This is a genomic window from Paenibacillus favisporus (assembly GCF_040545415.1).
In the GTDB taxonomy this organism is placed as follows: domain Bacteria; phylum Bacillota; class Bacilli; order Paenibacillales; family Paenibacillaceae; genus Paenibacillus_AQ; species Paenibacillus_AQ favisporus.
In genome coordinates this window covers 115,344-230,686 of record NZ_JBEPLV010000002.1, presented here as the reverse complement: position 1 = coordinate 230,686, position 115,343 = coordinate 115,344, and the positions used below count along the sequence as shown (strand labels likewise).

The window sequence follows — 115,343 nt, the reverse complement described above, 5'->3', positions numbered from 1 at the left end:
GAAGGATTGTAAAACCGGTGGTTTGACTTCAACTTTTATTCGATTCTTTCACCGAATCATGAAAGATGTCCTTGATCCTAACGAAGATGAGGTAACCCTCTTAATAAAAGCATTAAATGACGAACCAAATTAAGGGGAATTAAAGAGGTAATAATAAACATTTGTCCCCCATTCGTCCCCAAATCCAAATTTTATTAAGCCAAACTGAAAATAAAAAAACAAAAAAACCCTTGATTCCCAAGGGTTTTTCTTCTTATGGAGCCTAGGGGGATCGAACCCCTGACCTCATCGCTGCCAGCGATGCGCTCTCCCAGCTGAGCTAAGGCCCCTTAATATTTTCTACTGATTTATTATGTATCAGCGACTCTTATAATTTATCAAAGATTTATGCATGTGTCAATAAAAAAATCCAAAAAGATTTTGGAGCTCACGCAAGTGTTCAGCCTTATGCTCCCATGCCATGGCCACCACCAAAAGCAAAAGAGGCCCTGGAAGGCCCTTTTGCTCTTTAAGATGGTTGCATCCTCAGTAACGGACCGGCAAAGCAGCATGCTTCCTTACGGTCAGTCCTCCACCGTATTTTTGGACAGCAGCCCCTTCAGCTCTTTCATGAACATGTTGATATCTTTAAATTGGCGGTAAACCGACGCAAAGCGGACATAAGCCACCTCGTCCACGGGATACAGCTGCTCCATCACCAGCTCGCCGATCTGGCGGCTCTCCACCTCCGCCACGGCGGTGTTGCGCAGTGATTTCTCCACCTCGGAGACGATCATGTCGAGCTGCTCCACGGATACCGGGCGCTTCTCGCAGGCGCGAATCAGGCCGCGGAGGATTTTATCCCGGCTGAACTCTTCCCGGCTTCCATCCTTCTTGATGACCATCAGCGGCGTTTCCTCCACCATCTCAAACGTGGTAAAGCGCCGGCTGCACTTCTCGCACTCACGCCTGCGGCGGATCGATTTATTTTCGTTAGCGGGCCGTGAGTCCAGCACTTTCGTGCCGGCATAATCACAGTACGGACATTTCATGGTAAACTCCCTTCCTTTGCAAATCACGGTGTATATAGAACAAAATCACGAACATTCACAGGGTCCGAATACCGTGAACCCTTATCCCATCAGGGATTAACTTGCCGTCTCACCGAAATGTATTAAATTTCCAACAAAAACTTTTCAAAAAGAGTAATGAACTTCTGAGCTTCGAGACATAATACATTTACAAACAGCGAGGAGGTGAACAACAATGGCTTCCAACAACAACAGCTCCAACAACCTGGTAGTACCTAAAGCTACCGCAGCCCTGAACCAATTGAAATATGAAGTCGCTCAAGAACTGGGTATCAGCATCCCACAAGACGGATACCAAGGCAACATGACTGCATATGAGAACGGTTCGATCGGGGGACTTATCACTAAACGTTTGGTGACCCTGGCTGAACAACAACTGGCTGGTCAATTCTAATTCGGTTTGATACCCGAAGAAGTGTTGGAGACGCTAACCTAGCTTCTCCAATGCTTCTTTTGTTATGTTTAGCGACAGAACAGTACTCCCTTTAGAACTCGCTGTATATCCGCGTGTACTGATTGTAGTAATAAATGACCCGCTGAACGTAGTGCCGGGTTTCCCCAATGGGAATATTTTTGACCGAGTCGTAGGTCCCGTCCCATACGCCCCTTTTCAGCCAACCATCCACTTTACCAGGCCCCGCGTTGTATGCAGCGATGACGGCAATCCGGTTTCCTTTAAACTGCTCCGACAGCGTTTTGAGATACCAGGTGCCGATTTCGATGCTGGCCTCCGGCTCATGCTTAATATGGTCCAGCGTCACTTCGGGAAGCTTGGCCTTTTCCATCGCCCAATTGGCCGTATCCGGCATTAACTGCATCAGGCCGAGAGCCCCCTTCTTGGACTCCTTGCCCAGCTTGTAATTGGATTCCACCCGGATAATCGAAGCCACCAGGAACGGGTCGACGTCATAACGCTCAGCCTGCTCACGAATATTCTCTTTATAATGAATCGGGTAAAACCACGACATCCAGTTCGTATTAAAAAACAGGATGACGACAAATCCTAAAAACAACAGAAGAAGCACTCTTTTTTTGCGTAAAAACTTCATAGCAGGCCCTTCCGGTTCCAAAATTCATCCACTTGGCGCTCCGTCTCGGAAGGTTGTCCACTGTTGTCGATCACAACGTCGGCCCGCTTCTTCTTCTCTTCGATATCCATTTGGGAACGAATCCGCGCGACCGCTTCGTCCTTCGTCAGCCGGTTCCTCTCCATCAGGCGTTCCACCTGTACCTCAAACGGGGCATAGACCAGCAGAACCTGCTCAAACATCGCTTCCAGACCCGATTCAAACAGGAGCGGGATGTCCACCACCACCAGGCGGTCCGGGTGCTCCCGTTCAAAGGTCTGCATCTGCTCCCGGATCTCCTGACGGATCGCAGGATGCGTAATATCGTTCAGAGCTTTGCGTTCGCCGGGATCGTGAAACACGATATCCCCCAGGCGTCTACGGTCCAGCGTTCCGTCCGGAAGGAGGATGGCTTGTCCAAAATGCTCAACGGCCGCCGCCAAAACCGGATGACCCGGGAGCATGACTTCCCGGGCGATGACGTCGGCGTCAACAAGCAGCGCCCCCCTGCTGACTAAGAGGGCGGATACGGTACTTTTTCCTGTCGCTATTCCTCCGGTTAACCCGATGTTCATATCCTTAACTCACCTCATAACAGCTTCATTATTCCCATTACAATTAATAATATTGCCGGCAGCACCGTAAACCGGCGCATCCACGTTCGGGACGCAAAGCGCAGTCCCGTCTTCATTCCGACGACTAAAAAGGTGCCGCTGAAGAGAGCGATCACGACGGCGGTCAGCAGCGGCGAAAATCCGAGCAATGCCGCGCCTAGACCCGCGCCGAACGCATCCAGGGATAAGGCGATACCAAGCCACATGGCCTCCCATCCGGAGATGCTGCCCGACTTATCCATATCAGCGGAAGACGGCGTCCGCAAAATGCGGATCACGACGCCCAGCTTCCGGATTTCCAGTGAAAACACCGTCTGTTCAGGTGCTTCATGCTGGGCAGGGTCCAGTGTACCTTCTCCGCCGGAGCTTTGCAAGCCATGCCCCCCTATCCCGCTGGTTTGGGCGTCTTTAGCCTGCTTGGCGACATCCGCGTCTTTGGCTTCCAAGACTTCTTTACCTTCCCCGCTCTTCTCCTTTTGGATCCACATCTGTACCAGCGACCATGAGCCCATAATGATCAGGATGACCGCTCCAATGATGGAGGCGATCGAAGGGGATACGAATTGGGCCAGCAGCACGCCCACCTGCATGGACACATAGATGATGACCCCGGAGCATAAAGAAATAATCGCTATCGATAACGGCGAAATCCTCATTTGACGAAGGCCGTATGTAATGCCGACACCAAAACTGTCCAAACTTAATGCTAACGCAAGCAGCAGCAGTGCAAGAACATGACTGAGCACCCCGTTCCCTCCCTGTGACAGAAGCGGTGCCCCGAAAAAGCCTGCTGCATGGATCAGGCATTCGGAAGCCCCGCTTCATAAGATATCTCTACCTCAGTATATGGAGGGTACAAAAAAGGGGTGCACGCCCAGTTCGAATTGTTACGATTTCAAGGTTTGGCAGGACGGGCAGAAATGGGTTCCGCGCCCGCCAACGACCGTTTTCTCCACGGCGGTACCGCAATTTACGCACGGCTGATTCTGCCGGCCGTAAATCTTCAGCTGGTGTTGGAACATGCCCATCTCACCTTGTCCATTGACATAAGACTTGATGGAGGATCCTCCCACCTCAACCGACTCGGCGAGCGTGGCTACAATCGCCTGATGGAGCGCTTCGAGCTGCCCATCCGTCAGCGTATCGGCCGGCTGCTCGGGGTGAATGCCCGCCCGAAACAGCGACTCATCCACATAAATATTCCCGATGCCGACGATATATGCCTGGTTGAGCAGGACAGCCTTGATTTTGGTCTTCTTCCCCTTCAGCGTTTCTTTGAAACGCTCCAGCGTAAACGCCGGATCCAGCGGCTCCAATCCCAGCTTGGAGAGCGGGGGAAGCTGGAATTCCTCTCCGGGCTGGAACAAATGCATCGTTCCGAACTGCCGCACATCCTTGTACCGCAGCTCGGTGCCGTCGGTAAAGTGGAAAATGACATGCGTATGCTTTTCCACCGGATCACTGCTCTGGTATACCCCGTACCTTCCCTCCATCCGCAAATGGGAGACGAGCACGAGCCCGTCCAGCAGGATCCGCAAAAATTTGCCGCGCCGCTCCACACCTTCAATGGTGTGTCCGGCCAGCATCCACGCAAACTGATCTATATCATCGGGGCGCTGAATGATCCGCGCCAAATGGACACTAACGCGGTCAATCACCTTGCCCTTCACGAGCTGATTGAGTGTTCTTTTGACTGTTTCGACTTCCGGCAATTCCGGCATGATGACTTCACCTCAACCTCTATTATAGCGTAAGACAGCCCCACAAAGCGGCGCTTTTTCTTCGAAGTCTGCTCAAGTACTTCGCGGGGAACCCATAAGATTTACATACGGGCGCTTACGCAGCCCTCTATTTCGCCTCGTACCAATTGACTCCGTAGCTCACTTCCGCTTTGAGCGGTACGGACAGGGCCAGCGCATGCTCCATCGTCTCCGGTACCAATTTCTTCATGATTTCCAGCTCGTCCTCAGGGACTTCGAATACCAATTCGTCATGCACCTGAAGCAGCATGCGGCTCTTCAGCTTCTCTTTGGCCAGCGCCGCATCCATCTGAACCATAGCCAGCTTGATGATATCGGCGGCAGTGCCCTGGATCGGTGTGTTCATCGCCGTCCGCTCGGCGAAGGAACGCAGATTGAAGTTGCTTGCATTGATTTCCGGCAAATACCGTCTGCGCTCCAGCAGCGTGGTGACATAACCGTCGCGCTTGGCGTCTCTGACGATATCGTCCATATATTTGCGAACACCCTGGAAGGCGTCGAAGTATTGATCGATAAATTGGGCTGCTTCCTTCCGGGTAATATTCAGGTTCTGGGACAGGCCATAGTCGCTGATGCCGTACACGATGCCAAAGTTAACCGCTTTGGCGGACCGCCGCATATTGGCGTCAACGTCCTCGGCTTTGACACCGAACACGTCCATGGCCGTCTTCGTATGGATGTCCATATCGTGCAGGAAGGCTTCCTTCAGTCCTTCATCTCCCGAGATATGGGCCAGCACCCGCAGCTCGATCTGCGAGTAGTCGGCGGCCAGAATGTACCAGCCCGGTTCGGATGGCACGAACACCTTGCGGATTTTCCGTCCCTCTTCCAGGCGGATCGGAATGTTTTGCAGGTTCGGGAACTGGCTGCTTAGGCGCCCTGTAGCCGCAATCGTCTGACGGTAATATGTGTGCACCTTGCCCGTTTCCTCCGAAATTTCCTTCAGCAGGCCTTCCACATACGTCGACTGAAGCTTGGCGATGGTCCGGTACTGCAAAATCAGGCGTACGACATCGTGGTACGGCGCCAGTTTCTCCAGCACTTCGGCGTCGGTAGAATAGCCGGTCTTGGTCTTTTTCACAACAGGCAGGCCCAGCTTGACGAACAGGATTTCTCCCAGCTGCTTCGGCGAGTTGAGGTTGAACTCGGTGCCTGCAATTTCATAAATCTGCTCGACCAGCGACTTGATCTGGGACTCGAATTCCGTTCCGAGCGCCTTCAGATCGTCTTTGTTGACCGCGATGCCCTGCTTCTCCATGTCCGCCAAAATCCGCGACAGCGGCATCTCCAGGTCATGGAACAGCGAGCTCATCTCATTGTCCGCAAGCTCCTTCTCCTGAAGCGGAATGATCTCCAGCAGCGCGGCGCTCTTCCGGGCCAAGTGCCCGCTCAACACGTCCATCTCCGGCACCTTGTATTTTGCGCCCTTGCCGAATACGTCCTCATCCGCCGCCAGCACCGGCAGCCCGTATTTGGATGCAAGCGCGTTGACATTCTGGTTCGCTTCCGTCGGATCGAGCAAATACGCGGCCAGCTGCACGTCAAACGACGCCCCGGCAAACGCGATTCCCTTCCAGTGAAGCGCCAGATCCGTGCGGTGCAGGTCATATCCCCGTTTCGGAACATCCGGGTTCCCCAGCCACGTCCGCAGCGGCTCCGCCCAAGACTCGTTCATTCGCTCGAACGGAACGTAGTAATGCTTCGGCTCGGTGGAGAACATGACCCCGATCACCTCGGCGTGATGCGGGTTCTCTCCACTGGTCTCGACATGAATAAGCTGCACGGCGTCCAATGCAGCGATCAGCTCGTCCGCATTTTCGCCGTCAACGACGGTGACCTCGATCTCCCGTTCGGCAGCCTTGGCCTGCTCCTCATCCGAGTGCGTGTTACCGTCCGCATGGAAGGACAACCGCTCCAGCAACGATTTGAATTCCAGCTTGGCGAGCGCAGGCCCTGCCGTTTCTTCCTTCAAGCCCGGGAATACCATCTCGTTAAACGACTTGTCCAGCGGCACCTCGCGGTAAATGGTCGCCAGCTTCTTGCTGAGGACCGCGTCATCGGAATGGGTTTCGATCTTTTCCTTCATCTTCCCCTTCAGCTCGGCCGTATTGGCCAGCACTTCCTCGACCGATCCAAATTGGTGCAGCAGCTTGAGCGCTGTCTTCTCGCCGACACCCGGAATTCCCGGAATGTTATCCGACGGGTCCCCCATGAGGCCCTTCAGGTCAATGATTTGAAGCGGAGTCAGTCCGTACCGCTCCTTGATTTGCTCAGGAGCGTAGGTTTCGATTTCCGTTACCCCTTTGCGTGTCAGGCCCACCTGAACATGGTCCGAAGCCAGCTGCAGCATATCCTTGTCCCCGGTCACGACGAGAATTTGCTGCCCTTCCTCCTCGGCGATGCGGGAGACGGTCCCGATGATATCGTCTGCCTCGTAACCGCTCAGCTCATATTGGGCGATGCCAAAGCTCTGCAGCAGCTCCTTGAGCAGCGGGAACTGTTCCGACAGCTCCGGCGGCGTCTTTTCCCTTCCGCCCTTGTATTCCTGGTAGCCTTCGTGGCGGAACGTCGTTTTTCCGGCGTCAAACGCAACCATCATGTGCGTCGGCTTATGGTCTTCGATCAAACGCAGAAGCATATTCGTAAATCCGTACACAGCATTCGTATGCAGACCCTTGGTGTTCGTCAGCGGGGGCATTGCGAAAAATGCGCGGTAAATAATACTGTTTCCATCTATCAAAATCAGCTTGTTCATTGGGCACCTTCCCTTTATCAAACGTCCTTCATTTATGATACCATACACGCCCCTTTTCGAGAAAAATTTAGGCCGTTTTGCCGCAAATCTCCTAAGCGTAATTTCTGTCAATTCCTTTACGACAAAAAAGGAGCTTCCCGCCTGTGCGGGTCAGCTCCTTGATCTCATGTATGTTGATGTTATTGATTCAAATCAGGACGCCGGCCGGTAACGAGATACACCGTGCTCTCCCCGATATTCGTGGCGTGATCGGCGATCCGCTCGATGTACCGGGCAACCAGTGTGAGCAGCATCGCTTGCGACAGCGTCTCGGGGTTCGAGGCGATATAGCCGTACAATTCCGTGATGATCCGGCTGTAGAATTGGTCCACCTGATCGTCGTCCTTGGCCATTTTATAAGCAAGGTCGGTATTTTCGTCCAAATAAGACGTAATGGACTCCTCGATCATTACTTGCACCAGATCAGCCATTTGCGGAATGTCGATCAGCGGCTTGATCAGCTCCTGCCCCTGCAGCCGCAGCGTCACCTTGGCAACGTCAAGGGCAAGGTCTCCCATGCGCTCCAGGTCGCTCGAAATTTTAAAGGCTACGAGAATTCTTCGCAGATCCTTGGCTACCGGCTGCTGGGTAACGATCAGGCGGGAGCCGATGTCCATGATTTCCTCTTCCATCGCGTTCAGCTTGGCGTCATCCTTGACGATTTGCTGTGCCTTCACCGCATCGAGCGTTTTCAGGCTGATCACCGCCTCTTCCAAAGCATGAACCACATGCGCGCCCATCTGGCGAAGCAACGTGCGCAGTACCTCTAAATCCTGATCCAACTCTTTTCTCCGAATCATCGCTGCCCTGTTCCCCCTAGGATATATTTAATGCTCATCTTGCTGCCGGTTACCCGAAACGCCCGGAAATATAATCTTCGGTACGGGAGTCCCGCGGGTTGGTGAACAACTCCTTGGTATCGTCGGATTCGACGACTTCCCCGTTCAGGAAAAATACCGTGCGGCCGGAAATCCGGGCAGCTTGATGCATATTATGAGTAACCATAACGATGGTATAGGTCTCCTTGAGCTCCTGTACCAATTCCTCAATCTTTAGTGTCGAAATCGGATCGAGCGCAGAGGTCGCCTCATCCATCAGAAGAATGTCCGGCTGAACCGCCAAAGCTCTGGCAATGCACAAACGCTGCTGCTGTCCGCCCGAAAGGCTGAGGGCCGAACGCTTCAAGTAATCCTTAACCTCTTCCCACAGCGCGGCCTGGCGCAGGCTCTGCTCCACAATTTCGTCGAGCACCTTCTTATCGCGCGTGCCGTGCAGACGGGGGCCGTAGGCAATATTGTCGTAAATCGATTTGGGGAACGGATTCGGCTGCTGGAACACCATGCCCACCTGCTTGCGAAGAGCTTCCACGTGCACGTCATTGCCGTAAATATCTTTGCCGCCGATTTTGACGGAGCCTTCGATATGCGTGCCTGTGATCATGTCATTCATCCGGTTCAGCGTCCGCAGCAGGGTCGACTTGCCGCATCCGGAAGGGCCGATAAAGGCAGTGATCGTTTTCTCGGGAATGTCCAGGTCTATATTTTTAAGCGCATGAAACTGCTCGTAGTACAAATTCAACTGCTCAATATCGATAATATCTTCCATTTACAATCGCTTCTCCTTTTTTCAAAAAGGGTCTATGAAGTTCAGTTCATCTATATGGCACCTATCTATAGTAATGCCGTTATGTAAATGCTGTGTCCCACAATTGTAAACGCAGTGTAAAATGTGTAAACTAGCAGATCCAATATTAAGCAAAAGAACTTCCTTTCTCCAGCTCCTGCCTGATGACGGCGGCCCGCATGGCCGTATCTCCCGCCAACCGGTTGACGGTTTCACCGGTCCCCGCCACGTGTTCGACCGCCTTTTCCAGCTCACCGAACATCCGGCTTCCTTCGTCCAGCAGCTCCGCGCTGGCCGTGATCTCGCCCACTCCGGCCGTGGTTAAAGCTCCCGTTTCCTTCGCCAGCCGGCTGATGCTTCCGAGCAGTCCGGAAATATCCGCCGCCAGCTGCCGGGTCTGTCCTGCGAGCGACCTGACTTCAGCAGCGACGACCTGAAAGCCGCGTCCGTGCTCACCGGCATGCGCCGCCTCGATCGATGCGTTCATGGCAAGAAGATTGCTTTTATCCGCCAGCTCCGAAATGGTCCGGGTTAATGCCGAGATCGTGTCGACATCCTGGATCAGCCGGGCCACCTGCTGCTGATTCTCGTTCATCCGCTCCACCACATTGGAATAGGACTGGCTGACCTCATCCAGCTTGCTGCGCCCGTCCAGCGACCATTCCTTCATCTGGCGGCATTCTATCAGCGTGGCGTTCGCCGCCTCCGCTACCTGCTGCAGCGATTCCTCCATGCCGGTGACATGCCTGAAGCTCTCCGCTACCGTCTGCCTGCGCCGCTGCTCAGCCCCCGTCTGAAGCAAGCCCGACATGATCATCAAATCCAGGACCGTCAGCACGCCTGCCAGCTGCCCGTGATCCGTCAAAATAACACAGTCATAAAATTGGGATTCGGGGCGGTCCAGGGCCTGCTGGATCAGCAGTCCGGGATCGGCTCCAATGTCGGCGATCAGGGGCTGCATGTCCGCAAATTTCTCTACCGGACGGCCAAAATACAGATCGGCGCCGAACCGGCCGGTCAGCTTCCGGTAAAAGGTGTCCCGCATGACCAGCCCAAACGGCTCGCCCTCCTTCCCTCCGATGACCACGCAGGGAAGATCCGGCTGCTCCTTGATCAGCTCCAGAACTTCTCGGCAGCTCGTCTGGGCGTCCAGCAGCGGAACCATCCGGCAATATTCCGCCGGCGTGGGGCGATCCCCGGAATCTCCTCCCCCTTGCGTGCTTGCTTCAGTATGGCCTTGTGCGGAGGCGTTACCTTCTTGAGCTGGGTTTCCATTTGCACGAATGCTTTGTTGCAGATCGGCGTACAGTGTGGACAATATGGCCCTCCCCCTCTTCGGCTCTCTAGTCTTTAGCCGCATCATACCTCCCGAGCGTTAAGAGAATATGCGGACAATGTAAATTGTATGTAAACCTATGATCAAAGAACTAGTTCCTTAGGTCTGATGCATGCAAAAAAAAGAAGCTCTCTCCTTATTCCACAGGATGAGAGCTTCTTTTTTTATTGACGACCAGCTTATAGCCAACGCCGCGGATGGAATCAATATGAACGGATTCGGGATCAAGCTCCAGCTTCTTGCGCAGAGAGCTGACATGCACATCCACCGTCCGCTGACCCCCGATGTAATCAAAGCCCCACACCGCGTTCATCAAATCATCCCGGGTCAGGACAACACCTGGTTTGCGGGCGAGGTACAGCAGCACTTCAAATTCCTTCGGCCGCAGATTAATGCTGGTACTGCCCAGCATCACCTCGTATTTCTCCGGATAAATCTCCAGCTGTCCGAGCGTGATGGCCGAGGTAGGCGATTCCGGAACGGCCGCCGCTTCCTCTCCGGGACCGGACACTCTGCGAAGCACGGTGCTTACGCGCGCCAGCAGCTCCGAGACCCCGAACGGTTTCGTAATGTAGTCGTCGGCGCCCAGCTTAAGGCCCTGCACGACCTCTTCCTCTGCGTTTTTGGCCGTCAAAATAATCACCGGCGTCTCCATTCCCTTGCTGCGGAGTTTGCTCAAAATGTCAAATCCATTCATTCCCGGCAGCATCAAATCCAAAATAATGAGGTCGTAAGGCTCATGGGCGGCCCGCTCGTACCCGGACGTGCCGTGGTCTTCAATCGTGACATCGTAGCCTTCCTGCGTCAAGTTGTACGAAAGCAATCTGGCGAGCGTCGGCTCATCCTCGATTACCAACAATCGTTGAGTCATATTCACCGGTCCCCCTGTTTCTTGTATCAAATGAATGAATGCTGACAAGCAACATCTTATCATCTGATTGTTAACGCTGTGTAAAAGAATACATGATGTTTACCTTTTTCGAAAAGATAAGCCTATTGTCTCTAACGAAAAGGGGGGATATTCCATTTCCCCTGTTTACACACCGTCCTGCTCCTGAAGCATCGGAAGCTTAACGGTAAACGTGGTGCCGATGCCGAGCTCGCTTTCCACGGAAATCGCTCCGTGATGGAGTTCAACCAGATGCTTCACGATCGAAAGCCCCAGCCCGGTTCCTCCCGAGCTTCTCGATCTTGCCTTATCCACCCGGTAAAAGCGTTCGAAGATCCGCGGCAGGTCCTTCTTCGGAATGCCGATGCCGGTATCGGAAACGGCGAATACGACTTGTTCGTTCCCGTCGGCGTCCTGCTGATCGCGCACGGACAGCTCGACTCTGCCGCCATCCTGGGTATAGCTGATCGCGTTCGAGAGCAGATTGATAAAAATCTGCCGCAGCTTGTCCTCATCCGCTTCAATAAACAATTCATCCGGAATGTCCGTCTGCAGCGTGATCCGTTTTTTCCTGGCGACCGTACCGAGCGTCTCCATCATCGTCCCAAAAAACGTGGACACGTCGACAGGTGCATAATCCATCGGCGACTGCTTGGATTCGATTTTGGACAAATCCAATATATCGCTGATCAGACGGTTCAGCCGCTCGCTTTCATCGAAAATGATCTGTAAAAACGATTTGGCCGTTTTCTCGTCATGGACGCCGCCGTTCAGCAGGGTTTCGGCAAAGCCCTTGACCGCTGCCACCGGTGTCTTGAGCTCATGGGACACATTGGCCACAAACTCGCTGCGCATATTCTCCAGCCTGCGGATCGCGGTAACGTCCTGCAGCAGAAACAGCATGCCGCTGAACTCTTTGCCGCTCTGCTCCCGGAACATCGGGACCCCGTCCATGCGGAGGATCGTTTCCTGCGGAATGTAGACCTTCCGCTCCTCGTGGATTTCGATGCGCTCGGAGATTCCTTCCTTGATCAGCTTCGTCAGTTCGTAGTACTGCTTCAGCTCATCATAAGAGCGGCCGGTAATGTGTTGGGCACTCACGCTCAGCATATTCTCGGCGGCCGGATTCACCAGCGCGATCTTCCCTTCGGCATCCAACAGCAGAATGCCTCCGGTCATATTGTCGAGCACGCTCTGCAGCAGATCCTCGTTGTCCTGGATCGTTTTCAGCTGTGTCTGCAGGCTGTCGGCCATCCCGTTGATCGCGTTGCCCAGAAGGCCGATTTCGTCCTTTCTGCGCAGATCCACGCGGGCGTCGTAATCCTGCTGCGAAATACGTCTGGCCACCCGGGTGATCTTCTCCAGCGGCGACGTCATCCCGGATGCGATCCGGTAGCTGATCAAGGTCGCCGCGGCAAACAGGATCACAAGGCCGACGGCCATGACCATCCAGCCGTTCCGGACACCCTCATCGACGGATTTCAGGCTGACCGACAAACGGATAAAGCCGTCGAAATTCGCGCCGGAAGTCACCGGCACCGCCACATACAGCATATTCTGACGGAGCGTATCACTGTAACGGATAGCGTGTCCCACGCCTTCTTTCGAAGCCGTCACAACCTCCTCCCGTTTGCTGTGGTTGTCCATTTCCAGTGGATTGCTCTCCGAATCGCCGACCACGGTGCCATCCCTTTTAATAAAGGTCACCCGCGCTTCCGTCAGCTTGCCGAGCTTCCCGGCTTCGCCGGTATAATAGCTAACCGCATCCGCCCCCTGCATCGGTATGAAGTCAAACGTGGTGCTGAGCAGCTTTATTTCGCGGACCATATTCTCTTCAAGTCCCGTAATATGCGATTTCTTGAACACCTGGGCCATCGTGATGCCTGCCCCGAGCATAGATACGCCGATCATCACCATAAGAATCAGCGTCAATCTGATCCGAAAAGGTTTCATGGGTCCCTTCCTTTATCCTCAAGTTTCCTCTTTTTCTATTCCTAATCCTAACGTGAATCCCGCCCTTTGACCAGTGGAAAATGGACAGCCCTGTTCCGGGGCGCCTCTTCCCGGATATAGTAGGATTATCCAGATAGATTGAACTAAAGAAATGAAATTATAGGCCTCATTGGGCCGTTAACAGGAATTTCAATGCTTAACTTTAGGTTCAATCTATCCAGCTTCGAAAGGAGAACCGAACGTTGAACTATCATTTTTCCGCATACATGTACCGTCTGCAGTATATCCAGCGCTGGAGCCTGATGCGCAGCACCTCGCCGGAAAATGTGGCGGAGCACTCCTATCACGTCGCTCTGCTCGCACATATGCTCTGCCATATCGGCAACGTCTTCTTCGGGCGCCAGCTCAACGCGGACCGTGCCGCGTCCCTCGCCTTGTTTCACGACGCGGCGGAGGTGTTCACCGGCGACATCGCCACGCCGGTGAAGCATAACAACCCGCGGCTCCTCGGAAGCTTTCGCGAAATGGAGCAGATCGCCGCGGAGCGCCTCGCCGGCATGGTGCCTCCGGAGCTGCAAGCGGTTTACGGCCCCCTCCTTCATCCGGATACGGTGGATGAACAGGAGTCCGAACTGCTGCTCTATGTCAAAGCCGCCGACCGGCTGGACGCGTACCTGAAGTGCACGCGCGAGGTTGCCGCAGGCAACCGGGAATTCGCCGCCGCCAAGGAGCAGACACTGGCGAAGATCCGCCAGATGAAGCTGGCCGAGGCGGATTATTTCCTGGAAAATATGGCGCCGAGCTTCGAAATGTCGCTGGATGAGCTGTCCGCCGACGATGAAGGCGGCCGTAATCCAGCTGATACTGCCGACGATGGAAATCACCGCGGCAGTCTGGAATGAAACGGCCCCCTGACGCCACCACCAAAAAAGGTTGTACCCGGATTCCTTCTTCCGGGTACAACCTTTTGTTCAAGGGATGCTTGAAGTCCATCCCTATGGATAACAACCGATCCAAATATGGGCTGCGGCTGCCAGACGCTTCAAGGCATCGCCGCCCTTTCTAAACGTTCCGCTCGGCTTAGCCGTTTACGACTTCGCCGCCGTTCACGTGGATCACCTGTCCGCTGACATAGGACGAGTCATCCGACGCCAGATAGACATAGGCCGGCGCCAGCTCTTCCGGCTGACCCGGACGCTTCATCGGCTGCGACGCGCCAAACTGGCTCACCTGCTGGGCGTCGAACGTGGACGGAATGAGCGGGGTCCAGATCGGCCCCGGAGCAACCGCGTTCACGCGGATGCCCTTCTCCACCACGTTCATGGACAGCGCGCGCGTGAAGCTGACGATTGCGCCCTTCGTCGAGGAGTAATCGATCAGCGTCGGGTTGCCTTTATAGGCCGTAATAGAGGCCGTGTTGACGATCGCGCTGCCATTCTTCAGATACGGCATCGCCATCTTGGTCATAAAGAACATGCCGAAAATGTTCGTACGGAACGTCTTTTCGAGCTGCTCCTTCGTAATATCCTCAATTTTCTGCTGCGGATGCTGCTCCGCCGCGTTGTTGATTAGAATATCCAGTCCGCCCAGCTCCTGTACCGACTGGTTGACGGCGTTTTTGCAGAAGGACTCGTCTCCGATATCGCCAGGGATCAGCAGGCATTTGCGTCCTTCCTGCTCGATCTGGCGCTTTGTTTCTTCGGCGTCCCCGTGCTCATTCAGGTATACGATCGCGATATCGGCACCTTCTTTGGCGAAAGCTACGGCCACCGCACGGCCGATCCCGCTGTCACCGCCGGTGATGATCGCCTTTTTGCCCTGCAGCTTACCCGCGGCTTTGTAATCTTTGGGCTCGTATTTCGGTAGAGGGTTCATTTCCGATTCCGTCCCCGGCTGATGATTCTGATGCTGAGGAGGCAGAGTCTGTTTAGGTTGCGATTGCGAATTTCCTGACATCATTCATTCTCCTTTCACGGATGGGTTTCATCGGTGCACATGCCATCACATTCCGTATTAGGATGGCATATGACGGATGGATTATTCTCTACCGTTGATACTTACCACATCGCTCCCGGAGTTAAACAGTAGAACACCGCTCTCCATTCAAGAAAAAGCAGTCCATGGATCATTTTTGTCCAAAAAAAGATGACCCCGCAAAGCGGAGTCATCTGCAAACGATAGATACCTTATAGCTTAAATAATGTGGTTGTAGACCATGAAGAAAGTCATGATCAACAGGCAGATCGCCAGCAGGGCGCTGAGCGTACGGATTTTCCCCATTTCTACGGAAATATCCCTTTTTTCCTGAATGCCCTTGATCGCCAGACGGAGCGGCTTGCCCATGATTCCGCTGATTGCGCCGAGCGCCAGCAGCAGGATGACAATAATGATCATCCACGGCACGGAATAGTCGCCTTGGCTCATCAGATAACCGCCTGTCAGCAGCTGGATTACAAGGCCTACCTGAGCAAACGTATTGAGGCTGCGGATGGCTGCCGCGCTGCCTTCCTGAGCAGGGAGTGACAAACCGGCCACTTTACCTACAACGAATGGCAGAACCAGATAGAATCCGAGAGCCAACGCTCCCAAAATATGTACGAAAAACATCACAGTGGTCATTCCATTTCCTCCCCGCGTGCTTGTGTTTCCATAACATTCATTATACTTATAAACCTTTGAAAAGAAAAGAAAACCTCCATGGTTGTCACACATTAGAGGTTTTCTTGTTCAAAGTTTGGACACGAATGGTCCCGCTTATACATTCACTACAGCGATGACATTGCGGACCGAATCGGCCGATTGATCCAGCGCCGCTTTTTCTTCGGCCGTCAGCTCCAGCTCGAAAATCCTCTCGATGCCGCTGCCGCCTAGAATTGTCGGTACGCCTAGGAAAATGTCATGGTAGCCGTATTCGCCGTCAAGGCGTGCGATGACCGGTATAATCCGTTTCTTGTCCTTGAGGATGGCTTCCGCCATTTGCACCAATGAGGCCGCCGGGGCGTAATACGCACTGCCGTTGCCGAGCAGGTTGACGATTTCGCCGCCGCCGACGCGGGTGCGCTGCACAATCTCCTGAATGCGCTCCGGCGATATCAGCGTGTCGATCGGAATACCGCCGACGCTGGAATACCGCACGAGAGGCACCATGTCGTCGCCATGGCCGCCAAGCACAAAGCCGCGCACATCCTCGACGGAGACATTCAGCTCCTGCGCGATGAACGTGCAGTAGCGGGCCGTATCAAGGACGCCGGATTGGCCGATCACGCGGTTTTTAGGAAAACCGAGCGTCTTGTAAGCGACATGCGTCATGGCGTCCACCGGATTGCTCAGGATGATCACGATCGATTCCGGCGCTACGCGTTTTACGTTGTCGCAGACCGATTTCACGATGCCTGCATTGGTGTTCACGAGGTCGTCACGGCTCATGCCCGGTTTGCGGGCAACGCCGGCCGTAATGATCACGATGTCGGAGCCAGCCGCATCATCGTAATTCGAGGTACCGATGATCTGACTGTCAAAGCCTTGAACAGGACTCGCTTCCAGCATGTCCAGCGCCTTGCCCTTGGTTGGGTTCTCCAGTTGAGGAATATCCAGCAGCACCACGTTGCCAAGTTCCTTTTGCGCGAGCATCAGCGCCGTCGTGGCACCGGTAAAACCGGCACCCACAACGGTAATTTTTTTACGAGTCAAGGCCATGATCGGATCTCTCCCCTACATGTTTTTGATAACTTCGTCAGCGAACTCGGAGCATTTGACTTCCGTCGCGCCTTCCATCAGACGGGCGAAATCGTAAGTTACCGTCTTATTGTTAATCGACGTTTCCATGCCTTTGTAGATCAGATCAGCTGCTTCCTGCCATCCCAGGTGCTCAAGCAGCATTACGCCGGACAGGATAACCGAACCCGGGTTCACGACGTCTTTGTCCGCGTATTTCGGAGCTGTTCCGTGCGTTGCTTCAAAGATCGCGTGTCCTGTCACGTAGTTGATGTTCGCTCCTGGCGCGATACCGATCCCGCCGATTTGGGCAGCAAGGGCGTCGGACAGATAGTCACCGTTCAGGTTCAGGGTTGCAATCACGTCGAAGTCCGTCGGACGAGTCAGCACCTGCTGGAGAGCGATGTCGGCAATCGCATCCTTGATGATGATTTTGCCTTCGGCTTCAGCGGCTTTTTGAGCGGCATTCGCAGCGTCTACGCCGTCTTTTTCCTTGATGATGTCATATTGTGCCCAAGTGAACACTTTATCGCCAAACTCCTGTTCAGCCACTTCGTAACCCCAGTTTTTGAAGGCGCCTTCGGTGAATTTCATGATGTTGCCTTTGTGAACGAGCGTCACGCTCTTACGGCCGTGCTTGATGGCGTATTCTACTGCAGCGCGAACGAGGCGCTTGGAGCCTTCGGAAGATACCGGCTTGATTCCGATACCGGAAGTTTCAGGGAAACGGATTTTGTTAACGCCCATTTCTTCCTGAAGGAATTTGATGACCTTCTTCACTTCCTCCGAGCCTTCCTTGTACTCGATACCTGCATAGATGTCTTCCGTATTTTCGCGGAAGATGACCATGTCGACCAGTTCAGGATGCTTAACCGGAGAAGGCACGCCGTTGAAGTAGCGCACAGGACGCAAGCAGACGTACAGATCGAGCTCTTGGCGCAGAGCCACGTTCAGGGAACGGATACCGCCGCCGATCGGCGTAGTCAAAGGTCCTTTGATGGCTACAATGTACTCGCGGATAGCTTCGAGGGTATCGTTCGGCAGCCACTCCCCGTATGTATTGTAGGCTTTTTCACCGGCAAATACTTCATACCAGGCGATTTTTTTCTCGCCGTTGTAAGCTTTCTCAACAGCTGCATCCAGAACGCGCTTGGAAGCTCTCCAAATGTCGCGGCCGGTACCGTCGCCTTCGATGAACGGAATAACTGGATTGTTCGGAACCTGCAGCTTGCCGTTCGTTATTTCAATCTTTTCACCTTCGGTAGGGAGTGCAAATTTCTCGAGTTTCATGAATAATTCCTCCTTATAGTTTTCTTCGGGCATGATTTCCCTGCCGGGACAAGCACAAAGCCAGAGGGAACCGCCCGTGCCCGGGTTGATCGTTCACGGTGTTCCCCCTTTTTCTATTATACCTTAAGAACGCTGCTCAATCGGAACATATTTTTGATCCGTTTGGCCGACATATTCGGCACGCGGACGGATGATGCGGTTGTTTTCATATTGTTCCAGAATGTGCGCCGTCCATCCCGACACGCGGCTGATCGCAAAGATCGGCGTGAAGAGCTCCTGCTCGATGCCAAGCTGAGTATATACGGAAGCGGAGTAGAAGTCCACATTCGGCTTCAGTCCCTTCTGGCCGGTCACGATGTCCTCCACTTTGACGGACATTTCGTACAGGCTTGTATCCCCTTTCATTTCACCCAGCTCGCGGGACATCTTCTGCAGATGCTTGGCGCGGGGATCCCCGTTTTTGTAAACGCGATGGCCGAAGCCCATAATTTTGTCTTTATTGTCGAGCTTCTCTTGAATGTATGGCTCAACTTTGTCGATGCTTCCGATTTCGTTCAGCATCTTCATGACCGCTTCGTTGGCACCGCCGTGCAGTGGGCCTTTCAATGCGCCGATCGCTGATGTAACGCCGGAGTAGATGTCCGAAAGCGTCGCCACGGTTACGCGCGCAGCAAACGTCGAAGCGTTCAGCTCATGGTCGGCATGCAGCACGAGCGCCTGGTCGAGAGCCTTCACCGAAGTCTCCTCAGGCGTTTCGCCTCTGAGCATATACAGGAAGTTTTCGGCAACCGACAAGCCTGCTTTCGGTGCGACAGGCTCCTGGCCTTTGCGGAGGCGGGCCATGGCCGCAATAATCGTAGGGAGCTGCGCCTGAAGACGGATCGCCTTGCGCTCATTGGCTTCACGGCTCATATCGTCGGCTTCCGCATCGTACAGCGCCAGGGCCGATACGGCGGAACGGAGAGCTGCCATCGTGCTCATATCTTTAGGGTACAATTTCATTTGTTCGATCAAAGCATCCGGAATTGCGGCATAGTCGCTGAGGTCCTGCTGAAGACGACTCAATTCGTCCTGATTCGGCAGTTTTCCGAACCAGAGCAGGAAAGCCACTTCTTCGAAGCTCGCGTTCGCTGCCAGGTCATCAATGTTATAACCGCGGTATGTGAGCACACCGTCGACAATCGAGCTGATGGAAGAAGCTGCGGCAACAATTCCTTCCAGACCTTTGGTAGCTGTCATCGTACATCTCTCCTTCGTATAACGGAATTTTAACAACATGCATGAACCGTGAAAACAGTTACATTTTACTGAAAAGAAAAACGTCCATCGACGCAATCCACAGCAGACAGGCCGTGCCATAATGCCGTTAACGCGGAACCGGGCGGGCTGTACTCTCCTGTTCGGATCCCGCAAAACCGTCGTCCGCTACTCTACCTGACACCAATCGCCAAGTAATGGAACCATATATTATCATAAAGTATTTTGACGTCTATGTGAACAATTACAAGGTGACAGTAAACATCAAATTGTTTTATCAGCCAAATAAACAATTTTTTATCAGGTATGCTCTTCCTTCCGCTAACGGCGGTAAATCTTAATGTTTCCGTCTTTCATCTTCCGCTCGATCCACTTCAAAATGACATAGCGGTACAAGGGCCGAGTCAGCGGAAATACCATCGTAAACCCGATCAGGTCCGTTACAAAGCCAGGAAGGACAAGCAGCATCCCTCCGATAAACACGCATAAGCCATCCACCATGCTCCGGCCGGGAACCTGGCCCGAATTCATTTTGGCCCGCGAATCCTCCAGGACCTTGCGCCCCTCAAAGCGCATCATCAGCATGCCGATTCCTGATGTGACGATGGTCAGCAGCAATGTATTGGCCGCTCCTACCCGGGTAGCCACCCATTCGAAGCCGAATATTTCGACCACCGGAACGATAATGATCAGGGCCAGCAGCCATTTTCTGAACGCGGTCATGCTTCTCCTCCTGTAATCGACTTGGACAGGGCCTTATACAGCGCAGGCGAGTGCTTGTCGAGCCTAACGGGCTGCCAGTCCCGGTTCAGCCACACATGCTGCGTAGAACCCGTGACGAGCACTTCTCCGGGCAGTTCTTCGCCGACCTGATACCCGCTGCCGGCAAACGTCGCCTGCTCCTGTTCGGATAGTCTTCGGATTTCATAGATATAGTCAATCCGCAGTTTAGTGAACCGCGTCATTCTCGTAAAAATCGTAATCATGTCGTCATAGCGCGCCGGCTGCACAAACTTCATGTCAAGCTCCGTAACGGGCAGAAACAAGCCCTCATCCTCCATACTGCGGTAAGTAATGCCCAATTCGCGGATCATTTCGGTCCGGCCGATTTCAAACCAGTTTAAATAATTCGCATGATAGACGACAGCCATCTTGTCGCTTTCCTGATAGCGTACCCGGAGTGACGTCGTAAACCAGCGGCTGAGCTGAATGCCGTTATCTTTTCCCATCCTCCACTGTTCCCTTTCTTGCTGTAATTAAATGCCCTTCAATTCAGTATAACATAAGGGATGCCTGCTTCTGAAATTTGCCCGGTATCAGCAAAAAAAGCCTGCCAGGAGTGAATCCTGACAGGCTTTTCTATGAAATGGATCTATCGGTAGGCTAGCGGCGGTTTGCGCCGCAGTCCTCTTATGCGTTTGGAATTTGGCTGACCTTCACCAGGTTCGTCGAGCCGGATTGTCCCAGCGGAACCCCTGCAGTAATAACAACCAGATCGCCCGGTTTTACGAGACCGGACTCCAGGCCGCCCTTCAAGGAGTTCTCGAACATTTCATCCGTTGATGTAGCAGTCTTGCCTGGAACCGGCGTAACGCCCCAAGTCAGAGCCAGACGACGCAGCGTGCGCTCCTGCGTAGTCACTGCGATGATCGGTGCTTCCGGACGGTACTTGGATACCATGCGTGCCGTATGGCCGGATTCCGTCGAAGAAATGATCGCCTTGGCGTTCAGATCCAGTGCGGAAATTGCCACCGATTGGCTGATCGCTTCGGTAATTGTCGTTTCCTGGGCAATCCGCTGCTTCAGGAAAATTTCGCGGTAGTTCAGCGCGGATTCAGCCTTCTCGGCGATGCGGGACATCGTCAGAACGGATTCCACCGGATATTTACCTGCAGCCGTTTCCCCGGACAACATGATTGCATCCGTGCCGTCGAAGATCGCATTCGCTACGTCACTCGCTTCGGCGCGTGTCGGACGCGGGTTGCGCTGCATGGAATCCAGCATTTGCGTCGCCGTAATGACCGGTTTGCCGGCAACATTACATTTTTCGATCATGCGCTTTTGTACCAGCGGTACTTCTTCGGCTGGAATTTCCACGCCGAGGTCACCGCGGGCAACCATCAGACCGTCGGACGCTTCCAAAATTTCATCGAGGTTGTCCACGCCTTGCTGGTTCTCGATCTTGGAAATGATCTGGATGTGCTCTGCGTTGTGCTTGGCGAGCAGTTCGCGGATTTCTTGAACGTCACTTGCTTTGCGTACGAAGGAAGCTGCGATAAAATCGATGCCCTGTTCGATCCCGAATACGATATCGTTCGCGTCTTTCTCTGTGATGCCCGGCAGAGAAATCGCCACACCCGGTACGTTCACGCCTTTTTTGCTCTTGATCGTACCGCCATTGACAATACGGCATTTAATTTCAGTGCCCTGGACTTCCACAACCGTCAGGCCGATCAATCCGTCGTCGATCAGGATCGTCGAACCCGGCTGCACATCACTAGGAAGATCTTTGTACGTGATCGAAATCCGGTCTTTGTCGCCCAGGATTTCTTCGGTCGTCAGCGTGATGTACTCATCCTGCACCAGCTCGATCGGCTCCACGGCAAGCTTGCCTGTGCGGATTTCCGGTCCTTTGGTGTCAAGCAGGATGGCAACGGTTTTGCCAAGCTCGCGGCTGGCTTCGCGGATGTTCTTGATCCGGCGGCCATGCTCCTCGAAATCGCCGTGCGAGAAGTTCAAACGGGCAACGTTCATGCCGGCCATAATCAATTTTTTGGTGTTTTCCAACGATTCACTGGAAGGACCGATGGTACATACGATTTTTGTTTTACGCATTTGGGTTTCCTCCGTTTTATTCTTTAAAGTCTCTCTACCCTACATATCTTTATCCAAAGATTAAATTTACTACAAAACGAAAGTTTTGTATAGGAAGTTTGAAAGTTTGTCATAATACATCATTGCCCAGATGGAACTAATCTATCACACCGACATGCGAAGATTGTTCATAGGCAAACTTACCGATCTTGCGGAACTTCTGATACCGGTCTTCCTTCAACGCATCGCTGCCCAGTCCCGACAGTTCGCCCAGATGGCGTACCAGGCTGTCCTTGATGGCAGCGGCTGTCGCCTCATAGTCCCGGTGCGCTCCGCCTTTCGGTTCCGGCACGATCTCTTCGATCACTTCGAATTCAAGCAGATCTTTGGCCGTAATCTTCATGGCCTCGGCCGCCTGATCCGCTTTGGACGCATCCTTCCAGAGGATCGAAGCCGCTCCGTTCGGCGAAATCGCCGAATAGATCGCATGCTCCAGCATCAGCACACGGTTGCCGACGGCCATCGCAAGAGCACCGCCGCTTCCACCTTCGCCGATGACCACACAAATAACAGGAACACCCAGCGCGGCCATCTCCCGTAAGTTGCGGGCGATTGCCTCGGATTGTCCCCTCTCTTCTGCTGTATTACCCGGATAAGCACCTTTTGTATCAATAAAAGTGATAATCGGGCGTTTAAATTTGTCCGCTTGATGCATCAGCCGCAGCGCTTTTCGAAAGCCTTCCGGATGCGCGCTGCCGAAGAAACGGGCAATGTTGTCCTTCGTATCCTTCCCGCGCTGTTGGCCGATCACGGTGACCGGAGTCCCGTTCAGCTTGGCCAGCCCGCCAATAACCGCGAGGTCATCACCAAATAGACGGTCCCCGTGCAGCTCGATGAAATCGCTGAAAATCAGCTGGATCAAATCGAGCGAAGTGGGACGCTGATGATGCCGGGCCAAATGCATTTTCTGGGCGGCCGTAATATTTGAATACACCTCTTCTTCCAACTGGGCGTATCTTTCTTCCAATCTCGCAATCTCGTCGCTAAAATCAATACCCTTGTCCGCTCCGAACTGCTTCAGCTCATTGATCTTCTGCCGCATTTCCACAAGGGGCTTTTCAAAAGGCAATTCTCCTGCCACTTAATATCCCCCTTTCACGGTATGCATCTCGATCAGCTTGTACAGCATTTGGCGCAGCTCTTTCCGGTGGACGACCAAATCCAGCTGTCCGTGCGCCAAATTGAACTCCGCCGTCTGGAAATCATCCGGGAGCTTCTGGCGGATGGTCTGCTCGATAACGATCCGTCCGGCAAAGCCGAACACAGCCCCTGGCTCCGCGATGTTAATATCGCCGAGCGTGGCAAAGCTGGCCGAAACCCCGCCTGTCGTCGGATCGGTAATGACCGAAATGTAAAGGCCGCCTTTTTCGTTAAAACGAGACAAAGCAGCGCTTGTCTTCGCCATTTGCATCAAACTTAGAATACTTTCCTGCATACGCGCTCCGCCGGAAGTCGAGAAAATAATGAGCGGGAGATCCCTTTCGGTCGCAATTTCGATCGCCCGGGTAATTTTCTCGCCGACGACCGAACCCATGCTTCCCGTAAAGAAATCGAAGCTCATGACGGCGACGACAACCGGAAGTCCTTCAATGGTGCCTTGTCCGGTTATAACCGCTTCGCGCAGACCCGACTTGAGCGCCTGCTGCTCCAGCTTGTTGGCATATCCCGGAAATTGGAGCGGATCGACCGATACCATACCGCTGTCGAACTCTTCAAATCCTGCATCATCCAGCGTCATTTGGATCCGTTCCAACGCATTCAGACGCATGTGGTGTCCGCAGTTGGGGCAAACCTTCAGATTTTTCTCCAGCTCTTTGCTGTATTGAATGCTGCCGCATTTCGGACATTTATTCATCAAGCCTTCGGGAATTTCCCGGCGCGGTCTTTCTTCACCCGGCTCGCTGCCTCTTCCTACACGTTCTGAAGGAATGGTCGCGTATTTTCTTTTTTTCTGGAACAAGTCTTTAAACACAACTACACCTCTCAGCCGTTAATTTGCCCAGCCGCTCTTCACTCTGCCTCTATAAACGTCACTTTGTTTCCTTAAAATTAAGGATGCAAAATGGAATTAAGCACTTCCTGGACTTCCTCCAGCTCACCAGAGGGAACCAAAATCTCGAACTGCTGCTTGGATAAATTGATCGGACGGCTTTTAACCAAAAATCCCTCTTCCGTTAATTTGGTCGTGATCATTTCCGCTACCTTGGCGGTAGGTGCGATATAGATGACCGTCCACATTCCTTGCAGAACCCCCTAATCTCATGTTCTGAGCACGTATAATAGAGTAATGATAACATAACTCCGTTTTTTCCCGCAACAAAGTGATGGGACGCGGGCAGGCCGATCAGAGGGTTCGTTCAAGGCCTTCGGGCGTTACAACCCGGAATTTCCGGAAGCGGACGGATACTGCTTGGCTCCCTTGTACCGGTGTGCGATCCTCGCGGATGCCGCGGCGGCGAGCCCGGCGACCAGATCATCGAGAAAAACGTGGATCTCGTCCTTTTTATTGTTCAGGGTATCGATAATACCGATTTTTTCTTTATCCAAAAAACCAAAACTTGTCAGTCCGATCATGCCGTACACGCTCGTAATGCCGAGCGCCAACGTCTCGTCCACTCCGTACAGCGGTTCGTCCGCCTCCATGATCGCCTGCAAAGGCTCGGGAAGAAGCTTTTTCTCCGCCAGCTCGTCAAGCGCCATCCCGGTCACCAGCGTGTACTGCACTTCCCTTTTGCCGAGGACGGCGTTCACGCTCTCCACGCATTCGTCGATCTCCAGTTCCGGATGGTACGGGATTTGCAGTTTATACACGATATCGGCAATGTCCCCGACTTTGACTCCCCTGCGGCTCAGCATGGCAATCGCTGCATCATATGACATGTTTATTCCTCCCGCACGGCACGCCCGCCCCCGGGTCCTTCGAAAAGATGCGTCTGCCCAAGGCAGCCGGGCGGCACATGATAATGTTGTCCCTAGGTGTTCCTAAGTGTATGCGGGAGGCTCGGGAAACGTTCGTAAAATCTGTGTCATTTCCGCAGAAGCCCGAAGGGTCATGAATTATTGCACTGTTGCCGGCGGCTATGCCAGCCACCCTTTGATCCGTGCTTCTATTTAATCCGGACCGTCCCTTCGCCGAGCATGTTTTCGATCATTTCGAAAAATTCGGGCGACGGTTTGATCCGATAGTTGTCGCTGAGCGCAAGGAGCTTTTGGCTTTGCTCGTAAAAGAGCACCGTGGCCACCGGACCCGGATGCTCCTGAAGCAGCTGCTTCAGCCTGGCAAGCAGGTCCGGGTTCTCCGCTTCCGGCGTAATCTTAACGAAGACGCGCTGCTCCGCCGTTGTGGGGCGGCGCGCTTGTTCCTTCGCCGGGGCGGGTGCACCGCCGCCCTGCTCCTTGCGCGCCGGTTCGTCGGCCGGCGCGGCAGCATCGCCGGCGGCTGCCTGCGGAGCGGGGCGGTCCGCAGGCGCGCCCTGCCGCCGCGATGGCCCTTGCCCCGCGGCGAAGGATCTGCCGCCGGCTGGCGCCTGGTTCCGCTTGACCATCTGGGCAAGCGGGGCCCCGGCCAGCGGCAGCACTTCCTCGGCGAGGAGCTTGAAGCCCTCGTCCTGCTGCTGCACCTTGGAGCGCAGTGCCAGCAGCTCGCCCTTGCCGACATAGCTCGAGCTGCGCTTCCAAACTTCAGGGAACAGCACCACTTCGCAGCGTTCGATCTGGTCTTCCAGCTCCATGAAGGCCATCGCTTTGCCCTGCTTGGTCGTGATCGACTTGACGGACACGACCATGCCCGCGACGACCACCTTCGCTTCATCCGCCGCCTCGGCCAGGTTCATCAGCCGCTCCACGCCCGGTTCGTCCAATACTTCATCAAAGTCGTCCAGAGGGTGGCCGGACAGATACAGACCGAGCAGCTCGCGCTCGTGCTCCAGCTGCTGGGAAACGGAAAACGGCGGAATGTCGGGATATTCGATCTCCCAATTCGGCGTTTCGACAAAATCAAACAGCTGGATCTGCAGATCCTCACGTTCCTTGCGCCATTTGAGGGCGGCATCGACGGTCTCGTCCAGCATGGCGAGCAGCTGCGCGCGATGGCCCGGCAGCGAATCGAAGGCGCCCGCCTGGATCAGCGACTCGATCACCCGTTTGTTGCAGACGCGCAGATCGATCCGGCGGCAGAAGTCGAGCAGGCTTTTGAACGGCTTCTCTTCCCGGACGCGCATCATGTTTTCCACGGCCTGGGTACCCACGTTCTTGATGGCCCCCAGCCCGAACCGGATATGCCCCGGCCCTTCGGCCGGCTGCCCGTCCTCCGCGCTTACCGCCACCGGTGTAAACAGCACGCCGCTCTCGTTGACGTCGGGCGGAAGCACCTTGATGTTCATCCGTCGGCACTCCACCACGTATTCCGCGACCTTCCGGTGACTGCCCATGACGGCCGTCAGCATCGAGGCCATGAACTGCACCGGATAGTGCGCCTTGAGATAAGCGGTCTGGAATGCCAGAACGGCGTACGCTGCCGCGTGGGCTCTCGGAAAACCGTAATCGGCAAAGCGCACGATCATGTCGTATACCTTGTTCGCATCCTCTTCGGTATATCCCTGCTTCAGGCTGCCCTCCACGAAGTGGCTGCGCTCACGATCGAGCACTTCCCGCTTCTTCTTGGACACGGCGCGCCGCAGCAGATCGGCTTCCCCGAGTGAGAAGCCCGCCATCAGCGAGGCGATCTTCATGATCTGCTCCTGGTACACGATGATACCGTAGGTGTCGGCCAGGATCGGCTTCAAATCGTCATGCGGGTAGTCGACCTGGATGGTACCATGCTTCGCCTGGATGAAATTCGGGATAAACTCCATCGGACCCGGGCGGTACAGCGCCACGACCGAGATGACGTCCTCGAATACGCTTGGCTTCAGCTCTTTGAGCACCCGCCGCATGCCTGCGGACTCCAGCTGGAACACGCCGGTCGTATCTCCGCTCCCCAGCATCTCATAGGTCAGCGGGTCATTGTCCGGAACCTGCGCGAAGTCCGGCGCGCTGCCGGTCATTTCCCCGATCCAGCGCATGGACCGCTCGATGATCGACAGGGTGCGCAGACCGAGAAAGTCCATTTTGAGCAGGCCGATGCTTTCCAGCTGCTCCATCGGATATTGGGTCAGTGCGGTTCGCTCGCTGCCTTCCTGCAGCGGGACCGCATCGGTCAGCGGGTCGCGCGATATGACCACGCCCGCGGCGTGGGTCGACGCGTGCCGCGGCATGCCTTCGACCTTCATGGCCATGTCAAGCATCTCGCGGGTTTTGGGGCTCTGCTCGTACAGCTTCTTCAACTCGTCGCTGATTTCCATCGCCCGGCGGATGTTGATGCCATGCGCGTTCGGAATGAGCTTGGCCGCCTTGTCCACCTCGCCGTACGATACGTTCAGGGCGCGTCCCACGTCACGTACCGCCGCGCGGGCAGCCATCGTTCCGAAGGTGATGATCTGTGCGACGTGTTCGCTGCCGTATTTATCCGCCACATACTCGATTACTTCGTCACGGCGCTCATCGCTGAAGTCGATATCGATATCCGGCATGGTCACCCGTTCCGGGTTCAGGAAGCGTTCGAACAGCAGATTGTACTTGATCGGATCGACGTTCGTGATGCGGAGCACGTATGCGACGAGACTGCCCGCGGACGAACCCCGTCCGGGACCGGTCACGATTCCCCGCCGGTGTGCATAGGCGATAAAATCCCAAACGATGAGGAAGTAATCGCTGAACCCCATGCTCCCGATCACGCCGAGCTCGTAGTCGAGGCGCTGGAGAAGCTCTCTTTTTCCTTCTTCGGTGTCCCACAGGCCGGTCGTGCTGTAGCGGCTTTCCAGTCCTTCTAGGCACAGGGTCCGCAAGTATTCGGCAGCTGTCTGCCCCTCGGGAAGCGGACGGTATTCCGGCAGAATGGACCGGCCGAATTCCAGCTCCAGGCTGCATTTGTCCGCAATAAGGAGCGTATTGTCCAAGGCTTCCCGGACATGCGGGAACAAGCGGGCCATTTCGTTGCCGCTCTTCAGGTACAGCTGGTCCGTCTGAATCTGCAGCCGGTCCTCGTCCTCTACCGTTTTTCCTGTACCGATACAGATCAGCACGTCCTGCATGGAGGCATCCTCACGGACAAGGTAGTGGACGTCGTTGGTCGCCACGAGCGGAACGTCCAGCTCCCGGGCGAGCTCGATCAGCTGCGGATTGACCCGCTTCTGTTCGGGCAGCCCGTGGTCCTGCAGCTCCAGATAAAAATCTTCGCCGAAAATGTCCCGGTACCGCAGCGCAGCCCGGCGCGCCTCCTCGGTCCGGCCGTGCAGCAGATGCTGGGGCACTTCCCCGCCGAGGCAGGCGCTCAGGCAGATGATGCCCTCATGATGTTTCGCGAGCGCATCCATATCGATGCGCGGTTTATAGTGAAAACCTTCCAAATGCCCGATGGAGCACAGCTTCATCAGATTGCGGTAACCCGTCTCGTTCTTGGCAAGCAGGATCAGGTGATAGATCGGCTGATCCTTGCGGCTGCCGCGCTCTTTGCGGGAACCGGCCGTCAGGTAGGCCTCGCAGCCGATGATCGGCTTGATGCCTTCCGCCACACAGGCTTTATAAAATGGTACCGCACCGTACATGACCCCGTGGTCAGTCAGCGCCAGCGCCTTCATTCCGTTCTCCGCGGCTCGCCGGACAAGGTCCGAGATCCGTGCCGCTCCATCCAGAAGGCTGTATTCGCTATGCACGTGAAGATGCACAAATGAACTCATGTCTCGTCTCCTTTTCGCCGCAGTGATCACTGGTTTTTAACGTTTCATGCACTATTTATTATTTTATCATAATCCGCCTAGGACCGCCCATAGAATGGAATAAGGAAAGCGCTGGACAAGGCGTTTCCGACCTCCTTGGGAAAGGACTGGGAATCATGAGCGTGTTTTTATCCAAAGCCATACTGGACTTCTTTATCGCTTTCGGCATCGTGCTGGGCGGTGCGATGGTCGGCGGGATCGGTGCGGTCATTTCGCTGCAATCACCGACACACACCATGCTCGAGGTGGCCGATCGGATTAAAATATGGGCGATGGCGGCGGCGATCGGCGGCACGATCGATCCGATGAGGGTCATCGAGAGCAATTTTATGGGGGGCAATCTTTCCCCCGCCATCAAGCAGGTTCTGTTTCTCCTCTTCGCCTTCCTCGGCGCTCACATGGGCAGCGAGCTGGTCAAATGGGTTTGCGGCGGCAGGGAATAGCCGATGCGAATTCCTCCGTTCAGCCGATACCGCCATTTCTCCCAGCTGACCGCCGTCTTCGTCTTGGGCGCCATTATCGGAAGCGTCGTGTATAATTCGGTGTTCCACTCCAGCTTTGACATGCTTTGGGCGTCCAATCAGGACTTGGAGCTTCGGATCCAGCAGTACGAGGACGACATCAAAACGCTGAAAAAGTACAACAACCAGCAGACCGTGATCAAGGAAATCAAAATCCGTGCGGAGCAGCAGGACCCGCCTCTCGATCCGGTCATCGTCAAGGAAGTGATCCGCAAGCTCGGCGAGGATCTGGAGGTGCTGCGGGGCCGGAACATTTTCGATATCGACGAGGACAGCAAAATCGCCCGGAACCTCCTCAATCGCAAAATTTACAGGGTGCGTGATAAGGAATATTCCATCGAAATCAAGACGATGCTGGTGGCGGAGGGCGTGCTCCAGATCTGGATCGACATCGAGCCTCAAAGTGTCGCTTCGGTCGGCAAATCGTGATACAATGAGGAATATTGAAGTTATTGACAGTAAAGGAGCTGCAGCATTCGATGATTTCCGTCATCCGCTATTGCCTATTTGCGCTGCTGGTGATTACCTGTTTATGTTCCGCTTACTACAGCTACCGCGCGCGGCGTTCCGCCGATGTTCGTGACCGGGGCTTGTACGGCTCGAATATGAATATCTGCCTTGGAATAATGCTGATCGTGCTTGCGCTGATCTGCATGTTTATTTTCCATGGATCGACCGCCGCGGTCGTTATCGAGGGGCTGTTCCTCGTCCTCGGGGCATTCAATATTTTCGCGGGCATCCGCAATCGGGGCCATTTCAGCCGCATGAAATCCTCCGATACGAAAGCTTGAACCTGATGCTGCAATTGCGCGGAGTTACCTGAATCTTCCAAGCGTGGACAAGACCCAAACTTTAATGTGCGGGAGATAATCGGGGCCACACACAACAAATAACCGGCCGTATCTTTGATCAAAGATGCTGCCGGTTATATTTATGTCTGGCTAAGACCATGGCCAATTCTGCCATGCCCGTTACCTGTTATCCATGCTCGATAGAATGAAGCGTCAGCACGGCTTTGGCCACCAGGCTGTCGTCATGCAGCATTTCGATTTCGATCTTGCACGTCCGCCGACTCGCCTCCAGCAGCCGCGGCATGACGGTCACCGGATCCTCGATCTGCACCGGGCGGACAAAGTACGTTGACATGTTATCCAGGACAAAGTCGTTCCCCGTCATATCCTTCGCCGCCCGCAGCGCCGCCTGCGTCATCACCGTGGTCAGGATGCCTTCCGAAATCGTACCGAGATCCGTCGCCATCTGCGGCGTAATAAAGCCGTGGAAAAAGAGCCGCCCCTCCTCATCCCGCTCATCCGCAAATCCGTTCCAGATCAAATGGTCGAACGTCTCGCCGAGCTGCGGCTGCTTGCGGGCGTCGCGCATGGCCTGAAGCACTTCTTTCCGCGACACGGTCGCCACCAGCTTGCGGTTGCGGTCGACGATCGGCAGAAAGTCCACGCCTTCCCACATCATGAGCTGCGCTGCGGACGCGAGCGAGGTTTGCAGTCCGGCCGTGACCGGATTGCGGACCAGCAGCTTCTCGATGCTCTGCCCATCGGGCAGGTCCTTCATATCGCTCCGGTTCACGATACCGAGCACCCGGTTCCACTCGTCGATGACCGGCAGCCGCAGCTGTCCGGTCTGATCCGCAAGCGCCTTGCAATCCGCCACGGTGCTCGACAGCTTGAGGGCGTGGATTTTGGCCCGGGTGTTGACGATGTCCTCGACGATCATAATTTTCTTCTTGATCAGGCGGTCGAAAATGGCCCGGTTGATCAGCGACGCCACCGTAAACGTGTCGTGGCGCGATGAAAAAATCGGCAGGTCGAGCGTGTCGGCCAGCTCCTTGACCTCCCGGCTCGTTCCGAATCCGCCGGTAATGAGCACGCCCGCTCCCTGCTCCAGCGCCAGCGAATGCGCGTCAGCCCGGTTGCCCACGATGAGCAGGCTGCCCGCGTCGATGTAACGGGCCATGGCGTCCACCTCCATGGCGCCGATGACGTATTTATGCAGATGTTTATTCAGTCCATCGGCTCCGCCGATCATGTGGCCTTCCACGATCTCGACCACGTCGGCGAAGGTGAGCTGCTCGGAAATATTCCGCGGCTTCTTCTCGACCCGGACGGTGCCGATCCTTTCCTTGGTCACGACGATGCCCAGGTTTTCGGCGTCCTTCACCGCCCGGTAAGCGGTCCCTTCGCTAACGGACATTTCCTTCGCCAGCTTGCGGACCGAAATCTTGGTGCCAATTTTCAGCCCTTCGATATGCTGCAGCAGCTGCTCATGTTTCGTAATCGTTTCATCGCGGCCCTCCAACTGTTACACCCCCACGTTTCTATCTGTACCATACTGTACTATTATATCATGGTTGAGGCCGGAAAATAACAACGCAAAAAAAGCCGCCTCCACGCAATAACATTGCGTAAGACAGCTTTTTATCGCATTTATACATTTTCCTGGCGCTGCTGTGTTTCCTCCGGCCATTTCAGCTGCCACTGCTGCAGCTTGGCTTTACGAATGCGCTCCAGCGCTCTTTGTTTCTCTTCGTCCACCCCGAGCAAATAATGCAGGTGCGAGCCGATTATCAGAAAGGCAAACACGGCCCAGGCCGCTCCGAACCCGGAAGCCCAGGTCCATCCGCCGCTGAAGTTGATCCGGGGCAGAGCGTACACCAGCATCGCCAGAGCGAGAAGTAGGTAAATGGAATGCTTCAGTTTGCTTCTTTTTTTCATCTCATCGCAGCTCCTTCATTTGGTAACTCTATATTTCTACTCTATGAAGGGGTCTGCGAAAATATGAGAAAAGTTTTGTCCAACCTACAGGCTTTGTCCCCCGTACAGATGCTGGAGGCTGTCCGAGATGATTTTGTTCACGTCCTCGATGATCGTGCTGAGGCGGCGCTCCGCTTCAAACAACCGGCGGATGTTCAGGTTCAGGCTGAGCACGTCGAAGAGCTTCTCCATCTTCTCCATCTCCTCCTGGGATGGCATATCCCCGGACATCATCCGCTGCTGAATTTCCATCTGCCGCTGGCGGAAATCCTCAAGCATTTGTTTGCTCTCCGGATCCGCTTCAATCAGACTCATCGCCGAGCTGATTTCCTGGACCTCCGAGCTTTCCTTTAGGGCTTTGGCCAAATCGTGCGCTTTGTCATAAATGTTCATAGGTTGTCATTTCCTCCTTAAATTTGGGCAGTTACCAATCGGCGTGTTTTATGGAAGACGGACCGCTGGCTCCCGCGGAAGTGAATCCTGCGATAATCGCAAGCTTTTGCTTCGCTCACAGCTTATCAATCCGACCGTCTCCGAAAAAATGAAGGGCTGAAATCCCGGTTTTTATAAAAGTGGGTCAATCACCAAGGGATATATGTCCTCATATGATGCATTACATGCAATATTGCAGATGCTCCTTATCTGCCCTGTAGACATCAAGTTGTTGTTGGAAGGAGATCCACGATGTCCAAAAAAAAGCTACCGGTCCAAACGTTCAGCCCGGGCATTGTGAAAGAAAACACCGTCATGCTCGGCGAGAGACTGATCAAACAGTGGAAGATTCCCACCGACCGGCCTCTGCAGCTGTCCTTTGGTTCCTTTAGACAAGAGATCACCGTTATTTCCGCAGCAAAATATTCCGGCCTGCGCATCAGCGAGCCACTGGCCCGCAAAATGGGCTTAGCGTCCCGTCCCGTGCTCCGAGTGGCATACAGCTCATCCAGCAAAACGCTTAGGCTGGGTCCGCTCATCAGTGTCCTGATCAGCCGGGATTATCCTGACACACCGGAAAAGCCGTTCGGTTCCATTTCCATGTTCTGCAGGGAACTCGTCAACGCCTGCCGCAAGCAGGGTGCATACGTATACTTCTTCACTCCGAATCACATCACCGAGAGTGCAAGCAGCATACAGGGCTGGATCTATGACGGCGGATGGCGCCAGACAACGATGCCTATCGCAGATGTCATCAATAACCGCCTGACGACACGCAAAATGGAGAATAAACCTAGCGTACAGCATTTTATGAAAGAAGTAAAATCCCGCTACGGGAGCCACATATTCAACGAAAAGTTTTTGGACAAAAATGAAGTGTTCGACACGCTGAAGCAGGACTCCTCCTTATCCCGGCTGATGCCGGAATCGCACCTGCTGACCGGCTATTCCATCCTGAAGAAGATGTGCAGCCAGTATCCGGTCGTGTTTCTGAAACCGGTGCGGGGCAGCCTCGGCAAAGGGATCATCCGGATCTCCAGGCAGTCTGACGGCACTTACCAAACTTTGGCAACATCGGTTGGCGGACCCAAAAAACAAAGCTATCCCAACCTTAACAAACTGTTTACCAACGTCTCCGGAAAGATGAAAAGCACCCGCTACCAAATTCAGCAGGGCTTGACGCTCATCGACCACAGCAAACGGCCCATCGATTTCCGGGCGCTCGTCCAAAAGAACGGGCTCGGCAAATGGAGCGTGACCTCGGTCGTAGCCCGGATCGCGGGCGGGAACCATTTTGTCTCGAACCTCGCCAGAGGCGGAACCCTCAGCACCGTAAAGGAAGCTGTGAACCGCTGCGCCCTCCCGCCGGCCGTGAAAAGCACCGCACACGCCAAGCTGCAGCGGGCTTCGCTGGACATTGCCAAAGGCCTGGATGCGCTGCTGCCCGCTCATTTCGGTGAACTCGGCATCGACCTGGCCATGGATACCTCCGGTAAAATATGGCTGCTCGAGGTCAATTCCAAGCCTTCCAAAAACGACAATACGCCGCTCCATGAACAGAAAATAAGGCCTTCCGTCAAACGCCTGCTGGAATACTGCGCCTTCTTGTCAGGGTTTTAGGAGGTGCCGCGATGACAACAACCACAATCGGAACCATTGGGATCCTAAGTTCCTCCACACCGGGCTCCCCTCCCTTCTCGGGAGAAGGATACGCCCGCCGATTGGCTATGGCCGGCCGGAAATACGGTATTCAGGTCGTCGTTTTTTGCCCTGACGGCGTGCCGGAGGGACAGGAGAGCATCCACGGATATATCTTCAGCAATGGGGCGTGGCACGCTGTCACGATCCCCTTTCCGGATATCGTCTACGACCGCTGTTTTCCGCAGCGAGGCAGCGAATACCGGGCAGCGGCGAGGCTGTTGGCGGACGCCCCTACAGGGAAGAAATGGATCCTGTGGTCCCGCGGACTTCCCGGGAAAGGGCAGGTGGACCAAGTGCTCCGGAAGGAGCCCGGCTTGCTGCCGTTTCTTCCCCCGACTGCCGTCTATCGCGGGAGCAGCCAATTGCTGCGCTCCTTGGAGAAATATGACGGCGAGCTGTTCATGAAGCCGATGAGCGGATCCCAGGGAAAAAATACGCTTCGCGTCACACGTCATGCTGCAGACGGATCTCTGACGATCCGGGGAAGAAGCGCAGGCAACCTGCCGTTTGTGAAGCACTTCGACGATGCGCGCTGCGGCCTGGCATGGATCCGAAGGTTTACCGGGGAGCGTTCGTACCTGATTCAGCCCTTCCTGCATTTGTACAGCGCAGACGGCGCCCCTTTTGACGTTAGAGTGCTGATGCAAAAAAATGAAACGGGTTCGTGGATGCATACCGGCATGGCGCTGCGCCTGGGCAACCCGGACAGCATTACCTCAAACCTTCACGGCGGAGGAAAACCTCTGTCTGTCCTGCCTTTTCTGACCGAACAATTCGGGGCTGACCGGGCAGAACACATAAGGGATCGTCTTCATAATCTGTCGGAGAAGATTCCGCCGATTCTGGAAAGCCGTTATGGCCGGCTCGGAGAACTGGGTATCGATTTTGGCATTGATACGAAAGGGAGAATCTGGCTGCTTGAAGTCAATTCCAAACCGGGGCGCACCTCCTTCCGGCACATTGGGGAACCAGGCAGCGATGTTCTCGCTACGGAAAATCCGCTCCGTTATGCCCGCTATTTATTGCTTCGACAACTTAGGAGGGTAAATTGATGAGTTTGACATTTTGTAATGTTCATTTTTCGCAGCAGCCCGAGAAAGTCGTCTACATTTCGAATTCGCTGATGAAAAGCCTCAAGCTGTCCGGCAAAAAAAATATTCAGCTCCGTCTGGGAAAAGACATGGTTAACGCAACCGTTAAGCCCATAAAAAAGACGGGTAAGCATCTGTTCCTCAGCTCCGGTGTCCGAAGCGGCATTCACGTTCCAAACGCCGGCGGGGTCATGCTGAGAAACCTCCAGGAGGACGAAGTCCAGCTCGGTCCTCTGATCGGCGTGCTCTCGGATGGACCCAGCACGTCGCCATCGCAGCCGTTCGCTTCCCGGACGAATTTTATCAAACAGCTTCTCCGTGAGGGGAAAAGGAAATCGTATATTTTCGCCTTTACGCCCAAGGACATCAACTGGCAGCAGGAGACGGTCCGGGGCTATTTTCTGAACGACAACGGCACCTTTTACCGCAAAACCGTACCGCTGCCCGATGTCGTCTACAACCGCCTCCCGAGCCGGAAAGCGGAAACCTCCTCTTCCATCAATCAGCTCAGAGAGCGGCTGACACGCAAGAGAATCCCGTTCTTTAACTGGAGCTTCTTCAACAAATCCGACATCTACCGCCTGCTTGAAGACGACAACACGGTGAACCGGTACGTGCCCGAATCCCATATCAACCCTTCCCCGGAACGGATCAAGGATATGCTTGAAAGGCATCAGTTTCTGTACTATAAGCCTTCCGCAGGAAGTTTGGGTAAAGGCATCTATCGTTTGACTTACCTCCCGAAAAGGGGATATTTCGCCCGTTATCGCAAGGGAGGCGGCAACGTCCTGCTTCGTTTCAGCAACTTCAACAGCTTGATGCGGATGCTTAAATCCAGACATGGCCGCACCTTGGAAACGTATGTCATTCAGCAGGGAATCCGGCTGGTCGAAATCGACAACTGCCCGATCGACTTCCGCTTCCATATGCATAAGAACGGCAGCAACAAATGGGTTGTTGTCGGTGTCGGCGCCAAAAAGGCCGGCCGCGGCAGCGTAACGACCCACCTGAAGAATGGCGGATCCCTCCTTACTCCTGAACAGGCATTGAGCCGGACCTTTGGCGACAGATCCGATGAGGTGCTGCAAAACGCCAAAAAAGTCGCGATTACCCTGGCCGAAGCGATTGAGTTCCATCACCAGCATCTCCTTGGAGAAATCGGTTTTGACCTGGGTATCGACCAAGACGAGAAAGTGTGGATGTTTGAAGCGAACGCCAAGCCGGGCCGTTCCATTTTCAGCCATCCTTCCCTCAAGGCGGAAGGCAAGGCATCTGTAGAGCATATTCTTGAACACTGCCTGTATTTGAGCAAGTTCCGCAGGAGGGATGTGGAGTGAACATCCGGAGTCATACCGACAACAAACCCGTAGTGGCCATCCTGACCATGTCGGATTCCCACGGTTATTTCCGGGGAAATCAACAGAATTTTGAAGATATTGTCAAGACGGGACAGAAAATGGGATTTCCTGTCTATGTAGTCACAGCTAAAGATCTGAAGCTGACGGAGGATCGGATCAAGGGATTTACGCTGAATGATGAGGAAACCTGGGAACAGCAGTATTTTCCGCTGCCCCAGGTCATCTATAACCGGATTCCGCAGCGTGAAGACGAACTCCGGCCCGCTGTGCGCCAGAAAATCAAGGAATGCATGAAACATCCATCCATTTCGCTGTTCAATCCGCACTTTTTTAACAAATGGCATCTGTTCGAATGGCTCAGAAGCTCCAAAGCGACGGAGCATCTGGTGCCGAAAACCAAACGCTTCACAAGCGTGAGCACGCTGCAGAAAATGCTTGAGCGTTATCCCTGCCTCTACCTCAAGCCCGAAAGCGGAAAAGCCGGAAAAGGCATTATGATGCTGAGATACCAGAGGGACAAACTGCTTCCCTACCGGCTCAAAGTTCAGCACCACCGATCCAGCACCACATACAAAACGCGGAATCTGTACCGCCTCTGGGCACGGATCAAAAGCGAAACCGGCAGCGCACGCTACATTATTCAGCAGGGCATCGAGCTCGCATCCGTCAACAACCGGCACTTTGACCTAAGGGCGCTGCTGCAAAAAAACAACAAAGGCTTATGGGGCGTTACCGGTGTCGGAGCCAGAATGGCGGGTTCTAAGAGCATTACGACCCATGTGCCGAGAGGCGGTACGATCGAGGATCCCAGCAAGCTCCTGTCCGATGTATTCGGATCCGAGATGTCGGCCGTGATCCTGAACCGCGTCCGAACGACGGCGATCATCATCGCCCGCCAGATTGAGAAGGCTTCCGGCTACGAACATGGAGAGATGTCGATGGACCTCGGGATTGATGAGTCAGGAAATATCTGGTTCTTTGAGGCAAACGCCAAGCCGATGAAATTCGATGAACCGCATATCCGGAAGCGGTCTCTCAAGCGAATTTTCCAATACAGCGAATATCTCTCCAATCAACCTAAAATGTAATTGCAAGGGAAGTGATTGACAGGTGCAGATCTTAACGATAACCCCAACCCGTGAAGATTGGCTGCGCCAGCACGCCAAAATTCTCAAATTTGTGTTTGAACACGGTGGAAATCAGGCGGCGCGCGCGGAGTTCATTCTTCTTGCCCGATTGACGGCGGAACAGCTTGCTGCGCCGGGAACCTCACTTATGGCCGCAACCGTCCGGTGCGAAGACGGGGAACGTCTGGCCGGTGTCAGCTTTGTATCGGGCTACGGGACCGAGGGGTGTCTTGTCGTCGTCCATCCGCTGTACCGCGGAAGAGGGATCGGCACCTCCCTTCTTGCCTCGCAGCTGCGGCAGTTAGGCTCCATGCGATGCGAGGCTCTTCTGAGCCGGCTTCCTTTTGTTAAAATGTGCTTTCGCGCCGGGCTTCACGCCGTCGCCGTCCACCAGGGGGCTGCCGGAGAGCCTGCCCTGGTCATGGAGGGGCCGTGTGGAGATCCGGATGGTGCATCCATTACTCTGACCCAAGAAGGTGATCCCCTGTGCCGCTACCCGTGTTAGGCATCTTGACGCTATATCTGAACGAGCATAAGCATTTGGAGGAAAAACCGATCTATCAGAAAATGATCGTTGAAGGCGGCAAGCTGGGACTTGACGTATTTGTGTTTACCCCGATGGACGTCAGCGACAGCAAGAAAAAAATCTTTGCCATGGAATACGACGCAAAGCAAAAGAAGTGGACCCGGCGATGGAGAAACTTCCCGGATATGATTTACGACCGGTGCCGCATCCAGAAGAGCCCCCGCTTTGCCCAGCTTCTGCAGTTCCGGAGCCGGTACAGCAAAATGCTGTTTCTGAACAAACCGCTCCGCAACAAATGGACCATTCACGAGGTGCTGTCCAAAAAGGCGGAATTCCGGAAGTTTCTGCCGGAAACGCGCCTGTATCACGGTCTGACAGACGTCCACCAAATGCTGAAGAACAGGTCTGTCGTGTTTTTAAAACCGATCAACGGTACCGGCGGGCGGGGTATTTTACGGATTGAAAAATTAAAGGCTGCTTCCCAGTACTACATTCAAGGACGGAATCAGCAGCGGAAAATCATCTCTCCGCAAAAAATCCACGCTTCCCGGCTCGGCGCCATCCTGAGCGGCTGGAATATGAAGGACCGGTATTTGATCCAGGAAGGCATCGCCGTGGAGCTTTCCGACGGCCGGGTTCATGACTACCGCATGCTGGTGCAGAAAAACAAGGAGGGGCAATGGCAGCTGACCGGCATTGCTGGCCGGGTGGGGGCGCCGCGAAGCGTCACCTCCAACCTGCACGGTGGCGGAAGAGCCGTGCCCGCTCATCAAATGCTGTCTTCTTGGATCACGGATGAGGAGCAGCGGCAGGAAGTGATCTCGACGGCAGGCAAGATGGGCGTGGACATCGCCGCCTATCTGGAGCACCAGTACGGACCGCTGTGCGAGCTGGCGCTCGATCTCGCCATCAACCGGAAAGGCCGGATTTACCTGCTCGAAGTGAATCCCAAACCCGCGAGGGAAGTATTCTCCCAGATCGGCGAGCCCGAACTGTACCGCACGGCCATCACCAGACCGTTGGAATACGCCCTGTGGGTTTACAAGCAGAAGACGGAAACCGCCGACACTAAAGAAAACAAACCGCAGCTCTAGCGCGGTTTGTTTTTCTTTATATGCAGCTATGATTATTCCTTCTTAGGCGGCTCATCGCCGATTTACACCGATGAGGCATACAGCCCCAGAAGTTCGTCAAACGAGCTGATGAGGACGTCGGACCCTGCCAGTTCATCAGGGTTTCCAAACCCGGCGTATTGGCATCCGATGACGGCGAGGCCGTTCTTCCGGCCGGCTTCCACATCCGAAGATCGGTCGCCCACCATCCATGCCGTGCTTACGCCTTCGTGCTGAAGCAGTAATTCCACCAGATGCACCTTTGATTTGGTTCCGTGCTCCCCGGCACTGTACAGGCCGTCAAAAAGGTCCAGAATGCCGTGGGCCTCCGCGATCCCCTTTACGTAATGCTCCAGCCCGTTGCTTGCTACATACAGGCGCACGCCCTGCTCCTTCAACCGTGCCAGCGTATCCTTCACGCCGGGATAGAGCTCGGTGTTCCCTGCCTTGAGCCCCTCCAATTCCAGCTGGAGAAGGAGCTCGTTAGCACGCGCATGGGCACGTTCACTGCCGTCCGGCATGACTACTTTCCAAATGTCCTCCAGCAGCATCCCGAGACTGCCCATCATCCGTTCCGCCGGGGGCGTCGGTGCCGTATACAGCCCCTCCCCCCGCAGCTTGTCGAACAACTGCTGATGGGCCGGCAGCAGCAGCGACTCGGTTTTGAACAGCGTGCCGTCCATGTCGAACAATATCGCCTGCGGCTTGTTCAATGACTTCTCTTTGTCCATCGGTTATCTTCCCTTTCATTGCCTGCTTTAATGCGCAATACTCAGTATCACCCAATTACAAGCCTATGATAAGGGAAGTGCCAAGCCTTGTAAACTTCGGTCGTTCATAAAAAAGGTTACCTTTAGAAGAACCGTTTTTTACCCCGGTCATCTTTAATGATCTCCACGGCCTCCCGGAACCGGGTCGAATGGACGATTTCCCGCTCCCGAAGGAACTTCAATCCGTCCTGCAGGTCCACGTCATCCGTCATGTCAATCAGCCACTGGTATGTAGCCCTGGCCTTTTCTTCTGCGGCGATGTCCTCATACAAATCGGCGAGCGGATCGCCTTTGGCCTGAATGTACGCCGCCGTCCATGGGACCCCGGCTGCATTTTGGTAGAACAAAGCTTTGTCATGGTTGACATAGTGGTCTGCGAGTCCGGCCGCCTTCAGCTGATCCGGCGTCGCGTCCTTTGTCAATTTATAAACCATGGTAGCAATCATTTCCAGATGGGCAAATTCTTCCGTGCCGATGTCGTTGAGAATGCCGATGACCTTATCCGGGATGGTGTACCGTTGATTCAAATATCTCAAGGCAGCGGCCAATTCCCCGTCGGCACCGCCGTACTGCTCCAGCAGCAACCGGGCCATATATGGATCACACTTGCCGACCCTGACCGGATACTGCAGCTTTTTTTCATATATCCACATGCGGGACATTCGCCTCCTTTAGATTCTTTTGCCGGTTACACCTGCCATGGCCACGGGGCCTGCGGCCATTCAAACGGGAACTTTGAATAGGCATGGCCGAAATGCATCAACGGTCCATAGGATTCCTGAAACTCCCGGACGATCGGGATCCGCTCCTGGGCGAGCCGGTTGTACTGCTCGATGCTTTTTAAATCGTCCGGATGCGTATCCAGGAACAGATTCAGCTCGACCAAGGCAAAATCGATCATCTGCAGCTTTTCAAGCAGCTCGTAATAGCGCTGATCCACCGCCGGTTTAGACTGGTTCTCCATCACTCCCCACCTCCTCCACTCTTTTGCTTTTAGATTCATAAGGGCTGTAAAGGTTCGGCCAAAGCGTTCCCAGCTTCAGCGCCTCGGCGAGGCTGAATTGCGGCCAGTCCAGAGGCTGGAACACGATATACTGGTTGGGCGGGACGACGTACGTCCTGTAAGGCAGCGGCGGGCACGGATCAAACGGGCCAATGAAAGGCTTATACACTCGTACCTGTGAGTTCACCACTTGCTCCTCCTTTTTGTTGTCCATACTAAAGTCGCTGATTTCCCTCGAGAAGACGAAAAATCAGACACTCTTCGTAATTAAACATATGACCCATCCGCGGAATCTGAACAAAAAAGTTCATGGGACAACAAAAAGACCCCTGATTTGCGGTCGATTTACCGCCAAGGGGTCAGTGCAAAGGACTCTAGCAGCTCCTCTCGAAGCACTGGATGAAGCGCGAGCCTTCAATAAGATGATGAACTTTTAAAATCTGATCTTGATCTGGAACAGTCCTGCTTTCCGGACCGCCGAATAAATAATGACCACCAGCGGGCCGATAAATACGCCGATCACGCCGACGAGCTTGAAGCCGATATACATGCTCACCAGAGCCGACAGGGCGCCGATGCCGACCGAATCGCCAATGATCTTGGGCTCGACCACCCGGCGGGCAATCGTAATGACCCCAAACAGGAGCATCAGCCCAAAGCCGGTATAAGAGTCGCCCACGATAAACAGGTATACCGCCCAGGGAATCAGCACCGAGCCGACCCCCAGAATCGGCAAAATATCGACGACCATGATCAGCAGGGCGATCGCCAGCGGGTAATGAATGTCGAGGATAAGCAGCCCCGTGAGCGTCAATACATAGGTAAAAGCGCTCAGGATCATCTGGGCCTGAATAAAGCCGAAGATGGACCGCTTCAGGCTGTGCAGCACCTCGTTGATCTGGTCTTGGGTCTCCTCCTCGAACAGGGATAGAATCCCTGCCTTGATCGTCTCCAGTCCAAAGCTGAACAGATAGACAGCGACAAAGAAAACCACCAAAAACACGAACGTGCCCGGGATGCCCTTGGCAAAAGATAAAAAGGTTGACGACAACGAGTTGATGAGCGACTCGGCGTATGACGTCAGATTGGTCAGCATTTCCCTCAGGCTCTCGGCCAGCTCCGGCTGAAACCGGTCAAACAGCCCTCTCGCCTGGATCAGCGTCGTCTGCACGAAATCGTCGGCCGACGCAAAGTATGCCGGCGCATTCTTCCAGTATTCCAGCAGCTGGGCGAAAACCTGAAAACCCAGCATGTACACCAAAAGAAGAATCATGAGCATAAACAACGTACATGTAAGCGAAGCGGCAGCGACACGGTTCCATTTCAGCCTCCCGATCAGCATCCGGTTGATCGGCTCCAGCGAAACGGCCACGAGCGCAGCCAGTACAAATGGGGCGCCTGCCGTAAACAGCAAATACAGCAGGAGCAGTCCCACACCGACGAACACCAGCTGTTTGCCAGTCATGCTTCACTCCTTAATCCCCGTTATCCGTCCCTTCCTGTTCCTCCTCGTCGATGACTTCCGTATCGGCAACGCGGTGAATGTTAACCCGGGTAATCCGGAGCTTGGTCGATTCCTCGACCTCAAACACGAAATTGCTCACCTGGACCTTTTTGCCTTTTACCGGATTGCCTTCCAGCTCCTTGAACAGCCAGCCGCCGATCGAATCAACCTCGTCATCCTCAATGATGACGCCGGTCAGATCGTTGACATCCTCGATCAGCATCCGCCCGTCAACCGAGATGACATCCTCCTGGATTTCGACATCGGGACGCTCGTCCTCAAATTCGTCATAGAGCTCCCCGACGATTTCTTCGAGGATCTCTTCGGCCGTCAGCATGCCGGCCGTGCCGCCGTATTCGTCGACGACCAGCGTCAGCTGGGCATGCTTCTTCTGCATGAGGCGCAGCACATGGCTGATTTCCATCGACTCCGGCACGTTCAGAATCGGACGGACCAGCGAGGTCAGCTCCTTCTGGTGCTCGGCGTCGGCCAGAAGAAAATCGGTAATATGCACAAATCCGATAATCTGGTCCTTGTCCTCCACGGCGACAGGATAACGGGAATGCTTCGTATCACTGATGATTTGCAGGTTCTCTTCCAGCGTATTCGTCGTGTACAGGCAGTCCATATCCGTCCGTGGGAGCATAATTTCGCGCGCCAGCAGGTCGGAGAACTCAAAGATGTTGTCCATCAGCTTCATCTCGTCCTTATCGATGACCCCGCTTTTGGCGCTCTGATTCATTAATATGCGGATTTCCTCTTCAGAATGCGCAGCTTCTGCTTCGCTGGCCGGATGAACGCCGAACAAGCGAAGCAATCCGTTGGCGGAAGCGTTGAGCAGCCAAATGAAAGGGAAAAATATTTTATAAAAGGCCATCAGCGGCGCGGACAGCAGCAGGGCGGCCCCTTCCGTCTTCTGAATGGCAAGCGACTTGGGAGCCAGTTCCCCAAGCACGATATGTAAGAAAGTAATGACACAGAACCCGAGCACCACGGATACGGTGGCGATGAGCGTTCTGTCGGTAATTCCCATTTTATACATCAAGGGCTCTACCAGTAGTTCCGAAATGGCCGGCTCCCCGATCCAGCCGAGACCGAGGGATGCCAGCGTAATGCCGAATTGGGTAGCGGACAAATAAGCGTCCAGTTTGTTGTTCACCCGGAGCGCATAGCCGGCCAGCCGGTTGCCTTCGCTGACCAGCTGCGTCAGCCGGGACTGCCTCATTTTTACAAGCGAAAATTCGGCGGCCACAAACACGCCGTTAAAAAATACCAGCAGCAGAACAAAAAAGAGGTTTAAAAGCAATTTGCCTATTTCTAACTCCCCGTCCAATGACAACGCCCCATTTCTATAATAAGTTCGCTTTTTTCACGGTAAAATCGGTATCTTTATAATACATGTCCTTCACGAGCAGATTCGGACCGCAGCAGCCCACAGCGTCGCAATGGCAGTTCACCGTCTTGTTCAGCGGATGCCCGGTTTGCCACGCATTAAAGATGTCGTCGAGGCGGCCGGTTTGAATATTGCCAAACGCCGGGATATCGGAAAAGTCGGTGACGTAGACGTCGCCCGAGAACAAATTGACGTTGACGCGGTTGCGGCCGTCAGGATCGTTGCGCACGGTAACGTTCGGGGCATCCGCAAGCCTGCGGATCAGCTTCAGATCTTCGTGAATATCGCTGCACGCGAAGAACGGGAGCGTTCCGAACAGCATCCACATCTGCGGATCGCGAACATCCAGCAAGCTGTGGATCGCCTTGCGCGTCTCATCCAATGAAAGCATAGGAAGCTCCGTGGCAAAATTGGAGGCATACATCGGATGCACTTCATGGCGGCGGCAGCCCATCTCCCCGATTAGTTTGTGAATTCCTGCAAGCTTTGTATGCGTCCGGTAATTAATCATGGATTCTGCCGAAATGAACATGCCCGCTTCGCTCAGCTTCAGGGCGTTCTCCATCATTTTGTCATACATGCGGTAGGCGGTTTCCTTCGGAACCGGATGGTTGCTGTTGGCGAAGCCCACCTCATGGAAATCGTCTCCGTTCAAATAGTTGAACGAAATATGCATCACGTCAAGGTACGGCAGCATCGCTTCATATCTGCTGATATCCAGCGTCAAATTGGAGTTGATCTGCGTGCGGACTCCCCGGTCCTGAGCATATTTGAGCAGAGGGACGATGACCTCTTTCACCGTCTTCTCCCGGAAGGAGGGCTCGCCTCCGGTCAGGCTGATCGTCTGCAGATGCTCTACCTCGTCCAGTCGCCGCAGCATCAAATCCAGCGGAAGAAATTCTGCCTCTTTCATAACGAGCATATCACCGACCGCACAGTGCTCGCAGCGCATATTGCACAAATGCGTCACCGTCATTTCGACACTGGTCAGCACATGCCGGCCATATGTACGAAGGGATTCAATCGGATCCCATGGGTCGTTGCTCGGAGATAAGGGGGCAAGTGCTCCCCGGGTATTTACACTATTCATTATTTACTCACCTTATTTCTTTATTTAACCCAAAACACGGTTTTTGTGTAACCTTTATTTTCCAGACCGAGCGCAGTCCGATTGTCTCAGGATGAATATGTCATTCCTTCTATCATACCATGAAGCGCGAAAAATCTCTCTGTCTGAATAGGTATGCCGGGACAAGAAGAAAAAAGACCCCTAAACCGGCGGCTCCTGCGGGCAGCAGGGAAATCGAATTTCCACTGCATCCATTACTGCCCGATACCGCTCGCTTTATGGGTCTTCCGGTCATGACAAATCCTAATTTCTGCTCTCCCTAATCCCCGAGAACACCGTCAATAATAACGGAGAGCGACTGGGACAGATCCACCTCGTAAGGGGCCTTAAGCGGCACCCCTTCCGGATCCTGCAAAATGCGGACCACGGGACGGTGGGGCATATGGGCGTGAATTTTCGACACCACTCCCGTCTCCCCGGTACTCAGCTTAACCGACAAGCCAGGCGGATAGATCGCCACTTTATCCCGGAACAGCTCCAGCTTCTTTTGGTCGTACAAGGTACCTGCCCCGCCGTACAGCACTTCAGCGGCCTGATGCGGAAGCATCGCAGGCCGGTACACCCTGTGCGAGGTCATCGCATCGTAGGAGTCGGCTAGCGCCACCCACTGGGCATATTGGTGAATATCATCACCCTTGATGCCGCGCGGATAACCTGACCCGTTAATCCGTTCATGATGCTGAAAGGCGCAGTGCGCGGCCAGGAGCGGAATATTCGGCTCGTCCTTCAGGATTTTAAAGCCGATTTGGGCATGCGCCTGCATGAGTCGGAATTCCTCATCATCCAGCTTTTGCGGCTTGAACAGCACTTTTTGGGGAATTTGGGTTTTTCCGATGTCATGCAGCAGCGAACCCAGCCCCAGCACCATCAGCTGGTCCTGCGTATAACCGCTCGCAATCCCCAGCACAAGTGAATATACGCACACATTTAAGGAATGCTTATATAAGTAATGATCTGCGGTGTTCATGTCCATCAGCATGATCATGCAGTCCTCCTGGGAACTGACATCCTCAAGAATGGACTCCATCACCTTGGAGAACTGCTTTCCCAGATGGTGATACCCTCCAGTAATCGGAGAGGCTTCGGATAACCGCTGAAAATTGACGCGAATCTTCTGAAGAGCCTGACGCCTCGTTTCCTCCCGGAGCATTTCGGGGATATCGATGCCTTCCGTCAGATGATCTTCCACATAAATATAACCGATGTCCAGCTTTTGCAGGCGGCTGATCAGCAAGGAGGTGAGCTCCACGCCTTCCGCGAGAAGCACAACACCTTCGTCGCTGTATATCTTTTTGCCGATTTTCATTCCCTGCTGCAGCATCGGAACGGGTACCAAACGCAACACGATCCACTCCTGCCTAAAATCACGGCCGCCCGGTTATTGCTTCCCAGGTCCGTTTACCTAGTTTCCCCATGCCATCCTATGTAGCTCATTCACGCTATATGGAATTAGTCCATCACATTACGGTTCTTGAATCAGCGCATAACGAACAGCCAGAACACGGCGGCAAGCACAAACCGGTAAATGGCGAAATGGGTCAGACGAATTTTTTGAATCAATTTCATAAAAGCAAGCACAACGACATAGGCCACCACAAAAGCTACGATAAATCCGATGACGAACATGCCGATCGTATCCTTGGTCATATACTTGTACGAATCCAGCATCTCATAGCCGGAAGCGGCGCACATGATCGGAATCGCGATCAGGAACGAGAAATCGGCCGACGCCTTGTAGCTTGCCCCGCTCAGCATCCCACCGGAAATCGTAGATCCCGAACGCGAAAATCCCGGCCATACGACAGATAAAATTTGATAAAGCCCGATCAACAGCACCTGCTTGTACGACAGGTCATCCATCGTTTCGGCGGTGATTCTGGCTTTGGACTTGTTAAACCACTCGGCAAAAATCATGAAGATCCCGCCCACGATCAGCGCCCAGATGACCGTATTTGCGCTGAACAGGCTCTTGATAAAGTCCCTGGCAAAAAAGGCCACAATGAGTGCAGGGGCGATCCCGATGATAACATGCAGCAGATTCAGCTTCTTGCCGGACCGCAGGCTTCCGGATTCGGGCATGGTCCGCTTGATGCCCAGCAGATCCAGAATCCGTCTCCAATAGACGAGGGCGATCGCCAGAATGGCCCCCAGCTGAATAACGATTTCAAAGGTTTTCATAATGGGGTCCTGCTCATCATAGCCCAAGAGCTTGGACGTCAATATCATGTGCCCCGTTGAAGAGACCGGAATAAATTCCGTAACCCCCTCCACAATCCCCAAGATAATTGCAGTAATGGTATCCATTTCTTCCTCCTCTGGTCCTTCTTAAACAACCTCGATCCAACGGTGCTTGCCGCAGGTATCCAGACTTCCGGGACGCTGGAGCTCAAGTCTCAGCAGGTCCCGCAAAAACTCGGGAAGCAAGTATTTCGGATCTTTCCCCCGAGAAATCTGCTCATATCCCGTCCCGAACGTAAACATGTCCAACGTTCCAACGGTGTACATCCGGTCGTCCCGCAGCGGCTCCCCCTGAAGCGAAATTTGAACAATCCTATCATAAGGGATGCGGCTTGGATCGTACAAGACTTCAATTCCGTCCACCGCGATATTGCCGAGTACATTGCCGCGGAACCCGAATCCCCGGATTTCCTTGCTCCAATATTCCGGCAGGAGGCTCTCCTCCAGGCTTCGCCGGATATGCTCCCCTTTGAGGCTGATCACGCAGGGATTAATCGGAGATGGGCAGAGCTCGTGAAGGAGTCCCGCCGTAATTTCCCCTTCCGGCAGATCGCCCAGCAGCTGCCCCGTGTTGACGAGTGACAGCTCCGCGCCGGTAAACTGACGGACCGACTGCGCCAGCAAATTGCCGAACGGCGACTCTCCCGTATGCGTCAGGGACAGCGACCGGTCCGTAACCGCCACAGGCTCTTTCAGGGCTTCTTCGGCCCGCTCGCGATGAATACCAAGGGCACGGGACACCGTTTCATCCAAAAGGCCGGTATCGACCGGCTGGCATCCTCCCTCGATGACACGGAAACGGCCGTCATCCTGTTGAGTCATGACGACCTTACCGACGTATTGACCGTACTTTCCCGCACCGCACAGCACCGTATCACCAATCCGCAGCGGCTCTTCCAGCAGATGGTGGGTATGCCCGCCGAGAATCAGGTCGATACCCGAAATCCGTTCTGCCATCAGTCGGTCGGTAGACAGCCCGAGGTGGGATAAAACGATCACGATGTCGGCCTCCGGACGCAGCGCCTCCACCTGCTCCTGCAACGCTTGCAGCGGCTCCAGGGCATCCCAGCCGAGCAGCTTGTAGAAGTCGGAGAACGGGGCCGTAGCTCCCGTCAGCCCGATCCGGATTCCGTCCTTGTCCAGAATGACGCGTTTCTTCATCCATGCGGGTGGCGCTGAGCTGAGCTGCTCATGGATGTTGCAGCAAATAACCGGGGACTGCAGGCCCGCATATAGGCGTTCCAGCACGTCCGGGGTAAATGTCAGCCCCTCATTGTTCCCGATCGTCACCGCCTCATATCCCGTTAAATTCAATATGTCGATGTTCGTCTGGCCCATCGTCCCCTCGGTTTCGACGGCCGTCCGGTCCATATGATCTCCTATATCCACCAGTAAAAGAGGACTCTCCGCCGCCTGAGCGCGTTCGGCGGCAGCCAGGGCTGCAATGGAACTAACCGTTTCAAAGTGGCTGTGTATATCATTCGTATGCAGGATTGTAATCGATTTTGCCTGGTTCTGCAGCATCATTGGGTAACCTCCCCTTTCACTGTTCTCGCCTTGTTAGGCCCAAATGCTCCTAGGGATAAGCATAACATTTTCAAGGTGGATATGGTATATTGAAGACATGAACTACCACGCCCGAGGAGAGAAAGAAATGCAGCTTGATATTCGATTGTTTGCCGGTCTTGCAGAACGGCTCCAAACCTCTGTTTTACCTTTGTCCGTCGAAGGGGAATCCATCACAGCCGACGGCTTGAAACAAAAGCTGACCGAATTGTACCCGGAGGCTGCCGCGCAGATCTCCGTTTCTTTTGTTGCCGTTAATCAGAATTATGCGCCGGGTGACGCGCTTATTACGGAAGGTGACGAAGTCGCCCTGATTCCGCCCGTATCGGGCGGAGACGGAAGTAGCTCAGTACAGGAAGCATCAGCAGACGGCTTATACTGTATTACCGATCAGCCGCTGTCCGTTGATGAGGTGACGTCCAAGGTGCTGGACGACAACCATGGCGCCACGCTGTCTTTTGTGGGGACAACCCGGGAAATGACGGGTGAGCAGCGCACCGTTCACTTGGAATACGATGCGTATATCCCGATGGCACTGGCGCAGCTTGAATTAATCGGCCGTGAAATTTCCGAACGTTGGCCGGGCACGCGCTGTGCGATTTCGCACCGGATCGGTACGGTCGATGTGAAAGAGATCAGCGTCATCATCGCGGTATCGACCGGGCACCGGGAGGCTTGTTATGAAGCGAGCCGGTATGCGATTGAGAAGCTCAAACAGTCCGTGCCCATTTGGAAGAAGGAAATTTGGGAGGACGGGTCGGAATGGAAGGGACATCAAAAGGGGCCGTGGGACCCGACGCTCCCCCCCTCCGTCTAAGAAGAGTTCGTTGATAATCCATATTTTTCTTGCTAATATAGATTTCAAAACAATAGGTTCCAATCTGAACAATGAGGTGACGATCAGTTTTGAGAGTTCATGTCACGGAATTACGGCCCGGTGATCGGCTTCAAGCCGATACGTTTAACGATATCGGGCTTCATGTGCTCCACAAAGGGAAGGAACTGAAGCTTGAAGAGATCAGCAAGCTGATTCAACATGGCATCGCTTATGTGGAGGTTGACCCCTCCCGGCCGGATGAGCCGACCGCTTCATCACCGTTCCTTTCCGGTCAACCTGCTTCCAAGGTGGAAGAACAGGTTGGACAAGCGGTGGAAGGGTTTGAGTCGCTGTATCTGGAAGCCCTTTCGACAGGCCGGATCAACACGACCGTCGTCAATGACATTATGGAGCCGCTGGTGGACCGGCTCAGCACCCATACCGACGTGGTCTCCCTCCTCTTGTCCATCAATCCGGAAGACGAATATACATACCAACATTCCGTTCAGGTCGGCATTCTTTCCTACTACATATCTACCTGGCTCGGGTATGCTCCCGAGGAGGCCTACGCAGCCGGAAAAGCGGGTTATTTGCATGACATCGGCAAATGCCTCGTCCCCGCCGAGCTGTTGTACAAACCCGGCAAGCTTACGCCGGAAGAATTTGAAGAAATGAAGCGTCATACCGTCTACGGTTACGATATCATCCGAAGCTCCACCAACGATGAAATTCCCGCGCTGGTCGCGCTGCAGCATCACGAACGTGACGACGGGAGCGGCTATCCCCACCAGTGCGGCGAGCTTGAAGTCCATCCTTTTTCGCGGATTACCGCGGTGGCTGACGTGTTTAGTGCGATGACAACGAACCGTGTGTATCAGACGAAGCAGGAACTGCTGACCGTGCTCCGCGAGCTGTACAGCCTCAGCTTCGGTAAGCTGAGCCCCCGGGCAACCCAGGCGTTTATCAGCCATATGCTCCCGAACTTTATCGGCAAACGGGTCACCCTGACTTCCGGGGAAACCGGCACCATTATCATGACCAATCCGGCGGATTTCTTCCGTCCGCTTGTAAAGACCGAGGACCGGTTCATTGATCTGTCCTCTGACCGGAATATTGCCATCGATCAAATTTATATGTAACCCGTTCAATGCAAAAGAAGCCCTCAGTTGAGGGCTTCTTTTTGAATGTGGCCAGAAAAAGCCGTCTATCGACGTACTTTCATAGAAGATAGACCATATTTAGGAGTAGTTTTTTGCGACATAAGAATGCCGTAGTCTCAGAAGCTTATACTTTCTCCTTATATCTAAAAAGCGCGCCCCGCGAAGCCGCCGTAACGGCTGCGCAGAACACGCTTTGTCTGCTTACGATTAACCGATGGAGCCTTCCATCTCGAACTTGATCAGGCGGTTCATTTCGACCGCGTATTCCATTGGGAGCTCCTTCGTGAACGGCTCGATGAAGCCCATAACGATCATTTGCGTCGCCTCGGCTTCAGTGAGTCCGCGGCTCATCAAGTAGAAGAGCTGATCTTCCGATACCTTGGATACCGTTGCTTCGTGCTCCAGAACGATGTTGTCGTTCTTGATCTCGTTGTACGGAATCGTATCCGAAGTGGACTCGTTATCCAGGATCAGCGTATCGCACTTGATGTTGGCTTTCGCGCCTTCCGCGTTGCGGCCGAAGGAAGCGAGACCGCGGTAGGTGACCTTGCCGCCGTGCTTACTGATCGACTTCGATACGATCGTGGACGTCGTATCCGGAGCCAAGTGGATCATCTTGGCGCCTGCATCCTGATGCTGGCCTTTGCCTGCAACCGCAATGGACAGCACCATGCCTTTCGCGCCGCGTCCTTTCAGCAGCACTGCCGGATATTTCATCGTCAGTTTGGAGCCGATGTTGCCGTCTACCCATTCCATCGTGGCGTTTTCTTCAGCTACCGCCCGTTTGGTAACGAGGTTGTAGATGTTCGGCGCCCAGTTTTGGATCGTCGTGTAACGCACGCGTGCGTTTTTCTTACAGATGATCTCAACAACCGCACTGTGCAGCGAGTTCGTGCTGTAGATTGGAGCGGTACAGCCTTCGACATAATGCACGAAGCTGTCTTCGTCCGCAATGATCAGAGTACGTTCGAATTGGCCCATGTTCTCGGAATTGATCCGGAAGTAAGCCTGCAGCGGGATTTCACATTTAACGCCTTTTGGAACGTAAATGAAGCTTCCGCCGGACCATACCGCACTGTTCAGCGCAGCAAATTTGTTATCGGTAGGAGGAACGACAGTCGCAAAGTGCTCTCTGAAAATTTCAGGATGCTCTTTCAGCGCCGTGTCGGTATCCATGAAGATAACCCCTTGGTCTTCCAGGTCTTTCTGCATGTTGTGATACACAACTTCGGATTCATACTGGGCGGATACACCGGCCAAGAATTTCTGTTCGGCTTCCGGAATACCCAGCTTGTCAAAGGTTTCTTTAATCTCAGCCGGTACTTCTTCCCACGTCTTTCCTTGCTTCTCGGAAGGTCTTACGTAGTACTGGATATCGTTGAAGTCCAGTTCATCCAGGTCCCCGCCCCAGCGAGGCATTGGCATTTTCTCGAACTGCTCCAATGATTTCAGACGGAATTCAAGCATCCATTCCGGCTCGTTTTTGATTTTGGAAATTTCGGTAACAATCTCACGGGTAAGTCCTTTACCGGTTTGGAATACCGCTTTATGTTCGTCGCGGAATCCGTATTTATACTCTTCTATTTCAGGCGCTTTTTTGGCCATGAGTATTCAGCCTCCCTATCGTTAGTGGTTAATGCGTTCCTCGTCAATACCTTTCCGCAGTGCATTCCAAGCGAGCGTTGCGCATTTAATGCGGGCCGGGAACTTGTTAACTCCGGACAGGGCTTCGATATCTTCGTAATCGTCAAAATGAACGTCCTCACCCTGCATCAGCGACGAAAAGCGTGAAGCCATTTCCTTCGCTTCCTCGAGCGTCTTGCCTTTGACCGCTTCGGTCATCATCGAGGCGGAGGACATACTGATGGAGCAGCCCTCGCCTGTGTATCTGGCATCTTTGACCATGCCGTTATCGACAATAAGCTGAAGCGAAATTTTGTCGCCGCAGGTCGGGTTATTCAGATCCACCGTCACGGCTTCATTTTCAAATTTGCCCCGGTTGCGGGGGTTTTTATAATGATCCATTATGACACGCCGGTACAAGTCGTCAAGTTCCATCATCCAAAATACTCCTTTGTCTGGATTAAGGCGCTGATCAGACGATCTACATCTTGTTCGGTATTGTATAGATAAAAGCTTGCACGGGCGGTGGCACTGGCTTCAAGCCAACGCATGAGCGGCTGGCAGCAGTGATGGCCTGCGCGGATCGCAACCCCGCTGGCATCCAGAACCGTAGCCACATCATGCGGATGCACATCTCCCAAATTGAAGGTGACCAAGCCCACTTTACGTACACGCGGACCATAAAGCTTCAGGCCTTCAATTTCCGATAACCGCTCGATCGCATACTTCGCGAGCTTCTGCTCATGCTCCTCGATTTGATCCATGCCGATTTCCTCGAGAAAATCGATGGCTGCAGCAAGCCCAACCGCTCCGGCGATAATCGGGGTGCCCCCTTCAAACTTCCAGGGCAGCTCCTTCCAGGAAGAATCGTATAGTCCGACATCGTCAATCATTTCACCGCCGAATTCCACCGGTTCCATGGATTCGAGCAGCGCCTTTTTGCCGTACAGTACACCGATGCCGGTAGGACCGCACATCTTGTGGCCGGAGAAGGTGTAGAAGTCGCAATCCAGATCCTGAACATCGATCTTCATGTGAGGCGTGCTCTGGGCGCCGTCCACGACCATATACGCGCCGTGGCGGTGCGCCAGCTCGGCAACTTCCTTCACCGGGTTAACCACGCCCATGACGTTGGACACATAGCCCATCGCGATGATCTTGGTTTTCTCGGTGACGACTTTCTCGACTTCGGCCAAGGTGACTGAACCGTCTTCTTGTAGTTTAACATATTTCAACGTGGCGCCGGTGGCTTTTGCCACCTGCTGCCAAGGAATTAGATTACTGTGGTGTTCCAGCGGGGTCAGGACGATTTCATCGCCTTCCTGGCAAATCGAGCGCCCGAACGAGGAAGCCACCAGATTCAGGGCTGTCGTCGTTCCCCGCGTAAAAATAATTTCCTTCGTGCTCTTCGCATTAATGAACTTAGCTACCTTCTCGCGCGCGCCTTCATAAGCATCCGTTGCACGGCTTCCAAGCGTATGCACCCCGCGGTGCACGTTAGCGTTGTCATGCTCGTAATAGCGTTTGACAGCCTCGATCACAGCGAGCGGTTTCTGGGAAGTCGCCGCATTATCAAGATATACCAACGGATGGCCGTTTATTTCCTGATTCAGGATGGGAAACTGCTCGAGAATGTCGCGGTTCATTGTCCCAACTTCCCTTCGATGACCGATTGAAGCTGCGTGCGCAGGCCTTCAAGCGGAATCTGAGATACGACCGGCGCCAGGAATCCGTAGATGATCAGGGATTCGGCAACTTCGCGGGAAATCCCGCGGGACATCAGGTAGTAAATTTGTTCAGGGTTGACCTGGCCGACGGATGCAGCATGACCTGCCTTAACGTCGTCCTCGTCGATCAGCAGGATCGGGTTGGCGTCACCGCGTGCTTTCGGACTCAGCATCAGCACTTTCTCCGTTTGCTGTCCGTCGGATTTGGTCGCGCCCTTCTCGATCTTGGTGATGCCGTTGATGATGGCCTGTGCTTCTTCACGCATGACCGCACGGGTAATCATTTGGCTCTCGGAGCTCTTGCCGAAGTGGTTCGCACGAGTCGTGTAGTTCAGCTTCTGAGAACCGGAGCCGACGGCGATGATCTTGGAATCGGACGTCGATCCGTTTCCTTTCAGAATCGAGTAAGTATCGCTGGCGGTATCGCCGCTGTTCATTTCGCCGACGATCCATTCCATGGACGCGTCGTTCTCGATCACGGCACGGCGGTAGCTGATGTCCGTCACGTTCGTGCCCATTTGATGAATGGTCGCAAACCGGACTTTCGCTCCCGATTTGGCGAATACTTCAACGGCGCCGTTATGAGTAACCGGTTTACCGGATGTACCGGATACATAGTTATCTACATAGGTTACAGAACTGTTCGTATCGGCAATGACCAGAACATGAGGGGCAAAGGTCGCTTCCTCGTCGTCTGTCAGCAGAACGGCCTGCAGCGGTACGGATACCTCCACATTTTTTGGAACATACAGGAACACCCCGCCGTTCCACAATGCGGCATGCAGTGCGGCTACGGAGCTCTCATCCGCGGAAACAGCCGTGTGCAGGTGAGCCTTAACGAGATCCTCGTGCTCCTTTACGGCCGTCGCCAGATCGGTGAAAATGACGCCTTGAGCAGCCAGCTCAGGGGACAGCTTCGTATACACGGTTCCGGAATTGCGCTGGATAATCAGGTTACCCGCTTCCTGGTCCTTGATCAGATCCCGAATCGATTCAGGAGCTTCAGCAAGGGATGCAATCGGGCTTACCGATTTGAAGCTTCCGTAGTTTTGAATGTCCCAGCGTTCGATTCTCGTTTTTTCAAGTTTCGGCAGCTCGAGGGTTGCCGCGAGTTCCAATGCTTTCAGACGATTTTCCGTGAGCCAGGCCGGCTCGTTGCTGCCCTTCGACAGCGCGCTCAGGCCTTCAGCGTTAACCGGAAGAATGGTTTGTGTTGTCATCTTCGTTCTCCTCCTTCCGTTATCTTTACGCTTCTTGACCTACAGTTTCGTCTTCGATGCCGAGCTCTTCCTTCACCCAATCGTAACCTTCCGCTTCCAGACGCTCCGCCAATTCAGGACCACCGGATTTCACGATGCGGCCCTGCATCATAACATGTACAAAATCAGGCTTCACATAGTTAAGCAGGCGCTGATAGTGGGTAATAATCAAGAAACCGCGGTCGTCGCTGCGCATCGCGTTTACACCGCTGGCAACAATTTTCAAAGCGTCGATATCCAGACCGGAGTCGATTTCGTCCAGGATGACGATGCTTGGTTCGATCATCATCATTTGCAAAATTTCGTTCCGCTTCTTCTCACCGCCGGAGAAGCCTTCGTTCAAATAACGATGGGCAAACTCAGGGTTCATATCCAGTTCTTTCATCTTCGCTTCCATTTGACGGATGAAACGAATCAGCGAAATTTCATTGCCCTCTTCACGGCGTGCATTGATGGCACTGCGAAGGAAGTCGGAATTGGTTACGCCCGTAATTTCGCTCGGGTACTGCATCGCCAGGAACAGGCCGGCGCGCGCACGCTCGTCAACGCCCATTTCCAGAACGTCTTCGCCGTTCAGGGTTACGCTGCCGTCCGTTACTTCGTATTTAGGATGTCCCATCAAAGCGGAAGCAAGTGTACTTTTACCGGTACCGTTAGGTCCCATGATGGCGTGGATTTCTCCGCCCTTCATTTCCAGGTTGATGCCTTTCAGGATTTCCTTGCCCTCGATTGTCGCTTTAAGTCCTTCAATCGTGAAATTAGTAGCCATATTCGTTTTTCCCTCCGTTAAATGTTTTGCCGAAATCAGAAAGTCTATTTCAACAGGGACGCGCTCCCCGATTTCAATCAATCATTATTATCAATTTGTAATGAGTCTAAATTGATTCTCAATGATTATCACAATTTTATAATAAATGGCGAATCATATCAACCGCCCGTCGGAGTAAACCTGGTGTTTCATTACAGAAACAGGCTTCGCCGCGGTTGCAGCCAAGCCTGTTTCCTTACCATATCAAATTTTTCCATGGATGCTGTTCATGACGAACGGTTTCGCGGAAGTTCTGCAGCATCCGGCAACGGAGCTATCGTTCTCATCACCGGCTGGCATTTCGTGAACATTCTGCGATATGTTATGGATTGCATTTCCACATCCAAGGAACAGCAGCATGGAGGATCCTGACAACCGCGCAGACGCTCGGATTCATGACCGGGAACAGCCGCCAGAGACCGGATCCCATTTCTCAATTTCCCGTACGTCCGATTCATGTCTGATTAATCAAAAAGGCAACGCGGTCTTATACGTTATGCCGTCAAAGGTTGATCCGGGACACAAAAAGTGCGCTGGCCGCCAGCGCACTTCCGGGCTTTCGCGAAAGTAGCATCCCTTATCCCAGGTAAGAACGGAGCATCCACATATGCTTTTCGAGATCGCTCTTGATCTTGATAAACATATCGGCCGTCGGATGGTCGCCGGCTTCCTCCGCCAAGCTGATTCCTTCGCTCATTTCCTCGGCAACGGTGGCAAAGTCCTCGATGAGGGTCTGCACCATTTTGCGCTGGTCTTCATTGCCGGAAGCTTCCTGAATGGTTGCGATGTCCAGGTACTCCTTCATCGTCGCAGCCGGGCTTCCTTTAATCGTAAGCAGCCGTTCAGCCACTTCGTCCATTTTCAGCGTAATATCGTCGTACAGCTCTTCAAATTTTACGTGGAGGGTAAAGAAATGCTCACCCTTTACATACCAATGGTAGTTATGGATCTTGACATACAGGACGTTCAGGTTCGCAACTTGTTGGTTTAGGATTTGCTCCAAAGTGGATGTTTTCGATTTGGATGACGTTTTTGCCATGAATATCCCTTCCTTTTTTAAGTATATGGCCTTCCCTCTCCATTGCCGCATACAACGGCAGCTTCAGAGTCCGGCTGGAGTTTTCGTATAAGTATGGGGAGGCTCTTCCGAGAGTAATCTGGGCTGCGTGCCTCCCTGCCCTTATCTTACCCTTCAACCCGCTGCACGAAACAATTGCACATAAATGGCAGGGTCTTTCGTTTTCAAACGCTCTCACTGAAAAAAAGATTCAAAAGAGGTCGGCAATCCGATATACTGTTTTATAACCAAGTGAACAAGTTGGCTTTATTCGCGTTTCCTTATTATACGGAGGTGACTTCCATGTCCACATATCACCCGCTCACCGTCCAAGACGCCATTTCTCTCGTCCGCGGCATTCCGGGGCATTTCACGCCCGATGCGCAGCTGGAATGCAAAGAAATCGGTGACGGCAACCTGAACTTAGTGTTCCATATTACGGACCGGAACAGCGATAAAAGTATCATTGTCAAACAAGCCCTTCCTTATGCGAAGGTGGTCGGGGAATCCTGGCCGTTGTCCCTGGACCGGGCACGCATTGAACGCGAGGCGCTTCAAGTGCAGTACCGCCTGTGTCCCGGACTGGCACCGCAGGTGTTCTCCTACGACGATGACCTGGCGATAACCGTCATGGAAGACCTGAGCGACCATACGATTATGCGCAAAGGGCTGATCGAAGGACAAGCCTATCCGTTGTTTGCCCGTCATATCGGCGAATTTACGGCCAGAACGCTCTTCTATACCTCGGATCTGTTCCTGAACCCGCAGGAAAAGAAAGAACAGGTACGTAAATTCATCAATCCGGATCTGTGCAAAATTACCGAGGATTTGATCTTTGACGATCCATACCGGTTTTCCGATAACAACAACTACCCGGACTACCTGGAGGATGAGGCGAAGGAGCTGCGGGAGAACGGCAAGCTCCATCTGGAAGTCGCCCTGCTCCGCGAAGCCTTTCTGACCCGGACCGAAGCGCTGGTTCACGGCGACCTGCATACCGGCAGCATTTTCGTCACACCGGAATCGACCAAAGTGATCGATCCCGAGTTTGCCTACTACGGGCCGATGGGCTTCGACCTCGGCGCCATCATCGGCAACCTGCTGCTGAACTACGCTTCCCGGCCAGGCTGGGATGCCGCGGAGTCGGAGGTTCTCGGCAATCAAGAGCGTCTTCTGCGCATGGTTTCGGACGTATGGTCCGAATTTGAAATCCGCTTCCGCAAGCTGTGGGATGAGGATGCCAGAGACCCGCTTGCGAAAGCACCCGGCTACCAGGACGCCTACGTGGCCAAAGTACTGCGGGATGCCTGCGGATTCGCCGGCTGCAAAATGATCCGGCGCATCGTCGGCTTGTCCCATGTGGCCGACATCGACACGATCGCGGACGTAAAGCTAAGGGAAAAGGCGCAGCGTACGGCGCTGGCTATCGGTAAACAGCTCGTTCTATTCAACCGGACCATCCAGTCCGGCGAAGACATCGTCCGGCTGGTGAAGGAAGCCGAGCCGCTTAAAGGAGCCGTAAAATGAGTAATGACAACCAAGAACAAACACAACGACGCAGCGAACCGTTAACTTCCGTCCAATGGGGCGGCGACAAGCTGATCCTGCTGGATCAGCGCCTGCTTCCGGACGCCATCGTCTATCTGGATTTGTTCACACCGGAAGAAGTGTGGGAATCGATCCATGCGATGAAAGTCCGGGGCGCGCCGGCCATCGGCATCGCCGCCGCTTACGGCGTGGTGCTCGGGGCGCGCCAGTATGGAGGCGTCGATCCCGCCGCCTGGGACGACCATGTCGTCAAGATCAGCGCCTATCTGGCCACCTCGCGGCCGACGGCGGTCAATCTGTTCTGGGCGCTGGACCGGATGAAAGGGAAAGCGCATGAGCTGGCCGGACGGGGAGGCAGCGTTTCCGACCTGAACGAGGCCCTGCTGGCCGAGGCCAACGCAATTCAAGCGGAGGACGAGGAAGTGTGCCGCCGCATCGGGGAGAATGCACTGCCCCTGTTCCGGGACGGCATGGGCGTGCTCACCCACTGCAATGCAGGCGGGCTGGCTACGGCCAAATACGGAACGGCGACCGCGCCGATGTATTTGGCCCAGGAACAGGGCATACAGCTGAAAGTGTATGCCGACGAGACGCGCCCTGTGCTGCAGGGCGCGCGGCTGACGGCCTTCGAGCTGCAGCAGGCCGGAATCGACGTGACGCTGCTCTGCGATAACATGGCAGGCATGGTCATGTCCAAGGGATGGGTGCAGGCGGTGATCGTCGGCACCGACCGGGTGGCCGCCAACGGCGACGTCGCCAACAAGATCGGCACCTACAGCCTGGCCGTGCTGGCCAAGGCCCACGGCATTCCGTTCTACGTCGCCTGCCCGTTGTCGACGATCGATCTGAACACCCCTACAGGGGACAACATCCCGATTGAAGAGCGGCCGGCTGAGGAAGTCACCGAGGGCTTCGGGAAGAGAACCGCTCCCGAAGGCATCAAGGTCTACAATCCGGCGTTTGATGTCACGCCTCACGAATATGTAACAGCCATCATCACGGAGAAGGGGATCGTCAAGGCGCCGTTCGCCGAGAACCTCGCCGCCCTTTTTCAAACTTAAGAAACATTGCCGATGTGGTTACGTTCCGGGCTAGCGTCTGCAAGCGCCGAAATGCCACCGGCTCAGCCAGCCCTGCACGGGCTGGCTTTTTATTGCTCCAGTCGGCGGCCGTGAGGCCATTACACCATTTTCAACAGAGCTTCATGCCCTGGCATGCCCGGAACGATTCCGAGCGCCTCGGCCTCAGTCGTCACCGATTCCAGCGGCGCTTCAAGCAATTCCTGCAGCGTTTTGACGCCGACAGCCCGGCCCGCAATGATTTTTCGCTCCGCCAGTCTCGTGTTAAGCAGGCCTACGTCCAGCGCCCCGCACATAATGTACCCTTTCGGCGAGTTGATCGTGAGCAGCGTCGTCTTGGGCAGCTTGACTTCTACCCCGACAAAGCTGTGCTCCCCGACGGTAATCGGCACCATGGTCACCATTCAGCTGTACACCTCCCCAGGCGTGATATCCATCCAGCATCATTGTATTCGCCCTGGGGAATGGGTGACTGTGCGTACGTCCATAACCAAAATGCGCCGAAATAAATAGGAAGAAAGTTGCTTTCCACTCCGACATTAGGACTATGATTCTATTCACATTCATGATATTATTTAGTCACTTTCATATCTAATTTGAACGTATAGTTTGGGGGATCCATGGACAACAATCAATCCAATGACGAATCGGGTTTTTTATTCAACGTCGACATCTTAGTGAAAAGTCCCTCTAATGCCCTGGCGCTTCAAGAACTCCTCGGCATGCTGAACGGCAACGGGCATATTGCGGATTTTCGCATCAAATCGGGAATTGAACTGGGGCGGTTGATTGAATCGATGCTTCAGGACAAGCGCAAATCTCTCCTTTCCAAAGAAGAGCCTTCCCGCCCGTCCGTTCCCCCTGCTCCGATCAAGGAAGCGGAACTGCGTACAGCGGCCGTGGGGAAAAATGCAAAAAGCCAGCCGCCCCGAAACCCGGTGCATGGCGGTTCGGACATTTATGATTGGATTCAGGTATACATCCGTGACAACCGGCTGATCCGGCTGACGGCCAACCGGAGCGGGCAGCACATTCATATGCCGTGCCGGATCCTGAATTATGATGAGGAACAGCAGATGCTGAACGTATATCACGTGGATGAGAAACAGGTTTACACCTTTAAGCTGAACGAAGTGGACGAGGTCATATAATAGGATAAGGATGCCGTTTCTCCGAAGCGTATAACACTAAAACAAGCCCGTCCCGGCTCACTAAGCCGAAGACGGGCTTTCTTCTGTTCTCCTCCGCTATGGACGGTCAGGCTCGTCTGCGCGATGCGGCTTCCGCAATCAGGCAGATCCAGCCGATGATGAAGGCAACGCCTCCAAGCGGCGTAATGGCGCCAAGCACTTTGATCCCGGTGATGGCGAGAACATACAGACTTCCGGAAAACAGAATGATCCCGGCCAGCAGCAGCCATCCCGCCCAGGCCAGCTTGCGCGAATCTCCCCATAGCCCCGCAACGACCCCAATCAGTATGATCCCCAAGGCGTGCGCCATATGATATTGAACCCCAGTTTCATAAACTTTCATCGCCGACTCTCCGACGATAGGTTCCAGCATGTGGGCTCCGAATGCTCCGATCACCACGGACAGCATCGCCATCAGGGCGCCGGTCAATATAAATTTGCGCTGCACATCGACAACTCCTTTGGATGTTCCTAATCTACTAACAAACTGTTAACTATTTTAACCGATCGGACGCCGCCATTTCCACCACCATGGCACAAGACTGCCCAAATCAGCTTGATTTTTACGGGATCTTATGGAAAAGTAAGAAGCATATCTATCGATTCGAAGGAGAGAGTGATTTCATGGATTCAAACCAGCCTCCGCACCAGCCGGACGGATTCCAGCAGAACCCGGGGCCCCATTCGCCCCATGCTCAGTTCGTTCCCCCTGCTGCGCTGAAGCATTCCGGGCCCGGCATCGCATCCTTTGTCATGGGCCTGGTCAGTTTGCTGGGTTATATCATCAGTGCCGCGGCAGCAGGCGCCATTATGGCTCCTTATCTTGAAGAAGGCATGCTGGACGGTCCGAATTCCAATGCGGTCCTTGGCCTCGGCGTCGTCGGTCTGCTGATGATCGCACTGGTTGTCATTAACGTGGTCGGAACGATTCTGGGCATTGTGGGGACAGCCATCAGGAACCGCAAAAAGATCTTTGCCATCATCGGGCTTATTGTGAATGCCGTCATCGTGCTCAGTATCGGCTTGTTCTTTATATACTTCATGGCTTCTGCCGCAGTCTAGCGGTCTTTACCCGCAGTTCAGCAGTCTATTAGAAGAAAAAGGTGATCTTATGTCTCAAGTCAAAATATTTGCCGACAGCACATGCGACCTTCCTCACGATTGGATCAAAGCCCATGACATCGGCATTATTCCGCTGTACGTTACGTTCGGGGACCAGAATTACAGGGACGGCGTCGACTTAACGACACCCGAATTGTATGCCAAGGTGGAGCAGACGGGCAGCCTTCCCAAGACGGCCGCTCCGTCTCCGTCCGATTTTATCGCGGCGTTCACCCCGTTTGTGGAAGAAGGACGGGATATCGTCTATATCAGCCTGTCTTCCGAGCTATCCTCGACTTATCAGAACGCGCTGATCGCAGGTGAGGAGTTCCCGGAGGGACGAATCACGGTCGTGGATTCACGGAATCTGACCACCGGCATCGGGCTGCTGGTCATGAAAGCGGTGGCTGCAGCAGAACAGGGGAAAAGCGCCCGTGAAATCGCCGGCATCGTGGAGACCGTTAAGCCGCTCGTAGAGACCGAATTCGTCATTGATTCGCTGGAGTACCTGTACAAGGGCGGACGCTGCTCAGGCATGCAGAACCTCATGAGCAGCCTGCTCAAGATCCGGCCGGTCATCAAGGTGATCGACGGCAAGATGACTCCGGCCTACAAGGTCCGCGGCAAGCGGGAAAAGGCCCTGGAGCAGATGGTCAACAATGCGCTGGACAAGAAGGACGAGATGGACAACGACCTCATCTTCGTCACCCATTCCATGGCGGCTGAGGACGCGGAAGCGCTCAAAAGGCTGCTGGAACAAAAAACCGGCGCCCGCGAGGTTGCCCTCTCGGATGCCGGCTGCGTCATTAGCTCCCACTGCGGTGCCAAAACGATCGGAATCATTTATTCCAAAAAAGCCTGATTTTCAGGCTTTTTTTCTTTTACATATAAACGATTTCTTACTTCTTCGAAGGGTCGATATCCCTCGGATTGAGGCCCGCCCATATATTCGGGATGTCCGCCTGCTCGGGGTGTTCAAACACCAGAAACGCGGTGGGCAAATACCGTTCCCCGTATTCCGATGACGGTTTGTTCACAATTTCATTATCTTTGACGAGGACGGTGGAGGATCCTCCGTCCAGATTGGCAGCGATCACCGCCCCGTGCTTCAGCATGATCTGCTGGACATCGTATAAATTGGCTCCGACGCTGTACGTCGGCTGTCTTCCGTCAATAACGACAAACAGGATGGCCCCGTCCTCACGCTGGCCCATGGCGGTCCGCGGCGCGATGCCCCAGCCTTCGGCGGCATTCTTTATAAGCCCTTTGCCGTTAACGATGATCCGCGGTTGAAACGTCACCGCTTCCTGAACCCCCATCCGGTCCAATTCCTTCAGCGAATAGTTGCCGGCGATCATTTTGCCGTCCCGGTCAATGCCTACCACCTGGGTGGTCGCATTTTTTCCCAATCCGTTGTAATACAGCTTCCCCTGCGATATGACGATGCCGATCGGCTTAAAGCCATTCCCTTTCCAGTTCGGGTCGGCGAATCCGCCGCCATTCACGCCGGCGATCGCGCCGTAGCGCTTGACCATGCTGGAGACCTTCTCGCCTTTGCCGCGCTTTGAGGGAACGCCCAGACGGATTTTTTTCGGATCGTGAACGGTCATTACATACCCGTGATACCCTTTACCCGAAACTTCCTCAATCTCCACAAGGGGCGGCTTCTCCGTCTCCTTGCCGGCTTCGGCGGAAGCTGTCTGGGTTTGCACCGGCAGCTTGATTTGGTGCGTATCTTTTTCAACGCCCATGGCTTCAAACCGCTTGTTGTATTCCGCTACGCGCTTGTTCAGCTCGTCCTGCCCGATAATATATTTCGCCAAATAGCGATGCTGTGTCGTTATGAGCGTATCCGCTATCAGGTAACGAAAATGATTGCCGGATACCGTCAGGAACAACCACACGGCTGCCGCGGCACCGACCAGAACCAGGCTCCAGAACAAGCGTATACTGAATCGCAGGAAACCTCCCTTTTTCTTTTTCCTTTTCTTTGTCCCTTTTGGAGCGGACCGTTGGTTTCTTACGCTTGAACGTTTTGGCAGCGATGCTTGCTCCATGGTTACTTCCCCCATCTCATGAACTCGGGTCCTAAGTCCCACGTAGAATAGACGCGAAATCAGGGAGGAAGGTTTCATATATTCGGGCATTATCAACAATTTTATACAAATATTTTCCATTACCGTTGCCGTAAAGCACAAAAAAACGCCAAGCCCCATTGGCCTGGCGTCTTCCTATTCCGATTAGTAAGTTGGCCGCTTCAGTTGGTCCAAGCTTTTGAACTCATAGCCCTGCTTACGGGCATCGTCGATGATCCGGGCCAGCGCCTCCGTGTTATCCTTCGAAATGGAGTGCAGCAGAATGACCGCCCCCGGATGCAGCTGCGCCATCACTTGACGGTAGGCATAGTCAGCCCCCTTCTGATCGTTCACGTCCCAGTCCTTGTACGCTACGGACCAGAATACCGTCGTATAGCCTTCAGCGCGTGATGCCGCAAGCGTGCGGTCGCTGAAAATCCCCCGGGGAGGACGCACGTATGCCATCTCCTTCTGGCGGGTCGTCCCGGTTACGCTCTGCTTGACCTTATCCAGCTCTTCCTTGAGCTGCGCGTTGGAAATCTGGGTCATATCCGGATGCGTCCAGGAATGATTGCCCACCAGATGGCCCTCGGTGACCATCCGGGTTACGAGCTCCGGCTTGTCCTTTACATAATGTCCCGTCAGGAAAAAGATCGCCGGCACTTTCTTTTCTTTCAAAACATCCAGTATTCTAGGCGTGAACCCGTTTTCATACCCGTTGTCAAACGTCAAATACAGCTCTTTCTGGGTTGTATCCCCCAAGAAAATCGCACCGTTCTTTTGCAGAATGTCTTTAAAGCCTTCTTCGTTGATGGAAGGAAGCTGACCGTTCCTGCTTTTCTTAAAGCCAAAATGATAAGGGCTGTCCGCAGCCGCTGTCTCCTGAAAAAATCCGCAGCACAGTAACAGTGCGGCAACCGCAGCAAACGCAAAACGCTTCATCTTGAAATTTCCCCCTGCGTTGGATTATAGGCACTAAAAGCTATAATGTAATATGCCACATCCGATGCAAAGTTATGTGATATTTTCAAAATGGCAGCCGCCGGAGAATGGAATCGATCACCTGAATAAAGTGCTTAATGTAGAATGGTTTCGTAATGTATTCGATAAAACCTGCCTGTCTCCCCTTGGCGATATCCGACGCCATCGCATAAGAGCTGACGGCCACCACCGGGATCGCTCTTGTCTTCTCATTAGCCTGGAGGCAAGCTAGAGCATCGTATCCACTCATTCCGGGCAGCTGGATGTCCATGATGATCAGATCGGGGCATCTGGCCGTGGCGATCTCTACCGCCTCTTCCCCCGTACAGGCCTCCCACATGGTGGCGTTAGGTATTTTTTTGAAAATATGCCGCATAAGAGACATATTAATTCCGTCGTCCTCCACACATAAAATGTCATAATTGCTCTTCATCTTTAAACCTCCTACCATGAAAAAAAGCCAAAGAAAGAGCGCTCCAGCTCCTTCTTTGGCTTATGTTCAGCTCATGTTCCAATCATGTCTGACCCATTACCGCCTGGTGACCGCCTAATCCTGGAATGTGCAGGCAATCACGCTTTTATCCCTATCAAAATCCCAGTCCACGTAAAAATCGGCCAGGGTCCGGCCCAAAATTCCCCCCAGCTGGGTTTCTTCCTCAAAATACCTCTTCTCAAGCTTTCTCTTCGTTGTCCGCAATACTTCATCAAAACCGGTATCTATTAATTCCTTCTCGATCAGCAGCAATAATCCTTCCCGCACGACAATTAAAGTTTTGGGGTTCATCCACCAGGAGTACACCCTCCGTGGGACTTTTTGGACGATCCCGGTGATCCGGTTAACTTCATTATGTAGAGCTTCACGACCCGCATAATCCTCGGCTTCGATGGTCTGATCTGCCTTAAGTCCGACAATGATCCCCGAAGCGTTATGTAATCCCCAGTCGTAGTATACCTCTTCCAAACGGATGTCCATTTCCTTCTCCAAATACGCCTTCAGTTCGGGAAGCAAAGACTCCATCAGCAGCTCGCGGGTATATCGGAAAGCCTTCTCCTCTTCCTTGTTTAACAGGAACTTCTCGACCGGTCCGATGAAATTGCGGATATGGAGTGCGATCGCATAGTTCCCGACGGAGACGTGCACCGATTCCGGCCCTTTGCCGAACCTGTCCCTTAACAGCTTGCCGGTAAATGCCGCGATTTGGTTGGTGTGATTGGCTGTATACAACATGACAGCTCTCTCCTTCTCATCATAGTGCAACGCATACGTTAATTCAATTGATTTCATCTTGCGTCATTATTAAGAGGTATATACCCAAAAAGATACCGGGCGCAATCAGGTGCGTCCGGCTCATTCTTTCCATCCATGGGATGGCCTTATTTATGGGGGTCGGAATCGGGGTCAGAGTCGGAATCCTGTTGCTTGGGAGCTTGCTCGCTTCGTTCCGCCCGTGTAGGATCCGATTCTTCCTGCTGCTGTTCTATAGGACCGTCTGTAGGACCGGCAGGTCTATGGCGCTCCTCTTTCCATGTCTTCCTCCGCTCGGCGGCTTCAGCCCGCTGCTGCTTCCGGCCTTTGCGGACCATCCAAACGATCAGAAGCACGATCGCAGCAAGAATCAGAACAGGAACGGCTCCCGACAGGATGACGATGATCCACTGGACAATCTGCGTCAGCACGTCCATGCTTCCCTGCAGCGCATCTCCCGCACGCTTGCCAAGGGGAGCCTGCTGGCGATCGGGCTCGGCTTTGGGCAGCGTCTTCTCAGGCTGGTAAATGCGCAACTCCACCGTGGAATAAGCCACATTCTGATCGATATAACGCATGCGGCCCTTGATCTGCTCGATTTCTTCCTGAACCCTCTCCAGCTCTTTGGCAAACGCCACGAGGTCGCTGGTCTTTGTCGCCTTTTTCATAAAAGCGATATACTGCTCCTCCATCACCTGCTTAGCCTTCAATCTCGCCTGCAGATCCACATATTCCTCGGACACGTCCTGGCCCTCAATGCTGCGCTGAAGGGAATCATGCTTGATCTGCTCGAGCCGATTCAAAAAGGACGAGAAGCCCGATGCAGGAACCTTGAGGATAAAGGTACCTCCCCGTTCGCTGGCTGAATCCGTTTCGGAAAAATTGACGATATAACCGCCCGACAGCGTCACCATATTTCTCACTTCGGTCTGCGCCTTGGCATAGTCCTGAATCTCCATAACCAGATGCGCCTTATAGATGAGCTTCTTGTTTAACCCGCCGGCCAAGTCCTGGGCGGTGAACCCGGCTTCAGGCGCAGTGTCTGCCTCGGAAGCCTTAACGGTACCGGCCTGCTGCGCCGGCTCCGCCGCCTGCGATGACTTCTCCTCCGCCGTTGATGCCGTAGATGCTTGCTGGTCCTGATCCGCTGCGGTGTTCGCCGCATGGTCTGAAACGGCGGAGCTTTCCACGGTCCCGCCGGCGCTGCTGGCGCTGTCCTTTGAACTCCCGGACGAGCAGCCGGTTACCAACAGAATGACAAACATGAATGCAGCAAGCCATGACCCCCAAGTGCGCATACTTCATTCCTCCTCAGAAATGGAAAATATTTTATATTTTCCTATCTAACGTCAGGAGGCCTCCGAAGGTTGCGGGCCAAATAAGAAAAAAAGCCCTCGGGTGTAACCCGGAAGGCTTTTATGCTTCCCCATGCCTATGGATTCGCCGAATCAAAAATCAGGTCGCGGATACGCCGCCGTCGATGGCCAGCTCGGCTCCGGTAATAAAAGAGGATTCGTCGGATGCCAGGAACAGCACGCCGGCCGCAATGTTCTCCGGTTTGCCCAAGCGAGGCAGCGGCGTTTTGGAGCGGAACCAGCCCGTCATCTGGTCGTTGGCAAACAGTCCTTCGGTCATCGGTGTTTCAATGTAACCCGGATGGATCGAATTGCAGCGGATGTTGTCCTTGCCGTAATCCACAGCCACCGCCTTCGTCAGCATCCGGACAGCGCCCTTGCTTGCAGTGTAAGGTCCTGCTCCGTTGCTTCCCGTGAGCCCGGCAATCGATGAAATGTTGATGATGGAGCCTCCGCCCCCGCGCTGCATCACCGGTACCACGTATTTCAAACCGAGAAAGCTGCCTGTCAGGTTGATGGACATGACCTTGTCCCAATCCTGCATGGACGTGTCCACGAGCGATTTGGCCAGCGAGATGCCGGCGTTATTGACGAGAACGTCGATCGTGCCGAACGCTTTGACCGTTTCGTCCACGATATGCTGCCACTCCTCCTCGGAGGTAACGTTATGACGGAAGCCAATAGCCTCTCCGCCCTGCTGTTTGATCTCTTCCACGACAGCCTGGATTTTGTCCTCCTGAATGTCGGTGACGACCACCTTGGCGCCTTCCTGCGCCAACAGAACGGCGTCCGCCTTACCCATGCCTCCGGCTGCGCCGGTGACGATCGCTACTTTCCCCTGTACTCTGCCCATATTGTTAAGACTCCCTTCCCCTATTTGCTCCAAGATGATTACGAACGAGGCAGCATCCAGCCCCTATTGGGCGGACATGACCTTATAAAATCAGAGATCGTGATAGCAATGCTATCATGACAAAACCAATTATATCACCGTTTGTTTTTCCCTTCAATCTTCCCCACGGTCATCCCATGGATTCCCGGACCCTGCACCTGGGCAGCGTTGACTTCTCCGGGTGGTTTTGATAGCATTTTTTACGATTTTATCTTTCACTCGGAAGGCGAGTTGACTCACAATTATGGATCCGAAGACTAGATGGGAACAGGAACGGCTGGAAGGTAAAAAAGCGAGAGAGAGCAGCATTATCGAGGCAGCGGAGCGGGTTTTTAACCGCAAAGGGATCGACAAGGCGACGATGCGGGATATCGCCGCGGAAGATAATGTGGGCATTGCTACGGTGTTCCGGTATTTCCCCAAAAAAGACAAGCTGATCGTGGCGGTCGCCACGCATTTGATCAGCCTGGAGGAAGAGGCGTTCCGGGCAATTGCCGCCACGCCGGTGACAGGCATCGAGAAGCTTGAAGCGCTGCTGGATCATTTCCTGAATCTCCAACTGCCGGAATTGAGCAGCAGGAGCCGGTTCCTTGAGGCGTTTGAGAGCTATGCCGCCCAGCAGGCCGAGCCGCTGGAGGATATCCAGCAGTACAACGACGTCCACCGCAAGGTATCCGATGCGTTCGCCGAAATCATTGACAGCTGCACCCGGGACGGTTCAGTCCGCTCCGATCTCCCCATAGAGGAAACCCTGTCGACCGTGGTCAATGCGTTCGGCATTTTTTCGAAAAAGCTGTCGCTGCAGCGCAGCATCGTGATGTTCGAGTCCATCGTCAGCGCGGACGTCCAGCTGGACCTGCTGAAACGGATGTTTCTCGACTATTTGCGGAACCCGGAATCCGCCGCTTCAGATTTATAACATCCCATGAATTTAAAAAGCCTGCTTTCCCGGTTCCCCGGGCTCTAAGCAGGCTTGTTTCATTTATTTTGTGAATGGCTTTGGCGTTTAAAAGTCCCCCGCCCGTCCGGCGCAGCCACACAGCTGCATTTTCTCAATGACGGCGGCTTTCAGCGCCTTCTTGGCAGGAACCATGTATTTCCGCGGGTCGTTCTCATCCGGGTTCTCTGCAAAGACATGCTTGATGGCGTCGGAGAACAGGATGCGCAGTTCGGTAGCCACGTTCATCTTGGCCATGCCGAGACTGACCGCCCGCTTCACCTGCTCCTCCGGAATGCCGGAGCCTCCATGCAGGACGAGCGGAACATCAACGGCTTCGGCAATGCGGCCGATCCGGTCGAAATCGATATTCGGCGTCCCTTTGTAGATGCCGTGGGCGGTGCCTATCGCAGGGGCGAGCGTATGCACGCCGGTGCGCTCCACGAATTCAGCGCATTCTTTCGGATCGGCGAGCAAGGCGTCGCGTTCGTCGACGACGATGTCGTCCTCGACGCCGCCGACCTTGCCGAGCTCCGCCTCCACGTTGATGCCAACGGCGTTCGCGGCTTCGACCACCTTCTGGGTCATGGCCACATTTTCCTCAAATGGGGAATGGGACGCATCGATCATGACGGACGTATAGCCCGCCCGGATACAGCTGATAATGACGGAAAATTCGTTGCAATGATCCAAATGAAGTGCGATGGGCACGCTGGCGCGGTCCGCCGCCACCCGGGCGGCAGCAGCGATATAATCGGCCCCCAGATGCTTGACGGTCCCGACCGTAGACTGGATAATGAGCGGCGACTGTGCTTCTTCGGCCGCCTCGACCACAGCCTGCAGCATTTCCAGTGTATGCACGTTAAAGGCCCCAATGGCGTAATGTTTGGCCCTTGCTTCTTGCAGTAAAGACGTAGACGAAACGAGTGACATGGTGTTTTCCCCTTCCCGTTTGTTATGCCTTGCTGTCCTGTATCAATCCGCTCAGTGCGGTATATTTATGCTTTGCGTACATAGCGCTGCCGGTCACGCCCGCATCGTCGTTATGCATGGCGGGAACGATCTTGAGCCGATCTCGGTAATCAGGCAGAATTCGGTTCATCAGCTCCCGCTCCAGCGGCTTCAAAATACGGTCTCCCGCCAGCGCCCCGCCGCCACCGATGATGATCATCTCCGGGCTGTTCAGCGAAACGGCGTAGGACAGCGCCTGGCCGAGCAGCGAACCCGCCCGCTCCAGAATGGAAACGGCCAGCGCATCACCCTGATCGTACGCCCGCGACAAATCCGCCGCCGTCAGCTCCGCGAGGCGTTCGCCCGGAAACCAGCTGCGGAGCACCGTCGGCTCGCCGGACTCTATCGCTTTCCGGGCCTGCCGCACCATACCGGAGGCGGAGGCGTAAGTCTCCAGGCAGCCCGTCAAGCCGCATGGACACGGATCGCTGAGCCCCTCCATGACGATATGCCCCAGCTCCCCGGACATATGGCGGAAGCCGTAGAACAGGCTCCCCTCGTTCACCATGGCCGAGGCGATCCCCGTGCCGATCGTCACGCCGATGACGTGGCCTGTGCCTGCACCGGCTCCATACAGCGCCTCGCCAAACACATACGTTCTGACATCGTTATCGATAAATACCGGCAGCTGCAGCCTGGCTTTCAGGCGGCTGGCGGCCGGAAGGTCGCGCCAGCCGAGGTTGCCTGCGAACTTGGCAATGCCTTCCTCGGGATCGACCAGCCCCGGCAGTCCGATCCCCGCTGCCGCGAGCGTTACAGGCTGTCCGTCTTCCCCGCGGTACGAGGCGACCGCTTCCTCGATCATTGCGGCGATTCGCTCCAGTACCGCATCCGGACCGCGTCCGGCTTCCGTCGGCCCCTTCAGCTTATGAACCACTTGTCCGGCGGAAGTTACCAGACCGCATACGATATTCGTTCCGCCGACATCGACTCCCGCAAACACTTCCATGCTGAGCACCTGCCCTTATTTCACAGAATGTTATTGCGCGACATGCACCTGCACCCCGGATTCTTTCAAACGGCTGCGGAGCTCCTCCCCGGGATCCTCATCCGTAATGATTCCGTGCAGGGCCGCCACAGGCGCCACCTGGAACAGGGAATTGCGGCCGTTCTTCGTATGGTCAAATACGGCGATGGTGCGGTTGGTGCGCTTCATCATGATCATCGCCGTATTCGCTTCAAGCTCGGAATAAGTGCTGGCCCCCTGTTCCGCCGAAAAACCGTCGATCCCCATAAACATCGTGTGAATGTTGATCGCCTCCAGCGTCCTCTCGGCAAGCGGTCCGCACAGCTCGAAGTTTTTGCTGCGCAGCATGCCGCCGGTCAGCACGACCTGAAGGTCTTCGTTCTCCGACAGCTCCATCGCAATATTGACGGCATTGGTCACCACCGTAATATTGCGGCGGTTCTTGAGTGCCCTCGCAATGAGATACGTCGTGGTCCCGCCCGTCAGGCCGACCACGTCCCCCTCTTGCACGAGGGAAGCCGCCATGGCGGCGATTTTTTCCTTTTCCTGGTACAGCTTGTTCTGCTTCTCGTGAAATGGAATTTCCCTTCCGGCGGTGATTCCCGCGGATTTGGCGCCTCCGCCCATCGTGCGGATGACCCGTCCCGATTTCTCAAGCGCTTCCAGATCCCGGCGTGCCGTAGCCTCAGAGCATTTGAAGCGGGCCGTCACCTCCTGAAGGGAAATAGAGCCGTGCTGCAAGATGTAGTCCAATATCTGTTCCCGGCGTTCTTCTTTCGATCCATTTCGTTCACTCAAAGCGATTCTCTCCTTATGGTTTAAATTTTGACCACCTGGGTCAAATTCCGCGGGCTGTCCGGATTTCTCCCCTCCCGCAGTGCGGTGTAATACCCGATATATTGAACCAGCGGCATGTACAGCACCGCTCTCGCCTCATCGGACAGCGCCCGGCCTCCGGTATCGAACACGAGATCGGCAAAACCGGTGTCTCCGCCCTTGTCCGCGGTTATGATGACAACATGCGCGCCGTATTCTTTCATCTCCTGCGCTACCTTGATCTCATAGTCCCTTGCCGTTTCCGACAGCAGCAGGCAGACCATCGTTCCCGGCTCGACGACCGATTTCGGTCCGTGCCGGAATTCCATCGTGCCGAAGCTTTCCGTCCATACGCAGGACATTTCCTTGATCTTCAGGCAGGCTTCCTGCGCCAGTCCGTAATAGGATCCCATGCCCAAATATATGAATTTGTTCAGCTCCGGATGGCCGGAAATCAGTTCCTTGGCGGTTTCGTCCGCCTTGGATACCACGTCTGCGCTGAGCTCCACGGCTTCCTGAAGTTCCTTGAGCTGCTCCGTCTTGCCGGCAGCGCGAGCCATCGCCGCTTGGAGCATAAAAGTCATGCTGCTAAAAGATTTCGTCATGACGGTGCTTTTCTCCTTGCCGAGCGGTGACAGTAAGTATGGAGCGAGCTTCGCCATGGTGCTTTCCTCATCGCAGGTGATGCTGCAGATCGTCCAATCCGGCAAATCCTTCACCGATTCCAGTGCGAGAATAACCTCCGTCGACTCTCCCGAACGGGAAATCCCGACGAGCAGTACACGTTTTCCGGGGGGAACCGCCTGCTCCCGGAACAAGAAGATTTCGGATGACGGATAGGCCGCACCGCTGCGCCCCGTCCATTTACGGAACGTGGAGGCGGCGGTCTGCGCCAAATAATAGGAAGTCCCCGACCCGATAAAAATCACTTCATCAAACGAAGAATTGCCGATAAACTGGGAGATCCACTCCTGCTGCGTCTCAAGCTGCTTCCAGGCAGCCGCCAGCGCATCGGATTGTCCGCCGATCTCTGGATACGTCAGTACGCCTTGAGTCTGTGCCAATGAATATCCACCCCGATCTCATCATATTGGTAGTATTGCGGTTGTTTCTATTGGCATTATATTGCAATACATTGAAATATTCAATCATTAAATTGATGTAAAATTGCAAAATGAACTCCCAATTAGGATCGACGCACCCTCTTCAAAACTCAGCAACTCCAACAAAAAAAGGGCAAATCCATAGCATATATGGATTTGCCCTTCCCTTTTAATTCATATCAATGCTACCTCTTTAAAATGCACGCATAATGCATAAGATAGCGGCAATTTTTCAGCCATCTATTCCACGAACAGCGCTGCAGCCCCGATAATACCCACATCGTCTTTGAGCTCAGCAGGTTTGATGGCGTAAGTGCCCCGATAAGGCTCCATGACCAGCTCCCCGGTCTTCCCGCGGAGCGGCTCGAAGAAGGCGGCCCCGGCGCGGCTGACGCCGCCGCCAATGACGATGCAATCCGGATTGAAACTGTGAATGATGTTCATCAGTCCAAGGCCCGTGTAATGTATAACCTGCTCCAGCGTCTCTTGGGCCAGCTTGTCGTTCATCGCCGCGGCTTGAAACACATGCTTGGCGCTCAGCGGCACACCTTCCGCTTCAGCCAGCGCGGTCATCTGCGTCATGCCTTCCGCCGCCGCTGCAGCCGCCTCGGATGCCTGGCGGGCGATGGCCGTCCCCGAAGCATAGGTCTCCCAGCAGCCCCGCTGACCGCAGCCGCACAGCGCCCCGTTCGGGTTGACCACCGTATGGCCGAGCTCGCCCGCGAAGGAGCTTGTCCCCAGGTACAGCTTCCCGTCAAGAACCAGGCCCGAGCCAATGCCGGTGCTCAGGGTGACGTAAACCATGCTCTGTGCCCCGCGTCCTGCACCGTACACGTATTCTCCCCATGCCGCCGCGTTCGCGTCATTGATCAGCTTGGCCGGCACCTGCAGCCGCTTCTCCAGCTCCGCCTGCAGCGAAATGCCGTTCCATCCGGGCAGGTTCACCCCGTTGCGGATGATTCCCCGGCGGGTGTCGACCGCCCCTGGTGAGGCCAAGCCGACACCGGCGATTTCGTATTCTCCACTCACTTCCGTTATCGTATCTACGATCGCCTGAATGACCTCTTCCGAGCTTTTCAGCCCTGCGGTCGCCTTCTGGCTCCGGGCCAGCATCCGTCCGCTGGCGTCCAAAAGCCCTGTTGCGATTTTCGTTCCGCCGAGATCAACCCCGACGATCATCTTAGGTTGTTTGTCCAATGATTTCACCACAGTAATCGAGTATTTTGTTGTTACCCTGCTGACTTTGCGATGGATTTCACCGTCTGCGCCGCCGCCTTCACCCGTTCAGAATCGAGCGGCAGCAGGTAATTTCCTTCCGCTCTCAGCGCCGAGCCGAAATGGACCTCAGGCACGCCCGTCTTCTGGACAAACTCCGATAGTCCAGGTACGGTCAAACCGTATCCAGCCAGGATACGGATGCCGGTTCCGGCGGATGCCTCGACCAGTGCTTGGATGCGGTCCGTCGACTCCGGCGCGGGCCGCGGCCCTCCGGAAGTCAGAATCCGGTTAATCTGCGGATATGCCGACAACGTCCGGAGCGCGCCGAGCTGATCGTCGATTTCGTCGAAGGCCCGGTGGAACGTCACGTTCAGACCGTCGGCCTCCTTCAGCAGCATTTCCAGCGCTTCGGTATCCACCGTGCGGTCCGGTTTCAGCGTTCCAAGCACGATTCCCGCCGCCCCGCACTCTTTGATAAAGGCGATATCCTCACGCATCGTCACCAGGTCGTATTGGTTGTAGACGAACGACTGGCTGTGCGGCCGGACCATGACATGGACCGGAATGCTCATCAAGCCGACGACCTTACGGATCATGCCCGGCCCCGGCGTCAATCCGCCTTCCATAATGCCCGTCACCAGCTCCAGGCGGTCCGCCCCGGCGTTCTCGGCGACGAGCGCGTCGTACAAATTGGTTGCGATCACTTCCAGCTTCACTCCGCAGTGCCTCCATTTCCAGAATTGGCCTGTTCCGTCACAAAATCGGCCAGCAGCCGGACTCCGTAACCGGTAGCCCCGGCAGCTTTATACCCCCGATCCGCCGGGAACTGGGACGTATTGGCCATGTCGATATGGCACCAGCGCGCCTTAGAGGGCACAAACCGCCGCAGGAACAAGGCCGCCATATTAGCTCCCCCATAAGGGCTGGAGGCCAGGTTGGCCAGGTCGGCGTACGGGCTGCCCAGGAGCTCCTCGTCCTCATCGACGAGCGGCAGGCGCCAGATCGGGTCGCCGTTCTTGCTGCCGATCCGCATCAGCTGCTCGGCAAACCCGGCGTCGCCCCAGATGCCGGCCACCCGCAGCCCCAGCGCGTGTCCCACCGCACCGGTCAGCGTCGCAATGTCGATGATCCGCTCGGCCCCATTCCGGGCGGCGTGCAGGATGGCGTCGGCCAGGATCAGCCGTCCTTCGGCATCCGTGTTGACCACCTGCACGGACAATCCGTTCGGATAGCGGATCACATGCGACGGCAGGATGGCGTCCCCATCCGGCACGTTTTCCGCGATCGGAATGAGCGCCGTGATTCTCGCCTTCACTTCCAGCCGGGTGAGCAGATCCATCGCGCCGATGACGGCCGCAGCCCCGCCCATGTCGAAGCGGGCGTCGCTCAGATCCCGGGCGACCTTCAGGTTCATGCCGCCCATGTCAAACGTGATCCCCTTGCCGATCAGTGCAAGATGCGGGGCATTAGAATCGCCGAAGTATTCGATCTCCACCATGGCCGGCGGATGCTTGCTTCCGCTGCCGACCGCCAGCAGACCGTTCATCTGCCGCTGCTTCAGCTCCTCGCCCTGGTACACGTGCAGCTTCACATTCCGGCCGGCGAAGACCGTCTTGATCCGCTGCACGAAGCTGGCCGGATGAAGATCATTCGGCGCCTCGTTGCACAAGTCCCGGGCCAAAGCGACGGCTTCGGCCCGCGCGCGACCGAGCCAGGCGGCCTCCGCATAGCTGCGCTCGGCCTCTGACTCGATCCGAATCCAATCCACCTGCCCCTTCTTGTGGCGCGATGTATATTTATCGAACACATATGTGCCCAGAAGCCATCCTTCGACCCAGGCGACGGCCGCCTGTTCGGGCCATTCGCCTTCCCCGAAAATGTCACGGAGGGCCGTACCGTCGATCGACGCGGTTCTCAAAGACGCTTTGCGGATTTCGCGGCCCGCCCCGCCGGCGGCTTCCCGCAGCGTCTCCATGCCGAATTTGTCCCGGCTGCCCAGACCGACAACGAGAATATCCTGCTCCCCGTGCCGTCCGTAAAACCAATGGACGGCGCCGCGGCCGCCCATCCCTTCGCGAAGGGTGAGCCCGGTGGGTTCGCCTTCGCTGTCCTCAAACACCGGATAGATCGTTACATCCGCCGGTTGCCCTGTTCCTGATATCAATTCCATCAGCTGTACATTCCTTTACAAGAATTTTGGTTAAGCCGCAGATTATAGGTTCAGATTGGCCAGCTCATGCATCGCCCGGGCATAGATTGCCGTCGAGCGAATCAGTGCATCGATGTCGATATGTTCGTTCCTTTGATGTGCCGAATTGGCCATGCCCGGAAATACCGGGCCAAAAGCGACGCCGTTTGCGATATACGCCGCATAAGTTCCGCCGCCGGTTGACAGCAGCTCGGCCGGCTGCCCCGTCTCCGCCTCGTAGACCCGCTGCAGCGCTTCGATCATCGGATGATCGTCCGGCACGCAGTGCGGATGTTTCAAGCTCGGCGGTTCGATTTCAAGGCCGCAGGCCGAGGCCCGGACCCCGATGCTCTCCAGAATATCCGCTTGATTTCCGCACACCGGATATCTCAGGTTGATGTGAAAATACGATTCTCCTTCCGGATCATACTGCAGCAGCCCTGTGTTGACCGTCAGCGGTCCGGTGATCTGGTCTTCCATCGCAATGCCGAAGGCACGCCCGTGAATATCGCCATACATCAGCGCATCGACCGTATGGAGATAATGCTCCGCACTCGAAGGGAACGAGAACTCCTTCAGAAAATGGATCAGCTTGAGGCCTGCATTAATGCCGAGCTGCGGCTCCATGCCATGGGCCGTCTTACCGGTTAGCGACAAGCTCGCCGTCTGCCCGTCTGCATCGATCTCAAAGCTTCCCTTCAGCCCTTCCGACGCGCAGTAGTCCTCATAAGCCTTCTGCATCGCACTCAGGCTGCCTGCATCTCCCGCTACCTCGGCGCGCGCCCCTTCTGGCACGCTGTTGGCCACCTCGCCGGCCGTGAACAACCGCAGCCGATACTCGTAGCCGGACGAATCGCTCTCCTCGATCGGCTTAAAGAGCAGCCGGGTATTGATCTGCCCCTTCTCGGCCCGAACGATCGGAAAATCGGCATCCGGTGTAAATCCGCAAATCGGTGCCGGCTCCAGCTCGTTATATTTCTGCATGCACTTCCCTGTCCGCTCCTCGTCCGTTCCAAATATAAGACGGATCCGGTGCTTCAGCGGAAGTCCCATGTCTTTGACAATTTTGAGTCCGTAAAACGCAGCCATCGCCGGGCCTTTATCGTCCTCGGCGCCGCGCGCAAAAATTTTGCCGCCCCGGACGGACGGCTCGAACGGAGGGGTCGTCCACTTCCCGGATGCCGGAACGACGTCCAGATGGCTCAGAACGGCCACATATTTCTCGGCCGATTCCGGGCCGAATTCAGCGTATCCAACATATCCGTCCAGGTTCCGGACACGGAAGCCTTCGGCGGCGCACAGGTCCAGCATATATTGCAGTGCCTCCGCAACACCTTGGCCCATCGGCTGCCCGGGGCCGCTGGTGTCCGGATCATAGACACTGTCGATTCTCAGAAGTCCGGACAGATCTTCAATCAAGGCCTCTTCCCGCTCTTCGGCCATTTCGTACCAGCTCATGCGCCGGCTCCCTCCTTATTTACAGTCATATTTTTACTTGGATCATACAGATGACACGCTACCCAGTGCCCTTTTTCCGCTTCCTGCCATATAGGCGTTTCCGCAGCGCACAGCTCCGTGGCAAACGGGCAGCGCGTCCGGAATCGGCATCCGCTCGGCGGGTTGATTGGGCTTGGCAGGTCTCCCTGCAGCACCATGCGTTCCCGGCCGCGCTCCAGCTTCGGATCGGGGATCGGGATCGCCGAAAGCAGCGTTTTGGTGTATGGATGCAGCGGATTCTCAAACAGCTCGTCGCTGCTCGTAAGCTCCACCATGCCCCCGAGGTACATCACCCCGATGCGGTCGCTGATATGCTTCACCATCGACAGGTCATGAGCGATGAACAAATACGTTAATCCCAGCTCCTGCTGCAGCTTCTTCATCAGGTTCACGACCTGTGCCTGGATCGATACATCCAGCGCCGAAATCGGCTCATCAGCGATCACGAACCGCGGATGAACCGCAAGCGCCCGGGCGATGCCGATCCGCTGGCGCTGGCCGCCGGAGAATTCGTGCGGGAACCGCTCAGCGTGGCTGCGGTTTAGTCCGACCGTCTCCAGCAGGTCGTAGACCATCTGCTGGCGCTCCTTGCGGTTCTTGGCGATGCCGTGGGCGTCAATGCCTTCGGCAATGATGTCGGTCACCGTCATCCGCTGGTTCAGCGACGCATACGGATCCTGAAAGATCATCTGGATGCTCCGGCTCAGCTTCTTCCGCTCGGCACTGGATTTACGGCCGTGCACCGCCTCGCCGTCAAAGCTGACCGTCCCCTCCGTCGCTTCATAGAGACGGATCAGCGTGCGGCCCAGCGTCGATTTGCCGCAGCCCGACTCGCCGACAAGACCGAAAGTCTCCCCCGGATAAATGTCGAACGAGACGTCGTCCACCGCTTTCAGAATCTGTCCGCGGCCCACGTCAAAATGCTTCTTCAAATGCTTGACCTCGACCAGCGGTTTTGTCCCCTTCTCGTGCTTCATGGCCGATCACCTCCCGCAAGCGGACTCTGCACTTTCGGTGCCCGGCTGTCCTGCAGCCAGCAGGCCGCGCGGTGCGTCTCCGAGTGCTCTGTATATTCTGGCATATATTCGTGGCAAATTTCCATGGCGTACGGACAGCGTGCCGCAAACGGGCATCCCTTGGGCGGGTCGCTGAGGTCCGGCGGCGTGCCGGGAATAGCTGTCAGCTCCTCCGATTTCTCATTCAGCTTCGGCATGGAAGCGAGCAGTCCCCAGGTATACGGATGCTTGCCTTCGTAAAAGATTTCGTCTACCGTACCGGTTTCCACGATTTTACCGGCGTACATGACCGCTACGCGCGACGCCATATTCGCGACTACGCCCAGATCGTGCGTGATCAGCACGATGGACGTGTCCAGCTCCTGCTGCAGCTTCTTCATCAGCTCCAAAATTTGCGCCTGGATCGTCACGTCGAGCGCGGTCGTCGGCTCGTCGGCGATCAGCACCTTCGGGTTGCACGCCAGTGCAATCGCGATGACCACGCGCTGGCGCATGCCTCCGGACAGCTGGTGCGGATACTGCTTCAGCCGCTTGTCCGGATTCGGGATGCCGACCTGGTCCAGCAGCTCCACCGCCCGCCGGTTGGCTTCCGCGCCGCCGAGCTTGCGGTGCTTCTTCAGCACCTCGGTGATCTGCTTGCCGATCGTCATCGTCGGGTTCAGCGACGTCATCGGGTCCTGAAAGATCATCGAGATGTCCCGGCCCCGGATATCCTGCATCTGCTTTTCCGGCAGCGACGCGATATCCTTGCCTTCAAAACGGATCGAGCCGTGTTTAATTTTTGCGGACTTCGCCAGCAGCCTCATGATGCTTTTGGAAGTCACCGATTTGCCGGAGCCGGATTCCCCTACAATCGCCAGCGTCTCGCCCCGGCCCAGGGAAAAGCCGACGCCGCGCACGGCCTGCACTTCGCCCGCATATGTGAAAAAGCTGACCTGCAAATCCTGCACTTCGAGCAAATTGTCCATTCTCTCTTCCCCCTATTTCCGCATTCTCGGATCCAGCGCATCCCGCAGCCCGTCACCCAGAATATTGAACGTTACCATAATGAGGACGATGACAATCGAAGGGTACAGCAGCAGGTATGCCTGCGTATTCAAGGATGCGAAGCCGTCGTTAATCAGCACCCCGAGCGAAGACATCGGTGACTGAAGTCCAAGGCCGATAAAGCTCAGGAACGCTTCGGTAAAGATCGCCGACGGAATCGTGAACATCGTGTTGATGACGATGATGCCGATCGTGTTCGGAATCAAATGCTTTGTAATGATGCGCCCGGTGGACGTGCCCAGCGTGCGGGCCGCCAGGACGAATTCCTGCGACTTCAGCTTCATAATGTGTGCCCGGACCAGCCGGGCCATGTTGACCCAGCCCGTAATGGACATCGCGACCATGATGGTCACGATCCCCGGCTTCATCACCATCATCAGCAGGATGATAATGATCAGGCTCGGAATCCCGGTCAAAATTTCGACGATCCGCTGCATCACGTTATCGACTCTTCCGCCGAACAGGGCGGAAATGGCGCCGTAGGCAACCCCGATGACGAGGTCGAGCGCGGCGGCGAGCACGGCGATCAGGAGCGATACGCGCGTTCCCTGCCATACGCGGGCCCATTGGTCCCGGCCGAATTTATCGGTGCCGAACCAATGATCGGCGTTCGGTTTTTGATAGACGGCATTATAATCGGTAGAGTAATAGTCGTGATGTCCGATCCACGGACCAACGATCGCCAGCAGCAGCATGATGACCAGGATGACCAGGCTGACGATCGCTGCTTTATTTTGACGAAGCCGCCTCCAGCTGTCCTGAAAAGCAGTTAAGGATTTGCCCGAAATCTTCTCCCGTTCGTCCGGCTTTGCGGCGGCCGGCTTAAACAGCGCATCCACGTTATCCATTTGCGTCATGTCCTCACTCCTTTCCCGATGCCAGACGGATCCGCGGATCCACCAGGCCGTACAGCAGATCCACGATCAGCATGACGAATACATAGAAGGCGCTGTAAAAAATCGTGATCCCCATAATCGTGGAATAATCGTTCATTTTGATCGAATCGACGAACAGGCTCCCGATCCCCGGAATCCCAAAAATATTCTCAATGACGAGCGAACCTGTCAGCAAATTGACTACGATCGGACCAAGAATCGTAATGACCGAAATGAGCGAGTTGCGGATCACATGCTGGAACATGATGCGCGCGAACCCGAGCCCTTTTGCTTTAGCCGTCGTGACATAATCCTGCTCAAGCACCTCCAGCATCTCTGTCCGTACAAACCGGGCGATCAAGGCGATGACGCCGACGCAGAGCGCAATGGACGGCAGGATGGAGCTGGGATAGCTCTCCCAGAATGCGACCGGCAGAAGCCCCCATTTGAGCCCGACAAAATACTGCAGCAGCGCCGCAAGCACGAAATTCGGCACCGACACGCCGAGAACGGCGATAATCATGGTGGCGTAGTCCCAGCCGGAGTTATGGCGGTAAGCGGCGATGATCCCGAGGATCATGCCGATGGCCAGTCCCAGCAGAACCGCTTGCAGACCGATCAAGGCCGAAGGTCCGATCCGGCTCATGATGATGTCCTTTACAGGTTGACCGGTGTAGAAAAACGACGTTCCCAAATCGCCTTTGACAATATTTTTTAAATAGTTCACGTACTGCACGCCAACGGGCTTGTCCAAACCGTAGCTGGCATAAATCATCTGTCTTTGTTCCTGCGGCAGCTGCTGAAGCTTCTCTTCATCGAACGGAGTGCCAGGCAGTGCTTTCATCAGGAAAAAGGTGGCGGTCGTAATAATAAACAACGTCAGCAGTAAGTATACGATCCGGATGCCGATATACCGTTTCAATGTTGCACCTCCCAATACGCGGGGCCTTCAAAATTTTCATTACGTCCCGGAGCTTGATCCAGGAAAGGGAAAGAGAGAAGCCGCGCTTCTCTCCTCTCCCGATACATGCCCATGTGAAGCGGCATTACTTGATGCTTGCATATTTAAAGTCAACCGGGTTGCCGTATGGATGGTAGTCCAGTCCTTCGACTTTATCGCTCAGCAGGTAGGAGTATCCGCCGAAGTAGATCGGAACGACCACGACGTCTTCTGCCGTCAGAATTTTCTCGGCAGCCAGCAGCATGTCGATCCGTCTTGCTTCGTCCGTTTCTTTCTTGGCGTCAGTGATCAGCTTGTCGTACTTCGGATTTTCATAGTTACCGCGGTACGGCGTGTGGTTTGCCCACAGATCCAGATACGTCATGGCATCATCATAATCGGCGCCCCATGCGGTAATCGCCATCTGATACTGGCTGTTATCCATCAGCTGTCCGCGGGCTTTCGCCGTTTTGGTGTCGATGGCCACGTCGATGCCGAGGTTTTTCTTGAACTCGCTCTGCATAAAGGTAGCGACGTCCTTCGTTTCGGAGGTGTCCGCTACGAGCATCGTAATTTTAGGCGCTTTACCCAGCTCTTTAACCCCTTGCTCCCAATAGGATTTGGCTTTGGCCGCATCCGGCGTGATCAGGTCGCCCTGCATTTCGCGGAAGCTTTTGCCTCCCGTTGCGCTCATTTGGTCCGGAATCAGTCCTGTAGCGGCCTTGGAACCGTTGTTCAGCACCTGGTCCGCCAGCAGTTTGGAGTCGAAGCCGTATTCCAGCGCCTTGCGGATGTTGATGTTGCTCACGCCGTCCGCCTTCAGGTTGAACTGCAGGTACGTCGTTCTGAAGTTGATGCCTGTTCCGAATCCAGGATCGGACTTGGAGGCATTGACATCGGAAGACTGCAGCAGCACGCGGTCAAGCTGTCCGGCTTTGTAAGCGTTCAGCGCCGTGCTCTTTTCCTTGATGACTTTCAGGTCCACTTTGTCCACCTTGACGTTCGCAGCGTCCCAGTAGCCGGCATTCTTCTCGAGCACCGCACCGCTGGCGGCATCGACCGAAGTCAGCGTGTAAGGACCGTTGAACAGCATGTTTTGCGGGCTCAGCGCATAGCTTTCGCCCTGGGACTTCACGAATTCCTCTTTCATCGGGAAGTACGGAGCCAGCGAAGTCAGTCTCAGGAAGTAAGGCGTCGGCTGCTTCAAATGAACGACCAGCGTCTTGTCATCCTTCGCTTCGATGCCGACTTTGTCCGCCGAACCGCCTTCTGCGTACTCGGCTGCACCCACGATGTAGTCCGTCATAATAAAGGAATAGCCGTTGGTTCCGGTTTTCGGATCCATTTCACGCAGCCAGGCGAACTTGAAATCGGCTGCCGTTACCGGCGATCCGTCGCTCCATTTGGCGTCAGCGCGCAGCTTGAACGTATACGTCAGCTTGTCTTCGGACAGCTCCGAGCTCTCTGCCATGGCCGGCTGGGGCTCGTTCTTCGGATCGAGGCGGTACAGCCCTTCTCCGATATTGTTCAGCACCGTAAACGATACGTCGTCGGATGCCGCCCATTGATTCAGGTCTTTAATTTCGCTTTCTACGGACAGTCTCAGCTCTTTGGACGCCGTCTGTGCGGCATTGCCCGTGTCCCCCGTCGTGCCCGAGCTCGCGCCTTTACTGTCGCCGCCGGTGAACGAGCATCCTGTGAAAATGGCCGATACGACAAGCAGCGTCGCCAGCAAGCTTACCTTTTTCCTTTTCATTGCATGTCCCACTCCTTTATGTCCCCTTTGTGAATGTATGATTGCACCGCCGTTTCCGAAGGAAGCCGCGGGTGAATCCGAATCTCTTATGCTCATTCATGCTGAAGAACTTCCGGTACTGCGTGTCAATGGCAATCAGGTGCTTGGTCTCTCCTGCTTCCTCTATTCGTTACTGCCGAAATGCTAGTTTCGTAGATCGAAGCATTTTTCGAAAAAGGAGAGTATTAATTTATTAGAAGCTTGCGTTTACTTACCTGCCAGGGTAAAAGCGGCTCTGCGCTCGCCGACTACAATGTGGTTGTCGTTCTTGATTTCCTTTGGAACGACCGTATACAGACGGTCAATCGTGGCCTGGTTGCTGTATCCGATTTGCTCGAGGATCGAAGCAACGGCGATCGGCCACGGTGTCTCCGAGCCGTCGATCACTTTCAGCGCAAAAGCGACGCGTTCCCGAATTAAAGAGAAGCAGTAGACACCTTTGGCTCCTCCCTTGGCGACGATGTTGTCGTCCCGCAGCAGCTCCGAGCAGATAAACTGATGGCTCGCGATACTGTCCGGCGCCGCGTGCATATAGCGGACCATGCGCTGCACGGCTTCCCGCGTTCCGGCATCACGGATCAGCTCTGGGCAGGCCAGCTTCAGGTATGCCGTGGCGATCGATTTCAGCGGCAGCGCAAAGATCGGAAATCCGCAGCCGTCAACGCCTACTTTAATCTGATCGACCGGATATTCGGCCATGTCCGCGAGTGTGTGAAGGATGTCCTGCTGCAGCGGATGCGATGGCTGCCAGTAAGTCTCGGTCGGCAAGCCCATCTCCCTCGCCGCGGCCAGAATGCCAAGATGCTTGCCGGAGCAATTATGATACAGCTTGCGCGGCGGTTTATTTTCCCGCATGAGGGCGAACTTCGGCTCATCGTTCAGCGGATAGGTCGGGCAGCACAGCAGCTGCTCTTCTTTGAGGCCGGTTTTGGCCATAATGGATTCCAATGCTTCGATATGATACGTTTCGCCCCGGTGGGAGGCGGCGAACATGGCGGCTTCCGCATCCGTCAGCCCGTACTTTTCGGCGATGTTCTGCTTCATAACCGGGATCGCCTGGAACGGCTTGGCCGCCGAACGCAGGAAGGTCATATGCTCCGCATCGCCCACCTCATAGATGACATCTCCTTGATCCGATACGCCGCATAGCACGCCGAGATGCACGTTCTCCAGCACGCCGCCGCGGTATTCCTCCACCAACGGTTCCAATTTCATACGTCAACACCCGCTTCGTTAAATTTAGTCTGCCTGCTCCATCTGTCTGTCGATGTCCAGGAACAGGTTTTGGGCCAGTATGCCCGATCCGATCACCACGCCGTCGCTCTCCAGAGACGAGTAGACGATCTGGAACGTTCCGCGCAGCGGCTCCCACACAAATTGATCCATGCATTTGTCCGAAATGAAGTCCCGGACTTCAGGGAAGCTTTCCACCAGCTTGCCGGTCAGAATCACCGTATCCGGGTTGTATACGCAGGCGATGTTGCTGACCGTGACCGCTACGAAAGTCATGGCCCGGTCCACAATGCTCGCCGCCCAATACTCTCCGTCCTTCCTCGCCTGGAACAATTCCTCCAGCGTTCCGATCGGTTTGATTTTGTTGGCCTGCTCAACAAGCGACGCTTCGGCGATATAGGTCTGCAGGCAGCCGACCTTGCCGCACTCGCACAGAAGGCCTCCCGGGTCTACTACCGTATGCCCGATTTCCCCGGCACTGTTCGTCTCCCCGCGATAGATTTCCCCATCGATGATCAGGGACGAGCCGACCCCGCTGCCGAAGCCGATCAGCACCGAGCGGCTCGATCCTCTCGCCGAGCCATATTGGTGCTCGGCCAGCGCACGGACTTTCAGCTCGTTATCCACGGCGACCTCAAATCCGGTCAGCCGCCGGAGCTCCCCGGCGATGTCGGTCTGCTTCCAGCCGAGCTGCGCGGACAGTACCACGCTGCCCCCGGCGTAGTCGACAATGCCCGGCAGTCCGACGCCGATGCCGACCACCTTGCGGCGGTCGATGTCCTCCGCCTGGATCAGCTCCTCTATGGCCGAGGCGATACGCTCCAGCGTTGCCTTCGGCGTTTCGCGGGAATCGCGCATTACCTGCGTGCTGTGGACCACCTTGCCATCCAGGTCCACAATGCCGATCCGGATGCCGCTGCGGTCGATTTCAACGCCCACGGAGAGCACCGAGCCGGGATTCACGTGCAGCATCACAGCTTTCCGTCCGACGCCGGTCGTCGTCTGCTCGATCTCATGCATAAAGTCCTGCTGGTACAGCTCGGAAACGATCCGGCTGACCGTCGTGGGACTCATTCCTGTCAGTCTAGCGATCTCGGCACGGGACAGGGGCGAGTGTTTACGGATCAGTTCAAACACCGTACTTCTGTTTTTCCTCCGGATATAATCCTGATCGTGCTTCTGCATCGGAGACGGTCCTCCATTTTAATTAATTTCACCTATGGAGAAAATCTTGGTAGGAAAATGGAAAACAGTGGATTCTAACTCGGCATTTAGGGATAATTACCCGAATTCGCGTCCGACTTTGGTCTTATAATTTCTCCAGTGATGTTATTAATTGAACTTTAATAGAATTGAGATTTCGTGTCAATATATATGTCATGTTTTTGTCGAAATTCGTCTGAATTTCCGTTTTTGAGGAAATTCCATCGAATGAAATGCAAATTTTCAGAATTACGTTTTCAATGAAAATACCAATTAAACCGCTTACTATAACACTTCGTGTCAACTTCTTCTTTCAAAGATTAGTACGTTTCGGCCCTTTACAAGCACCCTGTCTAACCAGTAACCGTGAAACTTTTTCTGAAAATCCCCTGTTTTCCTGTTACTATGGAGGAAGAACATTTTCCGGACGGCGACCGTCTGGTTTCAGAAAGGTTGAAGCTGCAGCATGAATTCTACTTCTACTCCAGATTTGCATCCCCGTACGGCGGCAAAGGGCAAGGAACCCTTCCCTGTCTCCCTTCTGTCGCTGACGGTGGGCGCCTTTGCGATCGGCATGACCGAATTCGTGATCATGGGCATTCTGCCAAATGTAGCCGATGATCTGAACGTAAGCATCTCCACAGCCGGGCAGCTGATCACCAGCTACGCGCTGGGCGTGGCGGTCGGCGCCCCGATCCTGACCATCTTAACTCACCGGCTTCCGCAGAAGCTGCTGCTCTGCCTGTTGATGGCGCTGTTCATTCTCGGCAACGGCATTGCCGTCATCGCACCGAACTATACCGTGCTGATGGCAGCCCGCCTCATAACGGCTCTGTGCCACGGCACCTTCTTCGGCGTCGGCGCCGTCATCGCTTCCGGCCTCGTCAAGCCACATAAGCGGGCCGGCGCAGTATCCATCATGATGGCGGGCCTGACAATCGCTAACATTATCGGCGTGCCGGTGGGCACCTTTGTCGGCCAGCACCTGGGCTGGCGCGCCTCCTTCGGCGCGATCATGGTGATGGGGATCGTGGCCCTGATCGGCATCGTCCTGTTCATCCCGCGGATCCGCCGCGATGAGTCGGCCAGCCTAGGCAAGCAGTTCAGGGCGGTAGCCCAGCCCAAGCTGCTGATCATCCTGCTGGCCTGCGCCGTCGGCAACTCAAGCTTGTTCGCCGTCTTTACGTATATCGCCCCGCTGCTGGAGCAGGTGACCGGATTCCATGAAAGCAGCGTCACCTGGATTCTCGTCCTGTTCGGCATCGGGGTCACGGTCGGCAACATGCTGGGCGGCAAGCTCGCCGACTGGAAGCTGATGCCCGCGATCCTGGGCATCTTTCTCTCCATCTGTGTGCTGCTGACGATTTTCACTTTTACCGTCAAAAGCCCTGTTGGCGCAGTCGTCACGATCTTCCTGTGGGGAGCCGCTTCGTTTGCAGTCATGCCGGGCATTCAGGTGAAAATTATGAACCTGGCGCAGGAGGCGCCCGCGCTCGCCTCGACCTCCAACCACTCGGCCGGCAACCTCGGCAACGCGTTCGGCGCCTTCTTCGGCGGATGGGTCATCGACGAGATGGGGCTCACCTCCCTCCCTTGGATCGGCGCCCTGCTCGTCGGGCTCGCCTTCCTGATCGTGCTGGCCGTCTATATGAAGGAGCGCAGACGGCAGACGGTTCCGGTGGCGGGGACGATTAGCAAGTAAGACCGGACTTTGAGCATATACCGGAGATTACAGTGATAAGCAAAAGAACACCTCCCTTGGAAGGGAGGTGTTCTAGCCTCAGGCTGTCCTTTATTTTGCCGTTCAACAAAACCAGGCTGGGGCCGCATGCAGCAATGGCTTACTTTTTTCCGGGATCGATGTCCTTCGGATTCAAACCGGCCCAAATGATCGGGATGTTCGCTTCTTCCGGATGCTCGAACACAAGAAAAGCGGTCGGCAAATACCGCTCCCCGTATTCGGACAAAGGCCGGTTCACACGTCTTTGATGATCTCCGAAATACTTATTCTTGCCATCGGTTTTCATTCCTTTATCGATGTTTATAAGTCTGGCGGCTCGACGCATGTGCAACGAAGGATATCGTACGGACTTACCTTCCCTGCCAGAATGCCGTTTTTTTCGACGAGCAGCGAATGGGCATGAACCCGCCCCAGGAGGGCGGCCGCTTCGTCAAGCTCCGAGCCGAACCGGATGACCGGCGCTTTGCGGGCAGCGATATCCATGACGTTGCAATCCATTAATCGATGCAGCTTCCGGTCCATGTCCTCATTGTCGAGCAGCGCCGCATAAGGGAACAAAACGTTGCACATCATCGCCGGCACGATCACGGGGCCCGTTCTGCCGATCCGCTTCATAATCTCCCACGCGGTGATCCATCCGACGATTTCATTGCGGTCGTTCACAACCGGAAGCTCGCCTATTTGATAGAGCAAAAAACGTTCCAGAACGTCTCTAATCCGTTCGCTCTCCTTCACTTTCACAACATCCCGAACGACAATATCCGATACCAACATAGTTCGCCCTCTTTTACCCGATAGAACCTTCCATCTCAAATTTGATCAGCCGATTCATTTCCACCGCGTATTCCATCGGCAGCTCCTTCGTGAACGGCTCGATGAAGCCCATGACGATCATCTGCGTCGCCTCCGCTTCGCTGAGTCCCCGGCTCATCAAGTAAAACAGCTGGTCCTCGGAAACCTTGGATACGGTTGCCTCATGCTCAAGCGTAATATTGTCGTTTTTGATTTCGTTGTACGGGATCGTGTCTGAAGTCGACTCTTTGTCCAGGATCAACGTATCGCATTTGACGTTCGATTTGGCACCCTCGCTGTTGCGGCCGAAGGAAGCAAGGCCCCGGTAGGTCACTTTGCCGCCGTGTTTGCTAATCGATTTGGAAATGATGGTCGACGTGGTGTCCGGCGCAAGATGGTACATTTTCGCTCCGGCGTCCTGATGCTGGTTTTTGCCCGCAACGGCGATCGACAGCACGGACCCTTTCGCGCCGCGGCCTTTCAGAAGCACCGACGGGTATTTCATCGTCAGCTTGGAGCCGATGTTGCCGTCCACCCATTCCATATTCGCATTTTCTTCCGCAACGGCGCGTTTCGTCACCAGGTTGTAAATGTTCGGCGCCCAGTTCTGGATCGTCGTATACCGCGCGCGCGAATTTTTCCGGCAGATGATTTCCACCACGGCGCTGTGCAAAGAATTCGTGCTGTAGATCGGCGCGGTGCAGCCTTCCACGTAGTGCACGAAGCTGTCTTCGTCCGCGATGATCAGCGTGCGTTCGAATTGTCCCATGTTTTCCGAGTTGATCCGGAAGTAAGCCTGCAGCGGCACCTCGCATTTCACGCCTTTCGGCACGTAAACGAAGCTGCCGCCGGACCAGACGGCACTGTTCAGCGCTGCGAATTTGTTGTCGCTTGGAGGAATGACCGTCGCAAAATACGTTTTGAACAGCTCGGGGTGCTCACGCAGCGCGGTATCGGTATCCGTAAAAATGACGCCCTGCTCCTCCAGTTCCTTTTTCATGCTGTGATACACCACTTCGGATTCGTATTGCGCGGATACGCCCGCAAGGTATTTTTGCTCCGCTTCGGGAATCCCCAGCTTGTCGAAGGTCTCCTTGATTTCGGAAGGAACCTCCTCCCAGGTTTTCCCCTGGCGCTCGGCCGGTTTCACGTAATAATGGATATCGTCGAAATCCAGGTCGTTCAGGTTCCCTCCCCATTGCGGCATGGGCATCGCCAAAAATTGCTCCAGCGCCTTCAAGCGGAAATCGCGCATCCACGCAGGTTCTCCTTTCATCTCCGAAATGGCGGCGACGACGTCGCGGCTGAGCCCTTTGGCCGTTTGAAAGACGGATTGGTGCGCATCCTTGAAGCCGTATTTATAATCATCCAATTCAGGCATTTGTTTAGCCATATTCCATTCCCTCCTTTGTTCAAGCCTGTCCAAGCTTGCGTTCCGCCAGCGACTGCAGCCGATCCCGCAAACGGTCGTTCGGAATTTCCGAAATGACGGGAGCGAGGAATCCATAAACGATCAGCCGCTCGGCTTCCGCTTGGGCAATGCCGCGGGACATCAAATAAAAGATCTGTTCCGGATTCACCTGCCCGACGCTGGCGGCATGCCCTGCCTGCACGTCGTCTTCGTCGATCAGCAAAATCGGATTGGCGTCGCCGCGGGCCTTCGGACTCAGCATCAGCACTTTTTCGGTCTGTTGGCCGTTGGTGCCGCTCGCCCCTTTTTCGATTTTCGTGATGCCGTTAATGATCGCCGTCGCGTCTTCGCGCATCACAGCGCGAGTCACCATGTCGCTCGTGGAAAATTGCCCGATATGCACCGCGCGGGTAGTCAAATTCATGTGCTGCTCGCCCGCTCCGACGCAGATCACTTTGGCGTCCGATTCCGCGCCGTCCCCTTGAAGAATCGATGCGGTGTCCGCCATGGCGTTGCCGGCGTTCATCTCGCCGACGACCCAGCGGATGCGGCCGGCCGCTTCGACATGCGCGCGGCGGTAGGTCATGTCCGTTACTTGCTTGCCAAGGCCCCTCACGGACGCGACATGGACCTCGGCTCCGCGTTTGACGAACACCTCCGTGATCCCGAATTGGTCATGCTTGCGGCTCACCGCGGACACCGCGCTTTCGACGAAGGTCACCGAACTGTTTTCTTCCGCCACGATCAACACATGCGGCATAAAGCAGGCTTCTTCGTCATCCAACAGGAACAGCGCCTGCAGCGGCTGCGCGACTTGGACGTTTTTCGGAACGTAAAGGAATGCCCCTCCGCTCCACAGCGCGGCATGAATGGCCGTCATCCGGTTTTCGTCCGCCCGGACGGCCTGCATCAAATACGGCTTGACAAGCTCCGGATTTTCCCGCACCGCCTGTTCGAGGCCGGTAAAAATAACGCCTTGTCCCCTAAGCTCCTCGGTGAGCCGATGGAACTCGATCCCGGAGTTGCGCTGCACAAGCGCGTTATCCGAATCGATCCATTCCGAAGTCGCTCCCCCTGCGTCCTTCAAGGAATCGCGTTGCGCCGGGCGTCTGATCTCGCCGAACGTTCCCAAATTCCATCTTTCGATGTTCGTTTTCTCAAGCTTAGGGAGCGGCAGCTCCTCCGCCAGCCGAAAACCTTGCTCCCGAAGCACCGTCACCCATTCCGGCTCCTGGTCCGCGCGGAAGGATTCAAGCACCTGATTCCTGTCCACAGACATCATGATCGTATTCATTTTCGATTCCTCCAGCATCTATCGGATTTTTGGGCCCGTCGTGTTCATCGGCATTTGAAACGCGTCTTCGTCTTGCCCGACCGTCTCGTTTTCGATGCCGAGCTCCTCCTTCACCCATTCGTAACCTTCCGCTTCCAGCCGCTGCGCCAGCTCGGGCCCGCCGGATTTGACGATTCTGCCTTGCATCATGATATGGACAAAATCGGGTGTGATATAATCCAGAAGCCGCTGGTAATGCGTGATGATCAGAAACCCGCGGTCGGCGCTGCGCAGCGAATTGACGCCCTGGGCCACGATGCGGAGCGCATCGATGTCCAGACCCGAATCGATTTCGTCGAGAATCGTGATTTTCGGCTGCAGCATCATCATCTGCAAAATCTCGTTCCGTTTTTTCTCGCCGCCGGAGAACCCCTCGTTCAAATACCGGTGCATAAACTCGGGGTTCATCTCCAACGTCTTCATGTTCGCTTCCATCAGGCGGATGAACTTCAACAGGGAAATCTCATTTCCTTCCCCGCGTCCTGCATTGATGGCGCTGCGCATGAAATCGGAGTTGGTCACGCCCGTAATTTCGCTTGGATACTGCATGGCGAGAAACAAACCTGCCCGTCCGCGCTCATCGACGTCCATTTCGAGCAAATCCTCCCCGTTGAAAGTTACTGATCCGCCCAACACCTCATATTTGGGATGCCCCATCAGCGTCGAAGCCAGCGTGCTTTTCCCGGTTCCGTTCGGTCCCATGACCGCATGGATTTCGCCGCCCCGCACTTCGAGGCTCAGTCCCTTCAAAATTTCCTTTCCCTCAACGGATGCCCGCAGCTGATCAATTCGCAGTGTCGTGTTCATATTTACATCTCCTTCTGAATGGCGTTTTCCACTTCGTTTACGGCGTCTTCAAAAAATGTTTTGATGAAATCGAGCTCGGCTCCGGAATAACGGCTAAGAAAACGGTTAAACCGTTCTTCCCCGGCGCGGTGCATCTTATCATGCAATACATAAAGCTTTTTCCCTTTCGGCGTCAGGTGAAAATAAATTTCCTTCTTGTTGTCGGGCATGCGCGCCCGCGTAATGAAACCGTGGTCCACCAGCTTGGCACTGATCTTGGTAATGCTCGCCTTGGACAATTCCATGCGTTCCGCAATCGCGGTATTGTTAATGGGTTCATGTTTGCCGATGCAGTCGACGACGTGAATGCTCGTGACGCTCTCCGGGCAATCCGTAATCCCGCACGCCCGGGCTTGTTCGGCCAAATTGGCATGTTCCTGGCTTTCGTATTCTTCCGTCAAATGAATGAATTTCCAGTGCAGTCCGAAAATGGCCTTTTTTAGATCATCGGCATGCTCCACTTTCACTACGGCTCCTTTCCTTGGTCAAATCCACCCCGCGCCATTTTTGCCCGTTTTCCAATTTCATCAAAATATTGTTTACCAGGTAACGATTTCAGTTTAGCACCATTGATAATGATTATCAATATCAATAATGTTATTTTTAAAAATAATCATTTTCCCTTTGTTTACAAGGATATTTTCGTTATCATCCATCCCCCTTTAACGAAATTGATAATCATTATCAAGTAAATCATATCTCCGCCCCACCTTAACCTCGCGTTATTCCTTTAGCTTTACCCTGTCCCTAGCTGCCGCAAGAAACGAAAAAGCCGCTAACGGCGCACACGGCGCTATTAACGGCTTTCTTCTGAATAAATTTGTTTTTTTCGCGGTGGTTTGCCTCATTTGCTCCGTTGCTGCCCTTACCGTGAATAGTTGCCGGGGAACGTCCGCCACGAGCCGAAATGTCAGCTCCAAACCAGCTTATCGGACAGCTTGTAAACGACGGCCGACACTACGATGGCAATGATGGCGCCGCTGATAACGTCGGTCGGGTAATGGACGCCGCTTCAGATCCGGGAAAAGCCGATAAAGGCGGCGAGAAGCAGCCAGAAGGCCTCAAGGTGTTCTCTTTTTGTTACATATCGTTCCCATCTAGCGAGCCGGCGGGCCGAAATCATCATCCTGTCCCACCGTTTAGTTTGCACCGTTTAATGCGCCAATTCGCCTACGAAGGTTGTCACGCTTTGGGCAGGAAGCTGAGCCGTAAAAGAACCGCCCTTTACTTTAATCGAAGATCCGGCGGTCATATTTCTGCTGGCGTCCGTTACCCATGGGATGACCTTCGACGCCTTGCCGTTTTGCAAGGTGAAGGTTTGGCTTACCGCTGAGGTGCCTTTGTTAATGGCCACAATCACGACCTTGTTGTTGCCTTTATATGCAGAAGTGTAGACGTTGGTATCGGGGTTCTTCGTTGCATCGACCCTGACATAGCCGGGGCGGACAAATTTGGAGAAATGAGCCATATTATACCCGCGCTTGCTTATCGTACCGTCCTCTTTCATAGGACCATACTGCCTGCGGATATACCACCATACGTAAGCCTCGAAATCTCCCTCTACCATCGCATTATGAATATGATAGGACACGTCAAGCGCCTCGGGCCACCGATCTGCAGAGTTAGCATCGCTGTTCGGATAGTATACTTCCGTCATCCACAGTTCTTTGCCCGCTCCCTTTTGCTTAAAGAGAGGATACGCGAAATCGCTGATCTGGGTCCCGTACAGGTGGGTACCCAAAATGTCCATATTGGCTAGGGCCTGCGGATCGTTCAGAATAGGGTCGGACATGTTTTTCAGGTATTGAAACGATTCCGGCGCGATAACCCGGCAGTTAATGGAGCCTGCATTTTCCTTCATAAAGCGAAGCATCTCTTCAGGGGTCCACCACGTCCAGGTATGGGCATAATCAGGCTCATTCTGGACGGATATCGCATATAGATCCACACCGTTGTTCTTCATGAACGTAACGAAATCGTTAAGATACTGGGCATAGTCGGCATACTTGTCGTATCTTAGCCGTTTGGCCGACGCATCTCCGTTCCGGTTGAACGTCTCTGTCATATCGCTCGGCGGATTCCAAGGGGATGCAAACACAATAGCTCCGTGTGCAATCGCACTCTTGGCCGTTTCAACTTCCTTGCTCCAATTGTTCCGATCTTCATCCACATGAATTCTAAGGATGGAAAAGCCCAGCTGGTTGTCCCCATTGCCGAAGGCCGTTTCTCTTTGGGCTTCCGTTAAATCCCCAATCCAGACGGGGTGGTTGATTCCCCCAAAACCGCGAATCACCTGTTTTTCCGCCGATAAGTTGATGGTGGCGTTACTTGAAGCTGACACCTGAGCCGGCTCCGGCACGGCCAGTACGATCGACAGGGCCGTTACACCGGCTAACAATCCGCAAACCGATTTTTTCAGACGTGACCACGTTGCGTGCATTTCCATTAATACCTCCATTATCTCGATAGAATCATTTCGCTATATAGATTGAACAAAAGTGTTGCACTAAAACTTCCTGTTATAACGGCCCAATACGGCCTATAACATTCTTTTTTTGTTCATTCTATATTGCCGGATTAAAATTTGGTTTCCTCTCACCCCCCTGTTTAAGTCTCGATTTTCCCTTCATTTCAGACTCGATAACCATCGATGGGCGAGACCCCAATCCCTCGCTCAGCCAGCCGCTCTTTGATATTCAACGCTGCCCTGTCGGTAAGACGCATGACGTTTCTGCCCGAACCCCATTGAAGTTTCAATGCAACGAATGTATTCCGATTTAGAACATCCAATTGGTAAAGGAATGAGCCGTCCCCCGTAGATCATAGGGGAACGGCATCATCGAATACCAGGCGCTTGCTTGCTGCAAGCTGCAAGATTCCGCTTCTTCACTGCGTTTCCGCCTACTCCGCAAACAACGCGGCGATCCGGTCATAAGCCGGCTTCGGACGGTGCTGCGCATCGAACAGCATCGGCCAGTTTTTGCGGCCGCGCACCGGAAAATCATCCAGCCACGTATAGTCGTCGGCCGCCCCCCAGAACGTCACCCCGCTGATGACGTCGCGGTATTCCTTCAGCAGACCGAACACGCCCTCGTACAGCTCCGCCTGACGCTCGAGCATGCCCGGCTCCAGCGAAGTCAGATCGGCCCGCCTGTCATCGAAGCGGAAGACCGACACGTCCAGCTCGGTGAGCTGCAGCTGCAGGCCAAGCGAAGCATACTTCTCGATCGCCGCGCGGATATCGTCCAGGGACGGATCGAACAGGTTCCAGTGCGCCTGCAGGCCGATGCCGTGGATCGGCGCGCCTTGCTCCAGCAAGGACTTCACCAGCGCGTAGATTTTATCCCGCTTGGCGGGATGTGATTCGTTGTAGTCGTTGTAGAAGAGTATGGCGTCCGGATCGGCATCATGGGCGTATTCGAACGCCTTGGCGATAAACTCCGGCCCGGCGATGTCCAGCCACTTCGACGGACGCAGAAGCGCGTCACCTTCGTCGGCGATAACCTCGTTGACCACATCCCAGGCATAAAGCCGGCCCTTGTACCGTCCCACCACCGTATCGATATGCGAGCGGAGCCGCTCGAGCAATAAGGCCTTGCCGGCCGGCTGTCCCTGGCTATCCTCAAACAGCCAGTCCGGGGTCTGATTATGCCAGACAAGCGTGTGTCCGCGCATCGCCATTTGGTGCCTGCCGGCGAAATCGGCCAGCAGATCAGCATCCTCAAACGTATACACGCCTTCCTCCGGATGAACGCTGACGAACTTCATTTCGTTTTCCGCGGTAATGCTGTTAAAATGGTGTGCCAGCATCTGCTCTTGCGACCGGATCGTCCGCGGATTGACCGCCGCTCCGATCCGGAAATGCTGCGCGAAAAGATCCTTCAGCGCCTGCTCGGTATGCGTACCCGTTGAATTCATGACAGACTCCCTCCCGCCTATGGGTGTTAATTTGGACTTTAGTTAATTTCGGCGACCGCCACGATGACCTCTTGGGAGGCCACTAAAAGGCCCCTATGCGGTTCCCTTAGGGTTCGAAAAATCGCTATCCACTGCGCTTTTCCGTTCTTTGACTCGGTTACTCTTTCACGCTGCCGACATTGAGCCCGACCACAAAATACTTTTGCAGGAACGGATAGACCACCAGAATCGGAACGGAGGCCACAATCGTTATGGCTGCGCGGATCGAGAGCGGCGTCACCATCGATACCGCGGTTTCCTGGTTCACGCCGACGCCTGCTGCCACGTTCGGATTGCTGTTGGAGTTCATACTCGACGAGAGCAGCTTCATCAGCTCATACTGCAGTGTACTGAGCTCCTGTCTGGAGGAGGTGTACAGGAATGCGTCAAACCAGGAGTTCCATGCACCAACGGCCACAAACAGTGCGATGGTGGCAAGCACCGGTGTACACAGTGGGAAAATGATCCGCAGGAAAATTTTGAAATCCCCGGCGCCGTCGATCTTGGCCGATTCGACCAGGCTGTCCGGAATCGTTCCGATATAGGTGCGGATGACGATCATGTTGAACGCGCTGATCATGGACGGGAAAATATACACCCAGAAGCTGTTCAGCAGGTGCAAGTCCTTGATCAGGAAGTATCCCGGAATCAAGCCGGCGCTGAAGTACATCGTCAGCACGAAAATGACGGTGATCGGCTTGCGGAAGACGTATTCCTTCCGGCTCAGCGTATACGACAGCATCGTTGTCAGGAAGATGTTCAGCACCGTGGACAGCACGGTCCGAGCCACGGAGATCCAAAACGCGTCATAAATCGTGCCCGATGCGAACACCGCCTTGTAGTTCTGCAGCGTCCATTGCCGTGGCCATAAATAAATGCCTCCGCGGATCGTATCGTTGCCTGCATTCAGCGACACGGCGATCGTGTTCAAAAATGGATACAGCGTGACAACCACCAAAAAGATCATAAAAATCGCATTAATCGTATTGAACAGCACCGGCTCAACCTTGCTCGAGCGCATGCTTTTTCTTATCGTAACACCAGCCGCTCCCTGCGGGCTGATTTGATGATTTTCCATACTCATAACAGCCTCTCTTCCCCAAGCCGCTTTGCGGTCCAGTTGGCCACCAGTAACAGGGCGACGCTCACGACCGTTTTAAAGATCCCGCCGGCTGTGGCAAGTGAATAGTTTCCTTGAGCAATCCCGTATTTCAAGACAAAGATATCGATCGTTTCGGCCCAGTCCACGACAAGCCCGTTGCCGAGCAGGTACTGAACCTCAAAGCCAGCGTCCAAAATATGACCGATGGACATGATCAGCAAAATGACAATCGTGGATTTGATCCCCGGCAGAGTTACATGAAGCATCTTCCGGTAGCGGTTGGCTCCGTCCATCTCCGCTGCTTCGTACAGCGCGGGATCGATCGACGCCATGGCGGCCAGATAGATGATCGTGTTCCAGCCGACTTCTTTCCACACATGGGAAGCACCGACGATGCCCCAGAAATACTTTCCTTCGCTAAGCCATAAAATCGGTTCCTTGATCAAATGCAGCTTCATCAAAATATCGTTGACAATGCCGTCGGAAGCCAGCGAAGTGGCTACGATCCCGGTCACGATAACCCAGGACAAAAAGTGCGGCAGGTAAGAAATCGTTTGTACCGTCCTTTTCCAAATGACCTTTCGAATTTCGTTGAGCAGCAGCGCGAGCACGATTGCCGTTACGAAACCAAGCACGAGATTGATAATGCTCATCCCGAGCGTATTGCGCAGCACCCGCATAAAATCGTCATCGGTAAACAAAAATTTAAACTGCTTGAATCCGACCCAGTCCTGTTGGCTGAAGGAACGCGCCGGTTTGTAGTTCTGAAATGCCATCGTCCAGCCCCATACCGGAACGTAGGCAAATAAAATGATATACAGCGTCAAGGGCACGGACATCCAGATCAACTGCTGCTGGCTCTTCAGCACAGCCCAGGTCAGCTTCCGTTTCTTCTCTGGTTTCCGGACAGCTTTCTTATTGGTTACAGTCACAGCCATACGTTTGCTCTCCTCACCATATTCAAATTCCGGAGCGGGTATCTATAAAGCGGAAGGCGCTCATTCGCGCCTCCCACTTTCTGTGAACCCTTATTTGCTCCAATTGTCGATTCTCCACTTGATTTGCTCGTTGATCTTGTCTTCGTACGCCTTGACATCGACCTTGTGAATTTGTGACGTGTACTCATTCCATACCGAATCAAAATCGGACGGGTTCGCCAAAACGGCTTTCGGCAAATACTTGGTGGACAGATCGTTCAGCTTCGTGTTCGCTACTTTGGCTGGCGATCCTTCGACCAGATCGATGGACCAGGCCGGGTAGTAAATCGGATTCTCCGGCGGCTCGCTGAAGAAATCGACGTAGCTGTCATAGCCGTAGGCTTCCAGGAATTTTTTGTCGTAATCGTTCAGGCCCGCTTTGTATTCTTCCGGCTGTGCAGCGGCGTCGGTGGAGTTGCCGTCGCTGAAGCTTCCTTCGATTTTCGGCAGGTTTCCGAAAAGGGCGTCAGCTTTGTTCGCCAGCTTCCATGTTCCGTCCGACTGCTTATCGCGCTGCTCCTGGGTTCGCATAAACCGGCCCTGGTCGTTGACGATGTAGTCCTCACCTTCAATGCCCCATGAGAACACTTTTTGCCAATCTTCCGTGATCAAGGTGTCGAGCAGCTTGATGATCTTCACAGGATCCTTTGCATTGACGCTGATTCCGAAGCCGTTGTTCAGGTTAAGCACAGCCCGGTCGCGATAATAGTCCTTCGTGCTTGTGTCATATACGAGCGGAAGTCCCACATACGTCCGGTTAAACTTCTTCTGGGTAATCAGAGAGTTCTCAGCATTCTGGAAGTTCCAGTGCTGGTCGAACATGCCGAGCACCGTGCCGCTGGACAGTTTGGCCAGGTACTGGTCAAAGTTCTGTACGAACGTCTCTTTGTCGATCAGCCCCTGCTCGTTCATTTGATTCAGCTTCTGGTAATATTTCTTGGCATAATCCTTATCGGCAAAAATTTCGGCTACGCCATTGTTCACAACGACGCCGCCGTCGTTCGGATGACCAATCAGATGCTGAGGCGGGTTAAAGAGACCCCAGTTTTTCCAGTCATAGTTCAAAATCTCAAAACCGATCGTCGGGCTGCCGTCGATGGTCGGATGCTTCGCCTTATACTTGGCGATCAGGTCGAAGTACTCGTCCAGCGTCTTCACTTTCGGATAGCCAGCCTCAGCCAGCACGTCCTTCTGAACCCAGAACGCCGGCCCGGAATACCAGGTGCTGTTCAGCTTGCCGTTGTATACTCCATAGTTCGGCAGAATATAAATGTGCCCGTCGTTCGGGTCCTTCATCATGTTCCAGTATTTTTCATAATGCTTCTTCAAATTTGGCGCATACTTCTCGATCAAATCCTCCAGCGGAATATAGGCTCCAGCCGCTGTCAGCTTCGTGTTGCCGGTCATCAGATCCGGGTAGTCGGAGCCGGCAATCATGACGCCCAGCTTCTGGTTAATGTCGCCTGCCAAAAACTCGAAATTAAACGTGGCTCCCGTCTCATCCTTGATTTTTTTGTAAATCTTGTTGTCCGGAGTGGGCTGCTGCCCGGCTTCCCCGATGAAAACGCTCACGTTGAACGGCTCCACCTTTCCGTCGCTGCTGCTTCCGGTTGCTGTCTGCCCTGTAGAGCTGCTGCCGTTGTCTGCGCTGTTGTCTTTGCTGCCGCCGCAGCCGGACAGGACTACGCTGAACGTCATCGCCATGAGTATGCCAAGACGAACCAGCGGTTTAAATCTTCCCCCCATGTAAAGCACCTCCGTCAAATTTTAGCCACACCAAGCTTTTATTGTAAGCCTTTTCATGTAACTGTCTTTATTGTAAAAGCGCTGCCATAGCCGAAACTATATCGGAATTAAAGGAGTCACCTTCAAAACTTTAGAACATCCTTTTTTTGTATTCATTGGGGGACATCGCATGCCTCGCTTCGAACTGCTTGAGGAATTGGCCGTAATGGCCGTACCCGACGCGCTCCGCAATTTCGCTGTTCTTCAAACTGCTGTTTTCCAGCAGGCGTACAGCCTCTTCAATCCGCAGATTATGCAGCATTTCGTTAAAGCCGATGCCGTTCTTCTTCAGCAGCAGCTGGCCGAGATAAACGGGATGCAGGTAGAAGACCTCAGCCAGCTTGCGGATCGTCAGCGGCTCCCGGTAGTGCTCGCGGACGTAGTCGATAATTTCCTGGGCAATGCCCTGGGACTGCCGCTGCTGTTCCCGCATAAAAAAGTCAATGCAGCCCTCGGCGCAGGACAGCAGATCGCCCATCACGTCGCCAAGCGTCATCACAGTGCCGGATATCCGGGGAATATCGTACTTTTCGATCCAGGGCTCCGCTGCCGGGCCGGCTGCTTCGCGCATATGGCTCATGATTTGATACATGACATGGATGGCGAGTTTTTTGACGATGTCCGGATTCGGCATGGACTCCCGCAGACTGGAATCCGCTAACTGTACCGCCTTTCGCAAAGCCGGCTTGTCCAGCAGCGATACGGCCTGGAGCATTTCTTTAAATAGATCCAACCGCTCGAAATGATCTTCAAACTGGAAATGTTCCACCTGCTCGTAAAGGATCAAGCCCGGGGCATGATCAAGGTAAAAAGCATATTGTATGGCCTTCTTAGCCGCCTTGCAGCAGCAGCCGATCCGGTGCAGGCTGTTCTCCGCCTGCCCTGACGCCATAAACACCCGTTGTCCGTCCGCGCCTTCCGTTAGCAGCTCCTCCGCCATCGCGTAAGCTGCCTTATCGTTATCCTCTGCCGAGTTCCAACCGTACACAATCCCGAAGCTGCTCGGCTCCAGATCGACCAGGTATATGTATTCGCCCGCCTCTGCCATTGCGGCAGCCTTCGCCCGCAGCCGGGAAAGAGCATCCGGCGCCGCCTGCACCAGGCACATGTTCCATGCCGGCATGGCATCCGACAGGCGGGTTACCTCCTTCTCCATGCCGTCCAAAGCGTCCGGGCCGCCGTTCAGCAGATCTTTAATCATCGAAACCGCCTCTTCGTATGAAGCCATCCTCGTCAGGCTCTGTTCCTCCCGCTCCCGCACAAGCTCCCTCCGAATGTCCCGGATCTGCTCAGCCGCCTCCTCCGGAATGACCGGTTTGAGCAGGTACGCATTGACGCCGTATCGTAGCGCCTTCTGAGCGTATTTAAATTCGCCATATCCGCTGACAATGGCGAATTTGACCGGCGCTGTCCCCTCCCGGCGCCACGCCTCGATCATTTCAAGCCCGTCCATCAGCGGCATCCGGACGTCGGTGATGACCAGGTCCGGCGCCAGCTCCCGGATGAAATGCAGCCCTTCCTTTCCGTTGCTTGCGCGGCCGCACACCTCAAAGCCCAGCTCCTCCCAGTCGATCCACAGCTCCAGCCCCTCCAGGGCAGCGGGTTCGTCATCGATCAACAACACTTTAAATGTCATGGTTCCCCTCCTGTATTACGGATCGATCAGCCTGCCATACCGCTTAGAAACTTGATCGGAATTTCAAAAAATACGGTCGTGCCCTGCTGCGGGCTGCTTACGATATCAAAGCGCACCTGATCGTGATAGTACAGCTCAAGTCTCCGGTACACGTTGCGGATGCCGATATTGGCGCCGGACTCGTCTTCGGTCTGTACCGCCTTTTTAATTTCCTTGAGCCGCTCCAGCTCCATACCTTTGCCATTATCCGCAATAACGATGCGCAGACGCTCTTCGGTAACGTAAGCGCTGACCGTTACGATGCCCTGTCCGTCGATCGCCTGAAGCCCGTGTTTGCAGGCATTTTCCACGAGCGGCTGAATGCTCATTTTCGGGATTTTGTACTGCAGCGCATCCGGATCGATATCGAAGCGGTATTCGAATTTGTCACGGAACCGGAACTTCTCGATTTTGAGATACATGTCGATAAACATAATTTCTTCCTCCAGCGTCACGATGTCTTCCTTCCAGCTGAGGAGCCGCCGCAGCAGCTTGGACAGACTTTTGATGATGTCGGTTACGTCCGTGTAGTGGTTTTTCGTACAGACGACGAGGATCGCATTCAGCGTATTGAACAGAAAATGGGGATTCATCTGGCTCTGCAAAAAGTTCAGTTCGGCCCGCACCCGCTCCATCTCCAGGTTTTTCTGCTGGATTTCCAGCTTGTACACGTTGTTGATCAGGAACTTGATCCGGCCGGTCATCTTGTTGAAATTGCGGATGAGTCCGCCGATTTCATCCCGCCCCTCGTCGATCTGGATCAGGTCGAACTTCTCATTCGTCACCTTCTGCATATGCCGTGCCAGCCGCTTCACGCGGTAATTGTAGGATCTCAGCATAATGAAAATAAATCCCGTCGTGAACAGGGTAATCCCCGCTGCGACGATTCCGACGTACAGTCTCATTTCGTTCATTGCCTTGGTGATGCGCACACCCTTGGTGATCCCGATCAGCCGCCATCCCTTGACGTATTTGGCGGTGCCGATGTTGACCGAATGAACGTCCTGTTCCTTGTCCTCAGCAGACAGTTTGAACACCGGGTACGCGTCCGTCGTGCCGGTCTGGTATCCGCTCTGGGCCGACATAATGATTTGGTTCCGCTCATTGACCAGGTAAAGATCCAGGTAATCTTTTTCCCGGACAATCACGTCAAAAATTTTGTTCAGGTCGATGTCGATTCGCAGCAGCTTCTGATAGTGGTCGTAGTTATCAAAATAATCCATCCGCTCGATCACGCTCAAATAAGGAGCCGTAAACACGCTGCTGCTGGCTTGGTTGGCCCGGTACGCCGCGACGAATACCGGATTCTGCGAGTCCTTCCACAATTTATACCAGTCGCTCGCCCGGACCTCGTCATCGATGACGTGGTAGTTCCCTCCGTCGACGATCGTCGGATTATCCGTGAAAATGCTGATGCGCTCGATCTGGTTGTTCACCGGAATGTAGCTGGTCACCCGGTTGCGCAGCTGCTCGTCAAAAGCGTCATAAAAATCGATCTGGCTCGCATATTTCCGGTCGAGTATTTCATACAGCGTCTTATCACTGCTTAAGGCATGGCTGACCGCTACCCCGCCGTCGATGAAATCGTGAATATCCTTTCTCGCCCGCTCGATCGAGATATCAAGGTTCTGCTCCTCCCGCGCTTTGATCAGGTCCGACAGGCGGTCCGTCACCACCAGGTTGATGACGATCACCGGGAGCAGCACGCCGACGATAAAGATGAGCAGAAATTTATAATTCAGCGGAATATCGTTGACGATCTTCCGGAGCTTGAATTTGCGCGTGGACATCATTTCATCGCTCCCCCATCGGTCCATCCGGCGAATTTCCGGCATCCTGCTTGTAGGCCGAAGGCAGCATGCCGGTTTTCAGCTTGAATTTGTTAATAAAATAGTCCGTGTTCGGGTAGCCCACCTGAAGCGCCACGTCGGAGATTTTGAGCGGGGAGCGCTTGAGCAGCCTTTTCGCCTCTTCGATCCGCTTGTCACCCAGGTATTCGTTAAACGGCTTCCCCGTCGTTTTCTTAAACAGCTGGCCCAAGTAAGTCGCGTTCATATGAAAATGCCGGGCCAAATCCTGCAGCTGCAGCCTTCCGCGGAATTCGCGGTCGACGTATTGCACGACCTGGTAAATGGTGTTGCTCTCGCTGCTCAGCTTCAGCTCGGACAGAAGGGCCCCCGCCTGAAGGCAAAAACGCTCCACATAGGCCTGAAGCGCCCGGTAATCCCTGATTTCGCCAAGCGTGCCAAGCTGCCTTTCCTGCGCCTTCATCAAAGCGGCCGGGTCGCCGTTCAGGTCCTTGATCAGGCCGCAGACGGACCATTCCATATCCGCCACATGGGTCTTCACCCATTCCAGCTCCACGGGACCCGCGGCAATCCATGCGAAAGATTCCTTGACACAAGCGGTAATGCCTTCCGGATCCCCTTCCTGCACCGTTTCCAGAAGCGTTTTGAATGTTTGCAGGAGCCGCTCCCGGTTTACCGGACGGATGCACTCCTGATAGAAAAACACCCCGCTTTTCCCCAAACAGCGCTTCCGCTCCACGACCTCCACCGTTTGGGCATACAACTCCCGGATCGAGCGCAGACTGCGTTTCGGCTCGCTGACGGCGATAATGACCGGCTCGTCCAGCCGTTCAGTCAGCTCCCGGTGAATCTGGATCGCAGCTTCCTGCAGACGGCCCGAAACTGAGGCGCCGGACTGCACGACAAATCCCATTCTTCCGCATCCGTCCTGAAAAAGACTGCCTGTTTCTCCTTCAAATTCTCGAGTCAGCAGCGGACTTACCTCAGCGGGATCGAATACGTTTTCTATCCATACCAGCAAGCATTGCAATTCTGAATTGCCCTCCAGCTTCAGGGAGCGCTTGATTTGCTCCTCCATGGCTTCGCCGTACTCTCCCTGTATCAGCCTATTCATCATATGGCTGACGGCCAAAAGCTCCTTTTTCGCCTGATGATGCTCTGCTTCAATTTCATCGCCGATCTTCCGGCTGAGCTTGACGAGCAGTTCGCCGATCTCCTCGTCATCCACCGGTTTAAGCAGGTATTCAGCCACCCGCTGCCGCATTGCCGCTTGGGCGTACGAAAAGTCGTCATAGCCGCTCAGCACAACGAATTTGGGTGGTTTGGCCAGCAGCTGATTGGACTGCTCGATCAATTCGATGCCGCTCAGCACCGGCATGTTGATGTCGGTGACCACCAGCTCCGGACGATGCTCCTGAATGAACCGCAGCGCATCCGGTCCGCTCTGTGCCTCCCCGCAAACCTGAAAACCGTATTTGTTCCAGTCGATCATCGTCCGGAGGCCCTCAAGAACCCACGGCTCATCGTCCACCAAAAGTACGTTTAACATGACCCTCGCTCCTTACTCATTGACCCACCCGTTGTAAGCGCATTCACAAAGGTGTGTATGGCAGGTTTCCCTCTATTACCTTCTAAGTTAGCCTGATTTTAGCAAAAGAGTTGTAAAAAAGAAACCGTTCTCTTTCTGCATCTTTACGCCATACCCGCCTGAAAAAGGATAATGACAGAAACCGCTGACTTAGGTTACATTTCAACTATGTCATTCCTCTTCCATACCACTCTCCGTTCAGAAAGGTTGACCCTGATGCGAACGAAACTGAACCGGTTCAACACGCTCCGGAACCAAATGCTCTTCGGCTTTCTGTTTGTGATGCTCATTATTTTGTCGGTCGTGGGGATCGTGAACTTCGATACAGTCTCCAGGCTGCTGAAAAACAACGCGGAGAAGCACATTCAACAAACGGCCATTCAGGCGAGCGGAAGGCTTGAGGCCGTTCTGAACCAAATCGACTCCCTGACCACTCAGGTCGCCACCAATACCTACGTTCAGCAGGTGCTGCTGAACGAGTCGGCAGGCAGGCACGCCACGTTCTCGGAACGCCAGTCCTTGCTGAACAGCATCAAAATCGTTCAGACCTATGCCGACGGCGTCAACTCGGTCGAGCTGTACAGCGGCAGCAAACGCAGGCTGTTCCCGCTGGATGAAGGCCATCTGAACAGCAGGATCAGCCAGAAGTGGATCGATAACGCCCGCGAGGAAAAAGGGCGCATCGTCTGGATCGGGATCGATCCGCTGGATCCGAATTCCGTGCTGGCGATCCGCAGCGTCAGTCTGATGGACCAATGGTTCAGGCCGGGCGGGTATCTCCTCATCCGGATGAACCGTGAGATTTTTCAAATCGACGAGGCGCTGAACGAGGATGGCGGCCGCGAAACGATGCTGCTTGCCGACCGGAACTACAGCCTCATCGCCGTGAACGACGACCAGGTCACGCCCTGGCGCATCAAGTCCCTGGTGGATACGAGCGACGCGGTCGTCGCCATCGACGGTCAAAAGTACATGCTCGTCAAGCAGCAGTCCGCCTTGACCGGATGGACACTGCTGATCCTGACGCCAATCAGCGCGATCACAAGCGGCATTTCCGTACTGCGCACCGCGATCCTGGTCTCCGCGGGCATCGGCAGCATCCTGTTCATCCTGCTGTCCTTCCTGCTGTCGACCCTGATCACGCGGCCGGTCTTCCGCCTAATCAAGACGATGCGCAGCGCCCGGCTCAGCGGCCTCAAGCCGACGGTGCAAATTTCGTCCACCATCGAAATCAACGAGCTGAATCACTCCTACAACCAAATGGTTGAGCATATGAACGAGCTGATCGGGCTCGTTTACGAGAAGGAGATTTTGCAGAGCCGCACAGAATTGAAAGCGCTGCAGGCCCAAATCCATCCACATTTTCTGTTTAACACGCTTGAAGCGCTGTACTGGTCTCTCATGGAAAAAGACGAAGACGAGCTGGCCGAATATGTCGTGGCGATGGCCGATCTGTTCCGCTATACGATCACCGGGCCGGGCAAGGAGGAATGGGTCCGGCTTGAGGATGAGCTTGAGCATATCGAGCGCTACCTGCTTATCATGAAAATGCGGCTCGGCGACCGGCTGTCCTGGTCGATCTCGTCGCCGCCGGCCTTGGCATCGGTGCCGATGCCAAAGCTCCTGATCCAGCCCTTGGTGGAGAACGCCATCCTGCACGGCATCGAGGGCCGGATCGGCCCCGGCAAGGTGTCGGTCGGCGTCTCCCTGTCCGCGGATCAGATGCATCTGGTCGTCACGGTGACCGACGACGGAAAAGGCATCGATGAGGACAGCCTCCGCCGGATCGTCACGGCGCTTCAGTCCGGAATGACGCCGCCCTTCAAAGGCTCCGGCATGGGGATTTTTAACGTCCAGCAGCGGATCAAGCTCTACTACGGCGGGGACCGGCCGGATGAATCCGGGCTGGCGATCGACAGCCAAATCCACCGGGGAACCCGGGTAAGCTTAACCATTCCGATCCAGACAGGGATCCAGACAGGAGAGATGTAACGATGGTTAAATCGAAAACGATTTTAGTCGTAGATGACGAACCCCGAACGAGACAAGGATTGACCCGCATGCTGGAAACCTGGGGGAACGGCGCATGCAGCGTCATTTCAGCGGACAACGGCCGCGACGCCCTGGACCTGCTGGAGCGCGAGGCGGTCGATCTGCTTATTACCGATATCCGCATGCCGGAGATCAGCGGACTCAATCTGGTGCAGCAGCTGGAATCCGGATCACCGGCCGCCCAGCCGGCCATTATTCTGATTTCCGGCTACGCCGAATTCGAGTATGCGCAGCAGGCGATCCAGCTGGGCGTCGTCAATTATTTGCTCAAGCCGATCCGCAAGGACAAGCTGTTCGATGCTGTAGAGAAGGCGCTCCAGGTTCAGGAGGAACGCTCGCGGATGAGCAAAATCCAGCGCATGGTCGACAGCAAGCTCCTTGACGCCACCGGGGACGTGAATACGCTGGCAGAGCCGGTCCAAGAGGCGCTTCAATACGTGTCGCAGCATTTGGATCAAGGCTTCGGCCTGCGTGAAGTGGCCGATCACGTCCATTTAAACCCCAGCTATTTCAGCGTCCTTTTTAAGGAGCAGATGGATATGACCTTTATCGAATACGTCACCAGGCTCCGAATCCAGAAGGCCAAGGAGCTTCTCCTGCAGACCAAGCTGCCGGTCTCGGAAATCGCCGAACGCGTCGGCTATCAGACAACCAAGTATTTTAACAAGGTCTTCAAGGACTACGAAGGCGCAAGCCCTGGCGCCTACCGCAAAGGCGGTCAGGCAGCACCCAAATAAAGTGGAACTATACCCAAACGCTGTGCCCTTATGTCCTCCTAATACGGGATGCTACACTTGGCTTCAGAGGGAAAGCGCATACATCTCTCGCGATGATACGAAGGGGGAAACGGGCATTTATGAAAAAGAAATGGTTATCCGCATCCATGCTGCTGCTGGCATTGACACTCGTGCTGTCGGCCTGCGGCGGAAGTAAAAACAGTTCGGACGACGGCAAGACGGCCGCCGGCGGCGGGAGTTCATCCGGTGGTTCCGGTGATAAAGTCACGATCAAAATGATGCACCTGTGGCCGGACGGCAGCAATTCCGCCCAGAACAAGCTGGCGAAGCAAATCATCAGCGAATACGAGCAGGCCAACCCGAACGTCAAAGTCGAAACGGAAGTGCTTGAGAACGAGCAGTATAAAAATAAACTGAAGGTCCTCTCCGCCTCCAACAGCCTGCCGGACGTCGGCTTTACATGGGCTGCCGGATTTTTGGAGCCGTACGTTAAAGGCAACATGTTCGCCCCGCTGGACGACCTGCTTCAAGGCGACCTGAAAGACAAATTTGTAGCAGGAACGACCGAAGCCTACGCCGTGGACGGTAAGACATACGCGCTGCCTGTCGAGCTGAACATCGTGCCTGTTTATTACAACAAAGAGATTTTTGCCAAATACAATCTGCAGCCGCCGAAAACCTATGAAGAATTCAAAAATATCATCAAAACGCTGAACGACAACAAAGTCACCCCGATCGCGCTAGGATCGAAAGACGCCTGGACCGGCTCCTTCTGGTACATGTACCTGGCTGAGCGGCTCGGTGGTCCAGACGTGCAGGATCAGGCAGTAGCCAGCAGCACATTCAGCGATCCAAGCCTGATCCAGGCCGCCAAGGAAGCCCAGGATTTGGTGAAAAGCAATGCCTTTGTAAAAGGCTTTAACGGGCTGTCCAACGACGAGGCCAAATCCGAATTCATGAACGAGAAAGCGGCCATGTACGCTATGGGAACGTGGGAAGTGCCAAACTATACGACCAATCCGGATATCCCGCAGGAATTCAAGGACAAGATCGGCTTCTTCAAATTCCCGACGATCGAAGGCGGCAAGGGGAACATTAACGACTGGGTCGGCGGCGTCGGCGTTGGTATGTTCGTCTCCGAAAACTCCAAGGTCAAAGAGGATGCCAAGAAGTTCGTCAACTACTTCGTCAAAAGATGGGGTGAGCTGTCCGTGGTTGACGCAGGCATTATCCCGGGAACAAAGGTCGACACCTCCAGTGTCAAGCTGCCGCAAATGTTCATTGACGTCTTGAACGAACTGAATAACGCCAGCAAAGTCATTCTCTATCTGGACGTACAAATGAAACCGGGTGCCGCAGAAGAACATTACAACCTGATTCAGGCACTGCTCGGCAATGCCATCACACCGGAGGAATTCGCCAAAAAGCAGGAAGAGGCGTTAAAGACCGGCAAGTAACCGTCATGGTAGAGGATGAAAGGACGAACCGGTGAGCTCCGCCGGGGCGTCCTTTTCTCTAAGATATAAGAAAGGATAAGCTCCGGAGACTCGGCTTCCTATATCGCAAGAAAAACTTCCTCTAATGGCGGTCTGTCTTCTGTGAATTTACGTCGATAGACGTTTTTCTTCTCCGACTAGCATCGTAAGGAGGCTTCCTAGTTATGGACAAAGTGATGTCGAACAAAAAGATCATCGCCCTATACGTGCTGCCGTCCCTGCTTCTGATTATGGCCATCATATATATTCCCATCGTTCTTACCGGATACTACGGTCTGATGAAATGGGATGGCGTCAGCAGCATGAGTTTTATCGGGATGGAGAACTACGCCAGCCTGATGAAGGACAGCGCATTTTGGAACAGCGTGTACCATTCATTATTATTCGCGGTTCTATCGACGGTGAGCCTTGCCGTTTATATGATCGTTGCACTGATCCTGGCTGGGAACATTAAAGGGGCAGGACTTCTCCGGAAAATCTATTTGATTCCGATGCTGCTCTCTTCGGTAGCCATTGCCCAGCTGTGGCTGAAAATCTACCATCCGACAAACGGCATCCTCAATACGTTTCTCGTATCGCTGGGCGTGGAGGATCCCCCAGCGTGGCTGTCGGATCCGAAGCTCGTGCTGTACGCCCTGTTCATTCCGATTCTATGGCAGTACGCCGGTTTCTACATCCTGATCTACTACGCCGCCCTGAAAAACATTCCGGCATCGCTCATTGAAGCAGCCCGGATCGACGGAGCCAATCCGTGGCAGATTGCCCTCCGAATCAAGCTGCCGCTCGTTTCCGAGGTCGTCAAAGTCACGATTGTGCTGGCCGTCGTCGGCTCGCTGAAATATTTCGATTTGATCTACGTTATGACAGATGGCGGGCCAAACGGGGCCAGCGAAGTGATGGCGTCCTATATGTATCAAAAGGCGTTCCGCGGATTCGATTTCGGCTACGGCAGTGCGATCGGCTTCTTCCTGCTGATCATCTGCATGGTCGCCACCTGGGCGATCCGCAAGGCAACCGCCTCCAAAGACACGATTCAATATTCCTGATAAGAGGAGGTGCTTATGATGAGAACCGCAAGTCCGGCCGTATCCGTTCCCGTGATGCGGTCTTCCCGGCCTGTCGGCGCCAGAATCGGCACCGGCCTGCTCTATGTCGTGCTGATTGCGGGAGCGGTCCTGCAAATTTTGCCACTGGTATGGCTGCTTTTGTTTTCCTTGAAGAATAACCAGGAGGTATTCAATCTTCCACCTTTCGCCCTCCCCAGCCATCCCAAATGGGAGAACTATGAAAACGTATGGCAGCAGGGAAATATCGGCCGTTATTTTATTAACAGCGTCCTGATCACCGTCATAGCCGTCGTGCTGACGATTCTGCTCGCCAGCTTCGTGACCTTTGCGATCACCCGGATGCGCTGGAAGCTCAGCTCGCTCGTCCTCGGCCTGTTTATGGTGGGCATGATGATCCCGGTGCATTCGACCCTGATTCCCTTGTTCATCCTGTTTCAAAAAGTGGGGCTGACGGACAACCAGCTCAGCATCATCCTGTCCTACACCGCCTTTAACCTGCCGATCACAATCATGATCCTGCTCGGCTTCTATTACGCGCTGCCGCGGGAAGTGGAAGAGGCCGCCATTATGGACGGCTGCTCCGTGAACCGCATGTTCTTCCGGATCGTGATGCCGATGACGTTCTCCGTTATTGCCACGGCTGCGATCATCAACATGATTTATAACTGGAACGAGTTTATTTTCGTCAACACCTTCATCAGCTCGGACAACCTGAAGACCTTGACGGTCGGCGTCCAGAACTTCGTCGGACAGTACACGACCGACTGGGGCGCCATCGGGGCGACGCTGATGATCAGCATCCTGCCGATCCTCGTCATCTTCCTGGTGCTCAGCAACCGGATCGTGGAGGGCATTGCCGCCGGTTCGGTTAAAGGCTGATACGTTTAGGCATACCAAAAAGGGCTGTCCCCAAAGGTCAAAACTGACCTAAGGGCAGCCCTTTTTACTGATTTCCCGTTAATGCGGCACCTGGCTGCTGAAGTCATCCCTGCTGGATTGATCGGTCTGGTAGAAGACGACGTCGCCGTCTTTTAGCGCAAACCGGTTCCCGTAGGCATCCTGGATGTTCCGGTTAAAGCCTTCCATCTGCCACTGATTCATCAGCGGGGCGTAAATGTACTGCAAATGCGGATTTTTCAAGTCGCCCGCCTGAATGGACTCGATATTAAAGTTCACGACGATGTAGCCGTTCTTCAGAAAAATCGGGGACTTGTCGTCCAGCCCGCCGTGCGTGCGCCCGTATTCCGCCACATTCGTGCCCGCTTCGACCACATAGGGATCAGCCGGCAGGCTGTACTCGCCGTACCATTTCTGGATCGATACGTCCGCCCGTTCGCGGTTCACCGATTCAGGTACGGGGTCCTTCAGGCTGAGAAACGTCCGCAGCTGCTCAGGCAGAATCAACAGGCTGTAGCTTCCGACCGGCGTCTTTTGCTTCGTATACTTGTTTACATAGCTGTTGATGTATTCGTTCCGGTTCATCCCCCCGGCTGCGCCGCCATGATTAAACTTGTAGCCTGCCGTATCCCGCAGCTCCTGCGCGGGCACGTTCCGGAGCCGGTCATTTAAGATGACGTAACGCTGGACCTGATCCGCGGACGAGCCGATTTTCACAAAATGCTTCGAACTGGTGCTGTAGTACAGATCCACCGGAATCCGCGTATCCCCGCGGCCGTTGACGGCCTTCCCGTCTTTTCTGACATAATAGAAGGTTGGCGTGATGCGAATGCCGTCCAGCGGACCGAACATATTCCCTTTCGTTTTAAAATCAAACTTGAAGTGGTACCCGGTCTTGACGGACACGTTCTTGAACCCCTGCAGCGGGCTGCTCCCCGGACGGATCGGCAGCGTAAAGACGGCTGCATTGCCACGCGGATCGCCATCGATCCCTTTCTGACCAACCCAATAGGAGACGCCCGTCTGGATCGCGCTGCCCTTCTGGGACCGGAACACGGTTTCCCAATTGTAATCGGCAATATCCGTCACATGAAAATCGTACAGCCGTCCAATGACATCAACTGCCACCTCATCGTATGCGGCATGATGCACCAGGCTTGTATTGGCGTCATTTTGCTGCGTATAATCGGCCGGGGCATTTTCGGCAATATTGCGAAACGCGATCTGGTATGGACCTTCGTCCACCCATACCGGCAAATAAAAGGTCGTGTCCAGCTGGCCGACCGGAATGTCCACCCATGTATTTTTCGGAATAAAGGTGGTCCGGTTCCCATCATAGACGTCAAAAGGGAACTTGACCTGCTTGGTGCGGAAATACTTGGCGTAATCCCGGTTGCCGTAACCTGGATAGCTGACATGCTGCCCGCTCGTCGGAATCCGGACCGTGAACGGGCGTTCCAGAATCAGGGCGGACCGGCCGGCGTCCGGATTCGTTTTCTGGTTGTGCGCCGCATCGTCCGACACGGAGGAATCGTTGACCACAGGCGTATGGACCGTCACGGTGTTGATGCCGTAGATCGGAAACTCCTGGTTTTGCCCGCCGTTTATATTTCCCGGCATCAGGTCATATTCGATTTTGCCCGCGCTCGGCGTATCCTTTTTATTGGTTTTGCTGCGATCGATCAGATTTCCCGGGCTGTACAGCACGTTATCGCCGATCTGGGGCGGCTCAGGAATTTGAGACGGTGTCGGGCCGGATTCCTCAACCTTCTGGTTGTTCATCATCGTCTGTCCGTTAAAGACCAGCGAGTCATTCGTCACCTGGATTTTGCCGACGGCTTTCTCCGCTTCCCCTTTTAGGGCGCCTTCGTCATTCGGCACCGACGGCTTGGACTTGCCCCCGGTCAGTGTCTGTCCGGCAGCCGTAAGCTCTCCGGGCGGAGCAGGAGGATCGTAATTTCCAGTCGTCGCAGCGGCATAATACGGTGGAGTGTACCCACTCGGCTGGATGGCAATCCGGCCGCCCGGCAGGGCGTAATTGTCGAGAATCGCTTCGCGGATTTGGTAGACTTCCAGGTTATCGATTTTCCAGAAAGCATACCGCCGCTCAATTTGGTAGGTATACGTTTTGCTTTCGGTCTCGCTCTGCGGGTCCGGCTCGATATGCGTTCCTTTGCCATCGGCATTCGGCACTTCCTTGCCCGGATCCCACTTCAGCGTGTACTCCTTGGTTACGTTAACCGTATATGTGCACGTCCCGGTCATCTGTACGAATTTGTCCTGGTACAGGTGATTCCGGGCGAGCACATTGCCGTATAGGCTCTCGGAGGTCGGAATGCCCTGAAGCACGTCAAACCGCTCGCTGCCGCGGGCATCAGCTTTGATTTTGGCTGTCACGACGGGGTCCATGTATTTGCCGGTCATCGATTGACCCGGCGCCGGCTCGGTGCAGCTTACCCCGGGATCCGGGGGATCGACCGGCGGCGGTCCGTCCCCGCCTCCATCGCCGACGGTCACGGTGGCTGTGCCGTACAGGTAGTAGAGGCCGCTTTTCCATACGGCCGTGATTTTGGCCGTGCCTTTGCCTACGGCAGTGACGTTCCCGCTGCTGTCTACTGTAGCAACTGCCTTGTTATCCGAACTCCACACCGTCTCGGTTCGGGTGGTCACATCAACGAAGTCGCCAAAGCTCGTATCGCCCTTCACGCTGAAAGGCTTCGTGCGCACCTCAGCCTTAAAGTTCTTCTTCTCCCCGGGTTTCATCGATGCGTTCGCGGGAGTCACCCGCATTTCCTTGATTTCTTTGGCGGTGCCTTCCCAGGTGAGGTTAAGGTTGATGTCGTACTCGACCAGGTATTTAGGGAAGCCATTTGGTCGGTGTTTGATGTCGAGTTCTTCCCTATTTGTGAAATTAGGGCCACCTGTAATGATGTTCATGCCGATGCTTATATTATCAGAGAGAATGTATATATTCGGCATATTTTCCCCAGGTGTAAAGTAGATTGCATCTCCGAACGAAG

105 protein-coding genes, 1 tRNA gene and 1 pseudogene are annotated in these 115,343 nt (G+C 54.6%); 25 read left to right on the top strand and 82 right to left on the bottom strand.

Annotation, left to right across the window (positions count from 1 at the left end):
• Positions 1-256: 256 nt before the first annotated feature.
• Together ABID47_RS09110 and nrdR are read right to left on the bottom strand one after the other, a co-directional pair.
• Positions 257-329: transfer RNA gene (locus ABID47_RS09110), tRNA-Ala, on the bottom strand.
• 234 nt (positions 330-563) lie between these two features.
• Complete coding sequence (gene nrdR / locus ABID47_RS09105; RefSeq protein WP_076170449.1) at positions 564-1,031, bottom strand: transcriptional regulator NrdR; 468 nt, start codon at positions 1,029-1,031, stop codon at positions 564-566.
• A 214-nt stretch (positions 1,032-1,245) separates the two neighbouring features.
• Here nrdR and ABID47_RS09100 point away from each other — a divergent pair, with 214 nt between their 5' ends.
• Positions 1,246-1,464: an alpha/beta-type small acid-soluble spore protein gene (locus tag ABID47_RS09100; RefSeq protein ID WP_076170450.1), complete on the top strand. Its 219-nt coding sequence runs from the start codon at positions 1,246-1,248 to the stop codon at positions 1,462-1,464.
• Positions 1,465-1,555: 91 nt separating this feature from the next.
• Here the strand turns inward: ABID47_RS09100 and ABID47_RS09095 are convergent, their stop codons facing one another.
• From ABID47_RS09095 to pnpS, 10 genes are all read right to left on the bottom strand, one after another.
• A complete protein-coding gene (locus tag ABID47_RS09095; protein WP_076170451.1) occupies positions 1,556-2,119 on the bottom strand; it encodes a lytic transglycosylase domain-containing protein in 564 nt (187 codons plus the stop codon).
• Positions 2,116-2,712 (bottom strand): dephospho-CoA kinase, encoded by a 597-nt coding sequence (coaE, locus tag ABID47_RS09090; RefSeq protein WP_354496034.1) that lies wholly within the window; start codon positions 2,710-2,712, stop codon positions 2,116-2,118. Before coaE ends, ABID47_RS09095 begins: the two co-directional genes overlap by 4 nt.
• 14 nt (positions 2,713-2,726) lie before the next feature.
• Positions 2,727-3,497 carry a manganese efflux pump gene (locus ABID47_RS09085; RefSeq protein WP_354496032.1) on the bottom strand — a complete coding sequence of 257 codons (771 nt, stop codon included), beginning with the start codon at positions 3,495-3,497 and terminating at the stop codon, positions 2,727-2,729.
• A gap of 141 nt (positions 3,498-3,638) precedes the next feature.
• Entirely contained in the window at positions 3,639-4,472 is an 834-nt protein-coding gene (gene mutM / locus ABID47_RS09080; protein WP_145025260.1) for a DNA-formamidopyrimidine glycosylase, read from the bottom strand.
• A 127-nt stretch (positions 4,473-4,599) separates the two neighbouring features.
• The gene (gene polA, locus ABID47_RS09075; RefSeq protein WP_354496030.1) at positions 4,600-7,266 is read right to left on the bottom strand and encodes a DNA polymerase I; all 2,667 of its coding nucleotides are present in this window, start codon (positions 7,264-7,266) and stop codon (positions 4,600-4,602) included.
• A 179-nt stretch (positions 7,267-7,445) separates the two neighbouring features.
• Positions 7,446-8,105 (bottom strand): phosphate signaling complex protein PhoU, encoded by a 660-nt coding sequence (gene phoU, locus ABID47_RS09070; RefSeq protein ID WP_116232271.1) that lies wholly within the window; start codon positions 8,103-8,105, stop codon positions 7,446-7,448.
• Positions 8,106-8,154: 49 nt separating this feature from the next.
• Positions 8,155-8,910 (bottom strand): phosphate ABC transporter ATP-binding protein PstB, encoded by a 756-nt coding sequence (gene pstB / locus ABID47_RS09065; protein WP_354496027.1) that lies wholly within the window; start codon positions 8,908-8,910, stop codon positions 8,155-8,157.
• A 145-nt stretch (positions 8,911-9,055) separates the two neighbouring features.
• A complete protein-coding gene (locus tag ABID47_RS09060) occupies positions 9,056-10,246 on the bottom strand; it encodes a methyl-accepting chemotaxis protein (RefSeq protein WP_354496025.1) in 1,191 nt (396 codons plus the stop codon).
• A 154-nt stretch (positions 10,247-10,400) separates the two neighbouring features.
• On the bottom strand, positions 10,401-11,135 hold the full coding sequence (locus tag ABID47_RS09055; protein ID WP_076170458.1) for a response regulator transcription factor: 735 nt from the start codon (positions 11,133-11,135) through the stop codon (positions 10,401-10,403).
• Positions 11,136-11,300: 165 nt separating this feature from the next.
• On the bottom strand, positions 11,301-13,106 hold the full coding sequence (gene pnpS / locus ABID47_RS09050; protein ID WP_354496023.1) for a two-component system histidine kinase PnpS: 1,806 nt from the start codon (positions 13,104-13,106) through the stop codon (positions 11,301-11,303).
• Between the two features lie 242 nt (positions 13,107-13,348).
• Between pnpS and yfbR the strand changes: the two genes are divergently transcribed.
• Positions 13,349-14,008, top strand: coding sequence for a 5'-deoxynucleotidase (gene yfbR / locus ABID47_RS09045; protein ID WP_354496021.1), 660 nt, complete (start codon positions 13,349-13,351; stop codon positions 14,006-14,008).
• A gap of 178 nt (positions 14,009-14,186) precedes the next feature.
• Here the strand turns inward: yfbR and ABID47_RS09040 are convergent, their stop codons facing one another.
• The 13 genes from ABID47_RS09040 to ABID47_RS08980 all read right to left on the bottom strand — a co-directional run bounded on the left by ABID47_RS09040 (position 14,187) and on the right by ABID47_RS08980 (position 29,017).
• Positions 14,187-15,062 carry an SDR family oxidoreductase gene (locus tag ABID47_RS09040; RefSeq protein WP_251673428.1) on the bottom strand — a complete coding sequence of 292 codons (876 nt, stop codon included), beginning with the start codon at positions 15,060-15,062 and terminating at the stop codon, positions 14,187-14,189.
• Between the two features lie 237 nt (positions 15,063-15,299).
• Positions 15,300-15,725 (bottom strand): hypothetical protein, encoded by a 426-nt coding sequence (locus ABID47_RS09035; protein WP_076170462.1) that lies wholly within the window; start codon positions 15,723-15,725, stop codon positions 15,300-15,302.
• Between the two features lie 135 nt (positions 15,726-15,860).
• Positions 15,861-16,802: a malate dehydrogenase gene (mdh, locus tag ABID47_RS09030; protein ID WP_354496019.1), complete on the bottom strand. Its 942-nt coding sequence runs from the start codon at positions 16,800-16,802 to the stop codon at positions 15,861-15,863.
• Positions 16,803-16,817: 15 nt separating this feature from the next.
• On the bottom strand, positions 16,818-18,110 hold the full coding sequence (icd, locus tag ABID47_RS09025) for an NADP-dependent isocitrate dehydrogenase (RefSeq protein WP_076170464.1): 1,293 nt from the start codon (positions 18,108-18,110) through the stop codon (positions 16,818-16,820).
• A 123-nt stretch (positions 18,111-18,233) separates the two neighbouring features.
• A complete protein-coding gene (citZ, locus tag ABID47_RS09020; protein WP_089545820.1) occupies positions 18,234-19,349 on the bottom strand; it encodes a citrate synthase in 1,116 nt (371 codons plus the stop codon).
• Between the two features lie 339 nt (positions 19,350-19,688).
• Positions 19,689-20,090, bottom strand: a complete 402-nt coding sequence (locus ABID47_RS09015; protein WP_076170466.1) for an FxsA family protein — start codon at positions 20,088-20,090, stop codon at positions 19,689-19,691.
• Positions 20,087-20,596 carry an acyl-CoA thioesterase gene (locus ABID47_RS09010; RefSeq protein ID WP_354496016.1) on the bottom strand — a complete coding sequence of 170 codons (510 nt, stop codon included), beginning with the start codon at positions 20,594-20,596 and terminating at the stop codon, positions 20,087-20,089. The genes ABID47_RS09015 and ABID47_RS09010 overlap by 4 nt, the downstream gene beginning before the upstream one ends.
• Positions 20,597-20,777: 181 nt before the next feature.
• Complete coding sequence (gene pyk, locus ABID47_RS09005; protein ID WP_116232265.1) at positions 20,778-22,202, bottom strand: pyruvate kinase; 1,425 nt, start codon at positions 22,200-22,202, stop codon at positions 20,778-20,780.
• A gap of 136 nt (positions 22,203-22,338) precedes the next feature.
• The gene (locus ABID47_RS09000; protein ID WP_354496013.1) at positions 22,339-23,322 is read right to left on the bottom strand and encodes an acetyl-CoA carboxylase carboxyltransferase subunit alpha; all 984 of its coding nucleotides are present in this window, start codon (positions 23,320-23,322) and stop codon (positions 22,339-22,341) included.
• Positions 23,323-24,213 carry an acetyl-CoA carboxylase, carboxyltransferase subunit beta gene (gene accD / locus ABID47_RS08995; RefSeq protein WP_116232263.1) on the bottom strand — a complete coding sequence of 297 codons (891 nt, stop codon included), beginning with the start codon at positions 24,211-24,213 and terminating at the stop codon, positions 23,323-23,325.
• Between the two features lie 77 nt (positions 24,214-24,290).
• Positions 24,291-24,479 (bottom strand): glutamate decarboxylase, encoded by a 189-nt coding sequence (locus tag ABID47_RS08990; protein ID WP_076170471.1) that lies wholly within the window; start codon positions 24,477-24,479, stop codon positions 24,291-24,293.
• A 135-nt stretch (positions 24,480-24,614) separates the two neighbouring features.
• Positions 24,615-25,121 (bottom strand): phosphatidylglycerophosphatase A family protein, encoded by a 507-nt coding sequence (locus ABID47_RS08985; RefSeq protein ID WP_089545818.1) that lies wholly within the window; start codon positions 25,119-25,121, stop codon positions 24,615-24,617.
• 227 nt (positions 25,122-25,348) lie between these two features.
• Entirely contained in the window at positions 25,349-29,017 is a 3,669-nt protein-coding gene (locus ABID47_RS08980; RefSeq protein WP_354496008.1) for a DNA polymerase III subunit alpha, read from the bottom strand.
• Between the two features lie 155 nt (positions 29,018-29,172).
• On the opposite strand from ABID47_RS08980, the gene ABID47_RS08975 reads away from it, so the two are divergent.
• The 3 genes from ABID47_RS08975 to ABID47_RS08965 are packed head-to-tail and all read left to right on the top strand — an operon-like array spanning position 29,173 to position 30,368.
• The gene (locus ABID47_RS08975; protein ID WP_076170474.1) at positions 29,173-29,499 is read left to right on the top strand and encodes a YtrH family sporulation protein; all 327 of its coding nucleotides are present in this window, start codon (positions 29,173-29,175) and stop codon (positions 29,497-29,499) included.
• A gap of 3 nt (positions 29,500-29,502) precedes the next feature.
• Positions 29,503-30,006 (top strand): hypothetical protein, encoded by a 504-nt coding sequence (locus ABID47_RS08970; protein ID WP_089545816.1) that lies wholly within the window; start codon positions 29,503-29,505, stop codon positions 30,004-30,006.
• A 14-nt stretch (positions 30,007-30,020) separates the two neighbouring features.
• Entirely contained in the window at positions 30,021-30,368 is a 348-nt protein-coding gene (locus ABID47_RS08965; protein WP_306433629.1) for a YtpI family protein, read from the top strand.
• A gap of 187 nt (positions 30,369-30,555) precedes the next feature.
• On the opposite strand, the gene ABID47_RS08960 is transcribed toward ABID47_RS08965, so the two are convergent.
• From ABID47_RS08960 to ABID47_RS08950, 3 genes are all read right to left on the bottom strand, one after another.
• Positions 30,556-31,890, bottom strand: a complete 1,335-nt coding sequence (locus ABID47_RS08960) for a DRTGG domain-containing protein (protein ID WP_089545815.1) — start codon at positions 31,888-31,890, stop codon at positions 30,556-30,558.
• A gap of 128 nt (positions 31,891-32,018) precedes the next feature.
• Positions 32,019-32,306, bottom strand: a complete 288-nt coding sequence (locus ABID47_RS08955) for a hypothetical protein (RefSeq protein ID WP_076170477.1) — start codon at positions 32,304-32,306, stop codon at positions 32,019-32,021.
• A gap of 84 nt (positions 32,307-32,390) precedes the next feature.
• Positions 32,391-32,738: a YlbF/YmcA family competence regulator gene (locus ABID47_RS08950; RefSeq protein WP_089545814.1), complete on the bottom strand. Its 348-nt coding sequence runs from the start codon at positions 32,736-32,738 to the stop codon at positions 32,391-32,393.
• A gap of 291 nt (positions 32,739-33,029) precedes the next feature.
• Between ABID47_RS08950 and ABID47_RS08945 the strand changes: the two genes are divergently transcribed.
• From ABID47_RS08945 to ABID47_RS08920, 6 genes are read left to right on the top strand one after another with little or no spacing between them, the layout of a single operon-like run.
• Positions 33,030-34,397, top strand: a complete 1,368-nt coding sequence (locus ABID47_RS08945; protein WP_116232259.1) for a YheC/YheD family endospore coat-associated protein — start codon at positions 33,030-33,032, stop codon at positions 34,395-34,397.
• An 11-nt stretch (positions 34,398-34,408) separates the two neighbouring features.
• Positions 34,409-35,530, top strand: coding sequence for a YheC/YheD family endospore coat-associated protein (locus ABID47_RS08940; RefSeq protein WP_354496003.1), 1,122 nt, complete (start codon positions 34,409-34,411; stop codon positions 35,528-35,530).
• The gene (locus ABID47_RS08935; protein WP_076170481.1) at positions 35,530-36,906 is read left to right on the top strand and encodes a YheC/YheD family endospore coat-associated protein; all 1,377 of its coding nucleotides are present in this window, start codon (positions 35,530-35,532) and stop codon (positions 36,904-36,906) included. The genes ABID47_RS08940 and ABID47_RS08935 overlap by 1 nt, the downstream gene beginning before the upstream one ends.
• Positions 36,907-36,908: 2 nt before the next feature.
• A complete protein-coding gene (locus tag ABID47_RS08930; RefSeq protein WP_354497273.1) occupies positions 36,909-38,015 on the top strand; it encodes a YheC/YheD family endospore coat-associated protein in 1,107 nt (368 codons plus the stop codon).
• Positions 38,016-38,037: 22 nt separating this feature from the next.
• The gene (locus ABID47_RS08925; protein ID WP_354496001.1) at positions 38,038-38,559 is read left to right on the top strand and encodes a GNAT family N-acetyltransferase; all 522 of its coding nucleotides are present in this window, start codon (positions 38,038-38,040) and stop codon (positions 38,557-38,559) included.
• A complete protein-coding gene (locus tag ABID47_RS08920; RefSeq protein WP_354495998.1) occupies positions 38,541-39,674 on the top strand; it encodes a YheC/YheD family endospore coat-associated protein in 1,134 nt (377 codons plus the stop codon). Before ABID47_RS08925 ends, ABID47_RS08920 begins: the two co-directional genes overlap by 19 nt.
• A 62-nt stretch (positions 39,675-39,736) precedes the next feature.
• Here the strand turns inward: ABID47_RS08920 and ABID47_RS08915 are convergent, their stop codons facing one another.
• From ABID47_RS08915 to ABID47_RS08870, 10 genes are all read right to left on the bottom strand, one after another.
• Positions 39,737-40,423, bottom strand: a complete 687-nt coding sequence (locus ABID47_RS08915) for an HAD family hydrolase (protein ID WP_354495995.1) — start codon at positions 40,421-40,423, stop codon at positions 39,737-39,739.
• Positions 40,424-40,545: 122 nt separating this feature from the next.
• Positions 40,546-41,115: a manganese catalase family protein gene (locus ABID47_RS08910; RefSeq protein WP_116232253.1), complete on the bottom strand. Its 570-nt coding sequence runs from the start codon at positions 41,113-41,115 to the stop codon at positions 40,546-40,548.
• A gap of 35 nt (positions 41,116-41,150) precedes the next feature.
• A complete protein-coding gene (locus ABID47_RS08905) occupies positions 41,151-41,426 on the bottom strand; it encodes a spore coat protein CotJB (RefSeq protein WP_076170486.1) in 276 nt (91 codons plus the stop codon).
• On the bottom strand, positions 41,410-41,652 hold the full coding sequence (locus ABID47_RS08900; protein WP_145136083.1) for a spore coat associated protein CotJA: 243 nt from the start codon (positions 41,650-41,652) through the stop codon (positions 41,410-41,412). Before ABID47_RS08900 ends, ABID47_RS08905 begins: the two co-directional genes overlap by 17 nt.
• A 246-nt stretch (positions 41,653-41,898) precedes the next feature.
• Positions 41,899-42,930, bottom strand: a complete 1,032-nt coding sequence (ytvI, locus tag ABID47_RS08895) for a sporulation integral membrane protein YtvI (protein ID WP_076170488.1) — start codon at positions 42,928-42,930, stop codon at positions 41,899-41,901.
• Positions 42,931-42,940: 10 nt separating this feature from the next.
• Entirely contained in the window at positions 42,941-44,284 is a 1,344-nt protein-coding gene (locus ABID47_RS08890) for a hemolysin family protein (RefSeq protein ID WP_397351435.1), read from the bottom strand.
• 34 nt (positions 44,285-44,318) lie between these two features.
• The gene (gene yfkAB, locus ABID47_RS08885; RefSeq protein WP_354495991.1) at positions 44,319-45,452 is read right to left on the bottom strand and encodes a radical SAM/CxCxxxxC motif protein YfkAB; all 1,134 of its coding nucleotides are present in this window, start codon (positions 45,450-45,452) and stop codon (positions 44,319-44,321) included.
• 298 nt (positions 45,453-45,750) lie between these two features.
• Positions 45,751-46,833: an HD-GYP domain-containing protein gene (locus tag ABID47_RS08880; RefSeq protein WP_354497271.1), complete on the bottom strand. Its 1,083-nt coding sequence runs from the start codon at positions 46,831-46,833 to the stop codon at positions 45,751-45,753.
• Positions 46,834-46,967: 134 nt separating this feature from the next.
• Entirely contained in the window at positions 46,968-47,795 is an 828-nt protein-coding gene (locus ABID47_RS08875; protein WP_076170492.1) for an undecaprenyl-diphosphate phosphatase, read from the bottom strand.
• Between the two features lie 21 nt (positions 47,796-47,816).
• Positions 47,817-49,253 (bottom strand): bifunctional metallophosphatase/5'-nucleotidase, encoded by a 1,437-nt coding sequence (locus ABID47_RS08870; protein WP_435530614.1) that lies wholly within the window; start codon positions 49,251-49,253, stop codon positions 47,817-47,819.
• Between the two features lie 130 nt (positions 49,254-49,383).
• Here ABID47_RS08870 and moaD point away from each other — a divergent pair, with 130 nt between their 5' ends.
• Positions 49,384-50,112 carry a molybdopterin converting factor subunit 1 gene (gene moaD, locus ABID47_RS08865; RefSeq protein WP_354495986.1) on the top strand — a complete coding sequence of 243 codons (729 nt, stop codon included), beginning with the start codon at positions 49,384-49,386 and terminating at the stop codon, positions 50,110-50,112.
• Positions 50,113-50,201: 89 nt separating this feature from the next.
• Complete coding sequence (locus ABID47_RS08860) at positions 50,202-51,251, top strand: HD-GYP domain-containing protein (protein WP_354495984.1); 1,050 nt, start codon at positions 50,202-50,204, stop codon at positions 51,249-51,251.
• A 228-nt stretch (positions 51,252-51,479) separates the two neighbouring features.
• Here the strand turns inward: ABID47_RS08860 and sufB (ABID47_RS08855) are convergent, their stop codons facing one another.
• The 6 genes from sufB (ABID47_RS08855) to ABID47_RS08830 form a co-directional block, all read right to left on the bottom strand.
• Positions 51,480-52,877, bottom strand: a complete 1,398-nt coding sequence (gene sufB, locus ABID47_RS08855) for a Fe-S cluster assembly protein SufB (RefSeq protein WP_076170496.1) — start codon at positions 52,875-52,877, stop codon at positions 51,480-51,482.
• Positions 52,878-52,898: 21 nt separating this feature from the next.
• A complete protein-coding gene (sufU, locus tag ABID47_RS08850) occupies positions 52,899-53,330 on the bottom strand; it encodes a Fe-S cluster assembly sulfur transfer protein SufU (RefSeq protein WP_116232670.1) in 432 nt (143 codons plus the stop codon).
• Positions 53,330-54,541 (bottom strand): cysteine desulfurase, encoded by a 1,212-nt coding sequence (locus ABID47_RS08845; protein WP_354495981.1) that lies wholly within the window; start codon positions 54,539-54,541, stop codon positions 53,330-53,332. The genes sufU and ABID47_RS08845 overlap by 1 nt, the downstream gene beginning before the upstream one ends.
• Positions 54,538-55,842: a Fe-S cluster assembly protein SufD gene (sufD, locus tag ABID47_RS08840; RefSeq protein ID WP_354495979.1), complete on the bottom strand. Its 1,305-nt coding sequence runs from the start codon at positions 55,840-55,842 to the stop codon at positions 54,538-54,540. The genes ABID47_RS08845 and sufD (ABID47_RS08840) overlap by 4 nt, the downstream gene beginning before the upstream one ends.
• 25 nt (positions 55,843-55,867) lie before the next feature.
• Positions 55,868-56,650 (bottom strand): Fe-S cluster assembly ATPase SufC, encoded by a 783-nt coding sequence (gene sufC / locus ABID47_RS08835; protein ID WP_076170499.1) that lies wholly within the window; start codon positions 56,648-56,650, stop codon positions 55,868-55,870.
• A gap of 616 nt (positions 56,651-57,266) precedes the next feature.
• Entirely contained in the window at positions 57,267-57,728 is a 462-nt protein-coding gene (locus tag ABID47_RS08830; protein ID WP_076170500.1) for a Dps family protein, read from the bottom strand.
• A 321-nt stretch (positions 57,729-58,049) separates the two neighbouring features.
• Here ABID47_RS08830 and mtnK point away from each other — a divergent pair, with 321 nt between their 5' ends.
• Together mtnK and mtnA are read left to right on the top strand one after the other, a co-directional pair.
• The gene (gene mtnK / locus ABID47_RS08825) at positions 58,050-59,273 is read left to right on the top strand and encodes an S-methyl-5-thioribose kinase (RefSeq protein ID WP_354495975.1); all 1,224 of its coding nucleotides are present in this window, start codon (positions 58,050-58,052) and stop codon (positions 59,271-59,273) included.
• Entirely contained in the window at positions 59,270-60,355 is a 1,086-nt protein-coding gene (gene mtnA / locus ABID47_RS08820) for an S-methyl-5-thioribose-1-phosphate isomerase (protein WP_354495972.1), read from the top strand. Before mtnK ends, mtnA begins: the two co-directional genes overlap by 4 nt.
• A gap of 119 nt (positions 60,356-60,474) precedes the next feature.
• Here mtnA and ABID47_RS08815 read toward each other — a convergent pair whose 3' ends face one another.
• Positions 60,475-60,777, bottom strand: a complete 303-nt coding sequence (locus tag ABID47_RS08815) for a YunC family protein (RefSeq protein WP_145025315.1) — start codon at positions 60,775-60,777, stop codon at positions 60,475-60,477.
• Positions 60,778-60,993: 216 nt separating this feature from the next.
• Here ABID47_RS08815 and ABID47_RS08810 point away from each other — a divergent pair, with 216 nt between their 5' ends.
• On the top strand, positions 60,994-61,524 hold the full coding sequence (locus ABID47_RS08810) for a hypothetical protein (RefSeq protein ID WP_354495969.1): 531 nt from the start codon (positions 60,994-60,996) through the stop codon (positions 61,522-61,524).
• A 106-nt stretch (positions 61,525-61,630) separates the two neighbouring features.
• On the opposite strand, the gene ABID47_RS08805 is transcribed toward ABID47_RS08810, so the two are convergent.
• A complete protein-coding gene (locus ABID47_RS08805) occupies positions 61,631-62,011 on the bottom strand; it encodes a DUF423 domain-containing protein (protein WP_076170504.1) in 381 nt (126 codons plus the stop codon).
• Between the two features lie 176 nt (positions 62,012-62,187).
• On the opposite strand from ABID47_RS08805, the gene ABID47_RS08800 reads away from it, so the two are divergent.
• Positions 62,188-62,625: a hypothetical protein gene (locus ABID47_RS08800; protein WP_354495967.1), complete on the top strand. Its 438-nt coding sequence runs from the start codon at positions 62,188-62,190 to the stop codon at positions 62,623-62,625.
• Between the two features lie 49 nt (positions 62,626-62,674).
• Positions 62,675-63,526, top strand: coding sequence for a DegV family protein (locus ABID47_RS08795; protein ID WP_354495965.1), 852 nt, complete (start codon positions 62,675-62,677; stop codon positions 63,524-63,526).
• Positions 63,527-63,563: 37 nt separating this feature from the next.
• Here the strand turns inward: ABID47_RS08795 and ABID47_RS08790 are convergent, their stop codons facing one another.
• From ABID47_RS08790 to ABID47_RS08765, 6 genes are all read right to left on the bottom strand, one after another.
• A complete protein-coding gene (locus ABID47_RS08790; RefSeq protein WP_152400945.1) occupies positions 63,564-64,721 on the bottom strand; it encodes a phosphodiester glycosidase family protein in 1,158 nt (385 codons plus the stop codon).
• A gap of 183 nt (positions 64,722-64,904) precedes the next feature.
• Complete coding sequence (pdaA, locus tag ABID47_RS08785; protein ID WP_076170508.1) at positions 64,905-65,681, bottom strand: delta-lactam-biosynthetic de-N-acetylase; 777 nt, start codon at positions 65,679-65,681, stop codon at positions 64,905-64,907.
• Positions 65,682-65,766: 85 nt separating this feature from the next.
• A complete protein-coding gene (locus ABID47_RS08780; RefSeq protein WP_076170509.1) occupies positions 65,767-66,153 on the bottom strand; it encodes a response regulator in 387 nt (128 codons plus the stop codon).
• A gap of 114 nt (positions 66,154-66,267) precedes the next feature.
• Positions 66,268-66,948, bottom strand: a complete 681-nt coding sequence (locus ABID47_RS08775) for a Na-translocating system protein MpsC family protein (protein ID WP_354495962.1) — start codon at positions 66,946-66,948, stop codon at positions 66,268-66,270.
• Between the two features lie 146 nt (positions 66,949-67,094).
• Positions 67,095-68,264 carry a DUF4349 domain-containing protein gene (locus ABID47_RS08770; protein WP_354495960.1) on the bottom strand — a complete coding sequence of 390 codons (1,170 nt, stop codon included), beginning with the start codon at positions 68,262-68,264 and terminating at the stop codon, positions 67,095-67,097.
• Positions 68,265-68,421: 157 nt separating this feature from the next.
• Positions 68,422-69,174 carry an SDR family NAD(P)-dependent oxidoreductase gene (locus tag ABID47_RS08765; RefSeq protein WP_145136115.1) on the bottom strand — a complete coding sequence of 251 codons (753 nt, stop codon included), beginning with the start codon at positions 69,172-69,174 and terminating at the stop codon, positions 68,422-68,424.
• A 283-nt stretch (positions 69,175-69,457) separates the two neighbouring features.
• Here ABID47_RS08765 and ABID47_RS08760 point away from each other — a divergent pair, with 283 nt between their 5' ends.
• Positions 69,458-70,132 (top strand): TetR/AcrR family transcriptional regulator, encoded by a 675-nt coding sequence (locus ABID47_RS08760; protein WP_354495957.1) that lies wholly within the window; start codon positions 69,458-69,460, stop codon positions 70,130-70,132.
• 87 nt (positions 70,133-70,219) lie between these two features.
• Here ABID47_RS08760 and fba read toward each other — a convergent pair whose 3' ends face one another.
• The 15 genes from fba to ABID47_RS08685 all read right to left on the bottom strand — a co-directional run bounded on the left by fba (position 70,220) and on the right by ABID47_RS08685 (position 87,041).
• The gene (gene fba / locus ABID47_RS08755) at positions 70,220-71,083 is read right to left on the bottom strand and encodes a class II fructose-1,6-bisphosphate aldolase (protein ID WP_076170514.1); all 864 of its coding nucleotides are present in this window, start codon (positions 71,081-71,083) and stop codon (positions 70,220-70,222) included.
• Positions 71,084-71,105: 22 nt separating this feature from the next.
• The gene (locus ABID47_RS08750; RefSeq protein WP_354495955.1) at positions 71,106-72,110 is read right to left on the bottom strand and encodes an ROK family protein; all 1,005 of its coding nucleotides are present in this window, start codon (positions 72,108-72,110) and stop codon (positions 71,106-71,108) included.
• Between the two features lie 30 nt (positions 72,111-72,140).
• Positions 72,141-72,926: a DeoR/GlpR family DNA-binding transcription regulator gene (locus tag ABID47_RS08745; protein ID WP_152400932.1), complete on the bottom strand. Its 786-nt coding sequence runs from the start codon at positions 72,924-72,926 to the stop codon at positions 72,141-72,143.
• Positions 72,927-72,946: 20 nt separating this feature from the next.
• The gene (locus tag ABID47_RS08740) at positions 72,947-74,008 is read right to left on the bottom strand and encodes an SIS domain-containing protein (protein WP_354495953.1); all 1,062 of its coding nucleotides are present in this window, start codon (positions 74,006-74,008) and stop codon (positions 72,947-72,949) included.
• 279 nt (positions 74,009-74,287) lie between these two features.
• Complete coding sequence (locus tag ABID47_RS08735; RefSeq protein ID WP_435530600.1) at positions 74,288-75,244, bottom strand: ROK family protein; 957 nt, start codon at positions 75,242-75,244, stop codon at positions 74,288-74,290.
• Between the two features lie 32 nt (positions 75,245-75,276).
• Positions 75,277-75,981, bottom strand: a complete 705-nt coding sequence (locus ABID47_RS08730) for a copper homeostasis protein CutC (protein WP_354495951.1) — start codon at positions 75,979-75,981, stop codon at positions 75,277-75,279.
• The gene (locus ABID47_RS08725) at positions 75,978-77,435 is read right to left on the bottom strand and encodes a leucyl aminopeptidase family protein (protein ID WP_354495949.1); all 1,458 of its coding nucleotides are present in this window, start codon (positions 77,433-77,435) and stop codon (positions 75,978-75,980) included. Before ABID47_RS08725 ends, ABID47_RS08730 begins: the two co-directional genes overlap by 4 nt.
• A gap of 42 nt (positions 77,436-77,477) precedes the next feature.
• Positions 77,478-78,911, bottom strand: a complete 1,434-nt coding sequence (gene pepV, locus ABID47_RS08720; RefSeq protein WP_354495947.1) for a dipeptidase PepV — start codon at positions 78,909-78,911, stop codon at positions 77,478-77,480.
• Complete coding sequence (locus ABID47_RS08715; protein ID WP_354495945.1) at positions 78,908-79,927, bottom strand: ABC transporter ATP-binding protein; 1,020 nt, start codon at positions 79,925-79,927, stop codon at positions 78,908-78,910. The genes pepV and ABID47_RS08715 overlap by 4 nt, the downstream gene beginning before the upstream one ends.
• A complete protein-coding gene (locus tag ABID47_RS08710) occupies positions 79,924-80,934 on the bottom strand; it encodes an ABC transporter ATP-binding protein (protein WP_145160212.1) in 1,011 nt (336 codons plus the stop codon). The genes ABID47_RS08715 and ABID47_RS08710 overlap by 4 nt, the downstream gene beginning before the upstream one ends.
• 12 nt (positions 80,935-80,946) lie before the next feature.
• Complete coding sequence (locus ABID47_RS08705; RefSeq protein ID WP_258875328.1) at positions 80,947-81,861, bottom strand: ABC transporter permease; 915 nt, start codon at positions 81,859-81,861, stop codon at positions 80,947-80,949.
• A 13-nt stretch (positions 81,862-81,874) separates the two neighbouring features.
• Positions 81,875-82,810, bottom strand: coding sequence for an ABC transporter permease (locus ABID47_RS08700; protein WP_076170525.1), 936 nt, complete (start codon positions 82,808-82,810; stop codon positions 81,875-81,877).
• A 124-nt stretch (positions 82,811-82,934) separates the two neighbouring features.
• Positions 82,935-84,584, bottom strand: a complete 1,650-nt coding sequence (locus tag ABID47_RS08695) for a peptide ABC transporter substrate-binding protein (protein WP_105441793.1) — start codon at positions 84,582-84,584, stop codon at positions 82,935-82,937.
• 246 nt (positions 84,585-84,830) lie between these two features.
• Positions 84,831-85,838 carry an asparaginase gene (locus ABID47_RS08690; RefSeq protein WP_354495941.1) on the bottom strand — a complete coding sequence of 336 codons (1,008 nt, stop codon included), beginning with the start codon at positions 85,836-85,838 and terminating at the stop codon, positions 84,831-84,833.
• 24 nt (positions 85,839-85,862) lie between these two features.
• Complete coding sequence (locus ABID47_RS08685) at positions 85,863-87,041, bottom strand: ROK family transcriptional regulator (RefSeq protein WP_354495938.1); 1,179 nt, start codon at positions 87,039-87,041, stop codon at positions 85,863-85,865.
• A 484-nt stretch (positions 87,042-87,525) separates the two neighbouring features.
• Between ABID47_RS08685 and ABID47_RS08680 the strand changes: the two genes are divergently transcribed.
• A complete protein-coding gene (locus ABID47_RS08680) occupies positions 87,526-88,761 on the top strand; it encodes an MFS transporter (RefSeq protein WP_354495936.1) in 1,236 nt (411 codons plus the stop codon).
• Between the two features lie 139 nt (positions 88,762-88,900).
• Here the strand turns inward: ABID47_RS08680 and ABID47_RS08675 are convergent.
• The 14 genes and pseudogenes from ABID47_RS08675 to ABID47_RS08605 form a co-directional block, all read right to left on the bottom strand.
• Positions 88,901-89,038: pseudogene (locus ABID47_RS08675) on the bottom strand (phosphodiester glycosidase family protein); the annotation flags it as partial.
• A 62-nt stretch (positions 89,039-89,100) separates the two neighbouring features.
• On the bottom strand, positions 89,101-89,574 hold the full coding sequence (locus ABID47_RS08670; protein WP_354495934.1) for a CBS domain-containing protein: 474 nt from the start codon (positions 89,572-89,574) through the stop codon (positions 89,101-89,103).
• Positions 89,575-89,587: 13 nt separating this feature from the next.
• Positions 89,588-90,985: a Fe-S cluster assembly protein SufB gene (gene sufB, locus ABID47_RS08665; RefSeq protein WP_354495932.1), complete on the bottom strand. Its 1,398-nt coding sequence runs from the start codon at positions 90,983-90,985 to the stop codon at positions 89,588-89,590.
• A gap of 19 nt (positions 90,986-91,004) precedes the next feature.
• On the bottom strand, positions 91,005-92,297 hold the full coding sequence (gene sufD, locus ABID47_RS08660; RefSeq protein ID WP_354495930.1) for a Fe-S cluster assembly protein SufD: 1,293 nt from the start codon (positions 92,295-92,297) through the stop codon (positions 91,005-91,007).
• Positions 92,298-92,315: 18 nt separating this feature from the next.
• Positions 92,316-93,143, bottom strand: coding sequence for a Fe-S cluster assembly ATPase SufC (gene sufC, locus ABID47_RS08655; RefSeq protein WP_354495928.1), 828 nt, complete (start codon positions 93,141-93,143; stop codon positions 92,316-92,318).
• Between the two features lie 2 nt (positions 93,144-93,145).
• A complete protein-coding gene (locus ABID47_RS08650; protein WP_354495925.1) occupies positions 93,146-93,649 on the bottom strand; it encodes a MarR family transcriptional regulator in 504 nt (167 codons plus the stop codon).
• Between the two features lie 686 nt (positions 93,650-94,335).
• On the bottom strand, positions 94,336-95,622 hold the full coding sequence (locus tag ABID47_RS08640; RefSeq protein ID WP_354497266.1) for a glycoside hydrolase family 30 beta sandwich domain-containing protein: 1,287 nt from the start codon (positions 95,620-95,622) through the stop codon (positions 94,336-94,338).
• A 461-nt stretch (positions 95,623-96,083) separates the two neighbouring features.
• Positions 96,084-97,100, bottom strand: a complete 1,017-nt coding sequence (locus ABID47_RS08635) for an endo-1,4-beta-xylanase (protein ID WP_354495922.1) — start codon at positions 97,098-97,100, stop codon at positions 96,084-96,086.
• Between the two features lie 157 nt (positions 97,101-97,257).
• Positions 97,258-98,217: a carbohydrate ABC transporter permease gene (locus ABID47_RS08630; RefSeq protein WP_076170816.1), complete on the bottom strand. Its 960-nt coding sequence runs from the start codon at positions 98,215-98,217 to the stop codon at positions 97,258-97,260.
• 2 nt (positions 98,218-98,219) lie between these two features.
• Positions 98,220-99,179 carry an ABC transporter permease gene (locus tag ABID47_RS08625; RefSeq protein WP_076170531.1) on the bottom strand — a complete coding sequence of 320 codons (960 nt, stop codon included), beginning with the start codon at positions 99,177-99,179 and terminating at the stop codon, positions 98,220-98,222.
• A 90-nt stretch (positions 99,180-99,269) separates the two neighbouring features.
• Complete coding sequence (locus tag ABID47_RS08620; protein ID WP_354495920.1) at positions 99,270-100,964, bottom strand: ABC transporter substrate-binding protein; 1,695 nt, start codon at positions 100,962-100,964, stop codon at positions 99,270-99,272.
• Between the two features lie 130 nt (positions 100,965-101,094).
• On the bottom strand, positions 101,095-102,639 hold the full coding sequence (locus ABID47_RS08615; protein ID WP_354495918.1) for a response regulator transcription factor: 1,545 nt from the start codon (positions 102,637-102,639) through the stop codon (positions 101,095-101,097).
• Between the two features lie 26 nt (positions 102,640-102,665).
• The gene (locus ABID47_RS08610) at positions 102,666-104,468 is read right to left on the bottom strand and encodes a sensor histidine kinase (RefSeq protein WP_354497264.1); all 1,803 of its coding nucleotides are present in this window, start codon (positions 104,466-104,468) and stop codon (positions 102,666-102,668) included.
• Between the two features lie 4 nt (positions 104,469-104,472).
• A complete protein-coding gene (locus tag ABID47_RS08605) occupies positions 104,473-106,035 on the bottom strand; it encodes a response regulator (protein WP_354495916.1) in 1,563 nt (520 codons plus the stop codon).
• 255 nt (positions 106,036-106,290) lie between these two features.
• Here ABID47_RS08605 and ABID47_RS08600 point away from each other — a divergent pair, with 255 nt between their 5' ends.
• The 5 genes from ABID47_RS08600 to ABID47_RS08580 all read left to right on the top strand — a co-directional run bounded on the left by ABID47_RS08600 (position 106,291) and on the right by ABID47_RS08580 (position 112,305).
• Complete coding sequence (locus tag ABID47_RS08600; protein ID WP_354495914.1) at positions 106,291-108,066, top strand: sensor histidine kinase; 1,776 nt, start codon at positions 106,291-106,293, stop codon at positions 108,064-108,066.
• A gap of 2 nt (positions 108,067-108,068) precedes the next feature.
• On the top strand, positions 108,069-108,863 hold the full coding sequence (locus ABID47_RS08595; RefSeq protein WP_076170536.1) for a response regulator transcription factor: 795 nt from the start codon (positions 108,069-108,071) through the stop codon (positions 108,861-108,863).
• A gap of 119 nt (positions 108,864-108,982) precedes the next feature.
• A complete protein-coding gene (locus ABID47_RS08590) occupies positions 108,983-110,320 on the top strand; it encodes an extracellular solute-binding protein (RefSeq protein ID WP_076170537.1) in 1,338 nt (445 codons plus the stop codon).
• Between the two features lie 203 nt (positions 110,321-110,523).
• Positions 110,524-111,405: a carbohydrate ABC transporter permease gene (locus tag ABID47_RS08585; RefSeq protein WP_089545774.1), complete on the top strand. Its 882-nt coding sequence runs from the start codon at positions 110,524-110,526 to the stop codon at positions 111,403-111,405.
• Positions 111,406-111,459: 54 nt separating this feature from the next.
• On the top strand, positions 111,460-112,305 hold the full coding sequence (locus tag ABID47_RS08580) for a carbohydrate ABC transporter permease (RefSeq protein ID WP_258875327.1): 846 nt from the start codon (positions 111,460-111,462) through the stop codon (positions 112,303-112,305).
• A gap of 78 nt (positions 112,306-112,383) precedes the next feature.
• On the opposite strand, the gene ABID47_RS08575 is transcribed toward ABID47_RS08580, so the two are convergent.
• A complete protein-coding gene (locus ABID47_RS08575) occupies positions 112,384-115,260 on the bottom strand; it encodes a DUF5704 domain-containing protein (protein WP_354495911.1) in 2,877 nt (958 codons plus the stop codon).
• Between the last annotated feature and the right edge of the window lie 83 nt (positions 115,261-115,343).

Bases quoted from the DNA above. Each gene is read 5' to 3' on its own strand.
- ABID47_RS08845 (WP_354495981.1), bottom strand. From the start codon at position 54,541: ATGAACCGCGACATTCTCGAGCAGTTTCCCATCCTGAATCAGGAAATA.
- ABID47_RS08915 (WP_354495995.1), bottom strand. From the start codon at position 40,423: ATGGACAAAGAGAAGTCATTGAACAAGCCGCAGGCGATATTGTTCGAC.
- ABID47_RS08685 (WP_354495938.1), bottom strand. From the start codon at position 87,041: ATGCAGAAGCACGATCAGGATTATATCCGGAGGAAAAACAGAAGTACG.
- ABID47_RS08710 (WP_145160212.1), bottom strand. From the start codon at position 80,934: ATGGACAATTTGCTCGAAGTGCAGGATTTGCAGGTCAGCTTTTTCACA.
- ABID47_RS08610 (WP_354497264.1), bottom strand. From the start codon at position 104,468: ATGTCCACGCGCAAATTCAAGCTCCGGAAGATCGTCAACGATATTCCG.
- ABID47_RS08620 (WP_354495920.1), bottom strand. From the start codon at position 100,964: ATGGGGGGAAGATTTAAACCGCTGGTTCGTCTTGGCATACTCATGGCG.
- sufC (WP_354495928.1), bottom strand. From the start codon at position 93,143: ATGAACACGACACTGCGAATTGATCAGCTGCGGGCATCCGTTGAGGGA.
- mutM (WP_145025260.1), bottom strand. From the start codon at position 4,472: ATGCCGGAATTGCCGGAAGTCGAAACAGTCAAAAGAACACTCAATCAG.
- ABID47_RS08940 (WP_354496003.1), top strand. From the start codon at position 34,409: ATGACAACAACCACAATCGGAACCATTGGGATCCTAAGTTCCTCCACA.
- ABID47_RS08790 (WP_152400945.1), bottom strand. From the start codon at position 64,721: ATGGAGCAAGCATCGCTGCCAAAACGTTCAAGCGTAAGAAACCAACGG.
- ABID47_RS08695 (WP_105441793.1), bottom strand. From the start codon at position 84,584: ATGAAAAGGAAAAAGGTAAGCTTGCTGGCGACGCTGCTTGTCGTATCG.
- ABID47_RS08625 (WP_076170531.1), bottom strand. From the start codon at position 99,179: ATGGCTGTGACTGTAACCAATAAGAAAGCTGTCCGGAAACCAGAGAAG.
- coaE (WP_354496034.1), bottom strand. From the start codon at position 2,712: ATGAACATCGGGTTAACCGGAGGAATAGCGACAGGAAAAAGTACCGTA.
- ABID47_RS08770 (WP_354495960.1), bottom strand. From the start codon at position 68,264: ATGCGCACTTGGGGGTCATGGCTTGCTGCATTCATGTTTGTCATTCTG.
- ABID47_RS08815 (WP_145025315.1), bottom strand. From the start codon at position 60,777: ATGGTGACCATGGTGCCGATTACCGTCGGGGAGCACAGCTTTGTCGGG.
- ABID47_RS08725 (WP_354495949.1), bottom strand. From the start codon at position 77,435: ATGGAATTGATATCAGGAACAGGGCAACCGGCGGATGTAACGATCTAT.
- citZ (WP_089545820.1), bottom strand. From the start codon at position 19,349: ATGACAGCTACCAAAGGTCTGGAAGGAATTGTTGCCGCAGCTTCTTCC.
- pepV (WP_354495947.1), bottom strand. From the start codon at position 78,911: ATGAGCTGGTACGAAATGGCCGAAGAGCGGGAAGAGGCCTTGATTGAA.
- mtnA (WP_354495972.1), top strand. From the start codon at position 59,270: ATGAGTAATGACAACCAAGAACAAACACAACGACGCAGCGAACCGTTA.
- ABID47_RS08715 (WP_354495945.1), bottom strand. From the start codon at position 79,927: ATGAAGCACGAGAAGGGGACAAAACCGCTGGTCGAGGTCAAGCATTTG.
- ABID47_RS08775 (WP_354495962.1), bottom strand. From the start codon at position 66,948: ATGTTGTATACAGCCAATCACACCAACCAAATCGCGGCATTTACCGGC.
- icd (WP_076170464.1), bottom strand. From the start codon at position 18,110: ATGAAACTCGAGAAATTTGCACTCCCTACCGAAGGTGAAAAGATTGAA.
- ABID47_RS08705 (WP_258875328.1), bottom strand. From the start codon at position 81,861: ATGGATAACGTGGATGCGCTGTTTAAGCCGGCCGCCGCAAAGCCGGAC.
- ABID47_RS08985 (WP_089545818.1), bottom strand. From the start codon at position 25,121: ATGTCATATGATGCAGCGATTGCCATGCTGAGCCGCAGGGGAGTCAAA.
- sufB (WP_354495932.1), bottom strand. From the start codon at position 90,985: ATGGCTAAACAAATGCCTGAATTGGATGATTATAAATACGGCTTCAAG.
- ABID47_RS08800 (WP_354495967.1), top strand. From the start codon at position 62,188: ATGGATTCAAACCAGCCTCCGCACCAGCCGGACGGATTCCAGCAGAAC.
- sufD (WP_354495979.1), bottom strand. From the start codon at position 55,842: ATGACAACACAAACCATTCTTCCGGTTAACGCTGAAGGCCTGAGCGCG.
- ABID47_RS08905 (WP_076170486.1), bottom strand. From the start codon at position 41,426: ATGGAGAACCAGTCTAAACCGGCGGTGGATCAGCGCTATTACGAGCTG.
- ABID47_RS09095 (WP_076170451.1), bottom strand. From the start codon at position 2,119: ATGAAGTTTTTACGCAAAAAAAGAGTGCTTCTTCTGTTGTTTTTAGGA.
- mdh (WP_354496019.1), bottom strand. From the start codon at position 16,802: ATGGCCTTGACTCGTAAAAAAATTACCGTTGTGGGTGCCGGTTTTACC.
- ABID47_RS08945 (WP_116232259.1), top strand. From the start codon at position 33,030: ATGTCCAAAAAAAAGCTACCGGTCCAAACGTTCAGCCCGGGCATTGTG.
- ABID47_RS08990 (WP_076170471.1), bottom strand. From the start codon at position 24,479: ATGTGGACGGTCATCTATATCGCACCTACCGCCAAGGTAGCGGAAATG.
- moaD (WP_354495986.1), top strand. From the start codon at position 49,384: ATGCAGCTTGATATTCGATTGTTTGCCGGTCTTGCAGAACGGCTCCAA.
- ABID47_RS08875 (WP_076170492.1), bottom strand. From the start codon at position 47,795: ATGGATACCATTACTGCAATTATCTTGGGGATTGTGGAGGGGGTTACG.
- pyk (WP_116232265.1), bottom strand. From the start codon at position 22,202: ATGCGTAAAACAAAAATCGTATGTACCATCGGTCCTTCCAGTGAATCG.
- ABID47_RS08690 (WP_354495941.1), bottom strand. From the start codon at position 85,838: ATGAAATTGGAACCGTTGGTGGAGGAATACCGCGGCGGCGTGCTGGAG.
- ABID47_RS08910 (WP_116232253.1), bottom strand. From the start codon at position 41,115: ATGTGGATATATGAAAAAAAGCTGCAGTATCCGGTCAGGGTCGGCAAG.
- phoU (WP_116232271.1), bottom strand. From the start codon at position 8,105: ATGATTCGGAGAAAAGAGTTGGATCAGGATTTAGAGGTACTGCGCACG.
- ABID47_RS08595 (WP_076170536.1), top strand. From the start codon at position 108,069: ATGGTTAAATCGAAAACGATTTTAGTCGTAGATGACGAACCCCGAACG.
- ABID47_RS08765 (WP_145136115.1), bottom strand. From the start codon at position 69,174: ATGGGCAGAGTACAGGGGAAAGTAGCGATCGTCACCGGCGCAGCCGGA.
- ABID47_RS08575 (WP_354495911.1), bottom strand. From the start codon at position 115,260: ATGAACATCATTACAGGTGGCCCTAATTTCACAAATAGGGAAGAACTC.
- ABID47_RS09010 (WP_354496016.1), bottom strand. From the start codon at position 20,596: ATGGGAAAAGATAACGGCATTCAGCTCAGCCGCTGGTTTACGACGTCA.
- ABID47_RS08955 (WP_076170477.1), bottom strand. From the start codon at position 32,306: ATGAAAAAAAGAAGCAAACTGAAGCATTCCATTTACCTACTTCTCGCT.
- nrdR (WP_076170449.1), bottom strand. From the start codon at position 1,031: ATGAAATGTCCGTACTGTGATTATGCCGGCACGAAAGTGCTGGACTCA.
- sufU (WP_116232670.1), bottom strand. From the start codon at position 53,330: ATGGAACTTGACGACTTGTACCGGCGTGTCATAATGGATCATTATAAA.
- ABID47_RS08830 (WP_076170500.1), bottom strand. From the start codon at position 57,728: ATGGCAAAAACGTCATCCAAATCGAAAACATCCACTTTGGAGCAAATC.
- ABID47_RS09035 (WP_076170462.1), bottom strand. From the start codon at position 15,725: ATGACCACTGTGATGTTTTTCGTACATATTTTGGGAGCGTTGGCTCTC.
- polA (WP_354496030.1), bottom strand. From the start codon at position 7,266: ATGAACAAGCTGATTTTGATAGATGGAAACAGTATTATTTACCGCGCA.
- ABID47_RS08975 (WP_076170474.1), top strand. From the start codon at position 29,173: ATGAGCGTGTTTTTATCCAAAGCCATACTGGACTTCTTTATCGCTTTC.
- sufC (WP_076170499.1), bottom strand. From the start codon at position 56,650: ATGGCTACTAATTTCACGATTGAAGGACTTAAAGCGACAATCGAGGGC.
- ABID47_RS08950 (WP_089545814.1), bottom strand. From the start codon at position 32,738: ATGAACATTTATGACAAAGCGCACGATTTGGCCAAAGCCCTAAAGGAA.
- mtnK (WP_354495975.1), top strand. From the start codon at position 58,050: ATGTCCACATATCACCCGCTCACCGTCCAAGACGCCATTTCTCTCGTC.
- ABID47_RS09015 (WP_076170466.1), bottom strand. From the start codon at position 20,090: ATGACCGCGTTCAGAAAATGGCTGCTGGCCCTGATCATTATCGTTCCG.
- ABID47_RS08670 (WP_354495934.1), bottom strand. From the start codon at position 89,574: ATGTTGGTATCGGATATTGTCGTTCGGGATGTTGTGAAAGTGAAGGAG.
- ABID47_RS08750 (WP_354495955.1), bottom strand. From the start codon at position 72,110: ATGGAAGTGTTTGCGGGAGTCGATGTCGGCGGAACGAATATCGTATGC.
- ABID47_RS09055 (WP_076170458.1), bottom strand. From the start codon at position 11,135: ATGACTCAACGATTGTTGGTAATCGAGGATGAGCCGACGCTCGCCAGA.
- ABID47_RS08780 (WP_076170509.1), bottom strand. From the start codon at position 66,153: ATGAAGAGCAATTATGACATTTTATGTGTGGAGGACGACGGAATTAAT.
- yfkAB (WP_354495991.1), bottom strand. From the start codon at position 45,452: ATGAATAGTGTAAATACCCGGGGAGCACTTGCCCCCTTATCTCCGAGC.
- ABID47_RS08680 (WP_354495936.1), top strand. From the start codon at position 87,526: ATGAATTCTACTTCTACTCCAGATTTGCATCCCCGTACGGCGGCAAAG.
- ABID47_RS08590 (WP_076170537.1), top strand. From the start codon at position 108,983: ATGAAAAAGAAATGGTTATCCGCATCCATGCTGCTGCTGGCATTGACA.
- ABID47_RS08935 (WP_076170481.1), top strand. From the start codon at position 35,530: ATGAGTTTGACATTTTGTAATGTTCATTTTTCGCAGCAGCCCGAGAAA.
- pnpS (WP_354496023.1), bottom strand. From the start codon at position 13,106: ATGAAACCTTTTCGGATCAGATTGACGCTGATTCTTATGGTGATGATC.
- ABID47_RS08585 (WP_089545774.1), top strand. From the start codon at position 110,524: ATGGACAAAGTGATGTCGAACAAAAAGATCATCGCCCTATACGTGCTG.
- ABID47_RS09100 (WP_076170450.1), top strand. From the start codon at position 1,246: ATGGCTTCCAACAACAACAGCTCCAACAACCTGGTAGTACCTAAAGCT.
- ABID47_RS08970 (WP_089545816.1), top strand. From the start codon at position 29,503: ATGCGAATTCCTCCGTTCAGCCGATACCGCCATTTCTCCCAGCTGACC.
- ABID47_RS08870 (WP_435530614.1), bottom strand. From the start codon at position 49,253: ATGCTGCAGAACCAGGCAAAATCGATTACAATCCTGCATACGAATGAT.
- sufB (WP_076170496.1), bottom strand. From the start codon at position 52,877: ATGGCCAAAAAAGCGCCTGAAATAGAAGAGTATAAATACGGATTCCGC.
- ABID47_RS08795 (WP_354495965.1), top strand. From the start codon at position 62,675: ATGTCTCAAGTCAAAATATTTGCCGACAGCACATGCGACCTTCCTCAC.
- ABID47_RS08980 (WP_354496008.1), bottom strand. From the start codon at position 29,017: ATGAGTTCATTTGTGCATCTTCACGTGCATAGCGAATACAGCCTTCTG.
- ABID47_RS08760 (WP_354495957.1), top strand. From the start codon at position 69,458: ATGGATCCGAAGACTAGATGGGAACAGGAACGGCTGGAAGGTAAAAAA.
- sufD (WP_354495930.1), bottom strand. From the start codon at position 92,297: ATGAATACGATCATGATGTCTGTGGACAGGAATCAGGTGCTTGAATCC.
- ytvI (WP_076170488.1), bottom strand. From the start codon at position 42,930: ATGACTGGCAAACAGCTGGTGTTCGTCGGTGTGGGACTGCTCCTGCTG.
- ABID47_RS08605 (WP_354495916.1), bottom strand. From the start codon at position 106,035: ATGTTAAACGTACTTTTGGTGGACGATGAGCCGTGGGTTCTTGAGGGC.
- pdaA (WP_076170508.1), bottom strand. From the start codon at position 65,681: ATGAAGCGTTTTGCGTTTGCTGCGGTTGCCGCACTGTTACTGTGCTGC.
- ABID47_RS08630 (WP_076170816.1), bottom strand. From the start codon at position 98,217: ATGGAAAATCATCAAATCAGCCCGCAGGGAGCGGCTGGTGTTACGATA.
- pstB (WP_354496027.1), bottom strand. From the start codon at position 8,910: ATGGAAGATATTATCGATATTGAGCAGTTGAATTTGTACTACGAGCAG.
- fba (WP_076170514.1), bottom strand. From the start codon at position 71,083: ATGTCACTCGTTTCGTCTACGTCTTTACTGCAAGAAGCAAGGGCCAAA.
- ABID47_RS08615 (WP_354495918.1), bottom strand. From the start codon at position 102,639: ATGACATTTAAAGTGTTGTTGATCGATGACGAACCCGCTGCCCTGGAG.
- ABID47_RS09040 (WP_251673428.1), bottom strand. From the start codon at position 15,062: ATGTCAGGAAATTCGCAATCGCAACCTAAACAGACTCTGCCTCCTCAG.
- ABID47_RS08600 (WP_354495914.1), top strand. From the start codon at position 106,291: ATGCGAACGAAACTGAACCGGTTCAACACGCTCCGGAACCAAATGCTC.
- ABID47_RS08640 (WP_354497266.1), bottom strand. From the start codon at position 95,622: ATGCACGCAACGTGGTCACGTCTGAAAAAATCGGTTTGCGGATTGTTA.
- ABID47_RS08580 (WP_258875327.1), top strand. From the start codon at position 111,460: ATGCGGTCTTCCCGGCCTGTCGGCGCCAGAATCGGCACCGGCCTGCTC.
- ABID47_RS08810 (WP_354495969.1), top strand. From the start codon at position 60,994: ATGGACAACAATCAATCCAATGACGAATCGGGTTTTTTATTCAACGTC.
- ABID47_RS08635 (WP_354495922.1), bottom strand. From the start codon at position 97,100: ATGAATTCAACGGGTACGCATACCGAGCAGGCGCTGAAGGATCTTTTC.